The organism is Enterobacter oligotrophicus (genome assembly GCF_009176645.1).
Lineage (GTDB): Bacteria > Pseudomonadota > Gammaproteobacteria > Enterobacterales > Enterobacteriaceae > Enterobacter > Enterobacter oligotrophicus.
Map to the genome: position 1 here is coordinate 1,884,341 of NZ_AP019007.1, position 115,343 is coordinate 1,999,683.

Genomic DNA, 115,343 nt, shown 5'->3' on the forward strand with positions numbered 1-115,343 from the left:
TGAGCTGTTATCGCCGTTAGCCTTCGACCGGATATTCAACGACCAGACGGCGCGGAGCAACGCGCCCTTCGCCGTCCATTTCACCCATGCCGATAAACTTACCCTCATCACCTTCAGTCACGCGAACCAGGCCGTCAAGCGGCGCTCCCGTCGTGCGAACCGGATTTCCGTTCTTAAAGTAAACGGACGATGTTAAAGGAAGATTAACAACCGGGAAGTCCGCCGCCGGGCTGTCCATCGGCATCAGCAATGGATCAAGCAAATCTGCCGGCGCAATCCCCTGCTCTTCTGCCTGTTCAACCAGCGCGCGAAGATGCTCAAGGGTCACCATCCGCTCGACCGGATATTTGCTGACCGCCAGACGACGCAGGTAAATCACATGCGCGCCGCAGCCCAGCTTTTCACCCAGATCGTCAATGATGGTCCGGATATAGGTCCCTTTCGAACAGTGCACTTCCAGCTCCAGCTCATCACCTTCGTGGCGAATAAAGAGCAGTTCATACACGGTAATTGGACGGGCTTCACGCGGGACATCAATGCCCTGACGCGCATATTCGTAGAGTTTTTTACCCTGATATTTCAGTGCCGAATACATCGACGGCACCTGCAGCGTGTCACCACGGAAGCTCTCCAGCGCAGCATCAAGTTGCTCTGCACTGAAGGTGACCGGACGCTCTTCCACCACCTGTCCATCAGCATCCGAAGTATCCGTACGCTGACCTAACCTGGCGATAACGCGATAACGCTTATCGGAATCCAGCAGGTACTGGGAGAACTTTGTCGCCTCTCCCAGACAGATCGGCAGCATACCGGTCGCCAGCGGGTCCAGCGCGCCCGTGTGACCTGCGCGGTTGGCATTAAAAATACGCTTCACTTTTTGCAGCACGTCGTTGCTGGATGCGCCCTGCGGTTTATCCAGCAGCAGCACGCCATGCACGTCACGACCGCGACGACGAGGACGACTCATCAGTCCTCCTTGCTGTCGTCCGCCGGGTTAACACGACGCTCATCGTCATGTTTCACCACGCTGGTTACCAGGTTGGACATGCGCATACCTTCGACCAGCGAGTTGTCGTAGAAGAAGGTCAGCTCAGGCACGATACGCAGGCGCATCGCTTTACCGAGCAGAGAGCGGATGAAGCCAGAGGCTTCCTGCAGCGCTTTAATGCCATTTTTCACTGCCGCTTCGTCCTGATCGTTCAGGAAGGTCACGAATACTTTGGCATATGCCAGGTCACGGGACATTTCTACGCCAGACACGGTGGTCATCATGCCGAGACGTGGGTCTTTAATTTCGCGTTGCAGGATAAGAGCGATCTCTTTTTGCATTTCCTGCGCTACGCGCTGCGGGCGACCAAATTCTTTCGCCATAATAAATTCTCCAGACAAAAAAGGGGCTAAAGCCCCTTTTTGAAATTATTGCCGGGTGGCGCTTCGCTTACCCGGCCTACGCTAGTTCATCTTCTGTGGACGAAGATTACGCGATGGTACGCTGGATTTCGATGATCTCGAACACTTCGATCATATCGCCAACGCGAACGTCGTTGTAGTTCTTCACACCGATACCACATTCCATGCCGTTACGGACTTCGTTAACGTCATCTTTGAAGCGGCGCAGGGATTCCAGCTCACCTTCGTAGATAACCACGTTGTCACGCAGTACGCGGATTGGGTTGTGGCGCTTAATCGTACCTTCGGTAACCATACAGCCCGCGATCGCACCGAATTTCGGTGATTTAAACACGTCACGTACTTCAGCCAGGCCGATGATCTGCTGTTTCAGCTCAGGCGACAGCATGCCGCTCATCGCTGCTTTCACTTCGTCGATCAGGTTATAGATGACGGAGTAGTAACGCAGATCCAGACTTTCAGCGTCGATAACTTTACGCGCAGAGGCGTCAGCACGAACGTTGAAGCCAACCAGGATGGCGTTGGACGCTGCAGCCAGGGTCGCGTCGGTTTCGGTGATACCACCTACGCCGGAGCCGATAATCTTCACTTTCACTTCGTCCGTAGACAGTTTCAGCAAGGAGTCGGAGATCGCTTCCACAGAACCCTGAACGTCAGCTTTCAGAACGATATTCACTTCGTGAACTTCGCCCTCGGTCATGTTCGCAAACATGTTTTCGAGTTTAGATTTCTGCTGACGAGCCAGTTTAACTTCACGGAATTTGCCCTGACGATACAGTGCAACTTCGCGCGCTTTCTTCTCGTCACGCACAACGGTCACTTCGTCACCGGCAGCCGGAACACCGGACAGACCCAGGATTTCCACTGGAATGGACGGACCCGCTTCCAGCACTTCCTGACCCAGTTCGTTACGCATCGCACGAACACGACCGTATTCAAAACCACACAGAACGATGTCGCCTTTGTTCAGCGTACCTTCGCGAACCAGAACGGTTGCAACCGGACCACGACCTTTATCCAGGAAGGATTCGATAACCGCGCCGCTCGCCATACCTTTACGAACCGCTTTCAGCTCCAGGACTTCAGCCTGCAGCAGAATAGCGTTCAGCAGGTCGTCGATACCGGTACCCGCTTTTGCTGATACAGGAATGAACTGCGCTTCGCCGCCCCACTCTTCCGGCATAACACCGTACTGAGACAGTTCGTTCTTCACGCGATCCAGATCGGCTTCTGGCTTATCGATTTTGTTGACTGCAACAACCAGAGGCACCTGCGCCGCTTTCGCGTGCTGGATAGCTTCGATGGTCTGCGGCATCACGCCGTCGTCTGCTGCAACAACCAGTACAACGATATCCGTTGCCTGAGCACCACGAGCACGCATTGAGGTGAACGCGGCGTGGCCTGGGGTATCCAGGAAGGTGATCATGCCGTTTTCAGTTTCTACGTGGTAAGCACCGATATGCTGGGTAATACCACCCGCTTCGCCGGATGCCACTTTAGTAGAACGAATGTAGTCAAGCAGAGAGGTTTTACCGTGGTCAACGTGGCCCATGATGGTCACCACTGGCGCACGCGGTTCAGCCGCAGCACCGGTATCACGGTCGCTCATGACTGCTTCTTCCAGCTCGTTTTCACGACGCAGGATAACTTTGTGGCCCATCTCTTCGGCAACCAGCTGTGCGGTTTCCTGGTCGATGACCTGGTTGATGGTCGCCATTGCGCCCAGCTTCATCATCGCTTTGATGACCTGAGAGCCTTTAACCGCCATCTTGTTCGCCAGATCGCCAACGGTGATGGTTTCGCCAATCACAACGTCACGGTTAACAGCCTGAGCTGGCTTCTGGAAGCCCTGCTGCAGTGCGGAACCTTTACGCTTACCGCCTTTACCACCGCGAACGGCAGCACGTGCTTCTTCACGGTCAGCTTTAGATTCAGCGTGCTTGTTGCCTTTTTTCGCCGGGCGTGCCGCTTTCGCGTTGCGACCACGGCCACGGCCGCCTTCTACTTCACGGTCGTTGTCGTCTTCAGCCTGACGCGCATGCTGAGAAGTGGTCACGTGATAGTCGCTGTTGTCTTCAGACGGTTCAGCGGTATTCACACCGTTCTTCTCGTTTTCTTCAGCCATACGGCGCGCTTCTTCAGCGACACGGCGAGCTTCTTCTTCGAGTTTGCGGCGTGCCTCTTCTTCCGCTTTACGCTTCAGCTCGGCAGCTTCATTTTCACGGCGGGCTTTTTCAGCCTGGGCGGTTTTGGTCATTTCGTCGGTCTGTTGATTGCTCACTTTGTCTTTTTCCGCAGCTTCACGCTTCACTTTATCACTTGCGTCGCGTTTCGCTTTTTCTGCGGCCTCACGTTCAGCTTTTAATTCTGCTTCACGTTTGGCAGTTGCTTCTGCCTCACGCTGAGCTTGTTCTTCCGCTTCACGCTGTGCCTGCTCTTCCGCAGCAAGGCGTTCTGCCTCTTGCGGATCACGTTTTACAAAGGTGCGTGTCTTGCGGACTTCAATTTGTACCGATTTGCTTTTGCCACCAGTACCAGGGATGTTCAACGTGCTGCGCGTTTTGCGCTGCAGCGTCAGCTTGTCAGGCGTAGAACCGTGTTCACGGTTCAGATGCGCTAACAAGGTTTGTTTTTCTTGCGCGGTTACCGAGTCATCAGCAGCCTTCGGGATCCCTGCATCAGCAAATTGCTGTACCAGGCGGTCCACGGAGGTCTGAATCTCAGCAGCCAGCGATTTTACAGTTACATCAGTCATGCTGTTCCTTCCTGCTACAGTTTATTACGCTTCGTCGCCGAACCAGCAAATATTACGTGCGGCCATGATGAGTTCGCCGGCTTTCTCGTCGGTTAAACCTTCGATATCAGCCAGGTCATCAACGCCTTGCTCAGCGAGATCTTCCAGCGTACAAACACCACGGGCAGCCAGCTTGAACGCAATCGCACGATCAAGACCTTCCAGATTCAGCAGGTCATCAGCCGGCTTCTTATCGCCAAGGCTTTCTTCCTGAGCCAGTGCCAGGGTGGTCAGTGCGTTTTTAGCGCGTTCACGCAGGGCTTCAACGGTTGGCTCATCCAGACCGTCAATTTCCAGCAGCTCTTTCATTGGCACGTAGGCCAGTTCTTCCAGCGTAGAGAAACCTTCTTCAACCAGAACAGTGGCGAAGTCTTCGTCAATGTCGAGGTACTTAGTGAAGGTATCGATCGCCGCGTGGGCTTCAGCCTGGTGCTTGGCCTGCAGGTCATCAACGGTCATCACGTTGAGTTCCCAGCCGCTCAGCTGTGACGCCAGACGAACGTTCTGACCGTTACGGCCAATCGCCTGCGCCAGGTTGCCCGCTTCAACAGCGATATCCATGGTGTGTTTGTCTTCGTCGACAACGATAGACGCCACATCCGCCGGAGCCATTGCGTTGATCACGAACTGCGCCGGGTTGTCGTCCCACAGAACGATATCGATACGCTCGCCGCCCAGCTCGGTAGAAACCGCCTGAACGCGCGCGCCACGCATACCGACGCAAGCACCAACCGGATCGATACGCTTGTCGTTGGTTTTCACCGCGATTTTCGCACGGGAACCCGGATCGCGAGCCGCAGCTTTGATCTCGATAACTTCTTCGCCGATTTCCGGTACTTCGATACGGAACAGTTCAACCAGCATTTCTGGTTTAGAACGGGTCACGAACAGCTGTGCGCCACGCGCTTCAGGGCGCACGGCATACAGCACACCGCGGATACGGTCGCCTGGGCGGAAGTTTTCACGCGGCAGCATGTCTTCACGCAGGATCACGGCTTCAGCGTTACCCGGCATCCCTTCGGATTTGATCTCCAGAGAGATGTTGTCGCGGTTCACTTTCTTCACCACACCGGTGATGATTTCGCCTTCCTGATCGCGGAACTGATCGACAACCAGCGCGCGCTCGGCTTCGCGCACTTTCTGCACGATAACCTGTTTAGCGGTCTGCGTGGTGATACGGTCGAAGGTCACAGATTCAATCTGATCTTCAACGTACTCGCCCACGTTCAGGCTTTCGTCTTCGAAACGTGCGGCTTCCAGCGTGATCTCTTTGGTCGGCTGGGTCACTTCTTCAACGATTACCCAACGACGGAATGTATCGAAGTCACCGCTTTTGCGATCGATTTCTACGCGAACATCGATCTCTTGTTCGTATTTTTTCTTGGTTGCCGTAGCCAGGGCACTTTCCAGCGCTTCGAAAATCTTCTCACGCGGCAGTGATTTCTCGTTGGAGACGGCTTCAACAACAGCCAAAATTTCTTTGTTCATCGCGGGCTTTTCACCTCAATCCAGACTGTTAAAAGTGGGGAACCAGGTTCGCCTTCTGGATATTACTCAGCGCGAACACTTCATCTTTGCCTTCGACTGCCACTGTGATCATTTCACCATCAACGGCTTTGATAATTCCCTGCCATTTACGGCGGTTCTGTACGGCCATACGCAGAACGAGAGCCACTTCTTCACCGGTAAAGCGCACATAGTGCTCGGCCGTGAACATCGGGCGATCGAGGCCAGGTGAGGAAACTTCCAGGTTGTACGCAACGGTAATCGGGTCTTCAACATCAAGAACCGCACTCACCTGGTGGCTAACATCAGCACAATCATCAACATTGATGCCATCTTCACTATCAATATAGATGCGCAGCGTCGATGTGCGGCCGCGAACGAATTCGATGCCGACCAGTTCGTAGCCCAGTGCTTCGACCGGTGCAGTAATCATCTCTGTTAATTTTTGCTCTAATGTGGACAAGCCCACCCCCAAGACATAAAAAAAGGGCGTAAAGCCCAGTTATTCTGTAGTCAGATAACAAAAAACCCCGATAAATCGGGGCTTTAGATAACTGAACCCTATAGCCACAACTGTGGCCTGGAGCACTCTCCGAAAGCATTTTTTCAAATCCAGCTACGAAGGCTCTACGTCTTCACAGTATATTTGAAAAAGAACTTTATGGGAAAGTGGTTGCGGGGGCCGGATTTGAACCGACGACCTTCGGGTTATGAGCCCGACGAGCTACCAGGCTGCTCCACCCCGCGCCTGAAACGTGGCAAATTCTACGCGTTTTAGGTAGAAAATGCAAATAATGCTGGGATTTGGTACCGAAGACGGGACGTAAAATCGGCGTTCAGTATATTGATAGTTGACCCCACCTGTCAACCCGGCTTCCAGCAGGCTAAACCGAGGGAAATTTTTACAAAAATCGCACGAGTCTCTTTCGGTCATCGATAAAAGATGATTAAATGAATACTCACTTATTTTGCATAAACATGCATCAAGAGCGAAAGCGGTCTCTTATCAGTCAATCAAGCAGGGTTTTATTTTATGACGACGATTCTCAAGCATCTCCCGGTAGGACAAAGTATTGGCATCGCTTTTTCGGGCGGCCTGGATACCAGCGCTGCACTGCTGTGGATGCGCCAGAAGGGAGCGGTTCCTTATGCATATACTGCGAACCTGGGTCAGCCGGATGAGGACGATTATGACGCAATCCCTCGCCGTGCCATGGAGTATGGCGCTGAGAACGCACGTCTGATTGACTGCCGTAAACAGCTGGTTGCTGAAGGTATTGCTGCGATTCAGTGTGGTGCTTTCCATAACACCACCGGTGGCCTGACCTATTTCAACACCACCCCGCTGGGCCGTGCCGTCACCGGCACCATGCTGGTTGCCGCCATGAAAGAAGATGGCGTGAACATCTGGGGCGACGGCAGTACCTATAAAGGCAACGACATTGAACGTTTCTATCGCTACGGTCTGCTGACCAACGCTGAGCTGCAGATTTATAAACCGTGGCTGGATACCGACTTCATCGACGAACTGGGTGGCCGTCATGAAATGTCCGAGTTTATGATTGCCTGCGGCTTTGACTACAAAATGTCTGTCGAGAAAGCCTACTCCACCGACTCCAACATGCTCGGTGCGACGCACGAAGCGAAAGATCTGGAGTTCCTGAACTCCAGCGTGAAGATTGTTAATCCGATCATGGGCGTGAAGTTCTGGGACGAGAACGTCAAGATCCCGGCGGAAGAAGTGACCGTGCGTTTCGAACGTGGTCATCCGGTTGCCCTGAACGGCAAAACGTTCTCTGACGACGTAGAGCTGATGCTGGAAGCAAACCGCATCGGTGGCCGTCACGGTCTGGGCATGAGCGATCAGATTGAAAACCGTATCATTGAAGCGAAAAGCCGCGGCATCTATGAAGCGCCGGGGATGGCCTTGCTGCATATCGCTTACGAGCGTCTGCTGACCGGTATTCATAACGAAGACACCATTGAGCAGTATCACTCTCATGGTCGTCAGCTGGGCAAACTGCTGTATCAGGGTCGCTGGTTCGATCCGCAGGCACTGATGCTGCGTGATGCGCTGCAGCGCTGGGTGGCAAGCGCGATCACCGGTGAAGTGACGCTGGAACTGCGTCGCGGTAACGACTACTCCATCCTGAATACCGTGTCTGACAACCTGACCTATAAAGCAGAGCGTCTGACGATGGAAAAAGGCGAGTCCGTGTTCTCTCCGGACGACCGTATTGGTCAGTTGACCATGCGTAACCTGGACATCACCGACACCCGTGAGAAGCTGTTCAACTATATTGAGAACGGTCTGCTCTCCGCGAATTCCGGTAACGGCCTGCCGCAGGTTGAGAACCTGGAACACAGCGATAAGAAGTAATCGCCGAGATGAAATGCAAAAGGCGTCCGATGGACGCCTTTTTTGTGGTCTTCGTAGGCCCGGTAAGCGCAGCGCCACCGGGCAAAACGGCGGGTGGCGCTGCGCTTACCCGCCCTACAAAAGATCGGAAACACAGAATGTACAGACGAAAAAAAAGACGTCTTTCGACGTCTTTTTTCTGGAATATTGGTACCGAGGATGGGACTCGAACCCACAAGCCCGTTAGGGCACTACCACCTCAAGGTAGCGTGTCTACCAATTCCACCACCTCGGTACAGAATACTTACTGCGGGATATCGCTGGTTGGCTTAGCCGGTGCAGCTGGCTGAGTCTGCTCAGTTTTTGCTGGCGCGCTCAGATTTTCCCACTCGCTTCCTTTACTGGTCTTGTTGCTGTTGATATTGCCCAGCACCAGACTGATGATGAAGAACAGCGTAGCCAGAATCGCGGTTGTACGGGTCATGAAGTTCGCAGAACCACTTGAACCAAACAGCGTACCGGAAGCGCCTGCTCCGAAGGAGGCTCCCATATCAGCGCCTTTACCTTGCTGCAGCATGATCAGCGCTACAAGAGCGATGGCTACAATAAGGAAAATAACTAAAAGAGCTTCGTACATAATCAACCTGTTCCTTGCGGATTTGCCGCATACCAATGCTTCGACCAATTAGCAGGATTTCGTGTTTCCCACTGAAGCGGGTGTGAATACTAACCAAAGCGAATCACCTTCGCAAGGGCAATTTTGAGGCATTGTATCAACTGCAGAAAAAAACAGCAAAAAGCCATTAATTGCTTAAAACAAAGGCGGCAAACGCCGCCTTTTTAAACACTTAACGTGAAAAATTATGCAGCTTTTACGGCATCCGCAATGCGGTGCGCAAATTCTGTGACCTGCGCTTCGTCTTCACCTTCCACCATCACGCGAATCAGCGGTTCAGTACCGGACTTACGCAGTAATACACGGCCACGGTTGCCCAGGGCCGCTTCAACGTCAGCCATCACCGCTTTCACGTTGTCATTTTCCAGCGGATCGCCTTTACCGGCAGTGAAACGCACGTTTACCAGGATCTGCGGGAACATTTTCATGCCGCTGCAGAGATCGTGCAGGCTCATATGGTTGCGCGCCATGGCTGCAACCACCTGCAGCCCGGCAACAATGCCGTCACCGGTGGTGGTTTTATCAAGCAGGATCACGTGACCGGAGTTTTCCGCACCGATACGCCAGCCCTTCTCCTGCAATTTTTCCAGCACGTAGCGGTCGCCCACTTTCGCGCGGACAAACGGAATACCAAGCTGTTTCAGCGCCAGTTCCAGCCCCATGTTGCTCATCAGCGTACCGACAGCACCACCGCGCAGCTGCCCCTGACGCAGACCTTCACGTGCAATAATGTAGAGGATCTGATCGCCGTCGACCTTGTTACCTTCATGGTCGACCATGATCACACGGTCGCCATCGCCGTCCAGGGCAATACCCAGATCGGCTTTTTCTGCCAGTACGCGCGCCTGCAGGGCACGCACGTCCGTCGCCCCCACTTCTTCGTTGATGTTCAGACCATCCGGTTCGCAACCAATGGTAATCACTTTCGCGCCCAGCTCACGGAAAACGTTCGGGGCGATGTGATACGTCGCACCGTTTGCACAGTCCACCACAATCTTAAGATGGGCCAGGCTCAGTTCGTTCGGGAAGGTGCCTTTGCAGAATTCAATATAGCGGCCAGCGGCATCGACAATTCGGTTCGCTTTGCCCAGCTCAGCAGAGTCGACGCAGGTGATCTCTTTTTCCATTTCGGCTTCGATTGCCTCTTCCACTTCATCCGGCAGCTTGGTACCGTCGATGGAGAAGAACTTGATGCCGTTGTCATAAAACGGGTTATGGGAAGCAGAGATAACAATGCCCGCCTCTGCACGGAAAGTGCGCGTCAGATACGCCACCGCAGGCGTTGGCATAGGGCCAGTAAAGGACGCAGAAAGTCCTGCCGCCGCCAGCCCGGCTTCCAGCGCAGACTCCAGCATATAGCCTGAGATACGCGTATCTTTGCCAATGATGATCTTACGGGAACCATGACGTGCCAGAACCTTTCCGGCAGCCCAGCCCAGCTTCAGTACGAAATCAGGAGTAATTGGCGCATCGCCTACGCGTCCACGGATACCATCAGTACCAAAATATTTACGATTACTCATAGCGTTTGTTTTCCTTCGCTGCCAGTGTGGCTTCCACCACACGCATGGCTTCTACTGTTTCTTTGACGTCATGGACGCGAATAATGTGTGCGCCTTGCATCGCCGCAATCACCGCACAGGCCAGGCTGCCGCTCAGACGCTCACCCGGCCCCACGTTCAGTAACTGCCCAATCATCGACTTTCTTGACATCCCCACCAGCAGCGGCAGGCCGAAATGATGAAATTCTGATAAGCGCGCAAGTAGCTCATAGTTGTGGGAGAGATTTTTACCGAAACCGAACCCTGGGTCGAGCAGCAATTTCTCTTTTGCGATACCCGCACGTTCGCAACGTTCAATATGCTCAATAAAGAAGCGATTCACATCAGCAAACACGTCGGCATACTTTGGCGCATCCTGCATCGTTTTCGGTTGCCCTTGCATGTGCATCAGGCATACCGGCAGCCCGGTTTCTGCTGCCGCCTCAAGCGCGCCCGGCTCCGTTAACGAGCGAATATCATTAATAATGTGAGCGCCCACTCTCGCCACTTCGCGGATCACTTCAGGCTTGGATGTGTCGACGGAGATCCACACTTCAAACCGCTGCGCGATGGCCTCAACCACGGGCACTACGCGAGCCAGTTCTTCTTCTACAGAAACATCCGCTGCACCAGGACGCGTCGATTCGCCGCCGACATCAATGATGGTGGCACCCGCGTTAATCATCAAATTCGCATGTTTAACCGCGTCGATAAGCGTGTTATGCGTGCCGCCGTCTGAGAAGGAGTCAGGGGTAACATTCAGGATACCCATCACATGTGGGTGTGAGAGATCGAGATGCGAGTCCTGGGCGAATAATTTCATGGCGAAATCCCTGGTATTAATATGGTTTAACAGAAAAGAAAAACCCCGGAGCAAGCTCCAGGGTTTGTGGTACAGACACACGCTTCAACAGCAATGACTTACTTGTCGCCCAACTGTTCTGACATGGTGTTGCCCGGATTCGGCGTGCGTGGTTCATCAACCGGACGCGGCGCACGCGGGGTGCCATTGTTGTCAGAATTGTTGGAAGCACCTGGGTCTTCCCAGCCTGCTGGCGGACGCACTTCGCGGCGAGCCATCAGGTCGTCAATCTGTGGAGCATCGATGGTCTCATATTTCATGAGCGCATCTTTCATTGAATGCAGAATGTCCATATTGTCGTTCAGGATCTGACGTGCGCGACCGTAGTTACGTTCAATCAGCGCTTTCACTTCCTGATCGATGATACGAGCCGTCTCATCGGACATATGTTTCGCTTTCGCCACAGAACGGCCCAGGAATACTTCGCCTTCTTCCTCTGCATACAGCAGTGGACCGAGTTTGTCGGAGAAGCCCCACTGAGTCACCATGTTACGTGCCAGGTTTGTCGCGACTTTAATGTCGTTCGACGCACCGGTAGAAACATGTTCCGCACCGTAGATGATCTCTTCTGCCAGACGGCCACCGTACAGGGTCGAAATCTGGCTTTCCAGTTTCTGACGGCTGGCGCTAATCGCGTCGCCCTCAGGCAGGAAGAAGGTCACACCCAGCGCACGACCACGTGGAATAATCGTCACTTTGTGTACCGGATCGTGTTCCGGAACCAGGCGACCGATAATTGCGTGACCCGCTTCGTGGTAGGCCGTGGACTCTTTCTGCGCTTCCGTCATCACCATGGAGCGACGTTCCGCACCCATCATGATTTTGTCTTTCGCTTTTTCGAATTCCACCATGGACACCACGCGCTTGTTGCCGCGAGCAGCAAACAGTGCCGCTTCGTTGACCAGGTTCGCCAGATCCGCACCGGAGAAGCCCGGAGTACCACGCGCGATGATTGCCGCGTCGATATCAGGTGCCAGCGGTACGCGGCGCATGTGGACTTTCAGAATCTGTTCACGACCACGAACATCCGGCAGACCAACCACAACCTGGCGGTCGAAACGGCCTGGACGCAGCAACGCGGGGTCAAGGACATCCGGACGGTTAGTCGCCGCGATAACGATAATACCTTCGTTACCTTCGAAGCCGTCCATCTCAACCAGCATCTGGTTCAGAGTCTGTTCACGTTCATCGTGACCACCGCCCAGGCCCGCACCACGCTGGCGGCCTACGGCGTCGATTTCATCGATGAAGATAATGCACGGTGCTGCCTTCTTGGCCTGCTCGAACATGTCACGCACACGAGATGCACCGACACCCACGAACATTTCAACGAAGTCAGAACCTGAAATAGTAAAGAACGGCACCTTCGCTTCACCCGCGATGGCTTTCGCCAGCAGGGTTTTACCGGTCCCTGGAGGACCTACCATCAGAACGCCTTTCGGGATCTTACCGCCCAGTTTCTGGAAACGGCTCGGCTCACGCAGGTATTCGACCAGTTCGCCCACCTCTTCTTTTGCTTCGTCACAGCCTGCGACGTCGGCAAATGTGGTCTTGATCTGGTCTTCCGTCAGCATGCGCGCCTTGCTCTTACCGAACGACATGGCACCTTTGCCACCACCGCCCTGCATCTGGCGCATGAAGAAGATCCAGACGCCAATAAGAAGCAGCATCGGGAACCAGGAGATGAAGATAGAAGCCAGCAGGCTTGGTTCTTCAGGCGGCTCACCAACCACTTTGACGTTTTTGGTCAGAAGGTTATCAAGCAGCTTAGGATCGTTCACCGGGATGTAGGTCGTGTAACGGTTACTATCTTTCTTGGTAACGTTGATCTCACGTCCGTTGATACGCGCTTCGCGAACCTGGTCCTGATTGACCTCCTGCAGGAAGGTAGAATAATCCACCTTGCGGCCGTTCGACTCGCTGGGCCCAAAGCTCTGGAATACTGACATCAGCACAACGGCAATGACCAGCCAGAGTATTAGGTTTTTCGCCATGTCACTCAAGGGATTAACCTCATATTACAACTGTGTTAAAAACAGCGTCAGGATACTCTATATCCAGTTTCATTCAAACTTTCGTCTGAAATCTACCGGTTATCATTTTCGCCCGGTCGCTACAATATACACTTCACGGGAACGGGCCCGCGAAGAGTCCGGCTTACGAACTTTGACCTTCGCAAACAGGGAGCGAATTTCCTTAAGGTACTCCTCGAAACCTTCGCCCTGAAACACCTTCACAACAAAACTACCACCAGGCGCTAGTACATCTCGACACATTTCTAACGCTAGCTCCACCAGATACATGGCGCGGGGGATATCCACCGCCGGTGTTCCACACATATTTGGTGCCATATCTGACATGACAACCTGGACCTTACTGTCACCCACACGTTCAAGTAACGCTTTCAGCACTAATTCATCACGAAAATCGCCCTGAAGGAAGTCGACTCCGACGATGGGATCCATTGGTAGAAGATCGCATGCGATGATTCGCCCCGTTCCGCCGATCTGCGTGACCGCATACTGAGACCATCCGCCAGGTGCTGCACCGAGGTCGACAACCGTCATGCCCGGTTTAAAAAGTTTGTCACTTTGCTGTATTTCATCAAGTTTAAACCAGGCGCGGGAACGCAACCCTTTTTTCTGCGCCTGTTGAACATATTTATCGCTAAAGTGTTCCTGAAGCCAGCGGCTGGAGCTGGCAGAACGCTTTTTACCTGTCATTTAACATTTCCGTCCTGGTTCATCGTTACTTGCCTGTGACGTAAATTTCTACGCAGCTATTTGGCGATATAAGGGAGATGGCGGTAGAATGAACCGTTTTCAATCCCAACGTAAGCAAAAATATACGATGAATCTGAGTACTAAACAAAAACAGCACCTTAAAGGTCTGGCACATCCGCTCAAGCCTGTAGTCATGCTTGGCAACAATGGTTTGACCGAAGGGGTGCTTGCCGAGATTGAACAAGCGCTGGAACACCACGAGCTGATCAAGGTGAAAATCGCCTCTGAAGACAGAGACACTAAAAACCTGATCGTGGAAGCCATCGTGCGTGAAACCGGTGCCTGTAATGTACAGGTCATCGGTAAAACGCTGGTGCTCTACCGCCCATCTAAAGAACGTAAAATCTCGCTGCCACGCTAAGGATATCCTGAATTGCACATATTTTCTGTGTAAAACGAGGGATTTCTGTCAGCAGGTGAGCAAAATGCCACGCTCCTTGAGTTGATAAAAGGCCGCTATGCGGCCTTTTTCTTTTCTTTACAATGTATCAACATCTTAGCGGAGATGCGAATTACAGGTACTCAACCTTAATAATTTCGTATTCCACTTCACCACCAGGGGTGCGGATGGTAACCACATCGTCCTGTTCTTTGCCAATCAGGCCACGCGCGATCGGTGAATTCACAGAGATCAGGTTCTGTTTGAAGTCGGCTTCATCATCGCCCACGATGCGATACGTCTGCTCTTCGTCGTTATCCAGGTTCAGAACCGTCACGGTTGAACCAAAGATCACACGGCCATTGTTTGGCATTTTGGTGATATCGATCACCTGCGCATTGGACAGCTTCGCTTCGATATCTTTGATACGGCCTTCACAGAAGCCCTGCTGCTCACGCGCGGCGTGGTATTCAGCATTCTCTTTCAGGTCGCCATGCTCACGCGCATCCGCGATTGCGGCGATGATTTCAGGGCGACGTACGGATTTCAGGAAATCCAGCTCTTCGCGCAGTTTTTCGGCACCACGTAAGGTCATCGGAATAGCTTGCATTTGTTATACCTCTTAAACATTCCTGTAGGGAGCAGCGTCACCTGCTCCGGCCCCTGTCCCCACGTACATCAAACCATGAGCGGGCCAGAAGCAAAAAGAAAACCGACCCGGAAGCAGCGCCCCAGGTCAGCAGCAATTTTTCAATTTGATACGCATTTTACCGCGAAGTTCACTATGGGTCATCGTTTACTTTGCAGTGCTATGCACCGTAGTATGACGGTTTGTTTTCGGGTTGTTAGCGCGAGATTATGCGATTTTCCAGTTTTATCATCGGATTGACTACCAGTATAACGTTCACCGTTCAGGCCGCGAATGTTGATGAATACATTAATCAGCTGCCTGCAGGCGCTAACCTTGCACTGATGGTGCAGAAGGTTGGTGCACAGGCACCCAATATTGACTATCACAGTCAACAAATGGCGCTGCCTGCCAGTACCCAGAAGGTGATCACTGCACTCGCCGCCCTGCTCCAGCTCGGGCCTGACTTCCGTTTTACCACGACCCTTGAAACCAAAGGTAACGTTGAAGACGGTGAACTGAAAGGCGATCTTATTGCCCGCTTCGGAGGGGACCCAACCTTTAAGCGCCAGGATATCCGTAACATGGTGGCGGTGCTTAAAAAATCCGGCGTGCAGAAGATCGATGGCAACGTGCTGATCGACACCTCCATTTTCGCCAGCCACGATAAAGCGCCAGGCTGGCCGTGGAACGACATGACGCAGTGCTTTAGCGCACCGCCAGCCGCCGCTATTGTTGACCGTAACTGCTTCTCCGTGTCGCTTTACAGCGCACCAAAACCTAATGATTTAGCGTTTATCCGCGTGGCCTCGTACTACCCGGTCACCATGTTTAGCCAGGTACGTACTCTGGCTAAAGGCTCCCCGGATGCGCAGTATTGCGAGCTGGATGTGGTTCCGGGCGATCTGAACCGCTATACGCTGACTGGCTGCCTGACGCAGCGTGCCGATCCGCTGCCGCTGGCTTTCGCCATTCAGGACGGTGCGGGCTATGCGGGTGCTATTCTTAAAGACGAACTCAAGCAGGCAGGAATTACTTATACCGGTTCGCTGCTGCGCCAGACGCAGGTTAATCAGCCTGGTACGGTGATCGCCAGCAAACAATCTGCGCCACTGCACGATTTGCTTAAGATAATGCTGAAAAAGTCTGACAACATGATTGCTGACACGGTGTTCCGCATGATTGGTCACGCGCGTTTCGGCGTTCCGGGAACCTGGCGTGCCGGCTCCGATGCTGTACGTCAGATCCTGCGTCAGCAGGCGGGGATCGATCTTGGCAATACCATCGCTGTCGATGGCTCCGGGTTATCGCGCCATAACCTGATTTCCCCGGCCACCATGATGCAGGTGCTGCAGTACATTGCCCAGCATGACACTGAGCTAAACTTTATTACCATGTTGCCGCTTGCCGGACACGATGGTTCGCTGCAGTACCGCGCGGGGCTTCACGCTGCAGGCGTTGATGGCAAAGTCTCAGCCAAAACAGGTTCACTGCAGGGTGTTTACAACCTTGCAGGCTTTATCACTACCGCCAGCGGGCAACGCATGGCGTTCGTGCAGTATCTTTCCGGCTATGCCGTCGAACCCGCTGACCAGCGTAATCGTCGAATTCCTCTGGTACGCTTCGAAAGCAGGCTATACAAGGACATCTACCAGAATAACTAGCGATGAAACTACTCATAGTTGAAGACGATCTGTTATTGCAGGAAGGGCTGGCGCTCGCGCTGGCGAATGAAGGATACGCCCTTGATTGCGCCGCCGCGGCGGCCGAGGCCGATGCGTTGATCCAGAGTGGCGAGTACAGTCTGGTGATCCTCGACTTAGGTTTACCCGATAAAGATGGTGCCACGCTGCTGAGCCAGTGGCGGCGTCGCGGCGTCGACAATCCGGTGCTGATCCTCACAGCGCGTGATGCCATTGAAGATCGCATTAACGGGCTGGATTCCGGTGCGGATGACTACCTGGTGAAACCCTTTGCCCTCGCAGAGCTGCAGGCACGCGTGCGGGCGCTGATCCGCCGCTATCAGGGGCACAGCGATAATTTGCTGACCGACGGCGATATCACGCTGAACCTGCAAACGCAGCAGGTGCTGCGTAAATCTCTGCCTGTTGAAGTCACGCCAAAGGAGTTTGCCCTGCTGACGCGGCTGATCATGCGTAGCGGGCAGACGGTGCACCGTGAAACGCTGCAACAGGATATCTACTCCTGGCAGGACGATCCGGGATCAAATACCCTGGAGGTTCACATTCATAATCTGCGCCGTAAGCTCGGCAAGGACAGAATTAAAACCGTACGCGGCGTGGGATATCGTCTGGAGAGCCAAAAATGAACAGCATGCGTCGGCGATTGATGGTTCTGCTGGCGGTGATTCTGTTATTTTTTCAACTGATAAGCGTGGTCTGGCTGTGGCATGAGAGCCGCGAGCAAATTGGCTTTCTGGTAAATGAAACCCTGTCGGCCAAAGCACGTAACAACCATGTCGAGAAAGAGATCCGCGAGGCAATCGCCTCTCTGCTGGTTCCTTCTCTGGTGATGGTCGGTTTTACCCTGTTCTTCTCATTCTGGGCCGTCACGTGGATAACCCGGCCGCTCAACAAACTGCGAGCCAGTCTCGCTAACCGCTCAGCCGACAATCTCACGCCCCTGCCTATGTATTCTGACATGGAAGAGATTGGCGCGGTCACCACCTCGTTGAATCAACTGCTGGCTCGTCTGGATCATACCATCCAGCAGGAGCGCCTCTTCACCGCCGACGCCGCCCACGAGTTACGAACACCTCTCGCCGGGATCAGGCTGCACCTGGAATTAATGGCTCAGTCTGGCTCACCACAGGCTACGGCATTAATTAGCCGTATCGATCAACTGATGCATACCGTTGAGCAACTGCTGATGCTGGCGCGTGCCGGGCAAGCGATGGCAAGCGGACATTACGATACCGTCACCTGGACAGAGAACATCATTGCACCGCTGGGCCTTGAGCATGAAGCCAAAGAACACACGGTAATTTGGCCCGAAAAAAGCCCGCTAACGGTTCAGGGAGACGCGGTTCTGCTGCGCCTGATGCTGAGGAATCTGCTGGAGAACGCCGCACGCTACAGCCCGACAGGGACGACGATTACGGTGAAGCTGACGGAAAAGGACGGTGGCACTCAGGTCAGCGTGATTGATCAAGGGCCGGGTATCGATGAAGCCCATCGCCAGTCCATCACCGAACCGTTCCGTCGGCTTGACCAGCGCTACGGAGGGAGCGGCCTGGGGCTGAGTATTGTGCAGCGCATCGTTCAGCTCCATCATGGCAACTTAACGCTGGAGAATGGCGCTGAGGGCGGCTTAATCGCCAGTTGCTGGTTGCCGTCAACGTTAGGCTAAAAAAAAGCCCCTTAACAGGGGCTTCTTGCAGGAATTAATGCTTGTAGATGAATTCGACGCCTTCTTCGTCGTCTTCATCCCAGTCATCGTCCCAGTCTTCATCATCTTCTTCCGCTTCCAGCTCTTCGAGCTGTTGACGGTGGTAGTCATCCCACATGAATTCGACTTTTTCAGGCTGTTTCGCCTCTTCCGCCTGAACAACGGGGTTCTCGATGATAAAGGTCATCACATCCCAACAGAGGTCTTTCACGCCAACCTGGCTTGCAGCAGAGATCAGGTAATATTTATCTTCCCAACCCATCGCTTCGGCAATCGCTTTGGCTTTTGCTTCGGCTTCTGCTTTATCCATCAGGTCGATCTTGTTAAAGACCAGCCAGCGCGGTTTATCCGCCAGTTTTTCGCTGTATTTTTCCAGCTCGCCGATGATGATACGGGCGTTTTCAACCGGATCGGAACCGTCGATAGGATCGATATCGATGAGGTGCAGCAAGACGCGGCAACGCTCAAGGTGTTTCAGGAAGCGAATCCCCAGACCGGCACCTTCCGCTGCGCCTTCAATCAGCCCTGGGATATCAGCAACCACGAAGCTCTTTTCATTATCCATACGGACAACGCCCAGGCTCGGCACCAGCGTGGTAAACGGATAATCCGCTACTTTTGGCTTGGCTGCGGATACAGCACGAATAAACGTTGATTTACCGGCATTTGGCATGCCCAGCATACCGACGTCGGCCAGCAGCATCAGCTCCAGTTGCAGGTCGCGTTTATCGCCTGGCGTCCCCATGGTTTTCTGACGCGGAGTACGGTTAACGGAAGATTTGAAACGGCTGTTGCCCAGACCGTGCCAGCCGCCTTTTGCCACCATCAGGCGTTGACCGTGTTTGGTCATGTCACCCATGGTTTCGCCAGTGCCCTGATCGATGACACGCGTACCCACTGGCACCTTGATGGTCACATCTTTACCGCGTTTACCGGTACAGTCGCGGCTCTGGCCGTTTTGCCCACGCTCAGCGCGGAACGATTTTTCGAAACGGTAGTCGATCAGCGTGTTGAGGTTTTCATCCGCCTCCAGCCACACATCGCCGCCATCTCCACCGTCACCGCCGTCAGGACCGCCACGAGGAATATATTTTTCACGGCGGAAGCTCACGCAACCATTGCCGCCATCACCTGCCACGACCAGGATCGTCGCTTCATCAACAAACTTCATTTTACTCTCCGTAACTCATTCGCCTGAGCGGGGGACTACTACAACCGCTTCATTTTTGCGCCAACGCCCCCAGAGACGATGACCAATGGCGGAATACATCGCGCCCGCAACCACGACAAACGCACCGAGATAGCCCAACAGGTTGAGCATCGGTCTGACGAAGACATCGGGCCAGGCCATTGATAACAAATCTGAAAATAACAGCGTAAACAGCGGAGTCAGCGTAATTAATGCACTGACCTGTGCTGCCTGCCAGCGCGCCATTGCTTCGGCCAGCGCGCCATAACCGACCAGCGTATTAAGCCCACAAAAAATGAGGCACGCCAGTTGCCAGTCGCTGAGCTGGGTAATCACACCCGGCTTTGCTAACGGCAATAATGCTATTGTACACAAAGTGTACAGCAAAAAGAGGATCTGCTGTGAAGCCAGGCGACGCAATAACACCTTTTGTGCGACGCCATAACTCACCCAGACCGTTGCTGCCCCCACACCGAAGATCACACCCCAGGTGTAATCCGTCAGCCGGGTAAAAATCTCAATCAGGCTGGTGTTGAAGAACATCACCAGACCACAGAGCAGCATGCTCGCCCCGATAATCTGCGTCCCGCGCATCTTCTCCTTGAGAATAAAGACGCTGGCGACCATCATGCCGACCGGTGAAAGCTGACCAATCACCTGCGACGCGGTGGGGCTAAGATATTGCAGGGAAGAGCTGAACAGGATGAAATTACCGAACAGACCGCCCGTCGCGATAGCCAGTAACACCAGCCAGCGCGGCTTACGGAATATACGCAGCGGTGGCAGCTTACCTTTAATTGCGAGGATAGCGCCCAGGCCAATGCTTGCCATCAGAAAGCGATAAAACACCACCGTAGGCGGCTCCATCACTTCCAGTACCTGCTTCATTGCAATTGGCAGCGCACCCCAGCACATTGCGGTGGTGAGCGCCAAAAGAATACCAATGCCGGCCTGCTGCTTCATGCCCGTTTTCCCTACAGAAAATTTTCCGGGTTTCCAATGTAAAAAGCCCCGCAACACGTTGCGGGGCTTTAATCCGTTACCGGACCGAGAAAACCTTACTCAGCAACGATGCTGATGTATTTACGGTTGTTCGGGCCTTTAACTTCAAATTTCACTTTACCGTCTGCTTTAGCAAACAGAGTGTGGTCACGACCGCAACCTACGTTAGTGCCAGCGTGGAACTTAGTACCACGTTGACGAACGATGATGCTACCCGCCAGAACGGATTCGCCACCGAAACGCTTAACGCCCAGGCGTTTAGCTTCTGAATCGCGACCGTTACGTGTGGAGCCGCCAGCCTTTTTATGTGCCATTTAAATCTCTCCTCAGGTCTTAGGCGCTGATGCCAGTAATTTTCACATCAGTGAACCACTGACGGTGGCCCTGCTGCTTACGGTAGTGTTTACGACGACGAAACTTAACGATTTTAACTTTCTCGCCACGACCATGAGCAACAACTTCAGCTTTGATAACGCCGCCATCAACGAAAGGAACGCCGATTTTGACTTCTTCACCGTTTGCGATCATCAGAACTTCTGCGAACTCAACAGATTCGCCAGTTGCGATGTCCAGCTTTTCCAGGCGAACGGTCTGACCTTCGCTTACTCGGTGTTGTTTACCACCACTTTGGAAAACCGCGTACATATAAACTCCGCTTCCGCGCACATCCTCGTATGAATCAGAGTGCGCTATAAATATTCACAATAGGGCGCGAATATTACGCAAAACGCGAGCCTTTGACAAGTGCTACCGTCAATACATGAAGAAAAAAAACACAACACGTACGGTAACGTTTATCTGAGCCGTTTTTTCAGTACAATCAGCACTACTATTGATAAACCGAAACCCTTTGTGTACCCACCTTCTGTGGGATAAACAGGATGAAAAGCCCGGCTTTTGCGATGAATTTAGAAAAAATCAACGAGTTAACCGCGCAAGATATGGCGGGTGTGAATGCAGCAATCCTGGAGCAACTCAACTCTGACGTTCAGCTGATCAATCAGTTGGGCTATTACATCGTCAGTGGCGGCGGTAAACGCATTCGCCCGATGATCGCCATACTGGCCGCAAGAGCCGTTGGCTATCAGGGAAATGCCCACGTCACCATTGCGGCACTGATCGAATTTATCCACACCGCCACGCTTCTTCATGATGACGTGGTGGATGAATCGGATATGCGTCGTGGTAAAGCCACCGCAAACGCTGCATTTGGCAATGCGGCCAGCGTTCTGGTGGGTGATTTTATCTATACCCGAGCCTTCCAGATGATGACCAGCCTCGGTTCACTCAAGGTGCTGGAAGTGATGTCGGAGGCGGTAAACGTTATTGCTGAAGGCGAAGTGCTGCAGTTGATGAACGTTAACGACCCGGACATCACCGAAGAAAACTACATGCGTGTGATCTACAGCAAGACCGCGCGCCTGTTTGAAGCAGCAGCCCAGTGCTCGGGCCTTCTGGCCGGATGTACAGAAGAACAAGAGCGTGGCCTACAGGACTACGGGCGCTATCTCGGTACGGCATTCCAGTTGATTGATGATTTACTGGACTACAGCGCCGATGGCGAAACCCTGGGTAAGAACGTGGGTGATGACCTGAACGAAGGTAAACCGACTCTGCCGCTGCTTCATGCGATGCGTAACGGAACGCCCGAACAGGCAAAAATGATCCGCGAAGCGATAGAACAGGGAAATGGTCGCCATCTTCTGGAACCTGTACTGGAAACAATGGCTATCTGTGGTTCACTTGAATGGACGCGCCAGCGTGCTGAAGAAGAGGCCGACAAAGCCATCGAAGCACTTCAGGTTATTCCTGACAGCCCATGGCGTGACGCACTGATTGGTCTTGCCCACATCGCCGTTCAGCGCGATCGTTAATTCTTTCCCCCTCTCCCCGCGGCTCTCGCGGGGAGATTCCAATAAGCTCCCATAAACTCCATATTCACGTTAAATCATCAGCTTAAAGGCCGCATGAATAAAGCCATGTCATATTCTGAATATTGCTTCCAGTAACGCGAACTTTTTAGAACCCGTGTTCGAACAAGATATAGTAATGCTGTCATTTCACGAGAAATGACGTGGACGAATACGAACACAAGGACAGCATTATGGATACAAAATTCATCGACTGGCATTCAGCTGATATTATTGCTGCGCTCCGCAAAAAAGGGACATCACTGGCGGCGGAGTCACGACGTAATGGGTTAAGCTCTTCCACGCTGGCGAATGCACTGACACGCCCGTGGCCAAAGGGGGAATTAATTATTGCGACGGCGCTGGACACACACCCGTGGATAATCTGGCCATCGCGCTACCACGATCCCATCACCCATGAATTTATCGACAGAACACGCATGATGCGTCAGAAAAAAACGAAGAAAGACCCGCAGGAATAACGCGGCCGATATGACAGGAACAGCAATCCCCCGGCCATGTCAGGCAGGGGGGTGCCGGAAAACTTACTCGCCCTTCACTCGCTCGATATTCGCACCCAGCGCACGCAGTTTATCTTCAATACGCTCATAACCACGATCGATGTGGTAGATACGATCAACGACCGTCGTCCCTTCCGCGATACAACCCGCCAGCACCAGGCTTGCAGACGCACGCAGATCGGTTGCCATGACCTGCGCACCAGACAGTTTTTCCACGCCGTGGCAGATAACCGTATTGCTTTCGATCTCGGCATGCGCCCCCATACGAATCAGTTCCGGTACGTGCATGAAGCGGTTTTCGAAAATGGTTTCGGTGATGAAGCCAGTACCTTCGGCGACCAGGTTTAACAACGTAAACTGGGCCTGCATGTCCGTCGGGAAGGCCGGATGCGGTGCAGTGCGCACATTGACCGCTTTCGGACGCTGTCCGTGCATGTCCAGACTGATCCAGTCTTCACCTGTCTCAATATCAGCACCTGCATCGCGCAGCTTCGCCAGAACGGCATCCAGCGTATCAGGCTGTGCATTACGGCAGACAATTTTGCCGCCGGAGATCGCCGCTGCGACCAGGAAAGTACCGGTTTCGATACGATCCGGCAGAACGCGATACACACCGCCGCCCAGACGCTCAACGCCTTCGATGGTGATACGGTCAGTACCCTGACCGGAAATCTTCGCACCCAGCGCCACGAGGAAGTTCGCCGTGTCCACGATTTCCGGTTCACGTGCGGCGTTTTCAATGATGGTGGTGCCTTCTGCCAGCGTCGCCGCTGACATAATGGTGACGGTTGCGCCAACGCTCACTTTGTCCATGACGATATGCGCGCCTTTCAGACGGCCATTCACGGACGCTTTAACGTAACCTTCTTCCAGTTTGATCTCCGCGCCCAGCTTTTCCAGACCAAAGATATGCAGGTCAACCGGACGCGCGCCGATGGCACAGCCGCCCGGCAGAGAGACCTGACCCTGACCAAAACGCGCCACCAGCGGGCCCAGCGCCCAGATGGAAGCACGCATGGTTTTCACCAGGTCGTATGGGGCAGAGAAATTGTTAACGTTGCTGGCATCGATCCAGACGGAACCGTTACGCTCCACTTTAGTGCCCAACTGGGTGAGCAACTTCATGGTCGTGTCGATATCTTTCAGCTTCGGTACGTTCTGGATCTCTACCGGCTCTTCCGCGAGCAGCGCAGCGAAAAGAATTGGCAGCGCGGCGTTTTTCGCGCCAGAAATTGTGACTTCGCCCTGGAGACGCGTTGGCCCCTGTACACGAAATTTATCCATGTGTTTGCTCTCTTATAAATTCAACCGTGCTGCTGGCTCTGGCCCTCAGCTCAAAAACCGTTTAGTTTGCGATCGCGTGCCCACTCTTGCGGGGTGAACGCTTTAATCGACAGGGCGTGGATGCGGTTATCCGCAATATATTCCATCAGCGGCGCGTACACAGCCTGCTGCTTCTTCACGCGACTCATACCGTCGAACATGTCACCCACAGCAATAACCTGGAAGTGACTGCCATCGCCAGTGACGTGGGCTTCCTGAAGGGAGAGTGCATTCATCAGCACTGCCTGGATTTCATTATTTTCCATGGGGTCTATATCATCTGATAGTGAAAACAAGCCCAACATCTTAGAGCAAAGTGGCGTCGTCTTAAACAAGCAAAAAGCCCCGACGTGGAAACTGTCGGGGCTTTCAGAAGTAACGTACTGAAAAAATTAGCGAGGTAATACGTCTTCGGGCAAATTATAAAGCTGTGCAAGAGTGACAACGTTATCGCTTACGCCCGTCAGTGCAACGCTCATCCCCTGCTTTTTGCCTGTGGCGACCAGATGCGCCAGAAGAGCAATACCTGCGGTGTCCACTCGCGTGACGCCGTTTAAATCAATCAGCGTCACGCCCTGCATTGCGTCATGGCGAGCGTCCCACAAGGGATTCAGCAGATCCTGGTCAAGTTCCCCCGCCAGCTTTAACGTCTCACCTTCACGCGACCAGCTCAGTTGCTGCGACATTACTTCTTCTCGTCCAGGGAAATTTTCTGACGAGAGATAGACTGCAATTGTGCGGTCAGGCCATCAATGCCTTTGGTGCGCAGCAGGTCGCTCCACTCGTTTTGCTTAGTGGTGATCATGCTTACACCTTCTGCAATCATGTCATACGCCTGCCAGTTTCCGGTCTGGCTGTTTTTACGCCACTGGAAATCCAGGCGAACCGGCGGACGACCGTTAGGATCGATAATGGTGACACGGATAGGGATGATAGTCGCATCGCCCAATGGCTGCTCAGGGGCAATCTGATAGGTCTGACCGTGGTACATCGCCAGCGCCTGGCCGTAAGCCTGTTTCAGGTATTCACGGAACGCAGCAAAGTACGCCTCACGCTGTGCTGGCGTGGCATCTTTATAGTAACGGCCCAGCACCAGTGCGCCCGCGTATTTAATCTGCACATACGGCAGCAGTTCCTGATCGACCACATCGCGCAGATAATCAGGATTAGCGCGAATTTTAGGCTGTTCGTTTTTAAGACGGTCGAAGGTTTTCTTCGCAGCCTCATCCATCAGTTTGTACGGGTTGCTCTGATCCGCAGCGTGGGCTGCAGTGAGAGGGGCAATGACCAGCATGGCAACCATTAACAGACGTTTAAACATGAATGACTTCTCCTGAAATTAATTCGCCGCACCAGGCGTCGGCTCGACGTTGGTATGGTCTTCACCCTGCGCAGGGGCAGCTTCAGACTTATTATCATCCCCTTTACTGTTGTAAAGGAACTGACCAATCATATCTTCCAGCACCATCGCGGACTTCGTATCCTGGATAACGCTACCGTCTTTAAGGATAGTCGTTCCCAGCTCAGGATCTTCAAAGCCGACGTTCAGCGCCAGATATTGCTCCCCCAGCAGGCCAGAGGTGCGGATAGAAAGCGAGCTGGTGTCCGGGATATGGTTGTAGCGCTCTTCAATATCCATCGCGACACGCGGCAGATAGGTTTTCTCATCAAGGGTGATTTCTGACACACGGCCAATCACCACGCCGCCAATGCGTACCGGCGAGCGCACCTTCAGGCCACCGATATTATCGAAGGTGGCATAGATGCGATACGTCGGCTCGGTGCGAACAGAGGTGATATCCGCCGCTCTCAGGCAGATAAACAGGGCTGCCAGCAGTGCCAGCAGCAGGAATACGCCGACCCAAATTTCATTTTTTCTCGTTTGCATGAACTCAATTCCCAAACATCAGTGCGGTGAGCACAAAATCCAGACCCAGTACGGCCAGCGACGAATGAACAACAGTACGTGTCGTTGCACGGCTAATGCCCGCCGATGTCGGGATGGCATCGTAACCGTTAAACAACGCAATCCAGGTCACCGTAATGGCAAAGACCGCGCTCTTAATTAAACAGTTAACCAGATCCATCCGCAGATCGATGGCATCCTGCATCGCAGACCAGAAGAAACCGGCATCAATGCCTTTCCAGTGCACGCCAACCAGCGACCCGCCCCAGATACCGACGGCCACAAACAGAATGGTCAGCAGCGGTAACGAAATCACACCCGCCCAGAAACGCGGGGAGATCACCCGGCGCAGCGGGTCGACCGCCATCATCTCCATGCTGGAGAGCTGCTCGGTTGCGCGCATCAGGCCAATTTCCGCCGTTAATGCAGACCCGGCGCGCCCGGCAAACAAGAGCGCGGCGACAACCGGCCCAAGCTCACGCAGCAGAGAGAGCGCAACCAGCATTCCAAGGCTGGTTTCCGCACTGTAGGTTGTCAGTACCAGATAGCCCTGCAGCCCCAGCACCATGCCGATAAACAGACCGGAAACGATGATGATCAGCATCGACAGTACGCCGACGTTATAAAGCTGCCGCACCAGCAGAGGCGCGTGCTTGCGGAATTCCGGTTTGCCGACCAGCGCGTTGAACAACATCAATCCGGCACGCCCGAACGTCCTGATGGTTTTTATGCCACGGTGTCCGAGCGCGGCCAACGCATTTAACAGCATGAGTGGCTTAACTCCCTATTCCCAATAAATCGTCACGATAGTCACCGGACGGATAGCGGAACGGCACCGGGCCATCCGCAATACCATCCAGGAACTGCCGCACTCGCGGATCGCAATTTTCCTGCAACGCCTGAGCGCTGCCATGTGCGACGATCTTTTTGTCTGCCACTATATACGCGTAATCAGCAATACTCAGCACTTCCGGCACATCGTGCGACACCACGATGCAGGTTACGCCGAGCGCGCTGTTCAGTTCAGAAATCAACTTCACCAGCACACCCATAGTGATCGGGTCCTGCCCAACGAACGGTTCGTCGAACATGATTAAATCAGGCTCTAACGCAATGGCTCGTGCCAGCGCGGCGCGGCGCGCCATACCGCCGGAAAGCTCTGACGGCATAAGTTTGGCCGCCCCCCGCAGTCCCACGGCCTCAAGTTTCATCATGACCGTGCTTTTCAGCAGCGCCGGCGGCAGATGCGTATGCTCACGCAGCGGGTAGGCGACGTTATCGAAAACATTCATATCGGTGAACAGCGCTCCCGACTGAAAGAGCATGCTCATGCGTTTGCGGACAGTATACAGACGTGAGCGAGACATCTCAGGGACGTTTTCACCGTCAAAGAGAATTTCGCCACTGTCAGGTGGAATTTGCCCACCAATGAGACGCAGCAATGTCGTTTTACCGATCCCTGACGGCCCCATAATAGCGGTAATCTTGCCATGCGGCACGGTCAGCGAAATATCATCAAATATCAATCGGTTGCCGCGAGAAAAACTGACGCCACGGACATCGACTAAATTCGCCATCGTTTGGCTCATTTACGGTTCCTTTCTTACCCTGCTTCACGCTGAGCATGAAGCCTAAATCAGCCCTAAACCCCACATTTTTACAGAATATTAGCCATTGAGGTTAGCGAAAGCTGGCATTTGTTTTACTTTTCCGGCGCATAAAGTCAAAATTAGGAATTCGTTACGTCTCAGACTGTATGCAGCGCCACTAATTCACGCGCGGTGGACCGGCGAGTATACCTGAAGAAAGGACTTTTGATGCTTTTAGCAACAGCACTGTTAATAATTGGTTTACTTTTGGTGGTCTACAGTGCTGACCGTTTGGTATTTGCAGCATCAATCCTGTGCCGACTTATCGGTATGCCGCCCGTCATTATTGGCATGACGGTGGTCAGTGCAGGCACCTCGCTTCCTGAAATCATCGTTTCTGTCTCTGCATCGCTGCATGGCCAGGTCGACCTCGCTATCGGCACCGCGATTGGCTCTAACATCGTCAATATTTTATTGATCTTAGGATTAGCCGCGCTGCTGCATCCATTTCGCGTGCATTCCGATGTTCTGCGCCGTGAATTGCCGCTAATGTTAATCGTAAGCCTGCTGGCAGGCTACGTGCTTTATGACGGCGTGCTGAGCGTCGATGACGGCATTTTCCTGCTCGCACTGGCCGGAATTTGGCTGCTGTATAGTGTAAAAATCGCTCGTCAGGCGGAAAAAGCAGGGAGCGATAGCCTGACGCGAGAGCACGTTGCCGAACTGCCTCGGGGAGGATCGTTACCCGTCGCCCTGCTTTGGCTTGGCGTCGCGTTGATCATTATGCCGATGGCAACACGCATGGTGGTAGATAACGCAACCGTGCTGGCGAACTATTTCGCCATGAGCGAACTGACAATCGGCCTGACGGTCATTGCTATTGGCACCAGCCTGCCAGAGCTGGCAACCGCCATCGCGGGCGCACGTAAAGGTGAAGATGATATCGCCATTGGCAATATCATCGGCTCCAACATTTTCAATATCGCCATCGTGACGGGACTGCCCGCCCTGATAGCGCCAGGGCCATTTAACCCGCTGGCGTTCTCGCGCGATTACGGAGTAATGCTGCTGGTGAGCGTGATTTTTGCTCTGCTCTGCTGGCGACGGAAACGTCAGATAGGTAAAGGCGCGGGCGCGCTACTGACGGGTGGATTTATCGTATGGATGGCGATGCTGTACTGGCTCTCGCCTCTTCTCTCTGGGTAAACGGAAACGCATTATGTCGCAAATAGAATTGCAACCGGGTTTTGACTTTCAGAAAGCAGGCAAAAAAGTTCTGGAGATTGAACGTGAAGGTCTGGCGCAGTTAGATCAGTACATTAATCAGGATTTTAGTCTGGCCTGTGAGAAGATGTTCACCTGTGCCGGTAAAGTCGTGGTCATGGGGATGGGTAAATCCGGCCATATCGGACGCAAAATGGCGGCGACCTTTGCCAGCACCGGTACGTCGTCGTTCTTCGTCCATCCTGGTGAAGCCGCACATGGCGATCTCGGCATGGTGACCCCGCAGGATGTGGTCATTGCGCTGTCGAACTCCGGTGAATCCAATGAGATCCTGGCGCTGATTCCGGTCCTGAAACGACTGCAGGTTCCGCTGATTTGCATGACCAGCCGTCCCGAAAGCAGCATGGCGCGTGCCGCTGACATCCACCTGTGCGTCAAAGTGCCGAAAGAAGCCTGTCCGCTTGGCCTGGCACCAACCTCCAGCACAACCGCTGCACTGGTCATGGGCGATGCCCTCGCCGTTGCGCTGCTTGAAGCGCGTGGTTTCACGCCTGAAGATTTCGCCCTGTCACACCCAGGCGGTGCGCTGGGACGTAAGCTGCTGCTTCGGGTTAACGATATTATGCACACCGGTGATGAGATCCCTCACGTGAGCAAAGCGGCCTCGCTGCGCGATGCGTTACTGGAAATCACCCGCAAAAATCTGGGTATGACGGTCATTTGCGATGAGCAGATGATAATTCAGGGGATCTTTACTGACGGCGACTTGCGCCGTGTATTGGATATGGGTGTGGATGTCCGCACGCTGGGCATCGCCGATGTCATGACACCGGGGGGAATTCGCGTGCGTCCAGGCATCCTGGCCGTCGATGTACTGAACCTGATGCAGACCCGACATATCACCTCTGTTATGGTTGCCGATGGCGACCAACTGCTGGGTGTGGTACATATGCATGATCTTCTGCGCGCAGGCGTAGTGTAATGAAGGATAAGACAATGAGTAATGCGGGTGCATCCCTTGCAACCTGTTATGGCCCGGTAAGCGCCCACATGATGGCGAAGGCAGAAAATATCCGTCTGCTGATCCTGGATGTGGATGGAGTGCTCTCCGATGGTCTGATTTATATGGGTAATAATGGCGAAGAGCTGAAGGCATTTAACGTTCGCGATGGCTACGGTATTCGCTGCGCGCTCACGTCCGGCATTGAAGTTGCCATCATCACCGGACGAAAAGCTAAACTGGTAGAAGATCGCTGCGAAACGCTGGGCATTACCCATCTGTATCAGGGGCAATCTGACAAAATGGTCGCATTCAACGATTTGCTGGGGAAACTGGCCATCGCACCTGAAAACGTTGCCTATGTCGGAGACGATCTGATCGACTGGCCGGTCATGGCTGAAGTGGGTCTCAGCGTCGCCGTTGCTGATGCGCATCCGCTGCTGATCCCACGCGCTGATTATGTCACCCATATCAACGGTGGCCGTGGGGCTGTACGTGAAGTCTGCGATCTGCTTCTGCTGGCGCAGGGCCGGCTTGATGAGGCCAAAGGGCAATCGATATGAGTAAAACCAGACGTTGGGTTATCATTCTGCTTTCGCTTGTCGCCCTGGTATTGATTGGCGTAAATCTTGCTGACCGTGACGATACGCAAACAGAAGTGGTCAACACGAGCGATCCAACATACAAAAGCGATCACAGCGACACCGTGGTGTATAGCCCGGAAGGTGCACTGAACTATCGCCTGATTGCCCAACACGTGGAATATTTTTCAGAAGATGGCGTCTCCTGGTTTACCCAACCCGTTATGACCACTTTTGATACCGATAAAGTACCGACGTGGTCGATCAAATCTGACCGGGCAAAACTGACGAATGACCGTATGCTTTATCTGTATGGCCATGTTGAAGTCAACGCCCTGACCGCTGACTCGCAACTGCGCAAAATCACAACGGATAATGCCCAGATCAACCTGGTTACCCAGGACGTTACGTCGCAGGATCTGGTCACCCTTTATGGCACAACATTTAATTCCAGCGGTCTGAGAATGCGCGGTAACTTACGCAGCAAAAACGCCGAGCTGATTGAAAAGGTTAGAACCTCCTATGAAATTCAAAACAAACAAACTCAGCCTTAAAGTTATTATCGCCAGCGCACTGCTGGCGACCACTCTTCCCGCGCTTGCTGTGACGGGTGATACCGAACAACCGATTCATATTGAATCGGATACGCAGTCTCTGGATATGCAGGGTAACGTCGTGACCTTTACGGGCAACGTCGTGATGACCCAAGGCACCATCAAAATTAACGCCGATAAAGTGGTCGTAACCCGTCCGGGCGGCGAGCAGGGCAAAGAGATCATTGATGGCTATGGCAATCCTGCCACGTTCTACCAGATGCAGGACAACGGCAAGCCGGTCAAAGGCCACGCCACGCATATGCATTATGAACTGGCGAAGGATCTTGTCATTCTGACCGGCAACGCCTACCTGGAGCAGCTGGACAGCAACATCACCGGCGACAAGATCACCTACCTGGTGAAAGAGCAGAAAATGCAGGCCTCCAGCGAGAAAGGCAAACGCGTTACCACCGTGCTTGTTCCGTCACAGCTGCAGGACAAAGGCAAAGACCAGGCCCCGGCACAGAAAAAGAGTAACTAATTCGATATGGCAACATTAACTGCAAAAAATCTTGCGAAAGCCTATAAGGGTCGCCGCGTCGTCGAAGATGTCAGCCTGACCGTCAACTCCGGCGAAATTGTGGGTTTACTTGGCCCTAACGGCGCGGGTAAAACCACCACCTTCTACATGGTGGTCGGTATTGTGTCGCGTGATGCAGGCAACATTATCATCGACGACGAAGACATTAGCCTGCTGCCGCTGCATGCACGCGCGCGTCGTGGAATCGGCTATCTGCCACAGGAAGCGTCCATTTTCCGTCGGTTAAGCGTTTTCGATAACCTGATGGCCGTGCTGCAAATCCGGGACGATCTGACCAGCGAACAGCGCACTGACCGCGCTAACGAGCTGATGGAAGAGTTTCATATTGAACACCTGCGCGACAGCCTCGGCCAGGCGCTTTCCGGTGGTGAACGTCGTCGCGTTGAGATTGCGCGTGCGCTGGCCGCAAACCCAAAATTCATCCTGCTGGATGAACCGTTTGCAGGCGTTGACCCGATCTCCGTTATCGATATCAAACGTATTATTGAGCACCTGCGCGACAGCGGGCTGGGCGTACTGATCACTGACCACAACGTTCGTGAAACGCTGGCCGTGTGTGAACGCGCCTATATTGTCAGCCAGGGCCATCTGATTGCCCACGGTACGCCGCAGCAAATCCTCGAAGATGAGCATGTTAAGCGCGTGTACCTTGGGGAAGACTTCAGACTCTGATAGGGTAGAGGTAACTTAACGCCGGACCGGAGAAAAACGCTCTGAACATGAAGCAAGGTTTGCAATTACGGCTCAGCCAACAACTGGCGATGACGCCGCAGTTACAACAGGCGATCCGTCTGTTGCAGCTGTCCACGTTAGAACTCCAGCAGGAGCTCCAGCAAGCGCTGGACAGCAATCCGTTGCTGGAGCAAACCGATCTTCATGACGAGGTAGACACGCAGCAAACGCAGGACACTGAAACGCTCGACACCGTTGACGCGCTCGAACAAAAAGAGATGCCGGACGAGCTACCGCTGGATGCCAGTTGGGATGAAATCTACACCGCCGGAACCCCTTCCGGAACGCGTGCAGACTACCAGGACGATGAGTTACCGGTCTATCAGGGCGAAACCACGCAGTCACTGCAGGATTACCTGATGTGGCAGGTAGAATTAACGCCCTTCTCCGATACCGACCGCGCCATTGCCACCTCCATTGTGGATGCCGTTGATGACACCGGCTACTTGACGGTCACGCTGGACGATATCCTGGAAAGCATCGGTGATGACGAGATCGAACTCGAAGAGATCGAGGCCGTATTGAAGCGTATTCAGCGTTTCGACCCGGTAGGTGTTGCCGCGAAAGATCTCCGCGATTGCCTGCTGATCCAGCTATCGCAGTTCGCCAAAGAGACACCGTGGATTGAAGAAGCGCGCTTAATTATCAGCGATCATCTGGATCTGCTGGCTAACCATGATTTCCGCACCCTGATGCGCGTCACGCGCCTGAAAGAAGAGGTGCTGAAAGAGGCGGTTAATCTGATCCAGTCTCTCGATCCACGCCCCGGCCAATCGATCCAGACCAGCGAACCGGAATATGTCATTCCCGACGTGCTGGTGAGAAAACACAATGGCCGCTGGGTCGTTGAACTGAACTCAGACAGCATTCCTCGCCTGCAAATCAATCAGCAGTACGCCTCCATGTGCACCAGCGCACGTAACGATGCCGACAACCAATATATTCGTAGCAATTTGCAGGAAGCACGATGGTTGATCAAAAGTCTGGAGAGCCGAAATGATACGCTGCTGCGCGTAAGCCGTTGTATTGTCGAACAGCAGCAGGCGTTCTTTGAGCAGGGCGAAGAGTATATGAAACCGATGGTGCTGGCAGATATCGCCCAGGCCGTCGAGATGCACGAATCAACCATTTCCCGCGTGACCACACAGAAGTATCTGCACAGTCCACGCGGTATTTTTGAGCTTAAGTATTTCTTCTCCAGCCACGTGAATACCGAAGGCGGCGGCGAAGCCTCGTCAACGGCGATTCGCGCACTGGTGAAGAAGTTAATCGCCGCGGAGAATCCCGCGAAGCCACTGAGTGACAGTAAGTTAACCACCATGCTGTCCGATCAGGGTATTATGGTGGCACGTCGTACTGTTGCGAAGTATCGAGAGTCTTTATCCATTCCGCCGTCTAACCAGCGTAAACAACTGGTCTGACACAACCGATAAGGAAGACACTATGCAGCTCAATATCACAGGACACAACGTCGAGATTACTGAGGCTTTACGCGAATTTTTGAACACAAAGTTCGCAAAACTCGAACAGTATTTCGAAAGGATCAACCAGGTCTATATTGTGTTGAAAGTGGAGAAAGTGACTCATATCTCGGATGCGACCCTACACGTGAACGGGGGCGAACTCCATGCCAGTGCGGAAGGGCAAGACATGTACGCGGCTATCGACGGCTTGATTGATAAACTTGCGCGACAGCTCAATAAACATAAAGATAAACTGAAACAACACTAATTGTCCGGGCAGTTAACGGGTGCAGTAAGGCCTGTTGTGAAACACAACAGGCCGTTTGTACAGTTAGCGCTTAGGTGAAATTATGATGAACAACGATTCCGCTCTTCAACTGAGCAATGTCCTTAACCAGGAATGTACCCGCAGTGGTGTTCACTGCCAGAGCAAAAAACGTGCGCTGGAGATCATCAGTGAACTGGCCGCAAAACAGCTGGGCCTGCCGCCGCAGGTGGTGTTTGAAGCGATCCTGACCCGAGAAAAAATGGGCAGTACCGGCATCGGCAACGGCATTGCGATCCCGCATGGCAAACTGGAAGAGGACACCTTGCGTGCCGTCGGTGTGTTTGTCCAGCTGGAAACGCCTATTGCCTTCGACGCCATTGACAACCAGCCTGTCGATCTCCTCTTCGCGCTGCTGGTGCCAGCAGATCAGACTAAGACCCATCTGCATACGCTGTCGCTGGTTGCCAAACGTCTGGCTGATAAAACGATCTGCCGTCGCCTGCGCTCAGCCCAAAGTGATGAAGAGCTCTATCAAATTATCACCGAAGCAGAAGGCAGTCAGGATGATGCATAATCGGGAGATGGCCTTCACATCTGTTGTCCTGAGGAGAAATGGAACATGGTGTTGATGATCGTCAGCGGCCGCTCGGGATCGGGAAAGTCCGTTGCCCTGCGTGCGCTGGAAGATATGGGCTTTTACTGCGTAGATAACCTGCCGGTGGTGTTGTTGCCTGAGCTGGCGAGGACACTTGCAGACAGGCAAATCTCTGCTGCCGTCAGTATTGACGTCCGTAACATGCCTGAATCCCCGGAAGTTTTTGAGCAGGCGATGAGTAATCTGCCGGAGGCTTTCTCTCCGCAGTTGCTGTTCCTTGATGCCGATCGTAATACGCTGATCCGTCGCTACAGCGACACCCGTCGTTTGCATCCTCTTTCCAGTAAAAACCTCTCTCTGGAAAGTGCCATCGACGAAGAGAGCGATTTGCTGGAACCACTGCGCTCCCGTGCCGATCTGATTGTCGACACCTCTGAGATGTCGGTACATGAACTGGCGGAAATGCTGCGTACCCGCTTGTTGGGTAAACGCGAGCGCGAGCTGACGATGGTGTTCGAATCCTTCGGCTTTAAGCATGGTATTCCTATCGATGCGGATTATGTTTTCGACGTGCGCTTCCTGCCAAACCCGCACTGGGACCCTAAACTGCGTCCGATGACCGGTCTGGATAAACCCGTGGCGGCGTTCCTCGACAGACACACAGAAGTTCACAATTTTATCTACCAGACGCGAAGCTACCTTGAGCTATGGTTACCTATGCTGGAGACAAACAATCGTAGCTACCTGACGGTGGCGATTGGCTGTACCGGTGGTAAACATCGTTCGGTCTACATTGCCGAACAGCTGGCCGATTACTTCCGCTCACGCGGGAAGAACGTTCAGTCCCGTCATCGCACGCTGGAAAAACGCAAAACATGACCGTAAAACAGACCGTTGAGATCACCAATAAGCTGGGCATGCACGCGCGCCCGGCAATGAAGCTGTTTGAGTTAATGCAGGGTTTCGATGCCGAAGTTCTGCTGCGTAATGATGAAGGCACAGAAGCGGAAGCAAACAGCGTGATTGCGCTGCTGATGCTGGACTCCGCTAAAGGCCGTCAGATTGAAGTTGAAGCCACCGGCCCGCAGGAAGAGGAAGCGCTGGCGGCGGTGATTGCGCTGTTTAACGCCGGGTTTGACGAAGACTAACAACTGCTTTTCTGGCGGGTGGCGCTACGCTTACCCGCCCTACATCAGCTTATTTCTCTCCATAAACCCTTCCCCACCTAACTGGCGCATCTGCCGCATGATCCACGCCTGACGGCTACGCACGTAACCTGACGGGGCATTGGCCTTAAAGCGAATTGGATTGGGTAAAACGGCAGCTAATAGCGCAGCTTCGGACATACTCAGGCGGCTGGCAGGCTTATTGAAATATCGCTGTGCAGCAGCTTCAACGCCAAACACACCGTCGCCAAACTCCGCGATATTCAGGTAGACGGTCAAAATCCGTTTTTTGCTCCAGACTGTTTCTATCCCCAGGGTCAGACCCGCTTCCAGCCCTTTTCGCACCCAGCTTCGACCGTCCCATAAAAACATATTTTTCGCCGTCTGCTGCGACAAGGTCGACGCACCTCGCACGCGGTTTTCATGACGTTCGTTATGGTCAAGCGCCTTCTCGATTGCCGCCACGTCGAATCCCCAGTGTTCCGCGAACTTCTGATCTTCTGCCGCAATGACCGCCAGGCCCATCCAGGGTGAGATTTCATCCATCCCCACCCAGTCAGAATGGGCAACATAGCTGAAATCACCGGTAAACCAGGCGCTAAGCTGACGCTCGACCATGACGGCAGAAAACGGCACGGGCAGGATACTGAACAGGGCGATACCGCCCCCCCAGAACACTGCCAGCACGATAACGATGCGTAACAGGATGCGTTTCACCCATGCGCCTGCAGTAAATTTACGGCTCATTCAGCAAGAACCAAAACTCGCTCCACCAGCTTTTCAATGCCCGTGGCGGCTTCAGAGAGCGTTTGTGCCAGCATATACGCTGGCGTAGTGACGATTTTATTCTCTTCATCCACAACAATATCATCCACCGGACAAGGGACATGTTCGCCCCCCATATCCTCGATAATTTCGGCAGTATCAATGTCCGTTCCGATGGTCAGGCGCAGAGGAAAATCAAAAATTTTTGGCAGCATGGCCGGAGCAATACAGATAAAGCCCTGAGGCTTGCCCGCTGCGTGCATCGCCTGAGACAGTGCCTTTAAATCCGGATCGACCACACACTCCGCCCCCTGAGTCGCAAAGGTGCTGAGATTTTTCGCCGCACCAAAGCCCCCCGGCACAATTAACGCATCAAGCTCCGCGGCATCGGCCTGCGCCAGTGGATGAATATCTCCCCGCGCAATGCGTGCGGCCTCAATCAGGACTTTTCGCGTTTCCGCCATCGGCTCACCGGTGAGATGGTTAACCACATCGGCCTGGCTTTTATCCGGTGCAAAGCAGACAACCTCTGCGCCCTGTCGGGACAATGCCAGCAGCGTGATGACGGCTTCATGTATCTCTGAACCATCGTAAACACCGCAACCACTCAGCACGACACCAATCTTTTTCATCATGACGATCCTTCTTTGCAACCTACTGAAGCACATTAAAAATTCTGATTAAAACGCTATGCTTCACACATTTCACTGATTCATGTAACAAACTATTTAAGATTTGCTATCTTATCTGCGTGCGGCCTAAATATTCAGGCGGCGTCCAAGCGAAAACAACACGAAAAATCAGGCGCAGCCACGATTTCCCTGGTGTTGGCGCAGTATTCGCGCACCCCGGTTAAGCCGGGGTCATTTTTTTCTGGCGTCCACCCAGGCTTTCAGCACCGCCACATCGTTTTGCCATTCCTGTTTCATCTCTTCAACCCATTCACCTACGTTATCTTCCCATGCAGGTAAATCCGGTGACTGGATCTGTTGGCCCAACTGCTGCAGATGACGCAACCCCACTGAGCCAGCCGCGCCTTTAATTTTATGGCCTTCTTCAACAATGCCTTTCTGGTCACGCGCCGTCAGATTGGACTCCAGCACGCTCAAATATCCCGGCATCATTTTCTCAAACACGGCGAGGCCATCGGTGATCAGTTTTGGCCCCACCAGATCGATGTACTGCTCCAGCATGGCGGTATCGAGTATCGTTTGGGCTTTTGCGCTATCAACAGACGTCATGGTGCTCTCCTCTTCATCACGGGTATCCCAGAACTTCTTGATCATGGCAGTCAGGGCTGGCACCGCCAGCGGCTTGCTGAGTACATCATCCATACCGGCATCAAGGTACTCTTTTTTATCCTTCAGCACATTCGCCGTCAGCGCCACCAGCGGCGGCAGATCGTCAGCGGCATACTTGCTCGTCAGTTCGCGGGAGATATCCAGCCCGGTCATGTCCGGTAGCTGAATATCCAACAGAACGAGGTCGTATTCGCCAGGGGTAAACATCTCCAGCGCGGCTTTTCCGGTCATTGCCACGTCCACACTGTTGCCGAGTTTTTCCAGCACCGAGCGCGCCACAATCACGTTCAGTTCAATGTCTTCCACCAGCAGAACGTGCAGCGCCGGAAGCGGCATATCGTCGTTTTCAAAGGTATCTTCGACCTCTTCCGCCACCGCAGGCGCATGTACCGTCAGCGTAAAGGTGGAACCTTTGCCCGGCTGGCTGGCAACGGTAATATCCCCGCCCATACTCTTCGCCAAACGTTTCGATACCGCCAGACCAATGCCGGTGCCGGTCGCAGGCTTCCCGCCGTGGCTGTCCTTGACCTGGTAATACATGGCGAAGATCTTATCCTGCTCCTCCTGCGGAATACCAATCCCTGAGTCCTCAACCTCAAAGTGCAGCATATCCCCTTCGTCATAGCGGATACGTACCGCCACCTGCCCCTTCTGGGTAAATTTCACGGCGTTGCTGATGAGATTCCACAGGATCTGGCGCAGGCGCGTGCCGTCCGTCACCACTTTATGCGGCAGCGGCAGGGTCGGCTCCATAACAAAGCTCAACCCCTTTTGCTGCGCCTGCAGCCCGGAAAGATTCTCAAGATCGGCCAGGAAACCGGTAAAATCGACCGGCTGGTTATCAAGCTGCACCTTCCGGCGCTCCATCTTGTCCATGTCGATAATATCGTTGAAGATATTGCCCAGCGTAACCGCCGAAACATGGATCGTTTTAAGGTACTTTTCCTGCTCGCTGGTCAGGTCGGTGTCCAGCAGAATACGGCTTAACCCCACAATGCCGTTGAGCGGCGTCCGCAGTTCATGGCTGATAGTGGAAATAAACGTGGTCTTGTCGCGGCTGGCGCGCTCAAGCGCATCCTGATAGCGCTTACGCTCGGTGATATCGCGGCCAAAGCCCATCAGACCATGGCGCTTCCCGACACGGTCGTAGTACGGCACCTTACGGATCTCAAAGCAGGCTTTACGCCCGTCCGGGTAATCGAGCCACTGCTCGTAGGTGAGCGAGACGTTATGGCGGAACACTTTTTCATCCGTCTCCATCACTTTAGCCGCCGCCTCTTCGGAGTAAACGTCCTGCGGTTTCAGGTGAATAAGCTGCTTTTCGCTTTTCCCGGTCAGCAGTTCCATCGCCCGGTTACATCCGGAGAACTCTTTATCTTCATTGCGGTAGAACACCAGATCCGGCGAAGCATCCAGAAAAGAGCGCAGGAAAGAAGATTGCTGTTCGAGCTGGATCTGCGTCACTTCGCGCTCTTTCATTTCGATTTTCAGTTGCTCCAGCGTGGCCTGACGTTCAGCCTCTGCTTTCTCACGATCTGAAATCTCCTGATTCAACTGCGCAATATTATCCTTCAACTGGACGTTGAGCTTCAGATCGCGCTCGCGCATCTCTTCCAGCTTATCCACCAGTTTTGATAAGCGCTGACGGGACTCCTCAAGCTGCTCCACCACCACGGAGAGGAAGTAGACCGCCCACGGCGTGATTAACAGACCGAAGAAGATCGAGCGGATGACATCAATGCTCTCCACCTGCCCATGCAGAACCATGGTCACAGCCATTTGCACAACAATGGCAAGCACGACCAGCGCCAGCGCCAGCAGCATGGAGAAACGCACCAGGCCGAGCTTCATCATCAGGTCGACGTAATACTGGGCAAGCATTCGAATTTGCTTCATAGAGGTTCCCTTCAGACTTTATCGCTCAATAATACTCAAATTCGCGGCGAGGCGTTGAAGGTTGTGAGAAAAAGTGCGGGGTGAAACAGGAGATTAGCCTCGCCCCCGAAAAAACGGGAGCGAGGAGAGGTCTGTCAGGAGCGTCTCAGCAACAGCCAGAGGCTGATCAGGAAGAAACTGGCGCTCGGCAGCAACGCACCGATAATCGGCGGGATACCGTAAACCAGCGTTAACGGGCCAAAGATCTGATCGAGAACGTAGAACACAAAACCGAAGCTGATACCGGTCACCACGCGCACACCCATCGGCACGCTACGCAGCGGGCCAAAGATAAACGACAGCGCCATCAGCATCATCACCGCCACGGACATCGGCTGGAAGATTTTGCTCCACATATTGAGCTGGTAACGTCCGGCGTCCTGCCCGCTCGACTTCAGATACTTCACGTAGTTATGCAGTCCGCTAATAGAGAGCGCATCGGGATCGAGTGCGACCACCCCCAGCTTGTCCGGCGTCAGGTTCGTCTTCCACGTACCGGAAACCGTCTGCGAACCGGTAATCTGTTTCGGGTCTTTCAGGTCAGATTCATCAACCTGCGACAGACGCCACAGCTTGTTGTTCGCATCAAATTTGGCCGACGCGGCATAACGCACCGACTGCAGACGACGTTCATTATTGAAGGCGTAAATACTCACACCGCCCAGTTCGTCATCACCTTTAACACGTTCGATGTAGACAAAGTTATTGCCGTCTTTCGCCCACAGCCCCTGCTGTGTGGAGAGCAGTGAACCGCCGTACATGGCCTGAGCGCGGTAGTTACGCGCCATCTGCTCGCCCTGCGGCGCAACCCATTCGCCAATCGCCATAGTCAGCAGCACCAGCGGGATCGCGGTTTTCATGACCGACAGCGCAACCTGCATACGGGTAAAGCCCGATGCCTGCATCACCACCAGCTCGCTGCGCTGCGCCAGCATCCCCAGCCCCAGCAGCGCACCCAGCAGGGCGGCCATCGGGAAGAAGATTTGCACATCTTTTGGCACGCTGAGCAGGGTGTACATCCCCGCGCCCACCGCGTCGTAACTCCCCTGCCCGGCTTTTTTCAGCTGATCGACAAATTTGATAATGCCGGAGAGCGACACCAGCATGAACAGCGTCATCATGATGGTGGTAAAAATCGTTTTACCGATATAGCGATCAAGAACGCCAAATGCCTGCATTAGATGGCTCCTTTACGCGTAAACCGGGCACGAATTCGACGCATTGGCACCGTATCCCACAAGTTAAGGCCTACCGCCAGCAGCAAATACAGGCCATTGACTACCCAGGTCCAGATGACCGGGTCAATTTTCCCTTTCCCACCGTTGGATTTAATCGAGGTTTGTAACAGGAAAAACACCAGATATAACAGCATCGCTGGCAGCATGGACAACACACGCCCCTGACGTGGGTTCACCACGCTCAGCGGAACTACCATCAGTGCCATCATAAATACAGTGAATACCAGAGTGATACGCCAGTGAAGCTCAGCGCGCGCGCGGTTAGAATCCGTCTTGATTAGCGTACGCATATCCATCTGCTCGGTGTCAGTCGGGTCAAGCGCGACGGTCTGGTGGCCAATAATCGCCTGATAGTTCTGGAAATCGGTGATACGGAAATCGCGCAGCATCGCCGTCCCTTCGAAGCGCGTACCTTTGTTCAGCGTCACAACCTGAGAGCCATCTTTACGCTGTGCCAGTTGACCTGAATCGGCCACCACCACAGAGGGACGCGCATTGCCTTTGGTGCGGATCTGGGCAAGAAATACATCGTTAAAGCGGCTGCCATCAACGCTTTCGATAAAGAGCACCGAATTACCGTCAGTGGCCTGCTGGAACTGCCCCTGCGCTAGCGCTGCCATACCGGGGTTCGCTTTGGCTTCCGCCAGCACTTCGTCCTGGTGGCGTGAGGAGGTAGGGCCTGCCCACATCACATTCACCGCCGCAACGAGCCCCGTGAACAGCGCCAGGACCATAGCCGCTTTTACCAGCACGGCTTTGCTTAAGCCACAGGCATGCATTACCGTGATTTCACTTTCGGTATAGAGCTTACCGAGCGTCATCAGCAAACCGAGGAAAAGGCTTAACGGCAGAATAAGCTGCGCCATTTCCGGCACGCCTAACCCGAGCAGGGAAAGCACCAGATTTGTTGGAATTTCGCCGTCAACCGCCGCGCCGAGGACCCTGACCAGCTTCTGACAGAAAAAGATCAGAAGCAGGATAAAGAGGATCGCCAGTTGGCTCTTCAGCGTCTCCCGCACCAGATATCTTATGATTATCACTTTAAATACGCCCGTTAAAACTCGTCTTTTGCAGGAATTTAGCTTGTTTCATGGCTTAAACGTCATTTATTCTCTTGAGTCGTCGAAATCATCGCTAAGATTATAAAACCCGGCGGATTCGCGCTTCAGAACATTTATTGACGTGCCGAAACCGTAGTAACGTAAGATTAACACGAAGTCACCACAACCGCGGACATGAGTTACGAAAGGTTTCAATTCTATCCGTAGCAGCCGTCGTTGTCTTTAAGATTCAGGAGCGTAGTGCATGGAGTTCAGTGTAAAAAGCGGTAGCCCGGAGAAACAGCGGAGTGCCTGCATCGTTGTGGGCGTCTTTGAACCGCGCCGACTCTCTCCGATCGCCGAACAACTCGATAAAATCAGTGACGGCTATATCAGCGCTCTGTTGCGCCGTGGCGAACTCGAAGGCAAACCTGGGCAGACGCTGTTGCTGCACCATGTTCCAAACGTCTTGTCCGAGCGCATTCTGCTGATTGGCTGTGGTAAAGAGCGCGAGCTGGACGAGCGTCAGTATAAGCAGGTGATTCAGAAAACCATCAATACGCTGAATGACACTGGCTCAATGGAAGCCGTCTGCTTCCTGACTGAACTGCACGTCAAAGGCCGCAACACCTACTGGAAAGTGCGCCAGGCCGTCGAAACCGCAAAAGAGAGCCTGTACAGCTTTGACCAGCTCAAGACCAACAAAAGCGAGCCGCGTCGCCCACTGCGTAAAATGGTCTTTAACGTGCCAACCCGTCGCGAGCTGACCAGCGGCGAGCGCGCTATTCAGCACGGTCTGGCGATTGCAGCAGGCATCAAAGCGGCCAAAGATCTCGGTAATATGCCGCCAAACATCTGTAACGCCGCGTACCTGGCGTCTCAGGCACGTCAGTTGGCCGACTCCTACAGCAAGAACGTTATCACCCGCGTCATCGGTGAACAGCAGATGAAAGAGCTGGGGATGCACTCTTATCTGGCGGTCGGTAATGGGTCCCAGAACGAATCCCTGATGTCGGTGATCGAATACAAAGGTAATCCGTCCGAAGACGCGCGTCCTGTCGTGCTGGTCGGTAAAGGCCTGACCTTCGACTCCGGCGGTATCTCCATCAAGCCTGCCGAAGGCATGGACGAGATGAAGTACGACATGTGTGGCGCGGCGGCGGTTTACGGCGTGATGCGCATGGTCGCTGAACTTCAATTGCCGATTAACGTTATCGGCGTACTGGCGGGCTGCGAAAACATGCCTGGCGGCCGCGCTTACCGTCCGGGAGACATCCTGACCACCATGTCCGGCCAGACCGTCGAAGTGCTGAACACCGATGCGGAAGGCCGTCTGGTACTGTGCGACGTGCTGACCTACGTTGAGCGCTTCGAGCCTGAAGCGGTGATCGACGTGGCCACGCTGACCGGAGCCTGCGTCATTGCGCTGGGTCACCACATCACCGGCCTGATGTCGAACCACAACCCGCTGGCGCATGAGCTTATCGGCGCATCCGAGCAGGCTGGCGACCGTGCATGGCGTCTACCGCTGGGTGACGAGTTCCAGGAACAGCTGGAGTCTAACTTCGCGGATATGGCGAACATCGGCGGCCGTCCTGGTGGTGCTATCACTGCAGGCTGCTTCCTGTCGCGCTTTACTCGCAAGTACAACTGGGCACACCTGGACATCGCGGGTACCGCATGGCGCTCCGGAAAAGCCAAAGGCGCAACCGGCCGTCCTGTCGCGTTGCTGTCGCAGTTCCTGCTCAATCGTGCGGGTTTTAACGGCGACGAGTGATGTAAAACGCCGGGTGGCGGCTTCGCCTTACCCGGCCTACAGCATCACTCAACCGTAGGCCGGGTAAGCGTAGCGCCACCCGGCTTTGCATTTAAATCCACGACAAGAAACCCCATATATGAAGAATGCAACGTTCTACCTTCTGGACAACGACACCCATCAGGATGGCCTCAGCGCCGTTGAACAACTGGTGTGTGAAATTGCCGCAGAACGTTGGCGCGCAGGTAAACGCGTTCTGATTGCCTGTGAAGATGAGCAGCAGGCGATTCGCCTCGATGAAGCGCTATGGGCGCGCCCACCGGAGAGTTTTGTGCCACATAACCTGTCGGGCGAAGGTCCGCGCGGTGGCGCACCGGTCGAAATTGCCTGGCCGCAAAAGCGCAACAGCAGCGCGCGCGATATTCTCATTAGCCTGCGGACAGACTTTGCAGATTTTGCCACCGCTTTCACAGAAGTGGTAGACTTTGTCCCTTACGAAGAATCCTTGAAACAACTGGCGCGCGAACGCTATAAAGCGTACCGCCTAGCTGGTTTTAACCTGAATACGGCAACCTGGAAATAATGGAAAAGACATATAACCCACGCGATATCGAACAGCCGCTTTACGAGCACTGGGAACAGCAGGGCTATTTCAAGCCTAACGGCGATGAAAGCAAAGAGTCCTTCTGCATCATGATCCCGCCGCCGAACGTCACCGGCAGTTTGCATATGGGTCATGCTTTCCAGCAAACCATCATGGACACCATGATCCGCTACCAGCGCATGCAGGGCAAAAACACCCTGTGGCAGGCGGGGACTGACCACGCGGGTATCGCGACCCAGATGGTGGTTGAGCGTAAAATTGCCGCTGAAGAGGGTAAAACCCGCCACGACTACGGTCGCGACGCGTTCATTGATAAAATCTGGCAGTGGAAAGCAGAATCTGGCGGCACCATCACCCGTCAGATGCGCCGTCTCGGCAACTCCGTGGACTGGGAGCGCGAGCGCTTCACCATGGACGAAGGCCTGTCCAACGCCGTGAAAGAAGTGTTCGTCCGTTTGTACAAAGAAGACCTGATTTACCGTGGCAAACGCCTGGTCAACTGGGACCCGAAACTGCGCACCGCCATCTCTGACCTGGAAGTGGAAAACCGCGAGTCTAAAGGCTCAATGTGGCACATCCGCTATCCGCTGGCCGACGGCGCAAAAACCGCCGACGGTAAAGATTACCTGGTGGTGGCGACCACGCGTCCGGAAACCCTGCTGGGCGATACTGGCGTGGCCGTTAACCCTGAAGATCCGCGTTATAAAGATCTGATAGGCAAATTCGTGGTGCTGCCGCTGGTTAACCGCCGTATTCCGATTGTGGGCGACGAACACGCCGACATGGAAAAAGGCACCGGTTGCGTGAAAATCACCCCTGCGCACGACTTCAACGACTATGAAGTCGGTCGTCGTCATCAACTTCCGATGATCAACATTCTGACCTTCGACGGTGATATCCGCGAAAGCGCAGAAGTGTACGACACCAAAGGCGAAGAGTCTGACGTTTACTCCAGCGAAATCCCGGCAGAATTCCAGAAGATGGAACGCTTTGCCGCGCGTAAAGCGATTGTTGCTGCAGTCGACGCACTCGGCCTGCTCGAAGAGATCAAACCTCACGATCTGACCGTGCCATACGGCGACCGTGGCGGCGTGGTGATCGAGCCAATGCTGACCGACCAGTGGTACGTGCGTGCCGACGTGCTGGCAAAACCGGCTGTGGAAGCGGTTGAAAACGGTAGCATTCAGTTCGTACCGAAGCAGTACGAAAACATGTATTTCTCCTGGATGCGCGACATTCAGGACTGGTGTATCTCCCGTCAACTGTGGTGGGGTCACCGTATCCCGGCATGGTATGACAACGAAGGCAACGTCTATGTTGGCCGTACTGAAGACGAAGTGCGTCAGGAAAACAACCTGAGCGCAGACGTTGCGCTGCGTCAGGACGAAGACGTGCTGGACACCTGGTTCTCCTCCGCGCTGTGGACCTTCTCCACCCTCGGCTGGCCTGAGAACACCGACGCGCTGCGTCAGTTCCACCCAACCAGCGTGATGGTGTCCGGCTTCGACATCATCTTCTTCTGGATCGCCCGCATGATCATGATGACCATGCACTTCATCAAAGACGAAGACGGCAAGCCGCAGGTTCCGTTCCATACCGTCTACATGACCGGTTTGATCCGTGACGACGAAGGCCAGAAGATGTCCAAGTCCAAGGGTAACGTTATCGACCCGCTGGATATGGTCGACGGTATCTCCCTGGAAGAGCTGCTGGAAAAACGTACCGGCAACATGATGCAGCCGCAGCTGGCAGAGAAAATCCGCAAGCGTACCGAGAAGCAGTTCCCGAACGGGATTGAAGCGCACGGTACAGACGCCCTGCGTTTCACCCTGGCGGCGCTGGCCTCGACCGGCCGCGACATTAACTGGGACATGAAGCGTCTGGAAGGTTACCGTAACTTCTGTAACAAACTGTGGAACGCCAGCCGCTTCGTGCTGATGAACACCGAAGATCAGGATTGCGGCTTCAACGGCGGTGAGATGACTCTGTCTCTGGCGGATCGCTGGATTCTGGCGGAATTCAACCAGACGGTGAAATCCTTCCGTGACGCGCTGGACAGCTACCGCTTCGATATCGCGGCGGGCATCCTGTACGAATTCACCTGGAACCAGTTCTGTGACTGGTATCTGGAGCTGGCGAAACCGGTGATGAACGGCGGAACTGAGGCGGAACTGCGCGGCACGCGCAATACGCTGATTACCGTTCTGGAAGGTCTGCTGCGCCTGGCGCATCCGGTCATTCCATTCATCACCGAAACCATCTGGCAGCGTGTGAAGGTGATTGCGGGCATTAACGCCGACACCATCATGCTGCAGCCGTTCCCGGAATTCGATGCGGCTAAGGTTGATGAAGCGGCGTCAGCGGATACCGAATGGCTGAAACAGGCGATCGTTGCGGTACGTAACATCCGTGCTGAAATGAACATCGCCCCTGGCAAACCACTGGAGCTGCTGCTGCGCGGTTGCAGCGAGGCTGCTGTTCGTCGTGTCACCGAGAACAACACCTTCCTGAAAACCATGGCGCGTCTGGAAAGCATCACCGTGCTGCCTGCTGATGACAAAGGTCCGGTTTCCGTGACCAAAATCATCGACGGTGCCGAGCTGCTGATCCCGATGGCGGGTCTTATCGACAAAGACGCTGAGCTGGCTCGTCTGGCGAAAGAAGTGGCGAAAGTCGACGTGGAAATTGGCAAAATCGAAGGCAAGCTGGCGAACGAAGGCTTTGTCGCCCGCGCGCCGGAAGCGGTCATTGCGAAAGAGCGTGAACGTCTGGTTGCCTTTGCGGATGCTAAAACCAAGCTGATCGAGCAGCAGGCAGTTATCGCGGCCCTGTAATGCTTTTACCCCTTACGCTTCAGGGCGTAAGGGGTAACCTTCCTGAAAACTCCTCGCTTGCACTCCCCTTTCTGCGGTGCTATTAACAGCAGTTGTGTGTCAATTTTTGTAATGAGTAATGCTATGAGCGTGATTACCCCCGTCGCGACGACGATGCGTCGGATCACTGAGCAAGACAACCCGGCTATTGCCGCCGTTATCCGCACCGTTTCCGCCGAGTATGGCCTGACTGCTGATAAAGGCTATACGGTTGCCGACCCGAACCTGGACGAACTGTTCCAGCTTTATAGCCAGCCAGGCCATGCCTACTGGGTTATCGAGCAGAACGGAAAGGTCGTGGGCGGCGGTGGCGTTGCGCCACTGAGCTGCAGCGAGCCGGATATCTGCGAACTGCAGAAAATGTATTTCCTGCCCGCCGTGCGTGGACAAGGGCTGGCGAAGAAACTGGCGCTGGTCGCCCTTGAACATGCCCACGCTCAGGGTTTTAAACGTTGTTACCTCGAAACAACCGCCTTCCTCAAAGAGGCCATTGGCCTGTATGAACATCTCGGCTTTGAGCATATTGATGCGCCGCTGGGCTGTACCGGCCATGTCGATTGCGAAGTCAGGATGCTGAAAACGCTGTAAATTTCGCTCCTGCCGTCTTCTGTTAAGCGACTGTAAACTGAATGCTCTACACTCACAGTTCACACCATAACGGGGGAAATACGATGTCGAAGATAAAAAGCTACGCCGCACCGCAGGCGGGTGCAGAACTTGAGCTGTACGAGTACGATGCGGGCGACCTAAAAGCAGAAGACGTCGAAGTGCAGGTTGATTACTGTGGGATCTGCCACTCGGATCTCTCGATGATCGACAACGAATGGGGCTTTTCACAGTATCCGTTGGTTGCCGGGCACGAAGTGATCGGCCGCGTCGTGGCGCTCGGTAGCGCCGCGCAGGATAAAGGGCTGAAAGTGGGCCAGCGCGTGGGCATTGGCTGGACGGCACGCAGTTGCGGTCACTGCGACGCCTGTATCAGCGGCAACCAGATCAACTGCCTCGAAGGTGCTACGCCAACCATCCTGAACAAAGGCGGTTTCGCCGACAAACTGCGCGCCGACTGGCAATGGGTCATTCCGCTGCCGGAGAGCATTGATATCGAATCCGCAGGCCCGCTGCTGTGCGGCGGCATTACCGTATTCAAACCGTTGCTGATGCACCATATCACCGCCACCAGCCGCGTGGGGGTAATCGGTATTGGCGGTCTGGGGCATATCGCCATCAAACTGTTGCACGCAATGGGCTGCGAAGTGACAGCGTTCAGCTCTAACCCATCCAAAGAAAAAGAAGTGCTGGCAATGGGTGCTGACAAAGTGGTGAACAGCCGCGATCCAGAAGCACTGAACGCGCTGGCGGGCCAGTTTGACCTGATCATCAACACCGTCAACGTCGATCTCGACTGGCAGCCGTACTTTGAAGCGCTGGCCTACGGCGGTAACTTCCACACCGTGGGTGCCGTACTGAAGCCGCTGCCGGTTCCGGCGTTTACCCTGATCGGCGGCGATCGCAGCGTGTCCGGCTCCGCGACCGGTACGCCGTTTGAGTTGCGCAAGCTAATGAAGTTTGCCGGACGTACCAAAGTGGCACCGACCACCGAGCTGTACCCGATGTCGAAAATCAACGAAGCCATCCAGCATGTGCGCGACGGTAAAGCCCGCTACCGCGTGGTGTTGAAAGCGGATTTCTGATGTGAATTTGCCGGGTAACGGCTTCGCCTTACCCGGCCTGCATTAGATTTTTGCAGGCCCGGTAAGCGCAGCGCCACCGGGCGATTCCCACCTACCGCACCAGTGCAGAAAATACTTCCGCCACTGCAACCGCCCCCGGATCGGTCACCCCGTCCAGATTCTCTTTGTTCACATACGACGAGCGCCCCGCCCCGGCTTTCGCCATTTTTGCCGTGGCCTCAGCACCCTGCTGCGCAGCCTGCGCCGCGGCCTGAAGATCGCCTTTCTGCAGCGCCTCCAGCGCCGGTTGTAGCGCATCGATCAGGGTACGATCGCCCAGATCCGCACCACCATACTGCTTCATTTGCGCAAGTCCACTCAGAAAAGCGTCTGCCAGCGGTTTTCCATCATGCAGCTTCTGACCCGCCGCGGTAAAGAAGATCGACATCAGTACGCCGCTTGAGCCCCCCATCACCGTCGCCAGTCGCTCACCCACCAGCGACAGCAGCACAGACACATCGTTGAGCGGGAGCTTACCGGCTTCCAGAAGCTGCGCAATATCCCGCGCACCTTGCGCAAAGGTGGAGCCTGTATCACCATCCCCCACTTTGGCATCCAGCGCATTCAGGCGATTTTCAAGCTGAATCAGCGTATTGGTTACTGCCGAGACATACTCGCCCACCTGCTGATTTGCAGAGGCGGTATATTCCACGCGATCGTGAATGGCGCTATGTGGGATCGTGCGCAATGGCGCAAACGCTACGGGTTTCTGCCAGCCCAGCGTCTCCACCTCTTCATGGATAGCCTTTTCAAAAAGATCGTTGAGCTTCAGCAACGTCAGCGAAAAGCCCTTCATATCCAGCGCACTGACCAGCGGCGCGGGGCCAATCAGATACGCGATATTCTCTTTCAGTGCCGAATGCGCCAGCTCTTTGGTCAGCAGCGCCATCTCAAGCGCCGAGACACCACCGAGGTTGTTGATCAGCACCGCAAAGCGTCCTTCGCCGGCCTGCGCTTTTAGCGGCGTCACCAGCGTGTCGATAATCGCTTTGCTGTTTTGCGTATCGACCACGGAAGCCCCCGGCTCGCCGTGAATGCCCAGTCCCAGCTCGACATGGCCTTGCTTAATGCGCCCCTCTTCATCGTCACTGCCCGGCAGGTTGCAGGTCTGCATGGCAACCCCCAGGCTCCAGAGGTTATCGCAAGCCTGTTGCGCAATATCCCGCACTTCACTGAGCGATTTCCCATGCTCCGCCGCAAAGCCCGCAATCTTATGCACCAGTGCCGTTCCCGCTATGCCGCGCGGCTGCTTGTTATCTGGCAGAGCGACGTCGTCCGCCACGATCACCATCTCCACCTTCAGACCGTAGCGTTTGGCCTTCTCTGCCGCCAGACCAAAGTTCAGCCTGTCGCCAGTGTAGTTTTTGACAATCAGCAGACAGCCACGATCGCCCGTCACCGCCACAATGGCATTCAGCACCGCATCTACGCTCGGCGAGGCAAACAGGTCCCCACACACCGCCGCCGTCAGCATTCCTTTACCGACAAACCCGGCATGGGCTGGCTCATGACCTGAACCGCCACCGGAGATCACCGCCACGCGGCTTTTATCCCAGTCGCCACGGGCGACCACGCGAATGGCCGGATCAATATCAAGTTTGACGAGATTACCGTGCGGCGCGGAGATCAGTATGCCTTCAATGGCATCGTTGACCAGCTGTTTGCGATCGTTAAAGAAGAATCTGGACATAGTTTTCCAAAATTTTGTGAACCGTATGCAAAAGCATAGCCCGCACTGGATAATGCGCCGCAAAGTCAGGAATTTACTCAGCCATTTTGCCGTCAGGTTGCCTATACTGCACCCAGGATTATGAGAGGAAGCGCATCATGAGTACACCATTGTTAATTGCCCGGACGCTGGAAAAAGAGCTGTTTTTACTGCCTGCGATGGTAAATCGCCACGGCCTGATCACCGGCGCGACAGGGACAGGGAAAACCGTCACCCTGCAAAAGCTGGCTGAGTCGCTTTCTGAGATCGGCGTACCGGTCTTTATGGCCGATGTGAAAGGCGATTTAACCGGAATCGCACAGGAAGGTACTCCCTCTGAAAAATTGCTTGAGCGTCTGAAAAACATTGGCGTGAATGACTGGACGCCGCACAACAACCCGGTGGTGGTGTGGGATATCTTTGGTGAGAAAGGCCACCCGGTGCGCGCGACCGTGTCCGATCTGGGTCCTCTGCTCCTCGCCCGTCTGCTCAATCTCAACGACGTACAGTCTGGCGTACTGAATATTATCTTCCGCATTGCGGACGACCAGGGGCTACTGCTGCTTGATTTCAAAGATCTGCGCGCCATTACGCAGTACATTGGCGACAACGCGAAATCCTTCCAGAACCAGTATGGCAACATCAGCAGCGCCTCGATAGGGGCTATTCAGCGTGGGCTACTCACCCTGGAGCAGCAGGGTGCCGAGCACTTCTTCGGTGAGCCGATGCTGGATATCAAAGACTGGATGCGTACCGACAGCAACGGTAAAGGCATCATCAATATTCTGAGTTCAGAGAAGCTCTACCAGATGCCAAAGCTGTACGCCGCCAGCCTGCTGTGGATGCTCTCCGAACTGTACGAGCAGTTGCCGGAAGCGGGCGACCTGGAAAAACCCAAACTGGTGTTTTTCTTTGACGAAGCGCACCTGCTGTTTAACGATGCGCCGCAGGTTTTGCTGGATAAGATTGAGCAGGTCATCCGCCTGATCCGTTCCAAAGGCGTCGGCGTCTGGTTTGTGTCGCAAAACCCTTCGGACATCCCTGATAACGTGCTGGGCCAGCTCGGTAACCGCGTGCAGCACGCCCTGCGCGCCTTTACGCCGAAAGATCAGAAAGCGGTGAAAGCCGCCGCGCAAACCATGCGTGCCAATCCGGCCTTTGATACCGAAACCGCCATTCAGGCGCTGGGCACCGGTGAAGCGCTGATTTCGTTCCTGGATGCGAAGGGCAGCCCATCCATTGTTGAGCGCGCAATGGTGATCGCCCCCTGCTCGCGGATGGGACCCGTCACCGACGATGAGCGCAATAGCCTGATTAACCACTCCCCGGTATATGGCAAGTACGAGGACGAGGTGGATCGGGAATCCGCGTTCGAGATGCTGCAGAAAGGCGTACAGGCAGCCACCGAGTCGCAGGATGCGCCTGCCGCCAAAGGCCAGTCTGTCGCGGTGGATGATGGCATTCTGGGCGGGTTAAAGGACATTCTCTTCGGCAGTACCGGGCCACGCGGCGGCAAGCGCGATGGCGTGGTGCAGACCATGGCGAAAAGCGCGGCGCGGCAGGTCACGAATCAGATTGTGCGCGGTATGCTGGGGAGCTTGTTAGGCGGCCGCCGTCGGTAGACGGGGAACCCACGGACGGCCAAGCGCCGATCCCTGTACACCGTGTTCATGCAGATAACGGTCGATTTCCAGCATACCTGTCCAGCGGTTCTCGCACCAGAGCGGTGCCAGAAGCGTTGGGCGGCGGGCACTTGCCGAGATACGGTGGTAGACAATCTCCGGCGGTGTGTGGCGAATCATCTCCCCTGCCGTCACCGTATACGCGTCGAGTTCAATCCCGTTTAACCGCCCTGCCTCCCAGGCTTTCGCCATTATGCTGCCCTTCACAATGTGCAACGGATGCAGCTTGATACCGTCCACGCCGGTTTCAACAACCCTTTCCAGCGTCTCCAGCCCGTGTTGCTGCCCTTCACCAGGCAAGCCGACAATCAGATGCGAACACACTTTAAGCCCGCGCTCACGGGCGAGACGCGTGGTGCGCTGGTAGCAGGCAAAATCATGTCCACGGTTGATACGGTGCAGGGTTTTGTCATGGGCGGTCTGTAAACCCAGCTCCAGCCAGATCTCGTAGCCTTGTTCTTTGTACTCGCTGAGCAAATCCAGCACCGCATCCGGTACGCAGTCCGGGCGCGTTCCTACGCACAGCCCGACAATATTGGCCTGAGTGACGGCTTGCTGATACATGGAACGCAGCACCTGCACCTCTGCCCAGGTGCTGGTGTAGGCCTGGAAATAGGCCAGATACTGCTTTGCGCGGTTCACCAGGCTTGCCTGATGCGCAAGTTGCTCAGCGATAGAGCGATGCTGCTGTTCTTCATCGGCAAATGACGCGACGTTACAGAAAGTACAGCCGCCACGCCCGATGGTGCCATCGCGATTCGGGCAGCTAAAACCGCCGTGCAGCGTCAGCTTATGCACCTTTTGCCCGTAACGCTGCAAAAGATCCCCACCAAACATATTGACTAATTTCTGTAACTGCATAATCTGATAGACCGTCCCGAAGAAAGGGGACAAGCCTGCCATTTTTAGCCTCTGTCGGCGATGACCTGGATCAATCGCCCTGGATGGCTTTTATCTGTTTGAATAAATAATCAAGATTACTGCAATTTCATTCACGCCACGCGTAATTATTTTTCCTTATGTTTTGATGGTTTTTTTCATTTATAGCGCCATCACAGAAAAACAGTGACATTATGTGGGTTTGAAACCCATTCCAGATTATTATTCTGCTATAAAACCACTATTCAGCATGCTGCATTGATAATACCGCTTTCAGATAGTGAGTCAGATCACACTCCTCCATGCCTCTCCAGGGCTTTTTGCGATAGCAAATAGCGTAAAATATCTTTTATATACAAAGAGATAATATCTCTTTAGCACATTTTTGTATAAATAAGATTGCCATTTGACCTGTGTACCAATTCCCGATAAGTTGGAAATCCGCTGGAAGCTTTCTGGATGAGCGGCCTGCTCATCATATTTATGCAGTAATTGAGATTCCCTCTGAAGCAAGTCCTCAAACTTGTTTACCTGCGCGAAAGGATGAAAAAGAGGGCGAATGCGAGGTCCGCGTATGAAACGCAAACCCCGTCGCCATGCTCTTTCTGTGCCTGTGCGCCACGGTAAAGTTCAGTGGGAAGCCCGACGAGCCTGGGGAGGTTCACTGATATGTTGTACGATAAATCCCTTGAGAAGGATAACTGTGGTTTCGGCCTGATCGCCCACATAGAAGGCGAACCTAGCCACAAGGTAGTGCGTACTGCTATTCACGCACTGGCCCGTATGCAGCACCGTGGTGCTATCCTTGCCGATGGTAAAACCGGCGACGGTTGTGGTCTGCTGCTGCAAAAACCGGATCGTTTCTTCCGTATCGTGGCGGAAGAGCGCGGCTGGCGTTTAGCCAAAAACTACGCTGTTGGTATGCTGTTCCTGAATCAGGACGCTGAAAAAGCTGCCGCCTCACGCCGCATCGTCGAAGAAGAACTTCAACGTGAAACCCTGTCGATTGTCGGCTGGCGCGATGTGCCAACCAACGAAGGGGTGCTCGGTGAAATCGCCCTCTCCTCGCTGCCTCGTATTGAACAGATTTTTGTTAACGCGCCTGCGGGCTGGCGTCCACGTGATATGGAACGTCGCCTGTTTATCGCCCGTCGCCGCATTGAAAAACGTCTCCAGGACGATAAAGAGTTCTACGTCTGTAGCCTCTCGAACCTGGTGAACATCTATAAAGGTCTGTGTATGCCGGCTGACCTGCCGCGCTTTTACCTGGACCTGGCGGACCTGCGTCTGGAATCGGCCATTTGCCTGTTCCACCAGCGCTTCTCCACCAACACCGTTCCACGCTGGCCGCTGGCGCAGCCGTTCCGCTATCTGGCGCACAACGGCGAGATCAACACCATCACCGGTAACCGCCAGTGGGCACGCGCCCGTACCTATAAGTTCCAGACGCCACTGATCCCTGACCTGCACGATGCCGCGCCGTTCGTGAACGAAACCGGTTCGGACTCCAGCTCTATGGATAACATGCTGGAACTGCTGCTGGCAGGCGGGATGGACATCGTTCGCGCCATGCGTCTGCTTGTTCCGCCGGCATGGCAGAACAACCCGGATATGGACCCCGAGCTGCGCGCGTTCTTTGATTTTAACTCCATGCACATGGAGCCGTGGGACGGTCCGGCAGGCATCGTCATGTCCGACGGGCGTTTTGCGGCCTGTAACCTGGACCGTAACGGCCTGCGTCCGGCGCGCTACGTCATCACCAAAGATAAGCTCATCACCTGCGCCTCTGAAGTCGGTATCTGGGATTACCAGCCTGACGAAGTGGTTGAGAAAGGTCGCGTCGGTCCGGGCGAACTGATGGTTATCGATACCCGCGGCGGGCGCATTCTGCACTCTGCCGAAACCGATAACGATCTGAAAAGCCGCCATCCGTACAAAGAATGGATGGAGAAAAACGTGCGCCGTCTGGTGCCGTTCGAAGATCTGCCGGACGAAGAAGTGGGCAGCCGCGAGCTGGACGATGATGCTCTTGCGAGCTTCCAGAAACAGTTTAATTACAGCGCGGAAGAGCTGGACTCAGTTATCCGCGTACTGGGCGAAAACGGCCAGGAAGCGGTCGGCTCCATGGGTGACGATACCCCGTTTGCCGTGCTCTCCAGCCAGCCGCGCATTATTTACGACTACTTCCGTCAGCAGTTCGCGCAGGTGACCAACCCGCCAATCGATCCGCTGCGTGAGGCACACGTGATGTCACTGGCGACCAGCATTGGCCGCGAGATGAACGTCTTCTGCGAAGCCGAAGGCCAGGCACACCGTCTGACTTTTAAATCGCCGATTCTGCTGTACTCCGATTTCAAACAGCTCACTACCCTGAAAGAGGATCACTATCGCGCCGACACGCTCGATATTACGTTCGACGTGACCGAAGCGAGCCTCGAAGAGACGGTAAACGCGCTGTGTGACAAAGCCGAACAGATGGTGCGTAACGGTACGGTTCTGCTGGTGCTGTCTGACCGCAACATCGCGAAAAACCGCCTGCCGGTGCCTGCGCCAATGGCAGTGGGTGCTATCCAGACGCGTCTGGTGGACAAGAGCCTGCGCTGCGACGCCAACATCATTGTTGAAACCGCAAGCGCGCGCGACCCGCACCACTTTGCTGTGCTGCTAGGCTTTGGTGCGACGGCAATCTACCCGTACCTTGCCTACGAAACGCTGGCCCGTCTGGTCGACACCCGCGCGATCGACAAGGATTACCGTGCGGTGATGCTGAACTACCGTAACGGCATCAACAAAGGTCTGTACAAGATCATGTCCAAAATGGGCATCTCAACCATCGCCTCTTACCGCTGCTCGAAGCTGTTTGAAGCGGTCGGGTTGCATGACGACGTGGCAAATCTTTGCTTCCAGGGCGTGATCAGCCGTATCGGCGGGGCCGGTTTTGCTGACTTCCAGCAGGATCTGGTCAATCTGTCAAAACGCGCATGGCTGGCGCGTAAGCCGCTGGATCAGGGCGGCCTGCTGAAATACGTTCACGGTGGCGAATACCACGCCTACAACCCGGACGTGGTGCGCACGCTGCAGCAGGCGGTTCAGAGTGGTGAATACAGTGATTATCAGCAGTACGCCGCGCTGGTGAACAACCGTCCGGCGGCGACGCTGCGCGACCTCATTGCCCTGAATCCGGGTGATGACGCGGTCAGTATTGACGATGTTGAGCCAGCGTCTGAGCTGTTCAAACGCTTCGATACCGCTGCGATGTCCATCGGCGCGCTGAGCCCGGAAGCCCACGAAGCGCTGGCGGAAGCCATGAACAGCATCGGCGGCAACTCCAACTCCGGCGAAGGTGGTGAAGATCCTGCTCGCTACGGCACCAACAAAGTGTCCCGCATCAAGCAGGTGGCATCCGGTCGCTTTGGCGTGACGCCAGCGTACCTGGTTAACGCCGATGTCATTCAGATTAAAGTCGCTCAGGGTGCTAAACCGGGCGAAGGCGGTCAGTTACCGGGTGATAAAGTCACGCCGTACATCGCCAAACTGCGCTATTCCGTGCCGGGCGTGACGCTGATCTCCCCGCCGCCGCACCACGATATTTACTCTATCGAGGACCTGGCGCAGCTGATTTTCGACCTGAAACAGGTCAACCCGAAAGCGATGATCTCCGTGAAGCTGGTATCTGAACCGGGCGTTGGCACCATCGCGACCGGCGTGGCGAAAGCCTATGCCGACCTGATCACCATCGCCGGTTATGACGGTGGTACCGGTGCAAGCCCGCTCTCCTCCGTGAAATATGCGGGTTGTCCGTGGGAGCTTGGCCTGGTGGAAACCCAGCAGGCGCTGGTGGCTAACGGCCTGCGTCACAAGATCCGCCTGCAGGTGGACGGTGGCCTGAAAACCGGCCTCGACATCATCAAAGCCGCGATTCTGGGTGCGGAGAGCTTTGGCTTCGGCACGGGCCCGATGGTGGCACTCGGCTGTAAATACCTGCGTATTTGCCACCTGAACAACTGCGCAACCGGTGTTGCGACCCAGGACGAGAAGCTGCGTAAGAACCATTATCACGGCCTGCCGTTCAAAGTGACCAACTACTTTGACTTCATCGCCCGCGAAACCCGCGAGCTGATGGCGCAGCTGGGCGTGAAACGTCTGGTAGATCTGATTGGCAGAACTGACCTGCTGAAAGAGCTGGAAGGCTTCACGGCTAAACAGCAGAAGCTGGAGCTGAGCAAATTGCTGGAAACCGCGCAGCCACACCCAGGCAAAGCGGTCTACTGCACCGAGAACAACCCGCCGTTCGACAACGGCGTGCTGAACGCGCAATTACTGCAGCAGGCGAAGCCGTACGTGGACGAGAAGCAGAGCAAAACGTTCTGGTTTGATATCCGCAACACTGACCGCTCTGTCGGTGCGTCACTCTCTGGCTACATCGCGCAGACGCACGGTGACCAGGGGCTGGCAGCCGATCCGATTACCGCGCACTTCAGTGGTACAGCAGGCCAGAGCTTCGGCGTATGGAACGCGGGCGGCGTTGAGTTGTACCTGACCGGTGATGCCAACGACTACGTCGGTAAAGGCATGGCGGGCGGTCTGCTGGCAGTGCGTCCTCCGGTCGGCTCGGCCTTCCGTAGCCACGAAGCCAGCATCATTGGCAACACCTGTCTGTACGGCGCAACCGGCGGACGTCTGTTTGCTGCGGGCCGTGCGGGTGAGCGTTTTGCGGTGCGTAACTCCGGTGCCATCACCGTGGTCGAAGGCATTGGCGATAACGGCTGTGAATACATGACGGGCGGGATTGTTTGCGTCCTGGGTAAAACCGGCGTGAACTTTGGCGCAGGCATGACGGGCGGTTTTGCGTACGTCCTGGATGAAGACGGTGAGTTCCGCAAACGCGTGAACCCGGAACTGGTGGAAGTGCTGGACGTTGATACGCTGGCTATCCACGAAGAACACCTGCGCGGTTTGATTACCGAACACGTGCAGCATACCGGTTCTTCGCGCGGCGAAGAGATCCTGGCGAACTGGCCAGCATTCTCTGCGAAATTCGCGCTGGTTAAACCGAAGTCCAGCGATGTTAAAGCCCTGTTGGGTCACCGTAGTCGTAGCGCAGCAGAGCTGCGTGTGCAGGCGCAGTAAGGAATTCAGATGAGCCAGAACGTATACCAGTTTATCGACCTGCAGCGTGTTGATCCGCCAAAGAAACCGCTGAAGATCCGTAAAATTGAATTTGTTGAAATCTATGAGCCGTTTTCAGAAGGCCAGGCCAAAGCACAGGCAGACCGCTGCCTGTCCTGCGGTAACCCTTACTGCGAATGGAAATGTCCGGTACACAACTACATCCCGAACTGGCTGAAGCTCGCCAACGAAGGGCGTATTTTTGAAGCCGCCGAGCTGTCTCACCAGACCAACACCCTGCCGGAAGTATGCGGCCGCGTGTGTCCTCAGGACCGTCTTTGTGAAGGCTCCTGTACGCTGAACGACGAGTTTGGCGCGGTGACCATCGGCAACATCGAGCGCTATATCAACGATAAAGCGTTCGAGATGGGCTGGCGTCCGGATATGACCGGCGTGCGTCAAACCGACAAGCGCGTGGCAATCATCGGTGCGGGTCCTGCTGGCCTGGCCTGTGCGGACGTGCTGACCCGTAACGGCGTGAAGGCGGTGGTCTTTGACCGCCATCCGGAAATCGGCGGTCTGCTGACCTTCGGTATCCCGGCCTTCAAGCTGGAAAAAGAGGTCATGACCCGCCGCCGTGAAATCTTCACCGGTATGGGCATTGAGTTCAAACTGAACGTAGAAGTGGGCCGCGACGTGCAGCTCGACGATCTGCTGAAGGATTACGACGCCGTATTCCTCGGCGTGGGCACCTATCAGTCCATGCGCGGCGGTCTGGAGAACGAAGATGCACCGGGCGTGTACGACGCGCTGCCGTTCCTCATTGCCAACACCAAACAGATTATGGGTTACGGCGAAACGGTCGATGAACCTTTCGTCAGCATGGAAGGCAAACGCGTGGTGGTACTGGGCGGGGGTGATACCGCGATGGACTGCGTGCGCACCTCCATTCGTCAGAATGCGGCACATGTTATCTGTGCTTACCGCCGTGACGAAGAGAACATGCCGGGCTCGAAACGCGAAGTGAAAAACGCGCGTGAAGAGGGCGTGGAGTTCCAGTTCAACATCCAGCCTCTGGGCATTGAAGTGAATGCCAATGGCAAAGTGAGCGGCGTGAAAATGGCGCGCACGGAGATGGGTGCACCGGATGCAAAAGGCCGCCGTCGTGCAGAAATCGTAGCCGGCTCTGAGCACGTGATCCCGGCAGATGCGGTCGTAATGGCGTTCGGTTTCCGTCCTCACAGCATGGAATGGCTGGCGAAGCATAGCGTTGAGCTGGATTCTCAGGGCCGTATTATCGCGCCAGAAGGCAGCGACAACGCGTTCCAGACCAGCAATCCGAAAATCTTCGCGGGTGGCGATATCGTTCGCGGCTCTGACCTGGTGGTAACAGCGATTGCCGAAGGGCGTAAAGCGGCAGACGGTATTTTGAACTACCTGGAAGTGTAAAAGACAAGCCGGATGGATCTCCATCCGGCTTTTTTTATGCAGTCAACAGGCTGGCACGAACCTTCACAACGACTTTTTTAATCTCTCCCGCTGTTCCCACAATACACCCTGGCTTATGCGGCTCTCCGGGCATAAAGACCACGAACATCCCCGGTTTCAACACCATCGATTGCTCACCATCAATGCGGCTGCAAAGCTGATAATCTTCATCGTGATGCATCTCCTCGCACTCACGCGCAGAACCCGCAACGCCAAACAGAATGCGTTCTTCTCCGGTTAACAGCAGCTGGATATCAATATACTGCTCGTGCAACTCGGCTTTTTTCTGCTCCGGCGGTTGCGTGGCAAACTGCATGACGTTCATAAAAACCTCTTCACCCTGCAGTTCGTAATGCCCTGGGGCTTTCTCCTGAGGCCGCGCGGCGACGGCCAGCGTTAGCGCATTCACCAGTGCTTCAGGTAAGCCAGATGATGCCAGCGACTGCAGCTCTCCCATTATCATCATGCGTCTCCTTGTGCTAACAGTGCCGCACCCAACAGCCCGGCGTCGTGTCGATAGTGGGCCGACCGAAGTGCGACCTGATAAACAGCGGGCTCCTGCGCGAGATACTCAGCCACCAACGGCAAATACCCTTCTGCCAGTCCCACGCTGCCGCCGACCACAACTATCTGACAGTCGGTGACGGCTTTAACGTCGGCGATAAGGCGCGCCAGCGTTTGTGCAGAATACGCCACCAGCTTGCGTGCCTGCGGAACGCCTTCTGTCGCCAGGTTGAAAATTGCTTTCGCATCCAGACCGGCCAGTTCGCCCTGCGCCTGGGCGGCAATGCCGCGCCCGGACGCAATGGCCTCTACGCAACCTCTTCGCCCGCAACCGCACAGCGGCCCGGCAGGATCGGCCAGCGTATGCCCCAGATGCCCGGCCAGACCGCCGCTGCCCGTCTGCAGCTTTCCATTGAGGACAATGCCACCGCCCACGCCGGTTGAAACCGTTAGAAAGACCATGTCGTCATCATTGGGCAACGCGCAGAACTCAGCCCAGGCAGCAGCCTGCGCGTCGTTTATCGCCATCACCGGTAATTGCGTGGTCTCCTCCAGAAATGCGACCAGCGGAAAGTGCGCCAGCCCGCCCAGATTGGCCGGATTAATGGCGGTCAGTATTCCGTTGTGAATAATCCCGGTTGATGCCACCGCCACGCGTCGGGCGTGGGTAACCAACGGTAAAATCAGGGTGCGTAGCGCCTCCTCCAGCGCCCCCGGCGTATAGCTGGCGGGGGTTGGGCACTCCCTGCGCATCAACAGACTGTTCCCCTCCAGCAAGGCAGCGGCGAGCTTTGTTCCGCCAATATCAATCGCCAGCGTCGTCATTTCACCACCTGCTCGCTTTTGACACTGCCCGCTGAGAAAGCGCCACTCAGCGGTTTGCCGTCGATAGCATCGTGCGTTCGCAGCGCTTCCGGCCTGATCCAGCGCTGAACGCGTGAAGGCATATCCAGACCGATAAGCAGGATCACCACAAACGTCAGGCCAAAGGAGAGTGAGCCAAGCGCCGTGCCCAGCTCCATATTCTGAGCCAGCAAAGCCCCGATTACCGGTGCAATCGCCCCACCCAGCGCGCCCACGTTGTACGTAAAGCCCAGCCCGGCGGCACGCTGGTCGGTATCGAAATAGCCGCCGATAAGTTTAGGTAATATTCCGGAGATCCCCTGCCCCAGCATCTGCTGGAAAAAGAGGAGCAGGCCCAGAACCCAGACATTTGCACCGCCGATCGCAAATACGGGAACGATCAGCAATTGCGAAGCCAGCAGGCTGCAGACGTAAGCCTTGCGCGTGCCCAGCCAGTCGCCGAGGAAGCCGCCCACGCAGCACCCCACCGCCGCGCCGAACCCGCTAAAGAACAGGACTTTCGCCACCGTTGACGGGTCGTATGCCAGTTCGGTTTTGAGATAAGTCGGGAGCAGCGCCTGAATCGGCCATGAGTAGAGGAAGGCAAACAGGACAACAACCATCAGCGTAACGCCCGTCGGCCAGCGCTTGCCGCTGCTTTGCACCATAAAACTGATAAAGACGATGGCGCACAGCAGGCCGAGAATGACCACCAGCCCTGCGTTGTTAAGCTCACCGGCAAAACAGAACCACAGCGCAGTACCGGCAAACAGCGTCATCACAATATTGATTACGCGGTATTTGCCACGGTAAAGGATATCAACCATCGTGCGCACCGGCGCTTTGCCTTCGTGCTTCGTTTTCCAGTCTTCCGCTTCAGGAATGTTTTTACGCAGCCACAGCGCAAACACGATGGGCAGGATGCCGATAAAGAACAACGCACGCCAACCCCACACGGGCACAACAAGACTGTAGACCTGAGCGGCCACCACGGCACCGACGGAGAAACCGGAGATCAAAAAGCCGCTCGCCTTATTACGCAGGTGCTTCGGCCAGCTTTCAATAACATAGGTTGCACTGGAGCCGTACTCGCCTGCCATCCCCATACCAATGACCATACGGGCGATAAACATGGTGACGTAGCCCGGCGCAAAGCCACAGGCCAGCGTACCGCAGGAGAAGAGGACAATACTGGTGATCATCGCCAGCTTACGGCCATAGCGATCGCCCATCGCCCCCAGCAACAGCCCACCGAACCAGCGTGAAATAAAGGCTGCCGAAATCAGGCTCGCGGCTTCCACCGTTGTGAGGCCAAATTCACTTTTTACTTCTGTCAGCACTAAAGCAATCAATACAAAATCGAAGCCATCAAGCAGGTATCCCAGCCAGGCGGCGGAGAACGCACGCCACTGCGGACGGGTAAGATGGCGGTACCACGGGATGCTTTGGGTAGACTTACTCATTTCACTCTCCCGACGATTTTTTGTCGTTTTGCCGGATGGCGGCTGCGCCTTACCCGGCCTACGTATCGCGTTTTTGTAGGCCGGATCGGCGAAGCGCCCTCCGGCAATGCGTTAGCGTTTTTCCGCCATTAATTGCTCTGCCAGGGCTTTCAGCTCCGGCACGAATTTTTCGTCCACAGGGGCAAATGGCTTACGGCACAGCGGCACGGAGATCACGTCCATGTAGTGCAGTACCGTTTTTAGCCCACGGAAGACACCAGCTTTGATCAGCAGATCGATGACCTTATTGCACTCGCTTTGCAAGCGTTGTGCGGTGACGTTATCTCCCTCTCGGACCGCTTTGGCGATCGCCTGATAGCGCCAGCCCATAATGTTGTAGGTGCTGCCGATCCCACCGTCTGCCCCCGCCAGCAGGCCGGAGGCGAAGATCTCGTCGTAGCCGTTGTAAAGCACCAGATCCGGATGCGCGCGGCGGATCTGCTCCATCTGGAACAGATCGCCAGAGGTTTGCTTCAGCGCGCCCACACCCGGCAGCGTCACCAGCGTGTTGATCTGATCCAGAGTTAACTTCACGCCGCTTAACGCCGGAATGTTATAAACCACCATCGGCAAACCATCCGCCGAATCAATAATTGCACGGTAGTGGTCGCAATGTTCTTCAAAGCTGAAGGGATAGTAAAACGGTGTGACGGCGGACACAGCGTCAAAGCCAAAACGCGCGGCAGCCGTTGCCAGCTGCTGGCTTTCCGCCGTGCTGACGCAGCCGACATGGGCGATTAAGGTAATTTTCCCTTTCGCCTCCTCCGCGACGATCTCCATGACCTCCTCGCGTTCGGAAAGGCTTTGTACAAAGGCTTCCCCCGTCGAGCCGCCGACATACAGACCGTCGATGCCCTGCGCAATATTGAACTGCACAAGGCGGCGCAGGCTCTCTTTATCCAGCGTTTGCTGATGGTTAAACGGGGTCAGAAGTGCGGCCATTACGCCGCGTAATTGCGTTGCCATAAATACCTCAGATGATAACGGGTGTGTTTTAACGATATACCTTTATACCTGTTATACCAGATCATTTTAGCAGCAGTGGAATACAGAACGCTTATATTGCGATCTGCTTCACTAAAGGATCGTTATTTTTTGGCTTTGGAACTCTGACCGAAGGCGTGCCAGGTAGCAGAAACGCTATTGAGATGGGTTTGTAAAGCGCGATCGGCTTCATCGGGATCGCGGCGGCGGATCGCATCAACGATCGCAATGTGCTGGCGATAACTGACTTCGTTGTGCTGGTACAGCTCGGCATCCGGCACTTTAGGACGCGCGGCAATCAGCCAGTCCAGCAACGCAACGTGGATCGCGTTGAAGATCGGATTGCCGGGGATCTCTGCCAGCACGCGGTGAAAATCAACATCGGAGCGAATAAACAGCGTGTTGTCGTCCAGCGACTGGCTGTTGATCTCCAGCGCTTTTGTCAGGCGATCGATTTGCTCGTCAGTGGCAAATTCAGCGGCAAAGCGCACAAGACTGGACTCAAAGAACAGGCGCAACTGCTCAAAATGGGCAATGCCGCCGGGCTGAGTCAGGAAATCTTTCGCCATGCCGGAAAGTTCACTGATAATGGTATCGGCAGAGGGCATCGTGACACGTGCGCGTTCGCCGTTATTGATCTGCACCAGGCCTTTACGCTTGAGTGCCGCCAGCGCTTCACGCACGGACGGGCGACCCACGTTGAAGAACTCCATCAGTTCACGCTCGGAGGGCAATTGTTCTCCCTGCGCAAATTCCTTCCGGCGGATCATCTGCTCCAGCTCTTCTTCCACCATGTCAGACAGCTTTTTACGCGCAAGCGGACGACGCCGCAGGCTGCGGCCAATGGTTTCATCAGAGTTTTCAGCTTTAAGATCAGTCGGTTTCATTGCAGTCCGGTGCCGGAAAGGAAGAAAAATTCATCATAACACAGGAAATAACAGGTGGCGAAAAGGGGCAGAAAGCAAAACAGGCCCAACGGGCCTGTTTGATTATTTCACAACGCGCAATGCCGGTCGGCCACCGCGTGGCGGCGGATCGTCATCAGGGTCGTTGTCGTCGTGATGATCGGGTTTGTCGCCATCGATCAGAGACATCACCGTGTCGCTTTCGCGTTCACCGGAGGCGTCATCGTCATTCAGGCTGGCACCTTCTTCATCATAAGCCGCTTCCGGCTCAAACATAGTACCCGCACCGTTTTCACGCGCGTAGATAGCCAGCACCGCAGCCAGCGGCACGGAAACCTGACGCGGCACACCGCCGAAACGCGCGTTAAAGCGCACTTCGTCGTTCGCCAGCTCAAGGTTACCCACCGCGCGTGGCGCGATATTCAGCACAATCTGTCCGTCGCGTGCGTATTCCATCGGAACCAGCACGCCCGGCAACGTCACATCCACAACCAGGTGCGGCGTGAGCTGGTTATCCAGCAGCCATTCATAGAAGGCGCGCAGCAGATACGGACGGCGTGGTGAAAGTTGTGACATTTCCACAGTCATTAGCCTCGGCCGAGACGCATTTCACGTTCCGGTTCAGTTAAAGATGCCAGGAAGGAATCGCGTTCAAATACGCGAGTCATGTAGCCTTTCAGCTCTTTCGCGCCAGGGCCACTGAACTCTACGCCCAGAACAGGCAGACGCCACAGCAGCGGAGCCAGGTAGCAATCCACCAGGCTGAACTCGTCGCTCAGGAAGAAAGGCTTCTGTCCAAACACTGGCGCAATGGCCAGCAGCTCTTCACGCAGTTGTTTACGTGCAGCATCCGCTTCAGAAGAGGAACCGTTAACGATCACGTTCATCAGCGTATACCAGTCTTTCTCGATACGCTGCATGTACAGGCGGCTTTCACCACGTGCAACCGGGTAAACAGGCATCAGTGGCGGATGCGGGAAACGCTCATCCAGATATTCCATAATGATACGGGATTCCCACAGGGTCAGCTCGCGATCCACCAGCGTCGGTACACTTTGGCTCGGATTGAGATCGATCAGATCCTGAGGCGGGTTATCCTTTTCCACATGCTCGATCTCAAAACTGACACCCTTCTCGGCCAGCACGATACGAACCTGATGGCTATAAATGTCAGTAGGACCAGAAAACAGCGTCATTACCGAACGTTTGTTGGCAGCGACAGCCATGAAAACCTCCAGGTATATTCAGAATTTTTACTGCTACTGGCCCAACGAGGCCAGCCAGATGATGTATCGCCCATCCCAGAGAAGACACATTGTTCAAGAATCGAACAAAAACCGAGTATTCACCGATATTTGGGCAGAAAATTGGATGATAGTTTACCAGATTTTGATGGCTTTGTGGTGAGGGGATTCTGGAAATGTGGAAAAAGAGGAGATATATGCATTGATATTGTGGATAACCTACGCATTATCCATAAAAAAACCCGCCGAAGCGGGTTTTTCGCCAATCGTTCTGCGTGAGCAGAAAATGATTAACGTTTGGAGAACTGTGGACGACGACGTGCTTTACGCAGACCCACTTTCTTACGTTCAACCTGACGCGCGTCACGAGTAACGAAGCCAGCTTTACGCAGTTCAGAACGCAGGGATTCGTCGTACTCCATCAGAGCGCGGGTGATACCGTGACGGATCGCACCTGCCTGACCGGAGATACCACCACCTTTAACGGTGATGTACAGATCCAGTTTTTCTACCATATCAACCAGTTCCAGCGGCTGGCGAACTACCATGCGGGCAGTTTCACGACCGAAGTACTGTTCCAGAGAACGTTGGTTGATAACGATTTTACCACTGCCCGGTTTGATGAACACGCGAGCTGCGGAACTTTTGCGGCGACCAGTGCCGTAGTATTGATTTTCAGCCATTGCCTATAATCCCGATTAGATGTCAAGAACTTGCGGTTGCTGTGCCGCGTGGTTGTGCTCGTTGCCAGCGTAAACTTTCAGTTTACGGAACATAGCACGACCCAGCGGGCCTTTTGGCAGCATGCCTTTAACCGCGATTTCAATCACACGCTCAGGACGGCGGGCAATCATCTCTTCAAAGGTCGCTTGTTTGATACCACCGATGTGGCCAGTGTGGTGATAGTACACTTTGTCAGTACGCTTGTTGCCGGTAACAGCAACTTTGTCAGCGTTCAGAACGATGATGTAATCACCGGTATCAACGTGCGGAGTGTATTCCGCTTTATGCTTACCGCGCAGGCGACGAGCCAGTTCAGTAGCCAGACGGCCCAGAGTTTTACCGGTCGCGTCAACAACATACCAGTCGCGCTGTACGGTTTCTGGTTTAGCTGTAAAAGTTTTCATTAAAAGCTTACCCAAATAATAAGTTACACGTTGGTGAACACCCAAACGTTTAGTCAGTTGAGGTTCACACGACAAAGTCCGGCAAACCTACCCCTTCGAATAGCTCATGCCGACACATAGAAAGTTTCGGGAAAAAAACCTTCTCGTAACGTGGGGTCGCAAGATTATAGAGAAGTTGAGGTCAAAGATCGACCCTTAAATGTGATTTGGAATGGGTTTTTCGGAGGGCAAGTTTGTGCGGTCTGGTGCCCTCACCCCCAACCCCTCTCCCACAGGGAGAGGGTGGCATTTATTAAGGTCTGGTGCCCTCACCCCCAGCCCCTCTCCCCGTGGGAGAGGGTAGCCTTTATTATGGCATATGCTCACGCTTCAGGTACTCCTCGCTTTGCATCTCCTGCAGGCGTGAGAGGCAGCGCTGGAACTCAAACTTCAGCCGCTCGCCCTGGTAGATCTCATATAAAGGCACCTCGGCGCTGACCACCAGCTTAACGTGGCGCTCATAAAACTCATCCACCAGCGCAATGAAACGGCGCGCCTCACTTTCCATAAGCGGCGTCATCACCGGAACCTCCAGCAGCATCACGGTGTGGAAGAGTCGCGAAAGCGCAATGTAATCATGCTGGCTGCGCGCATCCACACAGAGCGTAGCGAAGGAGACGGCGAGCGTTTGATTCTCCACACCCAACGTTTGTAACGGACGATGGTTAATCTCCAGCACCGGCGCGTTATCGCGTTTCGCCCCGGCCAGCGCCAGCCACAGTTTATCCATCTGGTTTGTGGTTTCGGCATTCAACGGCGAGAGCCACAGATGGGCCTGCGTTAACGTGCGCAGGCGGTAGTCCACGCCCGCATCCACGTTCATAATGTCGCAGTGCTGCTTAATGGCATCAATCGCAGGCAGGAAGCGTGCCCGCTGCAGGCCGTTGCGGTAAAGCTCATCCGGCGGAATGTTTGACGTCGCCACCAGGGTAATGCCGCGCGCAAACAGCGCTTTCATCAGGCCGCCCAGCAGCATGGCATCCGTGATATCGGAGACAAAAAATTCATCAAAACAGAGCACGTCGGTTTCGGCCTTGAAGCGGTCGGCCACGATCTCCAGCGGATCGCTTTTGCCCTGCAGCGCCGTCAGCTCTTCATGAACCCGCAGCATAAAACGGTGGAAGTGCAGACGCTGTTTTCGCGTTCCCGGCAGGCTCTGGTAGAACATGTCCATCAGCCAGGTTTTGCCTCGACCAACGCCGCCCCACATATATAAGCCACGCACCGGAGCGTTAGCCAGTGGCTCTTTTTTTCCGAGCAATCGACCGAAAACCGCCTTCAGGCCGCTGCTTTGCGCTTCTTCCGCAGGTTTTGCCGTGAGCGCCTGATAAATCGTATCCAGGCGGTTAACCGCGTCACGTTGAACGTTATCTGGCTGGTATGAACCCTCATTCAGGGCATGTTGATATCGCGATGCGGGGGACAGGCTTTGCATAATAGTGTTGTTATTCCTTCAATCAAACCTCACCAGCGAGCACGACTGATGAAAAAAAGGCCGTTCTACACTACGCGATGATACGTCAGGATTCCACTTCTGCGGAAATAGCGGTTATAGTGGCATTATCAGGCACAGGCAGGAGCCGAGCCAACACCCTACGGAACAACAAGACAACGGGAGAAGTTCATGACCTGGGAATATGCGCTAATCGGTTTAGTCGTCGGCATCATCATCGGTGCTGTGGCCATGCGTTTCGGTAATCGCAAATTGCGTCAGCAGCAGTCACTGCAGTACGAACTGGAAAAGAACAAAGCCGAGCTGGAAGAGTACCGCGAAGAGCTGGTCAGCCACTTTGCCCGTAGCGCCGAGCTGCTGGACAACATGGCAACAGATTATCGCCAGTTGTATCAACACATGGCGAAAAGCTCCAGCAGCCTGCTGCCGGAAATGACGGCGGAAACCAACCCGTTCCGCAACCGTCTGGCAGACTCCGAAGCGGGTAACGATCAGGCTCCGGTTCAGATGCCACGCGACTATTCTGACGGTGCATCCGGCCTGCTGCGCGGTGGCGCAAAACGCGATTAATCGCACAACCTGAATATATTTTACGGGCGCATCTGTTGCGCCCGTCTTTTCTTTCCGTCCCCAGCTATTATTTAGTCAAATACCTCATTGTTCAGCGGTTTAAAATTCAATAACATCAAGATGTTTTTGGGCCGTTCTTCTTTCATTCCAGGATACGAGAGTCAGCATCGATGAAGAAAAAAAACCAGCTGTTGAGCGCCTTAGCGTTAAGTGTCGGGTTATCTCTCTCGGCCTCTTTCCCTGCCGCCGCGTCATTGCCTTCACAGGTTCCGGGGCAAGCGGCTATTCCTAGCCTTGCGCCGATGCTGGAGAAAGTGTTGCCCGCCGTGGTCAGCGTGAAGGTCGAAGGGACGGCACGGCAAAGCCAGCGCGTACCGGAAGAGTTGAAGAAATATTTTGGCGATGAAACACCTGACCAGCAGGCTCAGCCTTTTGAAGGGCTGGGCTCAGGCGTGATCATTGATGCGGCTAAAGGCTATATCCTGACCAATAACCACGTGATCAGCCAGGCGGATAAGATCAGCGTCCAGTTGAACGATGGTCGCGAATTTGACGCCAAACTGATCGGCGGCGATGACCAGAGCGACATCGCGCTGCTGCAGGTGCAGAACCCGAGTAACCTGACGCAGATTACAATCGCGGACTCGGACAAACTGCGCGTCGGTGATTTTGCCGTTGCCGTCGGTAACCCGTTCGGTTTAGGCCAGACCGCCACTTCCGGGATTGTCTCCGCGCTGGGGCGCAGTGGTCTGAATCTGGAAGGGCTGGAAAACTTTATCCAGACCGATGCCTCTATCAACCGCGGCAACTCAGGCGGTGCGCTGCTTAACCTTAACGGGGAGCTGATCGGTATCAACACCGCCATTCTGGCACCGGGCGGCGGCAGTATTGGGATTGGATTTGCCATCCCGAGCAATATGGCCAGAACCCTGTCTCAGCAGTTAATTCAGTTTGGCGAAGTCAAACGCGGGCTGCTGGGCATCAAAGGGATGGAGATGAGCGCGGATATCGCCAAAGCCTTTAACGTCAACGTCCAGCGTGGGGCATTTGTCAGCGAAGTGCTGCCGAACTCCGGCTCTGCCAAAGCGGGCGTGAAATCCGGTGATGTGATTGTCAGCCTGAACGATAAGCCGCTCAGCAGCTTCGCGGAGCTGCGCTCGCGTATCGCTACCACAGAACCTGGCGCGAAAGTGAAGCTGGGTCTGATTCGCGACGGTAAGCCGCTGGACGTGGAAGTGACGCTGGATAAGAGCACCTCCTCTTCTGCCAGCGCAGAGCTTATCGCCCCGGCGCTGCAGGGGGCGACGCTGAGCGACGGGCAACTGAAAGACGGCACGAAAGGCATTACCGTCGATACCGTCGAGAAGAGTAGCCCTGCCGCACAGGCTGGCTTGCATCAGGACGACGTCATTATTGGCGTAAACCGCACTCGCGTGCAGTCTATCGCGGAGATGCGCAAGGTGCTGGAAAGTAAACCGACGGTCATTGCCCTGCAGATTATTCGTGGCAACGACACAATCTACATTTTACTGCGTTAAGCATTTGCGACTCCGGACATCGCCGCTACGTGTGATGTCCGGATAACTCATGTTATGCTGCAAACCGTTCCTTTTTTAACGATACGCGCATCATGCTTGTAAAGCTCTTTCGTTCAATTGTCATTGGTTTGATCGTTGCCGGCCTGCTGTTAGTGGCTATGCCGTCTTTGCGTCAGTTTAGCAAGCTGACGGCCCCCCAGTTCGACAGCGCGGATGAAACGCCTGCCACCTATAATCAGGCCGTTCGCCGTGCTGCGCCTGCCGTGGTAAACGTCTATAACCGTGGTCTCAACAGCTCGGCTCATAACCAGCTGGAGATCCGCACACTCGGCTCCGGCGTGATTATGGACGATCGCGGCTACATTATTACCAACAAACACGTGATCAACGATGCTGACCAGATTATCGTCGCATTGCAGGATGGCCGCGTGTTTGAGGCCCTACTGGTTGGCTCCGACAGCCTGACGGACCTCGCGGTACTGAAGATCAACGCCACGGGCGGGCTGCCGACCATCCCAATTAACCGTAAACGGACACCGCACATCGGCGACGTGGTGCTGGCTATCGGTAACCCATACAACCTGGGGCAAACCATCACCCAGGGGATTATCAGCGCCACCGGTCGAATCGGCCTGAACCCGTCAGGGCGGCAAAACTTCCTGCAGACCGATGCGTCGATTAACCACGGTAACTCCGGCGGTGCGCTGGTCAATTCGCTCGGCGAACTGATGGGCATCAACACGCTCTCATTTGATAAGAGCAACGACGGCGAGACACCGGAAGGGATCGGCTTTGCCATTCCGTTCCAGCTCGCCACCAAGATTATGGATAAGCTGATCCGCGATGGTCGCGTGATCCGCGGTTATATTGGTATTGGCGGCCGTGAGATTGCGCCAATGCATACGCAGGGCGGCGGTATCGACCAGATCCAGGGGATTGTGGTCAACGAAGTGGCACCTGGTGGCCCGGCAGCAGCAGCGGGTATTCAGGTTAACGACGTCATCGTGTCGGTGAATGGCGTTCCGGCGGTTTCGGCGCTGGAGACCATGGACCAGGTGGCAGAAATTCGTCCTGGCTCAATCATCCCTGTCGAAGTCATGCGTAATGATAAGAAGCTGACGATTCAGGTGACGATTCAGGAATACCCGGCAACGAACTGACAGCCATAAAAAAACCGAAGCCAGTAAGTGCTTCGGTTTTTTTGCCGGGTGGCGCGAACGCTTACCCGGCCTATAAGAGACAGTTCGTGTTACTTGTTAACGAACTCTTCGCCCAGGGTGATATCTTTCTTCAGCGTATCCAGCATGCCTTCCATCGCATTTTGTTCAAACGCGCTCAGCTTACCAATAGGCTGACGTTCTTCGATACCGTTTTTGCCCAGCAGCAGCGGCTGAGAGAAGAAGCGGGCGTGTTCGCCGTCGCCTTCAACGTAAGCGCATTCCACCACGCCTTTCTCGCCCTGCAGTGCGCGAACCAGAGACAGACCGAAACGTGCCGCCGCCTGGCCCATAGACAGCGTTGCAGAACCGCCACCCGCCTTCGCTTCCACCACTTCGGTGCCCGCGTTCTGGATGCGTTTGGTCAGGTCAGCCACTTCCTGATCGGTGAAGCTCACACCTGGGATCTGTGACAGCAGAGGCAGAATTGTCACACCAGAGTGACCACCGATAACCGGCACTTCCACTTCTCCAGGCTGTTTGCCTTTCAGCTCAGCCACGAAGGTATTGGAGCGAATAATATCCAGCGTGGTCACGCCAAACAGTTTGTTCTTGTCGTAAACACCCGCGTTCTTCAGCACTTCTGCCGCGATAGCAACCGTGGTATTCACCGGGTTGGTGATGATACCGATACAGGCTTTCGGGCAAATTTCAGCGATCTGCTGCACCAGGTTTTTCACGATGCCTGCGTTGACGTTGAACAGATCAGAACGATCCATGCCAGGCTTACGCGCCACGCCTGCAGAGATCAGCACAACGTCGGCACCCTGCAGCGCAGGACGTGCATCTTCACCGGAGAAGCCTTTGATTTTCACAGCTGTCGGGATGTGGCTCAGGTCAACCGCCACACCTGGGGTCACCGGAGCAATATCGTACAGGGAGAGTTCTGAGCCTGAAGGCAGTTGGGTTTTCAGTAGTAGGGCAAGCGCCTGGCCGATACCACCAGCAGCGCCGAGGACTGCGACTTTCATCCTAAACTCCTTATTATGGTTAACTTAAGTATCTGTAACTCCGTTGCGGCGACCATAATTCAGCAGGTAAATAATTACAATTTTCGAAGCTAAAGAATTTGAGGTCACGCGCTTTTCACCCTCGTAAGCATACCCTCGGGGGCGACGAATCAAGAGGGGGTTACAATACACCCTGCCACGCCACCAAAACAACATCATTTTGATAACATTTAATTTACTTTTAGGCTTATTTGCGCGGCGTGACCCAGGCATGTTTTCCGATAACGAAATCTGATAAAATCATTCCCTTTCATAACATTATTTCAGCCTGGGTCCTGGCAGATTGTTTGCATAAAAATTCATCCACATGCATAATAATGTTGTTTCTATCGTCATATTCCGGGTGACTTATGCGAAGCTCGTCTAAGCAAGAAGAATTAGTAAAGGCGTTTAAAGCGCTACTCAAAGAAGAGAAATTCAGTTCTCAGGGAGAAATTGTTCAGGCGTTGCAGGAACAAGGCTTCGAAAACATCAATCAGTCGAAAGTCTCCCGCATGTTAACCAAGTTTGGCGCGGTACGTACCCGTAACGCCAAAATGGAAATGGTCTATTGCCTGCCTGCTGAACTTGGCGTGCCGACCACCTCCAGTCCGCTGAAGAATCTGGTTCTGGACATCGACTACAACGACGCTGTTGTGGTAATCCACACCAGCCCCGGTGCCGCGCAGCTGATTGCCCGCCTGCTGGACTCGTTAGGGAAAGCGGAAGGTATTCTGGGCACCATTGCCGGTGACGATACGATCTTCACCACCCCGGCAAATGGTTTCTCCGTTAAAGATCTCTACGAAGCAATTCTGGTTCTGTTCGAACAGGAACTGTAATTTCGCCGCCCCGTGGCGTCTGGCTGCGGGGATCATTCTGCTCCCGTCTCGTTTTCCCCTTTTTTATGCCGCCCTTTCCTTTGACAAATAGTGCTTTTTACCAGCCATTAACATTCCTCCAGTGAATACCACATCAATAAATCGCACAAAAAATCAAAGCCTCATATCCATATGATTTTTTTAGACATAACCTAACATTGTGTCGATAAAATGACCATTTTTATGCAATTTGGTTATAAAAATTATATCTGTTAACACGTAATTACCACTGAAACAATTAGTCTGGTATTAATTTTTTGCGTTATTAGTGTATACTTAATTTTGTGATGAGGGTCACGAAACGAAGACCCCAGTAAAAAATTCGACGAGGTAAAAATCATGAAAATCAAAACCACTGTAGCAACGCTGAGCGTCCTGTCTGTTCTGTCATTCGGTGCTTTCGCTGCCGATACCATCAATGCCGATCAGGCGCAGTCCCGTCAGGCAATCGGTACGGTTTCTGTTGGTGCTGTCGGGACATCTCCGATGGACATGCATGAGATGCTGAACAAAAAAGCGGAAGAACAGGGTGCGTCATCTTATCGCATCATTGAAGCGCGTACCGGCGACCACTGGCACGCAACCGCTGAGCTGTATAAATAAGTTTTAGTAATACCGAAGACATTCTTCTCCACTCAACGGCACCAGGCATAAAAATAGCAGTTCAACCCTTCTCGCCGTTGAGCAAAACCTTTTCAGGAGTAAAGACTATGAAAACCAAATTAATCATCGCTACCCTCGGCCTGGCCTCTGTTCTCTCTTTCGGCGCAAGCGCAGCCGTGCAACAGGTTAACGCTCAGCAGGCAGAAAACCTGCAGCCAATGGGGAGCATCGCCGTCACTTCCGTTGCAAGTTCACCAATGGATATCCGCCAGGCACTGGCCGCTAAAGCTGAAAAAGCAGGAGCCAGTAGCTATCGCGTCACCGAACTGAATCAGGGTGACCACTGGCATGCGACGGCAGAACTGTATAAATAAACCCTCGTCGTATCTCATCATACGACTTGCCCCTGGCCTCCCGGTCAGGGGCTTTTTTGTTAATGGCGCGCGTTAAAACGTAGCTGCCCTTCCAGCTCTTCTTCTGCTTCATCAAACAGCAAAATCAGCGCGCCAAAGCGTCTGCGCAGCTTATCAGGCAGATGAATAAACTCTATCTCCAGCGGTAACGGCAACTGACTACCGGTGACCACATCCCACAGCGTATCAAGATTGGTGACGCTTTCCCGCTCCAGGTCAAACGCCCGGATAAATTCGCGATAGAAGTCATCCTGACTGTCGATCTCGTCAAAATCAAAGGTATAGATTTTCATTGCCAGCCACCCAATCCCCGCGGGCGGCAGATGCCGCCCTGACTATTATAATCCCCCGATATGCAGGGTTTTGACTTCCAGAAACTCTTCCAGCCCCAGCACCGACCCTTCCCGGCCCAGCCCGGACTCTTTTACGCCGCCAAAAGGCCCCAGCTCTGTAGATACCGCACATTCGTTGATGCCAATCATACCGCTCTCAATGGCCTGCGAGACGCGGAACACGCGCGACAAATTCTGGGTATAGAAGTAGGCCGCCAGCCCGTAAGGCGTATTGTTGGCACGCATAATCACTTCATCTTCCGACGTAAACCGGAAGCAGGCCGCCACCGGGCCGAACGTCTCCTCTTCTGCCAGCTTCATCCCTTCGTGGCAGTCACCAAGCACCGTCGGCGTCCAGAAGTTGCCGCCCAACGCATGTGGTTTCCCACCCGCCAGCACGGTAGCGCCTTTCGCAACCGCATCTTCAACGTGCTCTTTCACTTTGTTAACCGCAGAAGGCTCAATCAATGGGCCAACGACAACGCCCTCCTCCAGACCGTTCCCGACCTTCAGCGCATTCACCGCGTCGGCAAGCTGGTTCACAAACTTGTCGTAAACCGTTTCCTGAATATAAAAGCGGTTTACGCTGACGCAGACCTGCCCGGCATTGCGGAACTTATTCGCGATCGCCCCTTTAACGGCGGCATCAATATCTGCGTCTTCAAAGACGATATACGGCGCGTTCCCGCCAAGCTCCATAGAGACTTTTTTCATCGTCTCTGCGGCGTTGCGTACCAGCGTTTTGCCGACGGAAGTCGAGCCGGTGAACGAAATTTTGCGCACGTCGTGGCTGGCCATAATGGCATCGCTGATTTCAGAGGTGTTTCCCGCGACCGCGTTAAGGACGCCGTCCGGCACACCCGCCTGCTTTGCCAGCGTCAGTAGCGCGAAGGCGCTGAGCGGCGTGTTATTGGCGGGTTTGATGACGCCGGTACACCCTGCCGCCAGCGCCGGGCCGAGCTTGCGGGTGAGCATTGCCATCGGGAAATTCCACGGCGTAATAGCGGCAACCACGCCAACAGGCTCGCGAGTTGCCAGAATGCGGGAGCCGGGTTTGATCGGCGGGATGATTTCACCGTTGGCGCGTTTAGCCTGCTCGGCAAACCACTGAATAAAGCTGGCGGCATACTCCACTTCACCCTCGGCCTCTTTCAGGGGCTTACCCTGTTCGGTGGTCATTAACCGCCCGAGCCAGCGCTTATTCTCAATAATCAGTTCATACCAGCGGTAGAGGATCGTTGAACGCTCTTTCGCGGTTTTGGCGCGCCATGCGGGGAAGGCTTTCGTCGCCGCGGCAATTGCCTCTTCGGTTTCTGCTTTACCCGCTTTTGCCACTTTGGCGATCACCTCGCCCGTCGCCGGGTTCAGCACATCAAAGGTGGTGTCGAGTGTTTTCCAGATGCCGTTAACCAAATATCCGTTCTGAAAAAGGATGTTGTCCTGGAGAGCCTGGGTAGTCATGTGTCCTCCCTTTCTGAATGTAAGAGCCTGCAGAAATAAGTATAGCCACAAAAAAACCGACGCTTCTGGCGTCGGTTTTTTACATTCATCAGTTATCCGTAAGGGCACTCTGATAGCGATGCAGCATCCCCACCAGCCGACCTACCGGCTCGGTCACCTGAGGCGGGGCTTCCCAGACGCGCAGCTTCTCCTGGTATATCTCCAGCTCTTCCAGCAGTTGCTGGAAGTAACGGCGTCTTTTGTCGTCACTGGACGCAGACAGCACATGGTCGGCAGTACGGCGCAACTGGCGGTGAAACGCGGACAGATCGTCGTTTATCGGCACTGGCGCATTACGCAGACGCTGATGCGCAATGATCATGGTTAACGCCAGGCGGAACTTCGCAATGTCACCAGGGAATTTATTGAGCAGTAAAAACAGCTGCTGATAGAGCGCAGGCAGATGGTTCTCTCTGCGACGCGCAGTGTTGGTGGTCATGGACGACACGGCTGCGGAGACAAACTGGTTCAGCAGCACGCGACCTGTCCGCGCCTGCGAGTTATCCCGTACCAGCAGGATCACCATCATCGCCAGGAAGCAGCCCACCAGTTGCCCTAACGCACTGTCGAGGAACTGGCTGAAGTGGAACGTCATCGGGTTATCCAGCACGATAATGTTAATGGTACTCGCCAGCGCCCCCAGCGATCCCAGACGGCGTTTTTGAACTTCGATACCAATAAAGAACGCCATGACCGCAAGGCTAATGCAGAGCAGCAACATGCTTTGCTGGGTCGACGGGATGATCACCAGGAAATAGAGCGCCCCGATGGGCAGTGCAGCAATCGTCCCGTACAGGAAGTCGATGGCGACCATGCGCGGGTTCGGCAGGCGCATCGCCAGCGAAGTGACAACGGCAATCATCACCATCGCACCACTACCGGACGTCCAGCCGGTCCACAGCCAGAACAACGTCCCAAGCATACAGGCAAGCGTGGTACGCCAGAAGTTCACCATCGCGTGGTGGCGCTCTGCCGACTCCGCTTTGATCACCACTTCCCCCTGTAGCACCTCTTCTTCTGCGGCACTGATTTTTGCATTGCCGATCACGCCGCGTTTCAGCAGCAGGTAACGTGTCGCCGCCCCAACCCAGGTGTAAATCGTTACCGGCGTGTCACGCTCCCCGGTCCACGCTATCACCCTGCGCATACGCTTAAGCTGTTTATGCACATCCTGCACCGTTTCGACGGGCTCGGCGAACAGCTCGCGGAAAGTGTCAGTGATCACTTCAGGACGGGTATTTTGAATCAGGTAGGTTTCACACGCCTGAGTAATCAGCGTTAATGCAACGGTGTTAATCGCTTTCAGTCGGCGGTTAGCACGGGACCAGCGTGAGGACTCCATATTCAGGTTGCTGCGCATCCCCTCCAGCGCCTGCGCGCGACGTACCAGCCCGCTCCAGGCTTTGTCGACCTCTTCACTGTCGCCATGCTTAATACACAGCTGCATCAGTTGATACTGCGCCACAATCAACGCGTCCAGCTCGCGATCCACTTCCTGCTTGATGGAGCGCGGAGAGAAAAGCAGGTCAGCGACGATGGCGCAGACGATACCAATCACAATCTCGCTACAGCGCTCCAGAGCAAACTGTGGAGCAAGTAGCGGATTGGTCTGGATAGTGATGACGATAATCAGCGCGGTGTAACCAGAAAGCCCCCATGCGTAGGAGTTTTCCACCTTTACCAGCGAGGAGACCCAGGTACAAAACCCTGCCCAGATACAGCACACCATAATCATCAGCAGCGGCGTGCGGATCATCAGAATGATAATGGTGAGCGCGGCGATACAGCCGATAAACGTCCCGACGATGCGCAGCATCCCGCGGTAACGAATTGCGCCGGAGTAAGGCTCACCGCCCGCCGCAAAGGCAGGGCCTGCCGCGACAATCGCCGCCGTCAGCACCGCCCAGCGGGGCGTTTCCAGCTGGAAGTGGAAACCGACAAACAGCGCCAGCACGATGGCGCACGCCAGCTTCACGGCGAAGCGGATGTGCTGGCTGGCGATGGAAAAGATACCCATAACGATTAACCAAACTCGCGCAGGCGATGGGCGATTTTACGGAAGATGGAATCCTGGCTGGCATCACGGTCTTTTTCACCGGTGATCACAACCGTCGCCGTGGTGCCCGCAGGCCACAGATTGCCCTGCTGTTCATCGAGATGGATACGCACCGGCACACGCTGCGCCAGACGGACCCACTCAAGATTGGAATCCACCGTGGCCATACCTTTGGTATCGTTGGTGCTGCTGGCGTTGGTCACGCCTGCGGCAACGCTGTCAACGGTGCCTTTAAAGACGCGATTGCTGCCAAGCGGCGTGATCTCTGCGCGGTAGCCCGGACGGACGCCTTCCAGTTTGGTCTCTTCCATATAAGCCAGGACATAGAAAGAGTTCTGCTTCACCAGCGCCACAGCGGTAGATCCACGCGTGATAAATTCTCCGGCATAAACGTTCAGGTTGGTGATCCAGCCGTCTGAAGGCGCACGAATGACGGTACGCTCCAGATCGAGCTTCGCCAGATCGCGCGTCGCTTCCGCTTTCGCCAACTGGTGCAGCACGGTTTGCAGCACGTTATTGGACTGATCAATCTCTTCACGGGACATCGCCTGGATGCCCAGTTGATTACGACGCCCTGCTTCGCGACGTTTTTCCGCGGCCAGCGCCTGGTAATAGGCTACGTCTGCGTTCGCTTCTTCTAACGCTTTCTGATAGCGGGGCTGGTCGATGGTGAACAGCACCTGATCTTTTTTCACCAGCTGGTTATCGTGAACGTTAACGGCGGTGATAAGACCAGCAACATCAGGCGCTATCGCCACCACGTCTGCGCTGAAACGCGCATCGCGGGTCCACGGTGATTCAGTGTAATAAACCCAGGCGCGGAAAATGGCAATGAACGCCAGGATAACCAGCGCCATGGTGATGGCAGTGCGGGAGATTTTTCTTGTTAGCGTTTTCACATCAACCTCAGACAAACATGCGCGATATTAAATAAAAAAGGCAGCAATACAGCGCGGTGTTAAACAATGCAGGATGCCAGACGAAATCGTAGATCCCGGTAGGGACCAGCACCTTGCGCACCAGCCAGAAGATCGCCAGTGATAAAAGAAGCTCGAAAAAGATCGGGGGGAACGACAGACCGAACACCACGATAACGGGAAACAGACTCATGTTGACCTTGATTAGAGAGAGTGCAGGCTACAGTATTTTTAAGCACGCGCCGCCGCAGGAGAGCAGGAAAAGCCGGGCGAGAGTGGCGCAGCCGTTGTGTAATTAATAATATATTAACGTAACTGTTATGCTGTTATCTATAATATGTGATCTAAATCACTTTTAAGCCAGAGTGAACAATGGAACGTTTAAAACGCATGTCGGTGTTTGCCAAAGTGGTTGAACTTGGCTCGTTTACCGCCGCCGCCAGGCAGCTGCAAATGAGCGTCTCTTCCATCAGCCAGACCGTCTCTAAACTGGAAGATGAGTTGCAGGTGAAGCTGCTGAACCGCAGCACCCGCAGCATCGGACTGACGGAAGCCGGTAAAATTTATTATCAGGGCTGTCGTCGCATGCTGCATGAAGTGCAGGATGTTCACGAGCAGCTCTACGCCTTTAATAACACGCCTATCGGCACGCTGCGCATTGGGTGTTCTTCAACTATGGCACAAAATGTTCTCGCTGCCATGACGGCGGAAATGCTGAAAGAGTATCCCGGATTAACCGTGAATCTGGTGACGGGCATTCCAGCCCCGGACCTGATTGCCGACGGTCTGGACGTGGTGATCCGCGTTGGTGCGCTGCAGGACTCCAGCCTCTTCTCCCGTCGGCTGGGCAGCATGCCGATGGTGGTTTGCGCCTCGAAAAACTATCTGGCTCAGTACGGGGTCCCGGAGAAGCCCGCCGATTTAAGTAATCATTCATGGCTGGAATACAGCGTTCGCCCGGATAATGAATTTGAGCTGATTGCCCCGGAAGGGCTTTCCACCAAACTGCTGCCGGAGGGCCGGTTTGTCACCAATGACCCGATGACTATCTCCCGCTGGCTGGTTGCCGGGGCGGGAATTGCCTACGTACCGTTGATGTGGGTAATCAAAGAGATCAACAGCGGCGAGCTGGAGATCCTGTTCCCGCGCTACCAGTCCGACCCACGCCCGGTCTACGCGTTATATACCGAGAAAGATAAGTTGCCGCTTAAAGTGCAAGTCTGCATTAACTACCTCACCGAGTATTTTGTGGAAGTCGCAGAGCTGTTTCAGGGTATGCGGGGAAGAAGGAAGGAGTAATTAATTAAAGACTGAAATTATATTTGGCATGAATATTTCCTGAGTTTCATAAGCAGGAATTCAGGAATATCCCCTCCCTGCTATCAAGAATAGTTAATTGACACTCTTGCCACTCGCCATTTATCTTGTAAGTCGTCTGAAACTCAGGCTGTTATTTTATTGTTACACACAAGAATAATAACAAATATTTATCAGGAACATTTTAAACAAGGACCAGAAAATGAATTTCTTTGAACAAACACCGCCTTCACGCAGGCGCTACGGACTCGCGGTATTCATTGGTTTGATTGCAGGGATTGTCTCTGCGTTTGTAAAATGGGGCGCAGAGGTTCCACTTCCTCCACGCAGCCCGACCGATTTATTCAACGGGGCGTGCGGGCCAGAACAATTAATTAGAGCGGCAACTCAAATCGATTGCTCACGCAACTTTTTAAATCCGCCGTATGTATTTCTGCGCGACTGGTTAGGTGTGGTCGATCCTAACGCCGCAGTTTATACATTTGCCGGGCATATATTTAACTGGGTAGGCGTCACGCATATCATCTTCTCCATTGTATTTGCCGTAGGATATTGCATCGTCGCTGAAGTTTTCCCGAAAATTAAACTCTGGCAAGGTTTGCTCGCCGGTGCTTTAGCCCAGCTTTTTGTCCATATGATTTCATTCCCCCTGATGGGCCTTACACCACCCCTTTTTGAACTGCCGTGGTACGAACACGTCTCTGAGATCGTGGGCCATCTGGTCTGGTTCTGGTCGATCGAAATTATTCGTCGTGATTTGCGTAATCGCATAACTCACGAACCCGATCCGGAAATCCCGCTGGGTAACTTACGTTAAAAAAAATGGCGCTACTCGAGAGTAGCGCCATTTTTTCATGACTGTTCAGGTCAGGCCGTTCCGCCCACCGTTAAACTGTCCACTTTCAGCGTTGGCTGGCCGACGCCAACCGGCAGGCTCTGGCCCTCTTTGCCGCAGACACCCACGCCGTTATCCAGCTTGAGATCGTTACCGACCATGGAGATCTGCTGCATGGCTTCAATACCGGAGCCAATCAGCGTCGCGCCTTTCACCGCTTTGGTCACTTTGCCCTTCTCAATCAGGTAGGCTTCTGAAGTCGAGAAGACAAACTTACCGGAGGTGATGTCCACCTGGCCGCCGCCAAAGTTTGGCGCGAAGATCCCGTAATCAACGGATTCGATGATCTCCTGTGGTGTGGATTGACCCGGCAGCATGTAGGTGTTGGTCATGCGCGGCATCGGCAGGTGCGCGTAGGATTCACGACGACCGTTACCCGTTGGCGCAACGCCCATCAGACGCGCGTTGAGCTTGTCCTGCATGTAGCCTTTCAGCACGCCGTTTTCGATCAATACGTTGTACTGGCCTGGCGTACCTTCATCATCGATAGAAATTGAGCCACGACGATCTTGCATCGTGCCGTCGTCCACCACGGTACACAGTTCAGAGGAGACAAGTTGTCCCATCTGGCCGCTAAATACAGACGTACCGCGACGATTAAAGTCCCCTTCCAGACCATGTCCCACCGCTTCGTGCAGCAGCACACCCGGCCAGCCTGCGCCGAGTACCACCGGTAACGTCCCCGCCGGAGCCGCAACCGCAGAGAGATTCACCAGTGCCATACGCACCGCTTCTTTCGCCCATGCGTCAGCACGTGCTTCACCGTCAACATCACCGAGGAACCAGTCATAACCAAAACGACCACCGCCGCCGCTGGAGCCGCGCTCGCGCTTGCCGTCATCTTCTACCTGCACGCTGACAGAAAGACGCACCAGCGGACGCACATCAGCGGCCAGCGTCCCGTCAGTCGCCGCCACCAGAATCAGTTCATAGACACCGCTCAGGCTGGCAGAGACTTCCTGCACGCGTTTGTCTGCGGCGCGCGCCACGTTGTCCACGCGACGCAGGATATCCAGCTTCTCTTCACGGCTCATGCTCTGCAGCGGATCGATGCTGGTATAAAGCGCAGAATGCTGAACTTCACCGAGCGTTTTCACGCGACCATCACCGGTTTCACGCACGATGGTGCGCGCAGCCTGCGCACTCTGCTCCAGCGCGGCCAGGCTTATCTGGTCTGCATAGGCAAAACCGGTTTTCTCACCGCTGACGGCACGCACACCGACGCCCTGGTCGATGTTGTAAGAGCCATCTTTGATGATGCTGTCTTCCAGAACCCAGGATTCGTGATAGCTCGACTGGAAATAGAGATCGCCGTAGTCGAGACGGCGTTCGGTCAGTTGACCAAGAATGGAGAACAGGTCCTGATGGCTCAGGCCGTTCGCTGCGAGCAAATGTTCACTTACCAGGTTCAGACTCATCGTATTGCTACTCGTTCGTTGCCGCTTGTGGCGGTAAAAAGATCATATTTATTGAGAGTGAGGCAATTACCTGCCTACGTCAAATCATTGCTGTGCATCTTTGCGCGGCTGGCGCAGCACTTCATTAATCTGCGGCTTATCAACCGGACCCGTGATCCGGTAACGCAAAATAGAAACCTTGCTCCACAGTGGTCCCAGTACCTTACTGGCGGCAAATACCGCGGCTCCGACAATCGGGTTCACCACAAAGGCCGCGGCGACACCGACAGTCGCGGAGATTTCAGGTGCCACGACGGCTTCCATATCCAGCTCCCGACGCACAAGGTTCACCGACCCTTTCATCGCGATATCCGCTTCGAGGCCGTCCACCAGCGTATCGTCAGTATGCAGCACGCCGTCTTTGATCCACGCCGTACTGCGGATGGAATCGTAATAGAAACCTTCGCTAAAGGTATCACTGAAGTCAAAACGCAGCTTGCGCAGCAGCGCATCGAAGCTCAGCAGACGCAATATCTGACCAGCATGGCCGGTACTGACATCTGCAATTTCACCCTTGCCGAAGTGGGTTTTCAGGATGCCGTTCAGCGAGGCTTCGTCTGGCTTCCATGGCGCTGCGCGCCAGTGCAGATCGTAGTTCACATTGAACGACGATCCACGTAACGGCGTGCTGATGCCAAAGAAGTTCGCCGCCGCATCCAGCTTGTTACCCTTAATGTCGCCTTTCAGTGACGTTCGCTCTTCGCCGGGGTTATTCACCCACTCGCCATTGGCCGTCAGGCGACCAAAACCGGTATCAACCAGACCACCAGCGAGACTCAGGGTATTACCCTTAATAGTGAAATCGCCATCGATACGGCCATATTTTTGCCCCCACAACCAGCATTCAGCACAGCGCAACTGGAGATCGGGCCAGCCGCTGAAATCCACGCGAGAGACATTGCTGAACGGCGACGCGCTTGTCGGCCGATCGTTGGCCGCCGCAGTTGCAGGGTTGTAGTAGAGATAACGGATCGCCGCCAGCCACGGCGCGTTGTCGCGCAGAGTCAGCGTACCGTTAATTTCTCTGCCCCGAGCCTCCACTTTCGAACCGTTGATTGTTGGCTGCGAAACGATGCTCAGGTTATTCCATTGTTGTCCACCCAGCGTCAGCGAAGGCGTACGCACCGTGATGGTTTGCGGGAACTGGGCAGCGTCATCGACGTTTTGTCCCACGCCTTTCTGGAACAGCGCCAACCATTCTGCACCATCCATCGGCGGCAGATTCAGCTCAATGCCTGCCTGCTCAGGTAGCGGCGGTGTCGTGCGGCTGTCCGTGGTCCAGATAGCTCTGTCGAGCGTCAGCTTCCGGTTCAATAGCCAGCGGCTGTTAAAATGGTTTGTCCCGCCTGCGCTACCGGTTAACTCAAAGCTGTTCATGCCGCCATCGACGTTAATTTTCATCGGTAACGGCTGCCCGGCTTTCTTATCCAGCGGCGCAGGCAACCGGCTGCTGATATTTTTCAGATCGCCACTGATATCAACGGCATAACGCGCACTGGCATGATAAGGCAGCTCGATTGCCACTTTGCCATTCCAGGCAACCGCACCGTCGATGGACTCCTCAATTGGCTTCGGCAATACATTCATCTTCGCTGGCTGCCAGCTGGCATCCATATTGACCGCCACCTGATAGGCTTTGTCACCCTCTGTCGTCGAGAAGTCGATATTGATCGGCTGGTTAAACCAGGTGGCCTTGAGCGGCTCACTTTTCAGATTACCGTTCACAAAGCTGAACTGCCCACTCAGGTTTTTCAGCGTGCTCTCCAGCGGCTTAATGTAGAGACTGTTATTACTGAGGTGAACATCGCCTTTGGCGGTAGTCATCTCCCCGTCCAGCGGGATATCAAGATGTAAGCGAGCATTCACATCGCCATCAAGCTGGAGCTGCTCAAGCGTTGCCGCCAGGGAGTCTTTCAGCGGCGTCTCTTCAAAGTACGGACCGACCGCTTTACCAGGGCCGTGAATATCCGCATCAATGAGCAACTTCTCTTTGGAATAATCAGGGATGTTTGCCGTCAGGTTACTTGCCGTTACGCCACCCAGCGCAACGCTGTCTGACTTCATCCATAATCCGTCATTGAGAAAGTTGAGTTCGATATCCAGGTTCTTCAGCGCAGGCCAGCCGGGCTGGAAGGCATAAGTCGCGTTGTGCAAAGGCACCAGCACCTGGAACTGGCCTTCATTATGCTTGTAAGGGAACAGGTGCGGGTTACCACCGTAGACCAGCGTGGCGTTATCCGCCTGGCCGCCCTGAATCGCGCCGCTCAGATAGTCCACCAGCGCTTTGCCCATCAGATTTTCCGGGAAGTAGCGCCAGGCCTGCGAGCCGTCATCGGTACTGATCCCCGCGAGAATACCCAGCCACGGATCGTCTCCCACAGGCTGTAAATAACGGAAATCCCCGCGCGCATGTACTGCTTTGGCTTTTACATCAATATGGCGGCCATCAAGCTGAAAACCTTTATCGTTTCTCAGCCAGTTAAGCGTGGCGTTACCTTTTTCAATTTCCAGCGGCGCGCGAAAGACCGTTTCGTAGGGCATTTTGGCGTCATGCATTTCTGCCGTCAGCCTGCCGTTTTCAACGCTTCCTTCCAGCTTGCCGCTAAAGTGCTCGGCCCCCGGCAGCAGCTTCCACTGTTTCCAGGCGAGATTGTTCCAGGAAGCCAGAAAGCGCGTTTTTTCTGTCGCCTGTAGCGGGATGTCCAGCGCAAGCCGGTCTATCTGCCCACTCGGTTGGGTCGCCAGCCAGATTTCGCCCAGCTCCGGCGAGAGTTTTGCGGCCATTGAGCGCAGCCCTTCAACTGCCGCCAGATCCAGATTGCTGGCGCGGATGCGCAGTTCATCGCTACGTTTATTGCTTACGCCGCCGACGTCCTGCTCTGGTATCCAGGCCAGCGTCAGCGCACCACGTGGCCAGGGTTTACTGTCCATGGTGATACGCGTATCCGGGATAGCAAACTGCCAACCCTTTTGCTCTTTTGTGACGTGCGCAGTGAGGTTATCAACGGAAAGCTGGTGCTGGTTATTTTCCCCTTTCCAGCTCGCGCCGCCCTGTTTGAGCCAGATATCACCGCTGGCAAATTCCCCGTTTGTCAGGGTCATCCAGCCTTCCAGGCTGAAACGGGCAGTTTCCAGCTGCATATTTTGCTGCAACCAGTCTCCCAGCCACGGCTTCACATCCACATCATCGGCCTGCAGCCATACTTTACCGTTATTCAGCAGGCCATTGTCGTCGCGCAGATCCATACGCACCTGCATTACGCCATGCTGCCCGTTCAGGCTGGAGAGATTGACCTGTCCTTCAGCGCGATGGCGCTCTTTACCGTTCAGCCAGGTCAGCTGTGGGATCGCCAGTTCGGCGCGCTGGCCGGAGAGCGTAATAAAGCTCACTTCGCTGTCGCGCAGATCGAAATGATCGAACTGACGCAGGAAGAGATCGCTGATGCGGTTGGTTTCAAGCCCCCGACCGCTGTCACCGCTGCGCAGCGGGGTATTAGTCAAAAACTTGAGTTGATAAAAGGTGAGGTCGCGAAATTGCCAGCGCAGATGCAGCAGGCTTTGCCAGACATCCAGCGCCAGGGTGACGCGTTTGATTTTAAGATAGCCGCCATCTTTCAGGCTGGCATTGATATCGCGTGCATCAAGCGTCGGGCCAAAATTCTGCCAGCTCGCGCTGATCTGGCTCACGTCCACCGGTACACCGGTGGCGGATTCGATTTTTGCCAGTACCTGCGGACGCCAGCTGTCCAGGTGAGGTAATACGAGACGCAACCCGCTCACGAGCAACGCGACAATCACGACCAGCGTTGCCCCTGTAAGCAGTAAAATCCCCGGCAATCGCCTCACGCGTCTCTCCTTGTCAGCCTTTATTCTTGCAGCGCACCGCGCCTTACATCATGACGACGTCAAATTGCTCCTGGTTGTAGAGCGGCTCAATTTGTACTTTTACCTGTTTGCCGACAAAGATTTCCACCTCCGCCAGCGCATGCGACTCTTCACCTTTCAGCGCCTCTGCCACCGCAGGGGAAGCATAGACCAGAAAACGGTCTGAGTCGTAGGCATGGTGGACACGGACGATTTCACGCATGATTTCGTAGCAGACTGTCTCTACCGTCTTTACCGTACCGCGTCCATGGCAAGTAGGACACTCGTTACACAGAACATGTTCCACGCTTTCGCGGGTCCGTTTCCGGGTCATTTCCACCAGACCCAGCTGTGAGAAGCCGTTGATACTGGTTTTCACACGATCTTTACTCAGCGCCTGCTCCAGCGAGTGCAGCACGCGGCGGCGGTGATCTTCATTATTCATATCGATAAAGTCGATGATGATAATGCCGCCCAGATTGCGCAGACGAAGCTGACGCGCAATCGCCTGCGTCGCTTCGATGTTGGTGTTAAAGATGGTGTCATCCAGGTTGCGATGGCCGACAAACGCCCCTGTGTTGATGTCCACGGTGGTCATCGCTTCGGTCTGATCGATGATCAGATAGCCACCAGACTTCAGCTCAACCTTGCGCTCCAGCGCGCGCTGGATCTCGTTTTCGACATCATAGAGATCGAAAATCGGCTGACGGCCAGAGTAGTGCTCAAGCAAACCGGGCATTTCAGGAATGTACTCGGCGGTAAATTCCAGCAGCGCTTCATACGTCAGGCGGGAGTCAACGCGAATGCGGTCAAGCTGCGCATCGGCAAAATCACGCAGTACGCGCTGAGCCAGTGCCAGCTCACCGTACAGCTGATAGCGGGTCTGGTTGCGTTTTTTACGCTCCATCACTTTGGTCCAGACGCGCTTCAGGTAGGCGGCATCGGACGCAAGATCCTCTTCGCTGATCCCTTCTGCGGCGGTACGAATGATAAATCCGCCCTGTTCATCGCAGTAGGCACTCACCACCTTTTTCAGGCGCTCGCGCTCGCTTTCGCTCTCAATGCGCTGCGAGACGCCCACGTGTGACGCCCCCGGCATAAAGACCAGATAACGGGAAGGTAGCGTAATGTCGGTCGTCAGACGAGCCCCTTTGGTGCCCAGCGGGTCTTTGACCACCTGCACCATCAGATCCTGGCCCTGACGCACCAGCTCAGAGATATCGCGAACGGCGAACTGCTTTTGCTCCTCACCTGCCACGCACTCGGTGTGCGGCATGATGTCAGAGGCATGCAAAAATGCCGCCTTATCGAGCCCAATATCTACAAAAGCCGCCTGCATACCCGGTAGTACACGACTGACACGACCTTTGTAGATATTGCCTACGATTCCGCGCCGCGCTTCACGCTCAATATGAATTTCCTGAAGAATGCCACCATCAATGTAGGCCACACGGGTTTCCGAGGGCGTTACGTTTACCAACAATTCAGCCGTCATAATTATCCCTTCCCTCACGCAGTGAGTTAAAATTACTCAGCAACTCATACGTTTCCACCAGCGGTAAGCCGACCACGGCGTGATAGCTGCCATTAATCTTCCTGACAAAACAGCCACCCAACCCTTGAATACCGTATGCACCTGCTTTATCCATCGGTTCACCGCTGGCAATATACGCGGCGATCTCGTCGTTAGTCAGCACTCTGAACGTGACGTCCGTAACGACCAGGCAATCCAGCACGTTCTGGCTATCCGCCAGCGCCACCGCCGTCATTACCTGATGCGTTTGGCCGGACATTTTACGCAGCATGTTCGCCGCATGTTCCGCGTCACGCGGTTTCTCAAGCACTTCACCGTTGAGAATTACGATGGTATCAGCCCCCAGTACCGGTAAGTCGCGCGGCACCTGTGCCACACCGGCCTGCGCTTTCTCACGCGCCAGACGGGAAACGTACTGCCGGGCACTTTCACCCTCAGCGCGTTTTTCTTCGATACCCGTAACGATGCGTTCGAAGGAGACACCCAACTGCGTGAGCAACTCCTGACGACGCGGTGAACCGGAGGCAAGATATACAGACGTCATAGAAACCTTTTATTGCACAGCAAACTGCTGGCGAATTTTACGCATCAGCAGGAACAGCCATGGCCAGAGCACACCGTTTACTACACTACTCCAGAACACTTCCGGTCGGAAAGAGACGTTGATCACTAAAAACTCTGCCCAGAAAACAACGATATCCGCAGCAAGCGACAACAACATCACCACCAGCGCCTGTTGCCAGAGCGCGAGGTTACGAAAGAGCTGGAATTTAAGTGCGACGAGATACGCAATAATGCTCATGGATAACGCGCGTACGCCAAGCGTAGAGCCACTAATGAGATCCAGTATGGCACCCATCACAAAACCTGTGCCGACATTTACCCGGTGCGGCAGGGCAAGTATCCAGTAAAGCAAAATGAGTAATACCCAGTTTGGCCGGAAAACGAGGATGTCGTCCGGCCAGGGCATGATTTGCAGCAACAGTGCAATGAGAAACGAGAGCCAGATAACCCAGCGTCCCTGGCTGCGATAACTTGCCACTACTGCCCTCCCGAAGAGAGTTGCGGCGGTGGCGGTGCATCCGTTATGCCCGTAGCAGGGGCCGGTACGGGCGCAGGTGGCCCCATCGCATCCGGCGGCGGGAGAACCTGCGGCATCATCTGCATCAGACGTTCATTCGCCACGCGATGCACCTCTTCCGGCGTCATCGGGTTTGAACCGTTACGATCGGCACCCCACAGCAGCAGCAGGTAGCGCAGACGCTGTAAACCCGCCGTTGGACGCGCCTGAATGACAGTATAAGCACGCTGAGTATCAAGTTTCACAGAAGAGACGACCGCAACCGGATAGCCTTCAGGGAAGCGTCCACCCAGACCAGAGGTTACCAATACATCACCCACACGGATGTCCGTGTTGGCGGGCAGGTGTTCGAGCTGGAGATCGTCCGTACAGCCGTTACCGGCCGCAATGACGCGAATATCGTTACGAAGGACCTGAATCGGCAGCGCATGGGTAGCATCACAAATCAGCAGTACGCGGCTGGTCAGCTTAGCAACCGCCACCACCTGGCCCACAACGCCTTTATCACTGATAACAGGCTGACCTTCATACACGCCGTTGACGCTGCCTTTGTCGATCACCACCTGATCGCTGTACGGATCGTTCACGGTGGAGATCACCTGGGTGACCATTTTCTGTTCATCCTGGCGCAGCGGCGAGCCAAGCAGTTCACGCAGACGCGCGTTTTCCTGCTTGTATTGTCCCAGCATCAGCAGTTCGCTGTTTTTCAGCAGCAGTTCCTGACGTAACGCGCGGTTTTCGAGTTCGAGCTGGTCGCGTGAGGACAAAGTTTGTGAAACGGAGTCGAGCAGTTCACGGGGACCATTTGATATAAAGTAGAAAGGACTGACGGCGGTATCCATGTACGTTCTGATCTGGCTGAACGTACCGAGGCGGCTATCGGCAATAATGACCCCAAGCGCAACCAGCACCGCCAGGATAAGGCGAAACTGTAGCGACGGGCCACGGCTAAAAATTGGCTTCATAGGCTATGCGTATTCTCGCGTCAGAGAGAAAGGGTAGCAAATTGCTACCCTTTCACACCCGACTACTCTTCGCTAAACAAGTCGCCGCCGTGCATGTCGATCATTTCCAGCGCCTTGCCACCACCACGGGCGACGCAAGTCAGTGGATCTTCTGCAACTACGACAGGAATACCTGTCTCTTCCATTAACAGGCGGTCGAGGTTACGCAGCAGCGCACCACCACCGGTCAGAACCATACCGCGCTCGGAGATATCGGATGCCAGTTCTGGTGGGCACTGCTCCAGCGCTACCATTACCGCGCTCACGATACCGGTCAGCGGCTCTTGCAGCGCTTCCAGAATTTCGTTGGAGTTCAGGGTAAAGCCGCGTGGAACACCTTCAGCCAGGTTACGGCCACGCACTTCGATTTCACGTACTTCGTCGCCTGGGTAAGCAGAACCGATTTCGTGCTTGATACGCTCTGCTGTCGCTTCACCGATCAGAGAACCGTAGTTACGACGAACGTAGTTAATGATGGCTTCGTCGAAACGGTCACCACCAATACGCACGGACGAGGAGTACACCACGCCGTTCAGGGAGATAACGGCCACTTCAGTAGTACCGCCACCGATATCCACCACCATCGAACCGGTCGCTTCAGACACAGGCAGACCCGCACCGATTGCCGCCGCCATTGGCTCTTCAATCAGGAACACTTCACGAGCACCTGCACCCTGCGCGGATTCACGGATCGCGCGACGTTCAACCTGGGTTGCGCCAACCGGCACACACACCAGAACGCGCGGGCTTGGACGCATGAAGCTGTTGCTGTGAACCTGCTTGATGAAGTGCTGAAGCATTTTTTCAGTCACGAAGAAGTCAGCAATAACGCCGTCTTTCATTGGGCGGATCGCGGCGATGTTGCCTGGGGTACGGCCCAGCATCTGCTTCGCGTCATGACCTACTGCGGCCACGCTTTTCGGCGAGCCAGCACGATCCTGACGAATGGCCACAACGGAAGGCTCATTCAATACGATGCCTTGTCCTTTTACATAGATAAGGGTATTCGCGGTACCCAGGTCAATGGACAGGTCATTGGAAAACATGCCACGAAATTTTTTCAACATACTAAGGGATAATCCTGAAAGCTGGGGCGGAAAACAAAATCCGCTTACTTTACCAACCACACGCAGCAGCGACAAGGCGCAAAAATCGTCTGCGACGGTGAAAATTAGTGCAGTACGTTTCCTTTGTTACAAATTCATCCCCTGAATCCCTCAGGGCTGAGTAAACAGTAGCGTCCTCACTTTCATTTGTAACCCGTTAAAGGTCGTTCACTGGCTTTTTGCTCGTCATACTCAAAGCTACAGGCGCGATATTCTACGTGAAAACAAATTAAACGGCAGGTCAAACAGAGTATCTTTGCAAATATTTTTTCACATTGGTGTCAAGCGGCTGAGAGGCAGCAAAAAAATCCCCCTGACCACCCGTCACACCACGCTCTGTCAACATCTGCCATTCGCCTCTGGCGCGCACGCCTGTGGCAAATACTTGCGTTTGCGTTCCCATACACGCTTCAACCAGGCTCTGGACCAGCAGCTGGTTTTCCGTGCGTTTTTCAATATTCCTTACCAGCCCTGGATGCAACTTCAGTAATTCCACATCCAGCTCCTTGATCCAACTGGTGCTCACCAGCGTCAGCCCCGCCTGCGTTACCGCCACACGAGCCCCGAGCGCATTGATTAAACGCACCACCGGACGTAACCGGCTGATGTGTTGACCAACATCTGCCTCTGCAAGTTCAAAAATAATGCGTTTGCGTTGCGATTTTTCGCATTGCATTAAAATATCACGTAACCAGCGCTGAAAACGCGGGCGAATCAATGACTCAACGGTCACCTGTAACGCCAGTTTTTCTTCCGGCCAGAACGATAAGAATGGGATCAGCCGGGTAATTTGCTGGCGGTCATACTCTTCTGAAAGCCCAAATTGCAGCACCATCGGCAGATATTCTGCAGAAATAACCTCTTCCGTACCGTCAAAAATACGACACAGCAGTTCCCGATGATGGACATGTCCATTTTTCATGACCGCGGGTTTTTGGTAAATACGCGGCCCGCCGCGACTCAGCATTTGCTCAATCAACGTTCGCCAGCGCACGTTACCGCGCCCTTTTTCCGGCAGCGAATCATCGTAAACCGCCCAGCCATTTGCTCCCTGCAGCACGGCATTTCGGGTCGCGGCTTCGGCATGCTCCATCACCTGCTCTGTCGACTGCCCGCCGCGCCAGGCACAGATCCCCATATGCACCATGTCGTCCCTGTCGAGCATTTTGCTTTGTGGCAATGCATCGACGGCTTTCAGCAACTGGCTGGCAATACTTTCGGACTCTTTCAGAGTGCGATGGGGAAGCAACACGGCGTAGTCGCTGCGGTGATAACGCGCCAGCAGTGAGCCGGGATAGCGCATAATAAAGGTCGACAGCAGGTTGATTAGCGTAAAGAGATTCTCTTCCGCAACGCGTCGCCCCCAGGTGTCGCGCAGAAGGTCAAAATCAGGCAGGCGAATCATCATCACCACACCATGGGTGCCGACCTTCTCAGAGTCATCCAGCAATGTCGCCAGTTGATTATCAAAGAAGAGACGGTTGTTCAGCCCCGTTTTGTTATCCTGCGCGGCGTAGGAACGGATCAGCGTGTCCATACGGCTACGCTGATCGCTGGCAAACTGAATTTCCGAGAGCAACACATCCAGCGCGCTGCTGGTGCGTGATGGCCATTCATATACCGAACCGCGCACCTGCGGGCCACGTTCACCGTTCAGTATCCGCACTGAACGGGTTTCCAGAAGTTCCTGGCCGGAGAGCTGGCGACGCAGCCAACGTACCGCGAGGAAAATCAGCAGCACAATAAAGGCGACGGAGAGGGTCAGCGGTGCGGTGGTCAACAACGAGTGGAAGTAATTGGCCATCGGGTCCAGGTAGACGATGCGAACAGCCATGCCTGGATGTTTAAGCGAATGGATCGTCACTTCCTTGTACTGATTGACCGTCCCGGCCGGGCGATAGCTCCCCTGACGGGTATGGCTAAAAACGGTGCTTTTTCCCTGATGAATGTCGATGCGGACAATATCCACTGGCACCATCAGCTCATCAAGCTCACGTGACAGCACCGGGAATGAGGTAGTAATCAGGCGAGTATCGATGACCGATGCAACAGACTCTACCCGATTGACCAGCTTATCCTGAATGGCGTTATAGAAGCTCAGGGAGCAGCCCACCAGGGTCACAAAGATAGTCAGCCCCGTCAGCAAGGTGATGAAAGCTGAGAATTTCGTCGTTAATCGCATCCTTGAGATTACTCCGTGGGTTGATGGGGTAGCAAGTAAGCGCTAACTTGCATTTCAGATGCGGCATACTACCAAACCTGGTGTATCTGGCAATTTATTGCGTTAAATCGGCATCGCGTTTCATTGAGCGAGTATAGTCTTCAGAAATTATTTTCCAATCATCTGAGCAGTGAGGACCCGATATGCAGGCTTTGATCTTAGAACAGCAGGACGGCAAAACGCTTGCCTCGGTGCAAGCCATTGAGGAGAGCCGACTGCCTGAAGGCGACGTTACGGTCGACATTGACTGGTCCAGCCTTAACTATAAGGATGCACTGGCCATTACGGGCAAAGGTAAAATCATCCGAAATTTCCCCATGGTGCCGGGAATCGACTTCGCGGGTCGCGTACATACGAGCGAAGATCCCCGTTTCCACGCGGGGCAACAGGTGCTGCTTACGGGCTGGGGCGTGGGTGAGAATCACTGGGGCGGTCTGGCCTCTCAGGCGCGCGTGAAAGGCGACTGGCTGGTGCCGATGCCGAAGGGTCTGGATGGCCGTAAAGCAATGATCATCGGTACTGCAGGCTTTACCGCCATGCTGTGCGTGATGGCACTGGAAGATGCCGGTATTCGTCCTGAGTCAGGTGAGATTGTCGTGACCGGTGCCAGCGGTGGCGTCGGCAGCACGGCAGTGACGCTGCTGCATAAGCTGGGTTATCAGGTTGCTGCCGTTTCTGGCCGCGAAAGTACACATGACTATCTGCGCCAACTCGGTGCAAGCCGAATTCTGAGCCGTGACGAGTTTGCCGAAACCCGTCCACTGGAGAAACAGGTCTGGGCTGGCGCGGTAGATACCGTGGGTGACAAAGTGCTGGCGAAGGTGCTGGCGCAGATGAATTACGGCGGCTGTGTGGCAGCCTGCGGTCTGGCGGGAGGATTCGCCCTGCCAACCACGGTGATGCCATTTATTCTGCGTAACGTGCGCCTGCAAGGGGTGGATTCTGTTATGACGCCAGCAGCCCGTCGTGCAGAGGCCTGGGAGCGCCTGGTACGCGATCTTCCAGCGTCGTTCTATGACCAGAGCGCAACCGAGATTACCCTGAGCCAGGCACCGGAATATGCCAGCAAGATCATGGACAATCAGTTCCAGGGCCGCGCGCTGGTGAAAATCGCCTAAACTTCAAATTTTCGTGACATATTCGCGCTAACCCTTCTCCTCCGTCATGCTTAGAAAAACGCATGACGGAGGAAGCCATGAAAACCCGAAAACTGACGGAAGCCGACGTTACGTCCGAATCTGTCTTTATGTTACAGCGCCGCCAGATCCTGAAAATGCTGGGTATCAGCGCGACCGCGCTAACGCTTTCCCCGGCAGCGCATGCTGATTTGCTTGACTGGTTTAAAGGCAACGATCGCCCGAAAGCGCCCTCCGGTGCCCCGCTCACCTTTACGAAGCCTGCTGAGTGGCAAAATAAACTGACGCTGACGCCGGAAGATAAAGTTACCGGCTATAACAATTTCTACGAATTTGGTCTGGATAAGGCCGATCCTGCTGCCAACGCGGGCAGCATGAAAACCGACCCGTGGACGTTAAAAATCGATGGCGAAGTGGCAAAGCCGCTGACGCTGGACCACCACGATCTCACCACCCGTTTCCCGCTCGAAGAGCGTATTTATCGCATGCGCTGTGTGGAAGCCTGGTCGATGGTGGTGCCCTGGGTCGGGTTCCCGCTGCATAAACTGCTGGCGATGGTTGAGCCCACCAGCAATGCGAAATATGTCGCCTTCCAGACGCGCTATGCCCCGGACGAGATGCCTGGCCAGAAAGACCGGTTCATCGGCGGCGGGCTTGAGTATCCTTATGTCGAGGGATTACGGCTCGATGAGGCGATGCATCCGCTTACGCTGCTGACCGTGGGTGTTTACGGTAAAGCACTGCCGCCGCAGAACGGTGCACCTGTCCGTTTAACCGTGCCGTGGAAATATGGTTTCAAAGGGATCAAATCTATCGTCAGTATTAAGCTCACCCGCGAACGCCCGCCAACCACCTGGAATCTGGCCGCGCCAGACGAATACGGCTTTTTTGCCAATGTGAATCCGCATGTGGATCATCCCCGCTGGTCACAGGCCACTGAACGGTTTATCGGTTCTGGCGGCGCGCTGGATGTTAAGCGTCAGCCAACGCTGCTGTTTAATGGCTATGCGGATGAAGTGGCGTCGCTGTATCGCGGGCTTAATTTACGGGAGAACTTCTGAGTGCGTTTAACGGCAAAGCAGATAACCTGGCTGAAAGTGCTGCTTCACTTAGCCGGTTTGCTTCCTTTTATCTGGCTGTTTTGGGCAGCCAGTCACGGTGCGTTTAGCGCCGACCCGGCAAAAGATATTCAACACTTTACGGGTAGGATGGCTCTGAAATTTTTACTGGCGACCTTGTTGGTTTCCCCGCTCGCGCGCTACGCTAAACAGCCATTATTGATACGCACCCGTCGGCTGTTGGGGCTATGGTGTTTTGCCTGGGCGACGCTTCACCTCACCAGCTATGCGTTGCTTGAGCTTGGGATTAACAACCTGACACTGCTGGGTAGTGAGCTGGTGACGCGCCCGTATCTGACGCTGGGTATTGTGAGCTGGATGATTTTACTGGCGCTGGCGCTAACGTCTACCCAATATGCGCAGCGAAAACTGGGCAGGCGCTGGCAATTGCTGCACAATTTCGTCTATCTTGTCGCGATCCTCGCCCCCATTCATTACCTGTGGTCGGTGAAGATTTTATCCCCTCAGCCCATCCTCTATGCGCTGCTGGCATTGGCGCTTTTAGCATGGCGTTACAAGAAGTTCCGCCAGTGGTTGCGATAGTTCGCGAAACTGTGCGTTTTCCCGCAGAAAACTTATCAACCGTGAATCTTTTTCTGATAGCGGTTGATAATCTTCCCTGATAAGACCAGTATTTAGCTGCCAAATGCTACGAAATCGTTATAATGTGCGACTTTGGTTTTCCTGACAGGGGTTTCAGGCCTCTGAAAAGGTGACAATCGCGCATCGAAGGTATATTTTGTTTTTTACCGGAGAATCGCAGGAGATAGCGGCACAATGGCTGATAAATTCCAGATCTTAGTTTTGAACGGACCGAACCTGAACATGCTCGGCACCCGTGAGCCAGAGAAGTATGGCACGCTGACATTGAGTGAAATTGTTAACCGTCTGGGTACGGAAGCCGCTTCGCTCAATGTGGATTTGGACCATTTTCAGTCTAACGCGGAGTACGCACTCATCGACCGTATTCATCAGGCTAAAGACAATGTGGACTATATCCTGATCAATCCGGCCGCGTTTACGCACACCAGTGTTGCTATCCGCGACGCACTGCTTGCGGTGAGTATCCCGTTTATCGAGATCCACCTGAGTAACGTGCACGCCCGAGAGCCGTTCCGCCACCATTCCTATTTGTCGGATATCGCCGCTGGCGTGATCTGTGGTCTGGGTGCAGACGGTTATTCATACGCTTTACAGACAGCGGTCAAACGCTTGTCACAATCACACTAAACAAGAGTACGGAACCCACTCATGGATATTCGTAAGATTAAAAAACTGATCGAGCTGGTTGAAGAATCAGGCATCTCCGAACTGGAAATTTCTGAAGGCGAAGAGTCTGTACGCATCAGCCGTGCAGCCCCAGCCGCTAGCTTCCCGGTAATGCAGCAAGCCTATGCTGCGCCAGTGCAGCAGCCTGCGCTTTCCGCAGCCGTTGCGCCAGCAGCAGAAGCCGCACCTGCAGCAGCTGCAGAAATCAGTGGTCACATCGTACGTTCCCCAATGGTTGGTACTTTCTACCGCACCCCGAGCCCGGACGCGAAAGCGTTCATCGAAGTGGGTCAGAAAGTCAACGTAGGCGATACCCTGTGCATCGTTGAAGCCATGAAAATGATGAACCAAATCGAAGCAGACAAATCAGGTACTGTGAAAGCGATTCTGGTCGAAAGTGGTCAGCCGGTAGAATTTGACGAGCCGCTGGTCGTCATCGAGTAACGAGGCGAACATGCTGGATAAAATTGTCATCGCCAACCGCGGCGAGATTGCACTGCGTATTCTTCGTGCCTGTAAAGAACTGGGCATCAAGACCGTCGCTGTGCACTCAAGCGCGGATCGCGATTTAAAACACGTATTGCTGGCGGATGAGACGGTCTGTATTGGCCCGGCTCCGTCCGTAAAAAGCTATCTGAACATCCCGGCTATCATCAGCGCCGCTGAAATCACCGGCGCGGTGGCTATTCATCCGGGTTATGGTTTCCTCTCTGAGAACGCCAACTTTGCCGAGCAGGTTGAACGCTCTGGCTTTATCTTCATCGGCCCGAAAGCTGACACCATCCGCCTGATGGGCGACAAAGTGTCTGCTATCACCGCGATGAAGAAAGCCGGTGTGCCAACCGTTCCCGGCTCCGACGGCCCTCTGACCGACGACATGGATGCTAACCGTGCTCATGCGAAACGCATTGGCTACCCGGTGATCATCAAGGCGTCTGGCGGCGGCGGCGGTCGCGGTATGCGCGTTGTGCGCAGCGATGCTGAACTGGCGCAGTCCATCTCCATGACCAAAGCGGAAGCGAAAGCGGCTTTCAGCAATGACATGGTGTACATGGAAAAATACCTGGAAAACCCACGCCACATCGAAATTCAGGTGTTGGCTGACGGTCAGGGTAACGCGATTTATCTGGCTGAACGTGACTGCTCCATGCAGCGTCGTCACCAGAAAGTGGTCGAAGAAGCGCCAGCACCGGGCATTACGCCTGAACTGCGTCGCTACATCGGCGAGCGTTGCGCCAAAGCGTGTGTCGATATCGGCTATCGCGGGGCGGGTACTTTCGAGTTCCTGTTCGAAAACGGCGAGTTCTACTTCATTGAGATGAACACCCGTATTCAGGTTGAACATCCGGTTACCGAAATGATCACCGGCGTTGACCTGATCAAAGAACAGCTGCGTATCGCTGCCGGTCAGCCACTGTCCATCAAACAGGAAGAAGTTGTGGTGAAAGGCCATGCGGTAGAGTGCCGTATTAACGCCGAAGACCCGAATACCTTCCTGCCAAGTCCGGGTAAAATCACGCGTTTCCACGCGCCGGGCGGCTTTGGTGTGCGCTGGGAGTCTCATATTTACGCCGGTTACACCGTACCGCCGTACTATGATTCAATGATCGGTAAACTTATCTGCTACGGCGAAAACCGTGACGTGGCGATTGCCCGCATGAAAAATGCCCTGCAGGAGCTGATCATCGACGGTATCAAAACCAACGTTGATCTGCAGATGCGTATCATGAGCGACGAGCACTTCCAGAATGGTGGAACCAACATCCACTATCTGGAGAAAAAACTCGGTCTGAACGAGAAGTAAGAAAGCATTAATGCGAAAAGGCCGGATTATCCGGCCTTTTTTATTTCTGGGGATCGTAAAGCCCCATCATGTACAATCCCCGCTTTCTTCATCCACAAGGGACAACAAATGGACAAGCGTTTTGTTCAGGCCCATAAAGAAGCGCGCTGGGCGCTGTGGCTGACCCTTTTCTATCTTGCCGCATGGTTAGTAACTGCTTACTTACCTGATTCAACCATCGGGATTACCGGCCTGCCACACTGGTTTGAAATGGCCTGCCTGCTGGTGCCGCTGGTATTTATCCTGCTGTGCTGGGCGATGGTGAAATTCATCTACCGCGATATTCCACTGGAGGACGATGATGCAGCCTGAAGTTATTCTGCCGCTTATCGCTTACCTGCTGGTCGTGTTTGGTTTGTCTGTTTATGCCATGCGTAAAAGGACGACCGGCACCTTCCTGAATGAGTATTTCCTCGGTAGCCGTTCGATGGGCGGCGTCGTGCTGGCCATGACGCTCACTGCCACTTATATCAGCGCCAGCTCATTTATAGGCGGTCCCGGCGCAGCCTATAAATACGGGCTAGGCTGGGTACTGCTGGCCATGATCCAGCTTCCTGCCGTCTGGCTCTCTCTGGGCGTTCTGGGCAAAAAGTTTGCCATCCTGGCTCGCCGTTATAATGCCGTGACGCTGAACGATATGCTGTTTGCACGCTACCAGAGCCGCTTACTGGTGTGGCTGGCGAGCCTGAGTCTGCTGGTGGCCTTTGTGGGTGCGATGACGGTGCAGTTTATCGGCGGGGCACGCCTGCTGGAAACGGCGGCGGGTATTCCTTACGAAACGGGGCTGCTCATCTTCGGCGTGAGTATCGCGCTCTATACCGCGTTTGGCGGCTTCCGGGCCAGCGTGCTGAACGATACGATGCAGGGAATGGTCATGCTCATCGGCACGATTGTTCTGCTGGTGGGCATTGTTCACGCTGCGGGTGGCCTGAGTCATGCCGTTGAAACCCTCGAAGCCATCGACCCGAAACTGGTCTCTCCGCAGGGTGCGGATGACATCCTTTCCCCGACATTTATGACCTCGTTCTGGGTACTGGTGTGCTTTGGCGTGATTGGCCTGCCGCATACCGCCGTGCGGTGTATCTCGTATAAAGACAGCAAAGCCGTACACAGAGGTATCATTATCGGCACGATTGTTGTCGCGATCCTGATGTTTGGCATGCACCTTGCCGGCGCATTAGGGCGCGCGGTGATCCCCGATCTCACCGTGCCGGATCTGGTCATACCTACCCTTATGGTAAAAGTATTGCCGCCATTCGCCGCGGGGATTTTCCTCGCCGCGCCAATGGCCGCCATTATGTCGACAATCAACGCTCAGCTACTGCAAAGTTCCGCTACGATCATTAAAGATCTCTATCTGAACCTGCGTCCTGAGCAGGTGGAGAATGAACGACGCCTGAAGCGTATGTCGGCCGTCATTACTCTGGTGTTAGGAGCATTGCTGCTGTTAGCCGCCTGGCGTCCACCGGAGATGATCATCTGGCTGAACCTGCTCGCCTTCGGCGGCCTGGAAGCCGTCTTCCTGTGGCCGCTGGTATTGGGTCTTTACTGGGAGCGGGCTAATGCAGCAGGCGCGTTAAGCGGCATGATTGTTGGCGGTGTGCTGTATGCCGTTCTCGCAACATTTAATATTCAGTATCTGGGCTTCCATCCGATTGTGCCTTCATTACTGATTAGCTTACTGGCGTTTGTGGTGGGAAACCGTTTCGGTCAGCCCGTTCCGCAGCCCGCCGTGATTTCTACTGATAAATAAAGAGTTTTGCCATGCCGTGGATCCAACTAAAACTGAACACAACCGGCGCTAACGCCGAAGAGCTGAGTGATGCGTTGATGGAGGCCGGTGCGGTCTCGATCACCTTCCAGGACACGCATGACACGCCGGTCTTTGAGCCGCTGCCGGGCGAAACGCGCCTGTGGGGTGATACCGACGTTATCGGCCTGTTCGATGCCGAAACCGACATGAAAGACGTTGTCGCGATCCTTGAGAACCATCCCCTGCTTGGCGTGGGTTTTGTTCATAAAATCGAACAGCTGGAAGACAAAGACTGGGAACGCGAGTGGATGGATAACTTCCACCCGATGCAGTTCGGCAAACGTCTGTGGATCTGCCCGAGCTGGCGCGACGTTCCCGATGAAAGCGCAGTGAACGTGATGCTCGATCCGGGTCTGGCGTTTGGTACAGGTACACATCCAACCACCTCACTGTGCCTGCAGTGGCTGGATAGTCTGGATCTGCAAGGTAAGACGGTGATCGACTTTGGTTGCGGCTCCGGTATTCTCGCCATCGCGGCACTGAAACTGGGTGCAGCAAAAGCTATCGGGATCGACATTGATCCGCAGGCGATTCAGGCCAGCCGCGATAACGCCGAGCGTAATGGCGTATCCGACCGTCTGGAACTGTATCTGCCCGATGCACAGCCAGAGGCGATGAAAGCCGATGTGGTGGTCGCAAACATTCTGGCAGGCCCATTACGCGAGCTGGCACCGTTAATCAGCGTGCTGCCCGTTGAGGGCGGTCTGCTCGGTCTTTCTGGCATCCTGGCAAGCCAGGCTGACAGCGTTTGTGAAGCCTACGCCGATCTCTTTACGCTCGACCCCGTGGTTGAGAAAGAAGAGTGGTGCCGCATTACCGGCCGTAAAAAATAAGCATTTGGCGTGGTCATCTGACCACGCCTTTCCCTTTCTGATATTCCTCCCGCCCTCTGACGTTCTTCGCTAAAATACCCCCTCAAATCATAATGATAATCATTGATTTGGATAATAAAATTCACAGGAAGAATGTTATGAATCACTATATTGGCAAGGCAGCACTGCTGGCACTGAGCATGATTTCAGCTTCAGCTTACGCATCACACTGGAGCTACGAAGGCGAAGGCGCGCCTGAACACTGGAGCGAACTGGACGATGCATACAAGACCTGTCTCAGTGGAATGAATCAATCACCGATTAACATCGATTCGACCGCTAAAGCCCATTTAACGCCACTGCAAACACACTATAGCGATGGCCCGATTACCCTGACAAATAACGGCCATACCATCCAGGCAGGCGAAAAAGCGGATACGCGCGACAGTATCACCCTCGATAACCAGACCTGGACCTTACAGCAGTTCCATTTCCATGCCCCGAGCGAAAATACGGTACATGGTAAAAAGTTCGCGATGGAGATGCACCTGGTGCATAAAAATGCCAGTGGGGAACTGGTGGTTGTCGCCGTGATGTTCGATAAAGGAGCGGCAAATTCTGAGCTGGAAAAGCTGTGGGGTGTCATGCCTGGAAAGGTTGATCAGAATGTCACTATCACGCCAAATCTGGATCTGAATAAACTACTGCCGGAGACAAAAACCTTCTGGCGCTTTAGCGGTTCCCTGACCACGCCACCGTGTTCTGAAGGCGTGACCTGGATTGTCCTTAAGGAGCCGATGAGCGTCTCTGCAGAACAACTCGAAAAATTCACCCATACGATGCACCACGATAATAACCGTCCGGTACAGTCGCTGCACGGTCGTCTGGTCGTTGAATAAAGCGCATTTTTGCGCTGAGATCATGTTCTGAAATGCGAGCCAGATTTCAAAGATGGGGGCTAATCTGCTGCTTAAAGCAGCAGATTATGCCGATCAAGTGATTCATTTTTTCAGAAATGATGAGAAGTTACGGGAAATTGTAAGCGCCCATAAAATAATCGCAAAAGCATAACTTAATGATTTAACTAATGAATAATTTTCACTGAAAAGGCAGAGCGGCGATTCCTTGATCTACAACAGAGGATTGTTCAAAGTTTGGCCTTTCATCTCATGCAAAAAATGCGTAATATACGCCGCCTTGCAGTCACAGTATGGTCATTTCTTAACTCATGCGCATCGGACACCACCAGCTCAGAAATCGCCTGATCGCAGCCCCAATGGCAGGTATTACCGACCGGCCGTTCAGGACGCTGTGCTACGAGATGGGAGCAGGGTTAACCGTTTCCGAGATGATGTCGTCTAACCCGCAGGTATGGGAAAGCGACAAGTCCCGCCTTCGGATGGTGCACATTGATGAGCCAGGTATTCGCACCGTGCAAATTGCCGGAAGCGTGCCTGAAGAGATGGCAGACGCCGCGCGTATTAACGTGGAAAGTGGTGCCCAGATTATTGATATTAATATGGGTTGCCCGGCCAAAAAGGTGAATCGCAAACTTGCAGGTTCAGCCCTTCTGCAATACCCCGACCAGGTGCAATCTATCCTGACGGCGGTTGTCAGCGCAGTGGACGTTCCTGTTACGTTGAAGATTCGCACGGGTTGGTCGCCGGAACACCGTAACTGTGTAGAGATTGCCCAACTGGCTGAAGACTGTGGCATTCAGGCCCTGACCATACACGGACGCACTCGCGCCTGTTTGTTTAATGGTGAAGCTGAATACGACAGCATTCGGGCAGTTAAGCAGAAAGTTTCCATTCCGGTTATCGCGAATGGCGACATTACTGACCCGCTTAAAGCCAGAGCTGTGCTCGACTATACGGGAGCTGATGCTCTGATGATAGGACGTGCAGCTCAGGGAAGACCCTGGATCTTTCGGGAAATCCAGCATTATCTGGACACTGGGGAGCTGCTTGCTCCACTGCCTCTGGCAGAGGTCAAGCGCTTGCTTTGTTCGCATGTTCGGGAATTGCATGACTTTTATGGTCAGGCAAAAGGGTACCGAATTGCGCGTAAACACGTCTCCTGGTATCTCCAGGAGCACGCTCCAAATGACCAGTTTCGGCGCACATTCAACGCCATAGAGGATGCCAGCGAACAGCTGGAGGCGTTGGAGGCATACTTCGAAAATTTTGCGTAATGAAATAAAGAGCTGACAGAACTATGTTCGAACAACGCGTAAATTCTGACGTACTGACCGTTTCTACCGTTAACTCTCAGGATCAGGTAACTCAAAAACCCCTGCGTGACTCGGTTAAACAGGCACTGAAGAACTATTTTGCTCAACTGAATGGTCAGGATGTTAATGACCTGTATGAGTTGGTACTGGCTGAAGTTGAACAGCCACTGTTGGACATGGTGATGCAATACACCCGCGGTAACCAAACCCGCGCTGCCCTGATGATGGGTATCAACCGTGGTACTCTGCGTAAGAAACTGAAAAAATACGGCATGAACTGATACTCATCAGCAAATTGCTTGTTTAAAAAGGCGCTACTCGGCATGGGGAAGCGCCTTTTTTATCGCCCTCATTATCCACCGTCAACGCTTTGTAAACCTTCTCTTTCCCCACTTTTAAACCGCTGCATTTCGTGTATATTTCCACCACCTGAAGGTTCTCTTCTCCCGGAATGACACATGATTCGTAAATACTGGTGGCTGGTTGTCTTTGCTGTCTCTGTTTTCCTGTTCGATGCGCTGCTAATGCAGTGGATTGAACTCATGAGCACCGAAACCGATAAGTGTCGCAATATGAATTCCGTGAACCCGCTGAAATTAGTGAATTGCTCAGAGCTTGATTAACCGCCCAACGTCGCATCAACCGTGTTTGCTTAACTGAATGCGGCTGTACGCGTCGCCGGGAGCCAGGGTGTCTCTGCCCGCATCTGGCTGGCGGCGGACGTGGGGGCAATTTCGGTGGCGATTAATACACTGCAGGGTTATTTGCTGGGTAATTACGTGACGGTACAAGCCGTCGAGGAACGTTGTCTGCATGGAAAGTTGTTACTGCCCCGGATGCCTTCATGAAGCGGCGTCGTACACTACCGGCGGTATACGCGTAATATGCAGTGTCGCCAGTATATTGTCGACCAGTGCCGGAGCCTGCTGGTAAAGATTGAAACTGTCGCTATTCATTAACCAGTTTTTAATTATTCCGCTAAAGAAACCATGAAAGACAATCAGTGCCAGATCAATATTAACCTGTGGCGAGATGATGTTTCTCGCAATACAGAGCTCCAGCGTTGTTCGAAGGTGTTCATAGTTAAATCCGATGCGCTTGCGAATTTCACATTCTGAAATCATATCGTCATTAAATTCACACTTATGATACAGAATTTGCAAAAGCGCACATTGACGTGGTTCATGCGCAATATATTGCAACGCAGTGATAAACTGCTCACGAAGGAATAATAAAGGATCATCGTTTTGTGACTGTAACAGCCGGTCGTGAATAATTTCACGCAACGGTAACTGCTGTTCCCAGATGGCATTAAATATTTCTGATTTACTGGAAAAGTGCCAGTAGACCGCCCCGCGAGTCACATGCGCAGCATCGGCGATATCTGTTAGCGTCGTGTTAGTCACACCGCGCGTAGCAAACTGCCCGATGGCTGCTTCGATCAGCTGCTGTCGGGTCTTTTGGGCCTCTTCTTTCTTCTTACGCGCCATAGGTTGCGACTCGTTGCTCACAAGGTTATTGCATTATAAGAAAACACAAAACGGATGGTTTCAATGAAAGTATTCATTAAAATCACTTTTAATTTTGCACAAAAAAAGTCAATCTTCTTAATTTATAATTACAACAAATATATCAATGCAATTAAATTCACAGAACATATGAATGGCGCTAATAAAATTGCTTTTACCTGATTATCTTGTCAGAAGTTTATCCTTTAATGCACTGGGTCAGATTCTGATTTTTGTGTCAGCAGGCTTATCTCCGCACTTATAAATTAAAAAACATTAAATACTCTCATTACTATACGCAGCTACATTTTTACTTTTTGCCCCTAACCCTCTCACCGATTCACGGTAAATATCGGTTAATGGATAGTTAAAGGAATAGTAATGACGAATCATTTCAGACTCTTACCCTTATCCGGTTTTATTGTCTGCGCTGCGCTACTCGCCGGGTGCGATGGGCAGGAAAACACGCAACAGCATGCACAAGCCCCTCAGGTCAGCGTTTACCTTGTTAAAAGCGCACCATTGGCTGTGACGACTGAGTTGCCGGGCAGAACAGACGCTTTTCGCGTCGCGGAGGTTCGTCCTCAGGTGAGCGGTATTATTCTGCGTCGCAATTTCGCGGAAGGTAGCGATGTGAAAGCGGGTGACTCTCTCTACCAAATTGATCCTGCAACCTATCAGGCCGCCTATGACAGCGCGAAAGGCGAGCTGGCAAAAGCGCAAGCCGCGGCAAATATCGCCCATTTGACGGTGAAACGTTATGTCCCGCTGGTTGGCACACAATATGTCAGCAAGCAGGAGTACGATCAGGCGGTCGCAACTGCGCAGCAGGCTGATGCCAGCGTCGTTGCCGCACAGGCTGGCGTTGAAAGCGCGCGTATTAATCTTGCTTACACCAAAGTCACTTCGCCAATTGACGGGCGCATCGGCAAGTCCAGCGTCACAGAGGGGGCACTGGTCACGAACGGGCAATCTACCGCGCTGGCGACCGTACAGCAGCTCGATCCAATCTATGTTGATGTCACACAATCCAGCAGCGACTTTATGCGTCTGAAACAGACGAGTCTGCAAAAAGGTGACAGCACCAGCACCGTCGAGTTGGTCATGGAAAATGGCCAGCCCTACCCGCTGAAAGGCACGCTGCAGTTCTCCGATGTAACGGTCGACGAAAGCACCGGCTCAATCACGCTGCGCGCCATCTTCCCTAACCCTCAACATATGCTTCTGCCGGGCATGTTTGTGCGTGCCCGCATAGATGAAGGTACGCAGCCGGACGCCATTCTGGTCCCTCAACAGGGCGTAACCCGTACACCGCGTGGAGAAGCAACCGTACTGGTTGTGAACGATAAAAACCAGGTTGAATCACGCACAATTGTTGCGCCACAGGCTATTGGCGATCGCTGGCTGGTCACGGAAGGGCTGAAAAATGGCGATCGTGTCATTGTCAGCGGCTTACAAAAAGTCCGCCCAGGTGTCACCGTCGTGGCAACGCCTGAAACCGCCGCCAAACCAGCCAGTTAAGGGACGACAGCATGGCTAACTTCTTTATTCAACGGCCTGTTTTCGCCTGGGTTCTCGCCATCATTCTGATGATTGCGGGCGGGCTGGCTATTTTAAAACTGCCTGTTGCACAATATCCGACTATTGCACCGCCTGCGGTTGCCGTAACGGCGACCTACCCTGGCGCAGATGCGCAGACGGTTCAGGATACTGTCACGCAGGTTATCGAGCAGAACATGAACGGCATCGATAACCTGATGTACATGTCGTCCACCAGCGATTCTGCCGGGAACGTGACTATCACCCTGACCTTCGAGTCGGGTACTGACCCTGATATCGCTCAGGTTCAGGTCCAGAACAAACTTCAGCTGGCAATGCCGCTACTGCCGCAGGAAGTACAGCAGCAGGGTATCGGCGTTGAGAAATCCAGCAGCAGCTTCCTGCTGGTTGCAGGTTTTGTCTCAGATAACAAAAACCTCACCCAGGATGATATCTCTGACTATGTTGCCTCGAACGTTAAAGATGCGATTAGCCGTACTTCTGGAGTAGGTGATGTGCAGCTGTTTGGTGCTCAGTACGCAATGCGTATCTGGCTGGACAGCAACGCAATGAATAAATACCAGCTTACACCGCTGGATGTGATCAACCAGTTGAAAACGCAGAACGACCAGATTGCGGCAGGCCAGTTGGGTGGGACACCTTCCATACCTGGGCAGCAGCTTAACGCGTCCATCATTGCGCAAACTCGCCTGAAATCACCAGAAGAGTTCGGTCGCGTCACACTGAAGGTCAACCAGGACGGCTCTATGGTTCATCTTAAAGATGTGGCCCGTATTGAGCTGGGTGGCGAAAACTACAACATGGTCACCAAAATCAACGGCCAGGCAGCGACCGGTCTTGGGATCAAGCTGGCAACCGGTGCTAACGCACTGGACACCGCTGCGGCCATCAAGAGCAAGCTGGCGCAACTGCAGCCATTCTTCCCTCAGGGGCTGAAAGTTGTTTACCCGTACGACACCACGCCATTCGTTAAGATCTCGATTCACGAAGTGGTGAAAACACTGTTTGAAGCGATCATCCTCGTATTCCTGGTGATGTACCTGTTCCTGCAAAACCTGCGGGCAACACTCATCCCCACAATCGCTGTTCCCGTCGTCCTGCTGGGGACTTTCGCCGTACTGGCGGCGTTTGGTTTCTCCATCAATACTCTGACGATGTTTGGGATGGTGCTGGCGATAGGTCTACTGGTAGATGATGCCATCGTGGTCGTCGAGAACGTCGAACGCGTCATGGTAGAGGACAAATTGCCGCCAAAAGAGGCGACACAGAAGTCGATGGAACAGATCCAGGGCGCACTGGTAGGCATTGCTATGGTGCTGTCGGCGGTCTTTGTTCCGATGGCCTTTTTTGGTGGTTCGACGGGGGCGATCTATCGTCAGTTCTCGCTGACCATCGTCTCTGCAATGGCGCTATCCGTGCTGGTCGCACTGATTTTAACCCCCGCGCTGTGCGCAACATTGCTCAAACCTGTTTCCGATGAACATCACGAAAAAAAAGGTGGGTTCTTTGGCTGGTTTAACGCGCTTTTTGACAAGAGCGTGGAGCATTACAGCAATAGTGTAAGCGGCATTTTACGCAAGACCGGACGTTATCTGCTGGTTTATGTGATCATCGTTGGCGGCATGGCAGTGTTGTTCCTGCGCTTGCCGACATCCTTCCTGCCGGAAGAGGATCAGGGCGTGTTTATGACCATGGTCCAGCTACCCGCCGGTGCAACTCAGATGCGTACCCAGCAGGTGCTAGACCAGGTTCAGGATTACTACCTGACAAAAGAGAAGGCGAACGTTGAATCAGTCTTTACCGTTAACGGGTTTAGCTTTAGCGGGCAGGGTCAAAACTCCGGCATCGCATTCGTGAGCCTGAAGCCCTGGGAAGAACGTCCGGGTGAGGAAAATGGCGTTGGGGCGATTGTTAGCCGCGCGACAAAAGCCTTCAGCCAGATCAAAGATGGCCTTGTCTTCCCGTTCAACCTGCCTGCTATCATTGAACTGGGCACCGCAACAGGTTTCGACTTTGAATTGATTGATCAGGCAAACCTCGGACATGCACAGCTGACGCAAGCGCGTAATCAACTCCTCGGCATGGTAAAAGAGCATCCTGACCTGCTGGTACGTGTGCGTCCTAACGGACTGGAAGATACCCCGCAGTTCAAGCTGGATGTCGACCAGGAGAAAGCGCAAGCCCTGGGCATTAGCCTCTCTGATGTAAACCAGACGATTTCAACGGCCTTAGGTGGCACCTACGTAAACGATTTTATCGACCATGGCCGGGTGAAAAAAGTTTACGTACAGGCCGACGCTCGCTTCCGCATGCTGCCAACGGATATTAATAGCCTTTATGTACGCAGCGCTAACGGTGAAATGGTGCCCTTCTCAGCCTTTAGCAACTCTCATTGGGTATATGGTTCACCGCGTCTGGAGCGCTACAACGGGATGCCTTCCATGGAAATCCTCGGTGAGTCCGCACCCGGTAAAAGTACCGGTGAGGCCATGGTCATGATGGAAAGCCTCGCAGCAAAACTGCCTTCTGGCATCGGTTATGACTGGACGGGGATGTCTTACCAGGAGCGACTTTCCGGTAACCAGGCACCTGCGCTATACGCCATTTCGCTGATTGTCGTGTTCTTATGTCTGGCGGCCCTGTATGAAAGCTGGTCTATCCCGTTCTCCGTAATGCTGGTTGTGCCGCTGGGGGTGATTGGTGCGCTGCTCGCAGCATCAATGCGCGGACTGAACAATGATGTCTATTTCCAGGTAGGTCTGCTCACGACGATTGGTTTGTCTGCTAAAAACGCCATTCTGATTGTTGAATTTGCAAAGGATCTGATGGATAAAGAGGGCAAAGGAATTATTGAAGCCACGCTGGAGGCTTCGCGGATGCGTCTTCGCCCTATCCTGATGACCTCACTGGCCTTTATTCTTGGCGTTATGCCACTGGTGATTAGCAGCGGTGCCGGTAGTGGCGCACAAAACGCCGTCGGGACGGGTGTAATGGGGGGAATGCTGTCCGCAACTCTGCTGGCCATCTTCTTTGTACCTGTTTTCTTTGTGGTTGTCCGTCGACGATTTACGCGTCATAAAGATTAACTCATACCTGAAAGGCACCGCTGGTGCCTTTTTTGTTTAAAAGAAACAGTGGAAATAAAATGTCCCTTAGCTTCATATTTTCTCCATTAATTCATTCGCGAAGCGGCTTTTCTCCATGATTTTTACAATTCACATAATTTGAGATTATTCCCCGTGATAGGGAGGCGTACCACGGTGGTAAAATAATCATCAATTCGTTAATGGTCCTCCTGACTGTATAGCGAATGTGAGAAAACACTGAGGTAACATCATGAAAAGATTCATTTCCGTTGCACTTCTCGCTGCGCTACTCGCTGGCTGCGCGCACGACTCCCCCTGTGTACCGGTATACGACGATCAAGGCCGACTGGTTCATACCAATACCTGTATGAAAGGCACAACTCAGGATAACTGGGAAACTGCAGGCGCGATTGCCGGTGGTGCTGCGGCAGTGGCCGGTTTGACGCTAGGTATCGTCGCCTTGACCAAATAAACTCACTCATTTGAAAGCGCGGCATTGTCCGCGCTTTTGCTTTTAATTAGTGCAGTATTTCCTGGTAAGTAAAAAAATCGCCCTTCTGTCTTCACCAGTTTTAATTTAAAGCAAATTACAATCACATTCTTTTTGTTTCTCTATTCAATTTTCATATTTTATCGTGATGATTTTCACATATTAATCACATTAAAGATCCTGCCAATATTCACGCCAGAAACTATCCATTGTTTAAACCCACCGTTAATCAAACTTTTGCTCTGATTTGTGGCGCAGGTTGGAAATTTGCACCATTTCGGGGCGCTCGATTTATATAACCCTGTCTACACTCAGCATGATGCGCTCATTGATGCCTTATTTCACTGAGCACAAAACCTGGCATTACGTTTGCTTTATAAACGTTGGCCAATGCCACAGACAGGTCAAAGCGTTTTAAAACGCCTTTATAACGATAAATTTCGCCACACAGGATGCATTATGAAAAAGATGATGATAGCCAGCCTGGCCGCCGCGGGCGTGCTGTTTGCTGTAGCCAGCCAGGCCCATGCGGGTACGACACTGGATGCTGTTAAAAAGAAAGGTTTCGTACAATGCGGTATCAGTGACGGATTACCTGGCTTCTCTTATGCCGACGCTAACGGCAAATTTACCGGTATTGATGTTGATGTCTGTCGCGGCGTCGCGGCTGCAGTTTTCGGCGATGACAGCAAAGTGAAATACACGCCGCTGACGGCAAAAGAACGCTTCACTGCGCTGCAGTCCGGCGAAGTGGATATGCTCTCCCGTAATACGACCTGGACCTCCTCTCGTGATGCAGGCATGGGGATGTCCTTTACTGGCGTCACCTATTACGACGGTATCGGTTTCCTGACCCACAACAAAGCGGGCCTGAAAAGCGCCAAAGAACTGGATGGGGCGACCGTTTGTATTCAGGCCGGTACGGATACTGAACTCAACGTCGCAGATTACTTCAAAGCGAATAACATGAAGTACACCCCCGTCACGTTCGATCGTTCAGATGAATCTGCCAAAGCGCTGGAGTCCGGCCGCTGCGATACGCTGGCCTCGGACCAGTCACAGCTGTACGCGCTGCGTATTAAGCTGAGCAACCCGGCGGAGTGGATCGTCCTGCCTGAAGTGATCTCAAAAGAACCTCTCGGACCAGTCGTCCGCCGTGGCGATGAAGACTGGTTCTCCATTGTGCGCTGGACCCTGTTTGCCATGCTGAATGCTGAAGAAATGGGGATTAACTCGAAAAACGTTGATGAGAAAGCCGCGAACCCGTCCACCCCGGATATGGCACATTTGCTGGGCAAAGAGGGTGATTTCGGTAAAGATCTTAAACTTGACAACAAATGGGCCTACAACATCGTTAAACAGGTCGGTAACTACGCAGAGATCTTCGAGCGCAACGTCGGCTCGGAAAGTCCGTTGAAGATCAAACGTGGCCAGAACAATCTCTGGAATAACGGCGGTATTCAGTACGCGCCGCCTGTACGTTAAGTATCTGCTGTAACGGGCACTGCGCTTGCAGTGCCCAATTCAGAGTCACGGTTACCGAGGTTTCTTTATGTCCCATCGCCGCTCAGCCGTAAAAGGATCGCTATCCTTTTCTCATCCCGCGGTCCGCGCGTGGCTATTCCAGGCTATTGCTATCATCGCGGTTGTGGTTGTCGCCGTTTATTTAATCCATAACACCGTTACCAACCTGAACAATCGAGGCATCACCTCCGGTTTTGCTTTCCTCGATCGCAGCGCAGGTTTTGGTATTGTTCAGCATCTTATTGATTATCAGGAAGGCGATACGTACGGACGCGTCTTCATCGTGGGTCTGCTGAATACGTTGCTGGTCTCAGCGCTCTGTATTGTGTTCGCCTCCGTACTGGGATTCTTTATTGGTTTAGCCCGCCTTTCCGAAAACTGGCTACTGCGGAAACTGTCGACCATATACATCGAGACGTTTCGTAATATCCCACCGCTGCTGCAGATCTTTTTCTGGTATTTCGCCGTCCTGCGCAACCTTCCTGGCCCACGCCAGGCTGTGGATGCTTTCGATCTTTTTTTCCTGAGCAACCGCGGGTTATACATCCCTTCTCCACAGGTAGCCGAGGGTCTGTACGGCTTTGTTGTCGCCATTATCATCGCACTTGCGGTTTCAGTGGGGTTGTTCCGTTATAACCGCAAACACCAGATTAAAACCGGCCAGCTTCGTAAGACATGGCCACTCGCGGCAGTGCTTATTATCGGTCTGCCGTTAATCGCTCACGGGTTATCTGGTGCCGCGTTGCACTGGGATATTCCGCATCTGCGTGGTTTTAATTTCCAGGGGGGAATGGTGTTAATCCCTGAGCTGGCGGCCCTGACGCTGGCGCTGTCTATTTATACCTCTGCCTTTATTGCTGAGATTATCCGTGCGGGTATTCAGGCAGTGCCTTACGGGCAGCACGAGGCAGCACGCTCACTGGGGTTGCCGAATACGGTAACGCTTCGTCAGGTCATTATTCCCCAGGCGCTACGGGTCATCATTCCACCGCTGACCAGCCAGTACCTTAACATTGTAAAAAACTCATCGCTGGCCGCCGCGATTGGCTATCCCGATATGGTGTCCCTGTTTGCCGGAACTGTGCTTAACCAGACAGGGCAAGCCATTGAAACTATTGCTATCACAATGTCTGTCTATCTGATTATCAGTCTGGCGATCTCGCTGTTGATGAACCTTTATAACCGCCGCATCGCACTGGTTGAGCGTTAAGGAGCCATGATGACAAAAGCGATATTGTCTCACTCTGCGCGTCCCGCCCGTTCGCCAGGCGGGCGTTACATATCATGGGCACGCAAGAACCTGTTCTCCAGCTGGAGTAATAGCCTGCTGACGATTGTCTGTCTGTGGCTCATGTGGGAACTGATCCCACCGCTACTGAACTGGGCTTTCTTGCAGGCGAACTGGGTGGGTTCCACGCGTGCCGACTGCACGAAAGCGGGCGCATGCTGGGTGTTTATTCACGAGCGTTTTGGTCAGTTCATGTATGGCCTGTATCCGCACGAACAGCGCTGGCGGATTAATCTGGCACTGATTATTGGCCTGATCTCTATCGCCGTGATGTTCTGGAAAAAGCTGCCTCATCGGGGACGTTACATTGCCTGCTGGGCGATTGCTTATCCCATTACTGTATGGGTGCTGTTGTATGGCGGTTTTCTGGGGCTGGAGCGTGTCGAAACCCGTCAATGGGGCGGTCTGACGCTGACGTTAATTATTGCTTCAGTCGGGATAGCAGGTGCATTGCCATGGGGAATTTTACTCGCACTTGGGCGACGTTCAAAAATGCCCATCGTCCGTGTGCTTTCCGTTATTTTCATTGAGTTCTGGCGCGGTGTGCCGCTTATTACCGTTCTGTTTATGTCTTCGGTCATGCTGCCGCTGTTTATGGCAGAAGGCACAACGATAGACAAACTGATCCGCGCCCTGGTCGGCGTGATTTTGTTCCAGTCAGCCTATGTTGCTGAGGTGGTGCGCGGTGGCCTGCAGGCATTACCCAAAGGTCAGTACGAAGCTGCGGAATCACTGGCGCTCGGTTACTGGAAAACACAGGGGCTGGTAATACTTCCGCAGGCACTTAAGCTGGTTATCCCTGGGCTGGTCAACACGATCATCGCACTCTTCAAAGATACCAGTCTGGTGATCATCATCGGATTATTCGATCTCTTCAGCAGCGTGCAGCAGGCTACCGTTGACCCTGTCTGGCTGGGCATGTCCACCGAGGGATATGTCTTCGCTGCTCTGATCTACTGGATCTTCTGTTTTAGTATGTCGCGCTATAGCCAGCACCTGGAGAAGCGCTTTAACACCGGGCGTACACCGCACTGAGGAAATTATGAGCCAGATTAGTATGACACCTGCCGACGCGATGATTACGCTGGAAAACGTTAATAAATGGTATGGACAGTTTCACGTTCTGAAGGACATCAACCTCAAGGTTAAGCAGGGCGAACGAATCGTGCTTTGTGGCCCTTCAGGTTCAGGAAAATCAACGACCATTCGCTGTATTAACCACCTTGAGGAGCATCAACAGGGAAGGATTGTCGTTGATGGTATTGAACTGAATGAAGATGTCCGCAATATCGAGCGCGTACGTCAGGAAGTGGGAATGGTGTTTCAACACTTTAATCTTTTCCCACATCTGACCGTTTTGCAGAACTGCACGCTGGCCCCCATTTGGGTACAAAAGATGCCGAAAAAAGAGGCCGAGGCGCTGGCTATGCACTACCTGGAACGTGTGCGCATCGCTGAACATGCGAACAAATTCCCTGGCCAGATCTCTGGCGGGCAACAGCAACGT

Annotated in this window: 108 protein-coding genes and 2 tRNA genes (1 of these 110 cut by a window edge); 54 read left to right on the top strand and 56 right to left on the bottom strand. The window is 54.0% G+C overall.

From position 1 onward, the window contains the following. Positions 1 to 16 precede the first annotated feature (16 nt). The 6 genes from truB to EoCCA6_RS09065 all read right to left on the bottom strand — a co-directional run bounded on the left by truB (position 17) and on the right by EoCCA6_RS09065 (position 6,457). Positions 17 to 967 carry a tRNA pseudouridine(55) synthase TruB gene (truB, locus tag EoCCA6_RS09040; protein WP_152082402.1) on the bottom strand — a complete coding sequence of 317 codons (951 nt, stop codon included), beginning with the start codon at positions 965 to 967 and terminating at the stop codon, positions 17 to 19. Beyond that, positions 967 to 1,371, bottom strand: coding sequence for a 30S ribosome-binding factor RbfA (rbfA, locus tag EoCCA6_RS09045; RefSeq protein WP_152082403.1), 405 nt, complete (start codon positions 1,369 to 1,371; stop codon positions 967 to 969). Before rbfA ends, truB begins: the two co-directional genes overlap by 1 nt. 106 nt (positions 1,372 to 1,477) lie before the next feature. Next, positions 1,478 to 4,165, bottom strand: a complete 2,688-nt coding sequence (gene infB, locus EoCCA6_RS09050; RefSeq protein WP_152082404.1) for a translation initiation factor IF-2 — start codon at positions 4,163 to 4,165, stop codon at positions 1,478 to 1,480. A 24-nt stretch (positions 4,166 to 4,189) separates the two neighbouring features. Continuing rightward, a complete protein-coding gene (gene nusA / locus EoCCA6_RS09055; protein ID WP_028017046.1) occupies positions 4,190 to 5,692 on the bottom strand; it encodes a transcription termination factor NusA in 1,503 nt (500 codons plus the stop codon). A 28-nt stretch (positions 5,693 to 5,720) separates the two neighbouring features. Further along, complete coding sequence (gene rimP / locus EoCCA6_RS09060) at positions 5,721 to 6,173, bottom strand: ribosome maturation factor RimP (protein ID WP_152082405.1); 453 nt, start codon at positions 6,171 to 6,173, stop codon at positions 5,721 to 5,723. A 207-nt stretch (positions 6,174 to 6,380) separates the two neighbouring features. Beyond that, a tRNA-Met gene (locus tag EoCCA6_RS09065) sits at positions 6,381 to 6,457 on the bottom strand. Positions 6,458 to 6,743: 286 nt separating this feature from the next. Between EoCCA6_RS09065 and argG the strand changes: the two genes are divergently transcribed. After that, entirely contained in the window at positions 6,744 to 8,090 is a 1,347-nt protein-coding gene (argG, locus tag EoCCA6_RS09070) for an argininosuccinate synthase (protein ID WP_152082406.1), read from the top strand. A 187-nt stretch (positions 8,091 to 8,277) separates the two neighbouring features. Here argG and EoCCA6_RS09075 read toward each other — a convergent pair. The 6 genes from EoCCA6_RS09075 to rlmE all read right to left on the bottom strand — a co-directional run bounded on the left by EoCCA6_RS09075 (position 8,278) and on the right by rlmE (position 13,871). Beyond that, a tRNA-Leu gene (locus EoCCA6_RS09075) sits at positions 8,278 to 8,364 on the bottom strand. Positions 8,365 to 8,373: 9 nt separating this feature from the next. Then, complete coding sequence (gene secG / locus EoCCA6_RS09080) at positions 8,374 to 8,706, bottom strand: preprotein translocase subunit SecG (protein WP_003861803.1); 333 nt, start codon at positions 8,704 to 8,706, stop codon at positions 8,374 to 8,376. A gap of 224 nt (positions 8,707 to 8,930) precedes the next feature. Next, complete coding sequence (glmM, locus tag EoCCA6_RS09085) at positions 8,931 to 10,268, bottom strand: phosphoglucosamine mutase (RefSeq protein ID WP_152082407.1); 1,338 nt, start codon at positions 10,266 to 10,268, stop codon at positions 8,931 to 8,933. Beyond that, positions 10,261 to 11,109, bottom strand: a complete 849-nt coding sequence (folP, locus tag EoCCA6_RS09090; RefSeq protein ID WP_152082408.1) for a dihydropteroate synthase — start codon at positions 11,107 to 11,109, stop codon at positions 10,261 to 10,263. The genes glmM and folP overlap by 8 nt, the downstream gene beginning before the upstream one ends. Before the next feature lie 98 nt (positions 11,110 to 11,207). Beyond that, positions 11,208 to 13,142 (bottom strand): ATP-dependent zinc metalloprotease FtsH, encoded by a 1,935-nt coding sequence (ftsH, locus tag EoCCA6_RS09095; RefSeq protein WP_014833437.1) that lies wholly within the window; start codon positions 13,140 to 13,142, stop codon positions 11,208 to 11,210. Between the two features lie 102 nt (positions 13,143 to 13,244). Further along, positions 13,245 to 13,871, bottom strand: coding sequence for a 23S rRNA (uridine(2552)-2'-O)-methyltransferase RlmE (rlmE, locus tag EoCCA6_RS09100; protein WP_014171792.1), 627 nt, complete (start codon positions 13,869 to 13,871; stop codon positions 13,245 to 13,247). A gap of 127 nt (positions 13,872 to 13,998) precedes the next feature. Here rlmE and yhbY point away from each other — a divergent pair, with 127 nt between their 5' ends. Then, the gene (gene yhbY / locus EoCCA6_RS09105; RefSeq protein WP_003861814.1) at positions 13,999 to 14,292 is read left to right on the top strand and encodes a ribosome assembly RNA-binding protein YhbY; all 294 of its coding nucleotides are present in this window, start codon (positions 13,999 to 14,001) and stop codon (positions 14,290 to 14,292) included. Positions 14,293 to 14,443: 151 nt separating this feature from the next. On the opposite strand, the gene greA is transcribed toward yhbY, so the two are convergent. Further along, the gene (gene greA / locus EoCCA6_RS09110) at positions 14,444 to 14,920 is read right to left on the bottom strand and encodes a transcription elongation factor GreA (RefSeq protein ID WP_014171793.1); all 477 of its coding nucleotides are present in this window, start codon (positions 14,918 to 14,920) and stop codon (positions 14,444 to 14,446) included. A gap of 248 nt (positions 14,921 to 15,168) precedes the next feature. Between greA and dacB the strand changes: the two genes are divergently transcribed. From dacB to pmrB, 3 genes are read left to right on the top strand one after another with little or no spacing between them, the layout of a single operon-like run. Next, positions 15,169 to 16,602: a serine-type D-Ala-D-Ala carboxypeptidase gene (gene dacB, locus EoCCA6_RS09115; protein WP_152082409.1), complete on the top strand. Its 1,434-nt coding sequence runs from the start codon at positions 15,169 to 15,171 to the stop codon at positions 16,600 to 16,602. Positions 16,603 to 16,604: 2 nt separating this feature from the next. Further along, complete coding sequence (gene pmrA, locus EoCCA6_RS09120) at positions 16,605 to 17,267, top strand: two-component system response regulator PmrA (protein ID WP_152082410.1); 663 nt, start codon at positions 16,605 to 16,607, stop codon at positions 17,265 to 17,267. Continuing rightward, entirely contained in the window at positions 17,264 to 18,307 is a 1,044-nt protein-coding gene (gene pmrB / locus EoCCA6_RS09125; protein ID WP_152082411.1) for a two-component system sensor histidine kinase PmrB, read from the top strand. Before pmrA ends, pmrB begins: the two co-directional genes overlap by 4 nt. A gap of 34 nt (positions 18,308 to 18,341) precedes the next feature. Here pmrB and cgtA read toward each other — a convergent pair whose 3' ends face one another. From cgtA to rplU, 4 genes are all read right to left on the bottom strand, one after another. Continuing rightward, positions 18,342 to 19,517, bottom strand: coding sequence for an Obg family GTPase CgtA (gene cgtA, locus EoCCA6_RS09130; RefSeq protein WP_148418322.1), 1,176 nt, complete (start codon positions 19,515 to 19,517; stop codon positions 18,342 to 18,344). A 15-nt stretch (positions 19,518 to 19,532) separates the two neighbouring features. Next, positions 19,533 to 20,498, bottom strand: coding sequence for a DMT family transporter (locus EoCCA6_RS09135; RefSeq protein ID WP_152082412.1), 966 nt, complete (start codon positions 20,496 to 20,498; stop codon positions 19,533 to 19,535). A 95-nt stretch (positions 20,499 to 20,593) separates the two neighbouring features. Further along, a complete protein-coding gene (rpmA, locus tag EoCCA6_RS09140; protein ID WP_003861831.1) occupies positions 20,594 to 20,851 on the bottom strand; it encodes a 50S ribosomal protein L27 in 258 nt (85 codons plus the stop codon). A 19-nt stretch (positions 20,852 to 20,870) separates the two neighbouring features. Then, on the bottom strand, positions 20,871 to 21,182 hold the full coding sequence (rplU, locus tag EoCCA6_RS09145; RefSeq protein WP_003025032.1) for a 50S ribosomal protein L21: 312 nt from the start codon (positions 21,180 to 21,182) through the stop codon (positions 20,871 to 20,873). A gap of 257 nt (positions 21,183 to 21,439) precedes the next feature. Here rplU and ispB point away from each other — a divergent pair, with 257 nt between their 5' ends. Next, positions 21,440 to 22,411: an octaprenyl diphosphate synthase gene (ispB, locus tag EoCCA6_RS09150; protein ID WP_152082413.1), complete on the top strand. Its 972-nt coding sequence runs from the start codon at positions 21,440 to 21,442 to the stop codon at positions 22,409 to 22,411. A gap of 230 nt (positions 22,412 to 22,641) precedes the next feature. Next, positions 22,642 to 22,929, top strand: coding sequence for a DNA-binding transcriptional regulator SfsB (sfsB, locus tag EoCCA6_RS09155; protein WP_152082414.1), 288 nt, complete (start codon positions 22,642 to 22,644; stop codon positions 22,927 to 22,929). 63 nt (positions 22,930 to 22,992) lie between these two features. Here the strand turns inward: sfsB and murA are convergent, their stop codons facing one another. The 7 genes from murA to mlaF all read right to left on the bottom strand — a co-directional run bounded on the left by murA (position 22,993) and on the right by mlaF (position 27,786). Further along, complete coding sequence (murA, locus tag EoCCA6_RS09160) at positions 22,993 to 24,252, bottom strand: UDP-N-acetylglucosamine 1-carboxyvinyltransferase (protein ID WP_100166523.1); 1,260 nt, start codon at positions 24,250 to 24,252, stop codon at positions 22,993 to 22,995. 50 nt (positions 24,253 to 24,302) lie between these two features. Continuing rightward, positions 24,303 to 24,557: a BolA family iron metabolism protein IbaG gene (gene ibaG, locus EoCCA6_RS09165; RefSeq protein ID WP_152082415.1), complete on the bottom strand. Its 255-nt coding sequence runs from the start codon at positions 24,555 to 24,557 to the stop codon at positions 24,303 to 24,305. 126 nt (positions 24,558 to 24,683) lie between these two features. After that, on the bottom strand, positions 24,684 to 24,977 hold the full coding sequence (mlaB, locus tag EoCCA6_RS09170; RefSeq protein ID WP_152082416.1) for a lipid asymmetry maintenance protein MlaB: 294 nt from the start codon (positions 24,975 to 24,977) through the stop codon (positions 24,684 to 24,686). Beyond that, complete coding sequence (mlaC, locus tag EoCCA6_RS09175; RefSeq protein ID WP_152082417.1) at positions 24,977 to 25,612, bottom strand: phospholipid-binding protein MlaC; 636 nt, start codon at positions 25,610 to 25,612, stop codon at positions 24,977 to 24,979. Before mlaC ends, mlaB begins: the two co-directional genes overlap by 1 nt. Before the next feature lie 18 nt (positions 25,613 to 25,630). After that, positions 25,631 to 26,179, bottom strand: coding sequence for an outer membrane lipid asymmetry maintenance protein MlaD (gene mlaD, locus EoCCA6_RS09180; protein ID WP_152082418.1), 549 nt, complete (start codon positions 26,177 to 26,179; stop codon positions 25,631 to 25,633). Between the two features lie 4 nt (positions 26,180 to 26,183). Then, a complete protein-coding gene (mlaE, locus tag EoCCA6_RS09185; protein WP_152082419.1) occupies positions 26,184 to 26,966 on the bottom strand; it encodes a lipid asymmetry maintenance ABC transporter permease subunit MlaE in 783 nt (260 codons plus the stop codon). Between the two features lie 7 nt (positions 26,967 to 26,973). Beyond that, complete coding sequence (gene mlaF, locus EoCCA6_RS09190; protein WP_152082420.1) at positions 26,974 to 27,786, bottom strand: phospholipid ABC transporter ATP-binding protein MlaF; 813 nt, start codon at positions 27,784 to 27,786, stop codon at positions 26,974 to 26,976. A 228-nt stretch (positions 27,787 to 28,014) separates the two neighbouring features. On the opposite strand from mlaF, the gene EoCCA6_RS09195 reads away from it, so the two are divergent. The 11 genes from EoCCA6_RS09195 to npr all read left to right on the top strand — a co-directional run bounded on the left by EoCCA6_RS09195 (position 28,015) and on the right by npr (position 35,934). Continuing rightward, positions 28,015 to 28,992 (top strand): calcium/sodium antiporter, encoded by a 978-nt coding sequence (locus EoCCA6_RS09195; protein ID WP_152082421.1) that lies wholly within the window; start codon positions 28,015 to 28,017, stop codon positions 28,990 to 28,992. Between the two features lie 13 nt (positions 28,993 to 29,005). Continuing rightward, complete coding sequence (kdsD, locus tag EoCCA6_RS09200) at positions 29,006 to 29,992, top strand: arabinose-5-phosphate isomerase KdsD (protein ID WP_152082422.1); 987 nt, start codon at positions 29,006 to 29,008, stop codon at positions 29,990 to 29,992. Between the two features lie 14 nt (positions 29,993 to 30,006). Then, the gene (kdsC, locus tag EoCCA6_RS09205; RefSeq protein WP_152084426.1) at positions 30,007 to 30,573 is read left to right on the top strand and encodes a 3-deoxy-manno-octulosonate-8-phosphatase KdsC; all 567 of its coding nucleotides are present in this window, start codon (positions 30,007 to 30,009) and stop codon (positions 30,571 to 30,573) included. Further along, positions 30,570 to 31,145 (top strand): LPS export ABC transporter periplasmic protein LptC, encoded by a 576-nt coding sequence (lptC, locus tag EoCCA6_RS09210; protein WP_152082423.1) that lies wholly within the window; start codon positions 30,570 to 30,572, stop codon positions 31,143 to 31,145. Before kdsC ends, lptC begins: the two co-directional genes overlap by 4 nt. Next, a complete protein-coding gene (lptA, locus tag EoCCA6_RS09215) occupies positions 31,114 to 31,668 on the top strand; it encodes a lipopolysaccharide ABC transporter substrate-binding protein LptA (RefSeq protein WP_152082424.1) in 555 nt (184 codons plus the stop codon). Before lptC ends, lptA begins: the two co-directional genes overlap by 32 nt. A gap of 6 nt (positions 31,669 to 31,674) precedes the next feature. Beyond that, positions 31,675 to 32,400 carry an LPS export ABC transporter ATP-binding protein gene (lptB, locus tag EoCCA6_RS09220; protein WP_152082425.1) on the top strand — a complete coding sequence of 242 codons (726 nt, stop codon included), beginning with the start codon at positions 31,675 to 31,677 and terminating at the stop codon, positions 32,398 to 32,400. A 47-nt stretch (positions 32,401 to 32,447) separates the two neighbouring features. Next, positions 32,448 to 33,881 (top strand): RNA polymerase factor sigma-54, encoded by a 1,434-nt coding sequence (gene rpoN / locus EoCCA6_RS09225; RefSeq protein WP_152082426.1) that lies wholly within the window; start codon positions 32,448 to 32,450, stop codon positions 33,879 to 33,881. A gap of 22 nt (positions 33,882 to 33,903) precedes the next feature. After that, positions 33,904 to 34,191 carry a ribosome hibernation promoting factor gene (gene hpf / locus EoCCA6_RS09230; RefSeq protein WP_010436063.1) on the top strand — a complete coding sequence of 96 codons (288 nt, stop codon included), beginning with the start codon at positions 33,904 to 33,906 and terminating at the stop codon, positions 34,189 to 34,191. Positions 34,192 to 34,273: 82 nt separating this feature from the next. Continuing rightward, on the top strand, positions 34,274 to 34,765 hold the full coding sequence (gene ptsN, locus EoCCA6_RS09235) for a PTS IIA-like nitrogen regulatory protein PtsN (protein WP_014833457.1): 492 nt from the start codon (positions 34,274 to 34,276) through the stop codon (positions 34,763 to 34,765). A 45-nt stretch (positions 34,766 to 34,810) separates the two neighbouring features. Beyond that, on the top strand, positions 34,811 to 35,665 hold the full coding sequence (gene rapZ / locus EoCCA6_RS09240; protein ID WP_152082427.1) for an RNase adapter RapZ: 855 nt from the start codon (positions 34,811 to 34,813) through the stop codon (positions 35,663 to 35,665). Next, positions 35,662 to 35,934: a PTS phosphocarrier protein NPr gene (gene npr, locus EoCCA6_RS09245; protein ID WP_003861872.1), complete on the top strand. Its 273-nt coding sequence runs from the start codon at positions 35,662 to 35,664 to the stop codon at positions 35,932 to 35,934. The genes rapZ and npr overlap by 4 nt, the downstream gene beginning before the upstream one ends. 39 nt (positions 35,935 to 35,973) lie before the next feature. Here npr and mtgA read toward each other — a convergent pair whose 3' ends face one another. The 5 genes from mtgA to lptF all read right to left on the bottom strand — a co-directional run bounded on the left by mtgA (position 35,974) and on the right by lptF (position 42,231). Next, positions 35,974 to 36,699, bottom strand: coding sequence for a monofunctional biosynthetic peptidoglycan transglycosylase (gene mtgA / locus EoCCA6_RS09250; protein WP_152082428.1), 726 nt, complete (start codon positions 36,697 to 36,699; stop codon positions 35,974 to 35,976). Then, positions 36,696 to 37,349 (bottom strand): isoprenoid biosynthesis glyoxalase ElbB, encoded by a 654-nt coding sequence (elbB, locus tag EoCCA6_RS09255; protein WP_152084427.1) that lies wholly within the window; start codon positions 37,347 to 37,349, stop codon positions 36,696 to 36,698. The genes mtgA and elbB overlap by 4 nt, the downstream gene beginning before the upstream one ends. Positions 37,350 to 37,580: 231 nt before the next feature. Continuing rightward, positions 37,581 to 39,914, bottom strand: coding sequence for an aerobic respiration two-component sensor histidine kinase ArcB (arcB, locus tag EoCCA6_RS09260; protein ID WP_152082429.1), 2,334 nt, complete (start codon positions 39,912 to 39,914; stop codon positions 37,581 to 37,583). 134 nt (positions 39,915 to 40,048) lie between these two features. Continuing rightward, positions 40,049 to 41,131: an LPS export ABC transporter permease LptG gene (gene lptG / locus EoCCA6_RS09265; RefSeq protein WP_152082430.1), complete on the bottom strand. Its 1,083-nt coding sequence runs from the start codon at positions 41,129 to 41,131 to the stop codon at positions 40,049 to 40,051. Beyond that, on the bottom strand, positions 41,131 to 42,231 hold the full coding sequence (lptF, locus tag EoCCA6_RS09270) for an LPS export ABC transporter permease LptF (RefSeq protein WP_152082431.1): 1,101 nt from the start codon (positions 42,229 to 42,231) through the stop codon (positions 41,131 to 41,133). The genes lptG and lptF overlap by 1 nt, the downstream gene beginning before the upstream one ends. Positions 42,232 to 42,496: 265 nt before the next feature. On the opposite strand from lptF, the gene pepA reads away from it, so the two are divergent. From pepA to ahr, 5 genes are all read left to right on the top strand, one after another. Continuing rightward, positions 42,497 to 44,008: a leucyl aminopeptidase gene (gene pepA, locus EoCCA6_RS09275; RefSeq protein ID WP_152082432.1), complete on the top strand. Its 1,512-nt coding sequence runs from the start codon at positions 42,497 to 42,499 to the stop codon at positions 44,006 to 44,008. 118 nt (positions 44,009 to 44,126) lie between these two features. After that, a complete protein-coding gene (gene holC, locus EoCCA6_RS09280) occupies positions 44,127 to 44,570 on the top strand; it encodes a DNA polymerase III subunit chi (RefSeq protein WP_003861884.1) in 444 nt (147 codons plus the stop codon). Continuing rightward, complete coding sequence (locus EoCCA6_RS09285; RefSeq protein ID WP_152082433.1) at positions 44,570 to 47,425, top strand: valine--tRNA ligase; 2,856 nt, start codon at positions 44,570 to 44,572, stop codon at positions 47,423 to 47,425. Before holC ends, EoCCA6_RS09285 begins: the two co-directional genes overlap by 1 nt. A 123-nt stretch (positions 47,426 to 47,548) precedes the next feature. Beyond that, complete coding sequence (locus EoCCA6_RS09290; RefSeq protein WP_152082434.1) at positions 47,549 to 48,052, top strand: GNAT family N-acetyltransferase; 504 nt, start codon at positions 47,549 to 47,551, stop codon at positions 48,050 to 48,052. An 83-nt stretch (positions 48,053 to 48,135) separates the two neighbouring features. Next, entirely contained in the window at positions 48,136 to 49,155 is a 1,020-nt protein-coding gene (gene ahr / locus EoCCA6_RS09295) for an NADPH-dependent aldehyde reductase Ahr (protein ID WP_152082435.1), read from the top strand. A 91-nt stretch (positions 49,156 to 49,246) separates the two neighbouring features. Here the strand turns inward: ahr and EoCCA6_RS09300 are convergent, their stop codons facing one another. Then, positions 49,247 to 50,884 carry a dihydroxyacetone kinase subunit DhaK gene (locus EoCCA6_RS09300; protein ID WP_152082436.1) on the bottom strand — a complete coding sequence of 546 codons (1,638 nt, stop codon included), beginning with the start codon at positions 50,882 to 50,884 and terminating at the stop codon, positions 49,247 to 49,249. A 137-nt stretch (positions 50,885 to 51,021) separates the two neighbouring features. Between EoCCA6_RS09300 and EoCCA6_RS09305 the strand changes: the two genes are divergently transcribed. Continuing rightward, a complete protein-coding gene (locus EoCCA6_RS09305; protein WP_152082437.1) occupies positions 51,022 to 52,524 on the top strand; it encodes a helicase HerA-like C-terminal domain-containing protein in 1,503 nt (500 codons plus the stop codon). On the opposite strand, the gene mnmL is transcribed toward EoCCA6_RS09305, so the two are convergent. Further along, complete coding sequence (gene mnmL / locus EoCCA6_RS09310; RefSeq protein WP_152084428.1) at positions 52,504 to 53,445, bottom strand: tRNA modification radical SAM protein MnmL/YtqA; 942 nt, start codon at positions 53,443 to 53,445, stop codon at positions 52,504 to 52,506. The genes EoCCA6_RS09305 and mnmL overlap by 21 nt on opposite strands. A 687-nt stretch (positions 53,446 to 54,132) precedes the next feature. Between mnmL and gltB the strand changes: the two genes are divergently transcribed. Next, complete coding sequence (gene gltB / locus EoCCA6_RS09315) at positions 54,133 to 58,593, top strand: glutamate synthase large subunit (protein ID WP_152082438.1); 4,461 nt, start codon at positions 54,133 to 54,135, stop codon at positions 58,591 to 58,593. Between the two features lie 9 nt (positions 58,594 to 58,602). Continuing rightward, on the top strand, positions 58,603 to 60,021 hold the full coding sequence (gene gltD, locus EoCCA6_RS09320; RefSeq protein WP_152082439.1) for a glutamate synthase subunit GltD: 1,419 nt from the start codon (positions 58,603 to 58,605) through the stop codon (positions 60,019 to 60,021). Between the two features lie 34 nt (positions 60,022 to 60,055). Here the strand turns inward: gltD and nanQ are convergent, their stop codons facing one another. The 10 genes from nanQ to zapE all read right to left on the bottom strand — a co-directional run bounded on the left by nanQ (position 60,056) and on the right by zapE (position 68,643). Further along, entirely contained in the window at positions 60,056 to 60,523 is a 468-nt protein-coding gene (gene nanQ / locus EoCCA6_RS09325) for an N-acetylneuraminate anomerase (protein ID WP_152084429.1), read from the bottom strand. Next, positions 60,523 to 61,389, bottom strand: a complete 867-nt coding sequence (gene nanK / locus EoCCA6_RS09330; protein WP_152082440.1) for an N-acetylmannosamine kinase — start codon at positions 61,387 to 61,389, stop codon at positions 60,523 to 60,525. Before nanK ends, nanQ begins: the two co-directional genes overlap by 1 nt. Next, positions 61,386 to 62,870: an MFS transporter gene (locus EoCCA6_RS09335; RefSeq protein WP_152082441.1), complete on the bottom strand. Its 1,485-nt coding sequence runs from the start codon at positions 62,868 to 62,870 to the stop codon at positions 61,386 to 61,388. Before EoCCA6_RS09335 ends, nanK begins: the two co-directional genes overlap by 4 nt. Before the next feature lie 111 nt (positions 62,871 to 62,981). Continuing rightward, positions 62,982 to 63,875 carry an N-acetylneuraminate lyase gene (gene nanA / locus EoCCA6_RS09340; RefSeq protein ID WP_152082442.1) on the bottom strand — a complete coding sequence of 298 codons (894 nt, stop codon included), beginning with the start codon at positions 63,873 to 63,875 and terminating at the stop codon, positions 62,982 to 62,984. Between the two features lie 122 nt (positions 63,876 to 63,997). Continuing rightward, positions 63,998 to 64,780 (bottom strand): transcriptional regulator NanR, encoded by a 783-nt coding sequence (gene nanR / locus EoCCA6_RS09345; protein ID WP_152082443.1) that lies wholly within the window; start codon positions 64,778 to 64,780, stop codon positions 63,998 to 64,000. Between the two features lie 102 nt (positions 64,781 to 64,882). Next, complete coding sequence (gene sspB, locus EoCCA6_RS09350; protein WP_152082444.1) at positions 64,883 to 65,380, bottom strand: ClpXP protease specificity-enhancing factor; 498 nt, start codon at positions 65,378 to 65,380, stop codon at positions 64,883 to 64,885. A 5-nt stretch (positions 65,381 to 65,385) separates the two neighbouring features. Further along, the gene (gene sspA, locus EoCCA6_RS09355) at positions 65,386 to 66,024 is read right to left on the bottom strand and encodes a stringent starvation protein SspA (protein WP_152082445.1); all 639 of its coding nucleotides are present in this window, start codon (positions 66,022 to 66,024) and stop codon (positions 65,386 to 65,388) included. A 308-nt stretch (positions 66,025 to 66,332) separates the two neighbouring features. Beyond that, positions 66,333 to 66,725 (bottom strand): 30S ribosomal protein S9, encoded by a 393-nt coding sequence (gene rpsI / locus EoCCA6_RS09360; protein ID WP_003860436.1) that lies wholly within the window; start codon positions 66,723 to 66,725, stop codon positions 66,333 to 66,335. Between the two features lie 15 nt (positions 66,726 to 66,740). Then, on the bottom strand, positions 66,741 to 67,169 hold the full coding sequence (gene rplM, locus EoCCA6_RS09365) for a 50S ribosomal protein L13 (RefSeq protein ID WP_032642418.1): 429 nt from the start codon (positions 67,167 to 67,169) through the stop codon (positions 66,741 to 66,743). 349 nt (positions 67,170 to 67,518) lie between these two features. Further along, a complete protein-coding gene (zapE, locus tag EoCCA6_RS09370) occupies positions 67,519 to 68,643 on the bottom strand; it encodes a cell division protein ZapE (protein ID WP_152082446.1) in 1,125 nt (374 codons plus the stop codon). A gap of 189 nt (positions 68,644 to 68,832) precedes the next feature. Between zapE and zapG the strand changes: the two genes are divergently transcribed. The 3 genes from zapG (at position 68,833) to degS (ending at position 71,929) form a co-directional block, all read left to right on the top strand. Then, positions 68,833 to 69,231 (top strand): Z-ring associated protein ZapG, encoded by a 399-nt coding sequence (gene zapG / locus EoCCA6_RS09375; protein ID WP_006178827.1) that lies wholly within the window; start codon positions 68,833 to 68,835, stop codon positions 69,229 to 69,231. Positions 69,232 to 69,401: 170 nt separating this feature from the next. Next, the gene (gene degQ, locus EoCCA6_RS09380; RefSeq protein ID WP_152082447.1) at positions 69,402 to 70,769 is read left to right on the top strand and encodes a serine endoprotease DegQ; all 1,368 of its coding nucleotides are present in this window, start codon (positions 69,402 to 69,404) and stop codon (positions 70,767 to 70,769) included. A 92-nt stretch (positions 70,770 to 70,861) separates the two neighbouring features. Further along, on the top strand, positions 70,862 to 71,929 hold the full coding sequence (gene degS, locus EoCCA6_RS09385; protein ID WP_152082448.1) for an outer membrane-stress sensor serine endopeptidase DegS: 1,068 nt from the start codon (positions 70,862 to 70,864) through the stop codon (positions 71,927 to 71,929). Between the two features lie 89 nt (positions 71,930 to 72,018). On the opposite strand, the gene mdh is transcribed toward degS, so the two are convergent. Continuing rightward, complete coding sequence (gene mdh / locus EoCCA6_RS09390) at positions 72,019 to 72,957, bottom strand: malate dehydrogenase (RefSeq protein WP_152082449.1); 939 nt, start codon at positions 72,955 to 72,957, stop codon at positions 72,019 to 72,021. 389 nt (positions 72,958 to 73,346) lie between these two features. On the opposite strand from mdh, the gene argR reads away from it, so the two are divergent. The 3 genes from argR (at position 73,347) to yhcN (EoCCA6_RS09405) (ending at position 74,833) form a co-directional block, all read left to right on the top strand. Next, positions 73,347 to 73,817 (top strand): transcriptional regulator ArgR, encoded by a 471-nt coding sequence (gene argR / locus EoCCA6_RS09395; protein ID WP_010436133.1) that lies wholly within the window; start codon positions 73,347 to 73,349, stop codon positions 73,815 to 73,817. A 378-nt stretch (positions 73,818 to 74,195) separates the two neighbouring features. Then, positions 74,196 to 74,459, top strand: coding sequence for a peroxide/acid stress response protein YhcN (gene yhcN, locus EoCCA6_RS09400; protein WP_152082450.1), 264 nt, complete (start codon positions 74,196 to 74,198; stop codon positions 74,457 to 74,459). A 107-nt stretch (positions 74,460 to 74,566) separates the two neighbouring features. Then, positions 74,567 to 74,833, top strand: a complete 267-nt coding sequence (gene yhcN, locus EoCCA6_RS09405) for a peroxide/acid stress response protein YhcN (protein WP_152082451.1) — start codon at positions 74,567 to 74,569, stop codon at positions 74,831 to 74,833. A 59-nt stretch (positions 74,834 to 74,892) separates the two neighbouring features. On the opposite strand, the gene EoCCA6_RS09410 is transcribed toward yhcN (EoCCA6_RS09405), so the two are convergent. The 5 genes from EoCCA6_RS09410 to aaeX all read right to left on the bottom strand — a co-directional run bounded on the left by EoCCA6_RS09410 (position 74,893) and on the right by aaeX (position 79,870). After that, the gene (locus tag EoCCA6_RS09410) at positions 74,893 to 75,165 is read right to left on the bottom strand and encodes a barstar family protein (protein WP_152082452.1); all 273 of its coding nucleotides are present in this window, start codon (positions 75,163 to 75,165) and stop codon (positions 74,893 to 74,895) included. A gap of 45 nt (positions 75,166 to 75,210) precedes the next feature. After that, positions 75,211 to 76,665: an NAD-dependent succinate-semialdehyde dehydrogenase gene (locus tag EoCCA6_RS09415; RefSeq protein WP_152082453.1), complete on the bottom strand. Its 1,455-nt coding sequence runs from the start codon at positions 76,663 to 76,665 to the stop codon at positions 75,211 to 75,213. Positions 76,666 to 76,753: 88 nt separating this feature from the next. Then, entirely contained in the window at positions 76,754 to 78,721 is a 1,968-nt protein-coding gene (gene aaeB / locus EoCCA6_RS09420; protein ID WP_152082454.1) for a p-hydroxybenzoic acid efflux pump subunit AaeB, read from the bottom strand. Between the two features lie 5 nt (positions 78,722 to 78,726). Further along, positions 78,727 to 79,659 (bottom strand): p-hydroxybenzoic acid efflux pump subunit AaeA, encoded by a 933-nt coding sequence (aaeA, locus tag EoCCA6_RS09425; RefSeq protein ID WP_152082455.1) that lies wholly within the window; start codon positions 79,657 to 79,659, stop codon positions 78,727 to 78,729. A gap of 7 nt (positions 79,660 to 79,666) precedes the next feature. Then, positions 79,667 to 79,870, bottom strand: a complete 204-nt coding sequence (gene aaeX, locus EoCCA6_RS09430) for a p-hydroxybenzoic acid efflux pump operon protein AaeX (RefSeq protein ID WP_003860416.1) — start codon at positions 79,868 to 79,870, stop codon at positions 79,667 to 79,669. Between the two features lie 179 nt (positions 79,871 to 80,049). Here aaeX and aaeR point away from each other — a divergent pair, with 179 nt between their 5' ends. Together aaeR and EoCCA6_RS09440 are read left to right on the top strand one after the other, a co-directional pair. Beyond that, positions 80,050 to 80,976: an HTH-type transcriptional activator AaeR gene (gene aaeR, locus EoCCA6_RS09435; protein ID WP_152082456.1), complete on the top strand. Its 927-nt coding sequence runs from the start codon at positions 80,050 to 80,052 to the stop codon at positions 80,974 to 80,976. A gap of 220 nt (positions 80,977 to 81,196) precedes the next feature. Further along, entirely contained in the window at positions 81,197 to 81,811 is a 615-nt protein-coding gene (locus EoCCA6_RS09440) for a YagU family protein (protein ID WP_152082457.1), read from the top strand. A 50-nt stretch (positions 81,812 to 81,861) separates the two neighbouring features. On the opposite strand, the gene tldD is transcribed toward EoCCA6_RS09440, so the two are convergent. The 8 genes from tldD to csrD form a co-directional block, all read right to left on the bottom strand. After that, a complete protein-coding gene (tldD, locus tag EoCCA6_RS09445) occupies positions 81,862 to 83,307 on the bottom strand; it encodes a metalloprotease TldD (RefSeq protein ID WP_152082458.1) in 1,446 nt (481 codons plus the stop codon). Positions 83,308 to 83,391: 84 nt separating this feature from the next. After that, positions 83,392 to 87,192 carry an AsmA2 domain-containing protein YhdP gene (yhdP, locus tag EoCCA6_RS09450; RefSeq protein WP_152082459.1) on the bottom strand — a complete coding sequence of 1,267 codons (3,801 nt, stop codon included), beginning with the start codon at positions 87,190 to 87,192 and terminating at the stop codon, positions 83,392 to 83,394. A gap of 43 nt (positions 87,193 to 87,235) precedes the next feature. Continuing rightward, positions 87,236 to 88,705, bottom strand: a complete 1,470-nt coding sequence (gene rng / locus EoCCA6_RS09455) for a ribonuclease G (protein WP_112013115.1) — start codon at positions 88,703 to 88,705, stop codon at positions 87,236 to 87,238. After that, complete coding sequence (locus EoCCA6_RS09460) at positions 88,695 to 89,288, bottom strand: Maf family protein (RefSeq protein ID WP_152082460.1); 594 nt, start codon at positions 89,286 to 89,288, stop codon at positions 88,695 to 88,697. Before EoCCA6_RS09460 ends, rng begins: the two co-directional genes overlap by 11 nt. A gap of 9 nt (positions 89,289 to 89,297) precedes the next feature. Continuing rightward, positions 89,298 to 89,786: a rod shape-determining protein MreD gene (mreD, locus tag EoCCA6_RS09465; RefSeq protein WP_010436160.1), complete on the bottom strand. Its 489-nt coding sequence runs from the start codon at positions 89,784 to 89,786 to the stop codon at positions 89,298 to 89,300. Next, positions 89,786 to 90,790 (bottom strand): rod shape-determining protein MreC, encoded by a 1,005-nt coding sequence (mreC, locus tag EoCCA6_RS09470; protein WP_152082461.1) that lies wholly within the window; start codon positions 90,788 to 90,790, stop codon positions 89,786 to 89,788. The genes mreD and mreC overlap by 1 nt, the downstream gene beginning before the upstream one ends. Positions 90,791 to 90,852: 62 nt before the next feature. Beyond that, a complete protein-coding gene (mreB, locus tag EoCCA6_RS09475; protein ID WP_000913396.1) occupies positions 90,853 to 91,896 on the bottom strand; it encodes a rod shape-determining protein MreB in 1,044 nt (347 codons plus the stop codon). Positions 91,897 to 92,176: 280 nt separating this feature from the next. Continuing rightward, complete coding sequence (csrD, locus tag EoCCA6_RS09480; protein ID WP_152082462.1) at positions 92,177 to 94,117, bottom strand: RNase E specificity factor CsrD; 1,941 nt, start codon at positions 94,115 to 94,117, stop codon at positions 92,177 to 92,179. 182 nt (positions 94,118 to 94,299) lie between these two features. Between csrD and acuI the strand changes: the two genes are divergently transcribed. The 13 genes from acuI (at position 94,300) to EoCCA6_RS09550 (ending at position 105,003) form a co-directional block, all read left to right on the top strand. After that, entirely contained in the window at positions 94,300 to 95,274 is a 975-nt protein-coding gene (gene acuI / locus EoCCA6_RS09485; RefSeq protein WP_152082463.1) for an acrylyl-CoA reductase (NADPH), read from the top strand. Between the two features lie 77 nt (positions 95,275 to 95,351). Beyond that, positions 95,352 to 96,353 (top strand): protein-methionine-sulfoxide reductase catalytic subunit MsrP, encoded by a 1,002-nt coding sequence (msrP, locus tag EoCCA6_RS09490; protein WP_152082464.1) that lies wholly within the window; start codon positions 95,352 to 95,354, stop codon positions 96,351 to 96,353. Continuing rightward, positions 96,354 to 96,953 carry a protein-methionine-sulfoxide reductase heme-binding subunit MsrQ gene (gene msrQ, locus EoCCA6_RS09495; RefSeq protein ID WP_152082465.1) on the top strand — a complete coding sequence of 200 codons (600 nt, stop codon included), beginning with the start codon at positions 96,354 to 96,356 and terminating at the stop codon, positions 96,951 to 96,953. A 234-nt stretch (positions 96,954 to 97,187) separates the two neighbouring features. Then, a complete protein-coding gene (gene aroQ / locus EoCCA6_RS09505; RefSeq protein WP_025756653.1) occupies positions 97,188 to 97,640 on the top strand; it encodes a type II 3-dehydroquinate dehydratase in 453 nt (150 codons plus the stop codon). 21 nt (positions 97,641 to 97,661) lie between these two features. Beyond that, entirely contained in the window at positions 97,662 to 98,123 is a 462-nt protein-coding gene (accB, locus tag EoCCA6_RS09510) for an acetyl-CoA carboxylase biotin carboxyl carrier protein (RefSeq protein WP_010436174.1), read from the top strand. 10 nt (positions 98,124 to 98,133) lie between these two features. Next, positions 98,134 to 99,483 (top strand): acetyl-CoA carboxylase biotin carboxylase subunit, encoded by a 1,350-nt coding sequence (gene accC, locus EoCCA6_RS09515; RefSeq protein ID WP_003860388.1) that lies wholly within the window; start codon positions 98,134 to 98,136, stop codon positions 99,481 to 99,483. A 108-nt stretch (positions 99,484 to 99,591) separates the two neighbouring features. Further along, positions 99,592 to 99,834: a YhdT family protein gene (locus tag EoCCA6_RS09520; RefSeq protein ID WP_152082467.1), complete on the top strand. Its 243-nt coding sequence runs from the start codon at positions 99,592 to 99,594 to the stop codon at positions 99,832 to 99,834. After that, complete coding sequence (gene panF / locus EoCCA6_RS09525) at positions 99,824 to 101,275, top strand: sodium/pantothenate symporter (RefSeq protein ID WP_152084430.1); 1,452 nt, start codon at positions 99,824 to 99,826, stop codon at positions 101,273 to 101,275. Before EoCCA6_RS09520 ends, panF begins: the two co-directional genes overlap by 11 nt. Before the next feature lie 11 nt (positions 101,276 to 101,286). After that, entirely contained in the window at positions 101,287 to 102,168 is an 882-nt protein-coding gene (prmA, locus tag EoCCA6_RS09530; protein ID WP_152082468.1) for a 50S ribosomal protein L11 methyltransferase, read from the top strand. A gap of 137 nt (positions 102,169 to 102,305) precedes the next feature. Beyond that, positions 102,306 to 103,046, top strand: a complete 741-nt coding sequence (locus tag EoCCA6_RS09535; protein WP_152082469.1) for a carbonic anhydrase — start codon at positions 102,306 to 102,308, stop codon at positions 103,044 to 103,046. A 329-nt stretch (positions 103,047 to 103,375) separates the two neighbouring features. Continuing rightward, positions 103,376 to 104,341 (top strand): tRNA dihydrouridine synthase DusB, encoded by a 966-nt coding sequence (gene dusB / locus EoCCA6_RS09540; protein ID WP_152082470.1) that lies wholly within the window; start codon positions 103,376 to 103,378, stop codon positions 104,339 to 104,341. Positions 104,342 to 104,364: 23 nt separating this feature from the next. Further along, on the top strand, positions 104,365 to 104,661 hold the full coding sequence (gene fis, locus EoCCA6_RS09545) for a DNA-binding transcriptional regulator Fis (RefSeq protein ID WP_000462905.1): 297 nt from the start codon (positions 104,365 to 104,367) through the stop codon (positions 104,659 to 104,661). A 177-nt stretch (positions 104,662 to 104,838) separates the two neighbouring features. Next, the gene (locus EoCCA6_RS09550; protein WP_063450987.1) at positions 104,839 to 105,003 is read left to right on the top strand and encodes a DUF2556 family protein; all 165 of its coding nucleotides are present in this window, start codon (positions 104,839 to 104,841) and stop codon (positions 105,001 to 105,003) included. Positions 105,004 to 105,222: 219 nt separating this feature from the next. Here the strand turns inward: EoCCA6_RS09550 and envR are convergent, their stop codons facing one another. After that, positions 105,223 to 105,870 (bottom strand): acrEF/envCD operon transcriptional regulator, encoded by a 648-nt coding sequence (gene envR, locus EoCCA6_RS09555; RefSeq protein ID WP_152082471.1) that lies wholly within the window; start codon positions 105,868 to 105,870, stop codon positions 105,223 to 105,225. Between the two features lie 399 nt (positions 105,871 to 106,269). On the opposite strand from envR, the gene EoCCA6_RS09560 reads away from it, so the two are divergent. From EoCCA6_RS09560 to EoCCA6_RS09590, 7 genes are all read left to right on the top strand, one after another. Continuing rightward, on the top strand, positions 106,270 to 107,409 hold the full coding sequence (locus tag EoCCA6_RS09560) for an efflux RND transporter periplasmic adaptor subunit (RefSeq protein WP_152082472.1): 1,140 nt from the start codon (positions 106,270 to 106,272) through the stop codon (positions 107,407 to 107,409). 11 nt (positions 107,410 to 107,420) lie between these two features. Beyond that, complete coding sequence (locus tag EoCCA6_RS09565) at positions 107,421 to 110,534, top strand: efflux RND transporter permease subunit (RefSeq protein WP_152082473.1); 3,114 nt, start codon at positions 107,421 to 107,423, stop codon at positions 110,532 to 110,534. Between the two features lie 250 nt (positions 110,535 to 110,784). Beyond that, positions 110,785 to 111,006 carry a lipoprotein gene (locus EoCCA6_RS09570; protein WP_008502867.1) on the top strand — a complete coding sequence of 74 codons (222 nt, stop codon included), beginning with the start codon at positions 110,785 to 110,787 and terminating at the stop codon, positions 111,004 to 111,006. A 477-nt stretch (positions 111,007 to 111,483) separates the two neighbouring features. Beyond that, positions 111,484 to 112,509 (top strand): amino acid ABC transporter substrate-binding protein, encoded by a 1,026-nt coding sequence (locus tag EoCCA6_RS09575; protein ID WP_152082474.1) that lies wholly within the window; start codon positions 111,484 to 111,486, stop codon positions 112,507 to 112,509. 67 nt (positions 112,510 to 112,576) lie between these two features. Beyond that, positions 112,577 to 113,758, top strand: a complete 1,182-nt coding sequence (locus tag EoCCA6_RS09580; protein ID WP_152082475.1) for an amino acid ABC transporter permease — start codon at positions 112,577 to 112,579, stop codon at positions 113,756 to 113,758. 9 nt (positions 113,759 to 113,767) lie between these two features. Next, positions 113,768 to 114,871: an amino acid ABC transporter permease gene (locus tag EoCCA6_RS09585; RefSeq protein WP_152082476.1), complete on the top strand. Its 1,104-nt coding sequence runs from the start codon at positions 113,768 to 113,770 to the stop codon at positions 114,869 to 114,871. A 7-nt stretch (positions 114,872 to 114,878) separates the two neighbouring features. Beyond that, on the top strand, positions 114,879 to 115,343 hold the 5' portion of the coding sequence (locus EoCCA6_RS09590) for an amino acid ABC transporter ATP-binding protein (protein WP_152082477.1). The gene runs 294 nt beyond the window's last position; only the first 465 of its 759 coding nucleotides appear in the window; the start codon lies at positions 114,879 to 114,881; its stop codon lies off the right edge, out of view.

Excerpts from the sequence above, each read along its gene's own strand:
- truB (WP_152082402.1), bottom strand. The coding sequence starts at position 967 with ATGAGTCGTCCTCGTCGTCGCGGTCGTGACGTGCATGGCGTGCTGCTG.
- rbfA (WP_152082403.1), bottom strand. The coding sequence starts at position 1,371 with ATGGCGAAAGAATTTGGTCGCCCGCAGCGCGTAGCGCAGGAAATGCAA.
- infB (WP_152082404.1), bottom strand. The coding sequence starts at position 4,165 with ATGACTGATGTAACTGTAAAATCGCTGGCTGCTGAGATTCAGACCTCC.
- nusA (WP_028017046.1), bottom strand. The coding sequence starts at position 5,692 with ATGAACAAAGAAATTTTGGCTGTTGTTGAAGCCGTCTCCAACGAGAAA.
- argG (WP_152082406.1), top strand. The coding sequence starts at position 6,744 with ATGACGACGATTCTCAAGCATCTCCCGGTAGGACAAAGTATTGGCATC.
- secG (WP_003861803.1), bottom strand. The coding sequence starts at position 8,706 with ATGTACGAAGCTCTTTTAGTTATTTTCCTTATTGTAGCCATCGCTCTT.
- glmM (WP_152082407.1), bottom strand. The coding sequence starts at position 10,268 with ATGAGTAATCGTAAATATTTTGGTACTGATGGTATCCGTGGACGCGTA.
- folP (WP_152082408.1), bottom strand. The coding sequence starts at position 11,109 with ATGAAATTATTCGCCCAGGACTCGCATCTCGATCTCTCACACCCACAT.
- ftsH (WP_014833437.1), bottom strand. The coding sequence starts at position 13,142 with ATGGCGAAAAACCTAATACTCTGGCTGGTCATTGCCGTTGTGCTGATG.
- rlmE (WP_014171792.1), bottom strand. The coding sequence starts at position 13,871 with ATGACAGGTAAAAAGCGTTCTGCCAGCTCCAGCCGCTGGCTTCAGGAA.
- yhbY (WP_003861814.1), top strand. The coding sequence starts at position 13,999 with ATGAATCTGAGTACTAAACAAAAACAGCACCTTAAAGGTCTGGCACAT.
- greA (WP_014171793.1), bottom strand. The coding sequence starts at position 14,920 with ATGCAAGCTATTCCGATGACCTTACGTGGTGCCGAAAAACTGCGCGAA.
- dacB (WP_152082409.1), top strand. The coding sequence starts at position 15,169 with ATGCGATTTTCCAGTTTTATCATCGGATTGACTACCAGTATAACGTTC.
- pmrA (WP_152082410.1), top strand. The coding sequence starts at position 16,605 with ATGAAACTACTCATAGTTGAAGACGATCTGTTATTGCAGGAAGGGCTG.
- pmrB (WP_152082411.1), top strand. The coding sequence starts at position 17,264 with ATGAACAGCATGCGTCGGCGATTGATGGTTCTGCTGGCGGTGATTCTG.
- cgtA (WP_148418322.1), bottom strand. The coding sequence starts at position 19,517 with ATGAAGTTTGTTGATGAAGCGACGATCCTGGTCGTGGCAGGTGATGGC.
- EoCCA6_RS09135 (WP_152082412.1), bottom strand. The coding sequence starts at position 20,498 with ATGAAGCAGCAGGCCGGCATTGGTATTCTTTTGGCGCTCACCACCGCA.
- rpmA (WP_003861831.1), bottom strand. The coding sequence starts at position 20,851 with ATGGCACATAAAAAGGCTGGCGGCTCCACACGTAACGGTCGCGATTCA.
- rplU (WP_003025032.1), bottom strand. The coding sequence starts at position 21,182 with ATGTACGCGGTTTTCCAAAGTGGTGGTAAACAACACCGAGTAAGCGAA.
- ispB (WP_152082413.1), top strand. The coding sequence starts at position 21,440 with ATGAATTTAGAAAAAATCAACGAGTTAACCGCGCAAGATATGGCGGGT.
- sfsB (WP_152082414.1), top strand. The coding sequence starts at position 22,642 with ATGGATACAAAATTCATCGACTGGCATTCAGCTGATATTATTGCTGCG.
- murA (WP_100166523.1), bottom strand. The coding sequence starts at position 24,252 with ATGGATAAATTTCGTGTACAGGGGCCAACGCGTCTCCAGGGCGAAGTC.
- ibaG (WP_152082415.1), bottom strand. The coding sequence starts at position 24,557 with ATGGAAAATAATGAAATCCAGGCAGTGCTGATGAATGCACTCTCCCTT.
- mlaB (WP_152082416.1), bottom strand. The coding sequence starts at position 24,977 with ATGTCGCAGCAACTGAGCTGGTCGCGTGAAGGTGAGACGTTAAAGCTG.
- mlaC (WP_152082417.1), bottom strand. The coding sequence starts at position 25,612 with ATGTTTAAACGTCTGTTAATGGTTGCCATGCTGGTCATTGCCCCTCTC.
- mlaD (WP_152082418.1), bottom strand. The coding sequence starts at position 26,179 with ATGCAAACGAGAAAAAATGAAATTTGGGTCGGCGTATTCCTGCTGCTG.
- mlaE (WP_152082419.1), bottom strand. The coding sequence starts at position 26,966 with ATGCTGTTAAATGCGTTGGCCGCGCTCGGACACCGTGGCATAAAAACC.
- mlaF (WP_152082420.1), bottom strand. The coding sequence starts at position 27,786 with ATGAGCCAAACGATGGCGAATTTAGTCGATGTCCGTGGCGTCAGTTTT.
- EoCCA6_RS09195 (WP_152082421.1), top strand. The coding sequence starts at position 28,015 with ATGCTTTTAGCAACAGCACTGTTAATAATTGGTTTACTTTTGGTGGTC.
- kdsD (WP_152082422.1), top strand. The coding sequence starts at position 29,006 with ATGTCGCAAATAGAATTGCAACCGGGTTTTGACTTTCAGAAAGCAGGC.
- kdsC (WP_152084426.1), top strand. The coding sequence starts at position 30,007 with ATGAGTAATGCGGGTGCATCCCTTGCAACCTGTTATGGCCCGGTAAGC.
- lptC (WP_152082423.1), top strand. The coding sequence starts at position 30,570 with ATGAGTAAAACCAGACGTTGGGTTATCATTCTGCTTTCGCTTGTCGCC.
- lptA (WP_152082424.1), top strand. The coding sequence starts at position 31,114 with ATGAAATTCAAAACAAACAAACTCAGCCTTAAAGTTATTATCGCCAGC.
- lptB (WP_152082425.1), top strand. The coding sequence starts at position 31,675 with ATGGCAACATTAACTGCAAAAAATCTTGCGAAAGCCTATAAGGGTCGC.
- rpoN (WP_152082426.1), top strand. The coding sequence starts at position 32,448 with ATGAAGCAAGGTTTGCAATTACGGCTCAGCCAACAACTGGCGATGACG.
- hpf (WP_010436063.1), top strand. The coding sequence starts at position 33,904 with ATGCAGCTCAATATCACAGGACACAACGTCGAGATTACTGAGGCTTTA.
- ptsN (WP_014833457.1), top strand. The coding sequence starts at position 34,274 with ATGATGAACAACGATTCCGCTCTTCAACTGAGCAATGTCCTTAACCAG.
- rapZ (WP_152082427.1), top strand. The coding sequence starts at position 34,811 with ATGGTGTTGATGATCGTCAGCGGCCGCTCGGGATCGGGAAAGTCCGTT.
- npr (WP_003861872.1), top strand. The coding sequence starts at position 35,662 with ATGACCGTAAAACAGACCGTTGAGATCACCAATAAGCTGGGCATGCAC.
- mtgA (WP_152082428.1), bottom strand. The coding sequence starts at position 36,699 with ATGAGCCGTAAATTTACTGCAGGCGCATGGGTGAAACGCATCCTGTTA.
- elbB (WP_152084427.1), bottom strand. The coding sequence starts at position 37,349 with ATGAAAAAGATTGGTGTCGTGCTGAGTGGTTGCGGTGTTTACGATGGT.
- arcB (WP_152082429.1), bottom strand. The coding sequence starts at position 39,914 with ATGAAGCAAATTCGAATGCTTGCCCAGTATTACGTCGACCTGATGATG.
- lptG (WP_152082430.1), bottom strand. The coding sequence starts at position 41,131 with ATGCAGGCATTTGGCGTTCTTGATCGCTATATCGGTAAAACGATTTTT.
- pepA (WP_152082432.1), top strand. The coding sequence starts at position 42,497 with ATGGAGTTCAGTGTAAAAAGCGGTAGCCCGGAGAAACAGCGGAGTGCC.
- holC (WP_003861884.1), top strand. The coding sequence starts at position 44,127 with ATGAAGAATGCAACGTTCTACCTTCTGGACAACGACACCCATCAGGAT.
- EoCCA6_RS09285 (WP_152082433.1), top strand. The coding sequence starts at position 44,570 with ATGGAAAAGACATATAACCCACGCGATATCGAACAGCCGCTTTACGAG.
- EoCCA6_RS09290 (WP_152082434.1), top strand. The coding sequence starts at position 47,549 with ATGAGCGTGATTACCCCCGTCGCGACGACGATGCGTCGGATCACTGAG.
- ahr (WP_152082435.1), top strand. The coding sequence starts at position 48,136 with ATGTCGAAGATAAAAAGCTACGCCGCACCGCAGGCGGGTGCAGAACTT.
- EoCCA6_RS09300 (WP_152082436.1), bottom strand. The coding sequence starts at position 50,884 with ATGTCCAGATTCTTCTTTAACGATCGCAAACAGCTGGTCAACGATGCC.
- EoCCA6_RS09305 (WP_152082437.1), top strand. The coding sequence starts at position 51,022 with ATGAGTACACCATTGTTAATTGCCCGGACGCTGGAAAAAGAGCTGTTT.
- mnmL (WP_152084428.1), bottom strand. The coding sequence starts at position 53,445 with ATGCAGTTACAGAAATTAGTCAATATGTTTGGTGGGGATCTTTTGCAG.
- gltB (WP_152082438.1), top strand. The coding sequence starts at position 54,133 with ATGTTGTACGATAAATCCCTTGAGAAGGATAACTGTGGTTTCGGCCTG.
- gltD (WP_152082439.1), top strand. The coding sequence starts at position 58,603 with ATGAGCCAGAACGTATACCAGTTTATCGACCTGCAGCGTGTTGATCCG.
- nanQ (WP_152084429.1), bottom strand. The coding sequence starts at position 60,523 with ATGATAATGGGAGAGCTGCAGTCGCTGGCATCATCTGGCTTACCTGAA.
- nanK (WP_152082440.1), bottom strand. The coding sequence starts at position 61,389 with ATGACGACGCTGGCGATTGATATTGGCGGAACAAAGCTCGCCGCTGCC.
- EoCCA6_RS09335 (WP_152082441.1), bottom strand. The coding sequence starts at position 62,870 with ATGAGTAAGTCTACCCAAAGCATCCCGTGGTACCGCCATCTTACCCGT.
- nanA (WP_152082442.1), bottom strand. The coding sequence starts at position 63,875 with ATGGCAACGCAATTACGCGGCGTAATGGCCGCACTTCTGACCCCGTTT.
- nanR (WP_152082443.1), bottom strand. The coding sequence starts at position 64,780 with ATGAAACCGACTGATCTTAAAGCTGAAAACTCTGATGAAACCATTGGC.
- sspA (WP_152082445.1), bottom strand. The coding sequence starts at position 66,024 with ATGGCTGTCGCTGCCAACAAACGTTCGGTAATGACGCTGTTTTCTGGT.
- rpsI (WP_003860436.1), bottom strand. The coding sequence starts at position 66,725 with ATGGCTGAAAATCAATACTACGGCACTGGTCGCCGCAAAAGTTCCGCA.
- rplM (WP_032642418.1), bottom strand. The coding sequence starts at position 67,169 with ATGAAAACTTTTACAGCTAAACCAGAAACCGTACAGCGCGACTGGTAT.
- zapE (WP_152082446.1), bottom strand. The coding sequence starts at position 68,643 with ATGCAAAGCCTGTCCCCCGCATCGCGATATCAACATGCCCTGAATGAG.
- zapG (WP_006178827.1), top strand. The coding sequence starts at position 68,833 with ATGACCTGGGAATATGCGCTAATCGGTTTAGTCGTCGGCATCATCATC.
- degQ (WP_152082447.1), top strand. The coding sequence starts at position 69,402 with ATGAAGAAAAAAAACCAGCTGTTGAGCGCCTTAGCGTTAAGTGTCGGG.
- degS (WP_152082448.1), top strand. The coding sequence starts at position 70,862 with ATGCTTGTAAAGCTCTTTCGTTCAATTGTCATTGGTTTGATCGTTGCC.
- mdh (WP_152082449.1), bottom strand. The coding sequence starts at position 72,957 with ATGAAAGTCGCAGTCCTCGGCGCTGCTGGTGGTATCGGCCAGGCGCTT.
- argR (WP_010436133.1), top strand. The coding sequence starts at position 73,347 with ATGCGAAGCTCGTCTAAGCAAGAAGAATTAGTAAAGGCGTTTAAAGCG.
- yhcN (WP_152082450.1), top strand. The coding sequence starts at position 74,196 with ATGAAAATCAAAACCACTGTAGCAACGCTGAGCGTCCTGTCTGTTCTG.
- yhcN (WP_152082451.1), top strand. The coding sequence starts at position 74,567 with ATGAAAACCAAATTAATCATCGCTACCCTCGGCCTGGCCTCTGTTCTC.
- EoCCA6_RS09410 (WP_152082452.1), bottom strand. The coding sequence starts at position 75,165 with ATGAAAATCTATACCTTTGATTTTGACGAGATCGACAGTCAGGATGAC.
- EoCCA6_RS09415 (WP_152082453.1), bottom strand. The coding sequence starts at position 76,665 with ATGACTACCCAGGCTCTCCAGGACAACATCCTTTTTCAGAACGGATAT.
- aaeB (WP_152082454.1), bottom strand. The coding sequence starts at position 78,721 with ATGGGTATCTTTTCCATCGCCAGCCAGCACATCCGCTTCGCCGTGAAG.
- aaeX (WP_003860416.1), bottom strand. The coding sequence starts at position 79,870 with ATGAGTCTGTTTCCCGTTATCGTGGTGTTCGGTCTGTCGTTCCCCCCG.
- aaeR (WP_152082456.1), top strand. The coding sequence starts at position 80,050 with ATGGAACGTTTAAAACGCATGTCGGTGTTTGCCAAAGTGGTTGAACTT.
- EoCCA6_RS09440 (WP_152082457.1), top strand. The coding sequence starts at position 81,197 with ATGAATTTCTTTGAACAAACACCGCCTTCACGCAGGCGCTACGGACTC.
- tldD (WP_152082458.1), bottom strand. The coding sequence starts at position 83,307 with ATGAGTCTGAACCTGGTAAGTGAACATTTGCTCGCAGCGAACGGCCTG.
- rng (WP_112013115.1), bottom strand. The coding sequence starts at position 88,705 with ATGACGGCTGAATTGTTGGTAAACGTAACGCCCTCGGAAACCCGTGTG.
- EoCCA6_RS09460 (WP_152082460.1), bottom strand. The coding sequence starts at position 89,288 with ATGACGTCTGTATATCTTGCCTCCGGTTCACCGCGTCGTCAGGAGTTG.
- mreC (WP_152082461.1), bottom strand. The coding sequence starts at position 90,790 with ATGAAGCCAATTTTTAGCCGTGGCCCGTCGCTACAGTTTCGCCTTATC.
- mreB (WP_000913396.1), bottom strand. The coding sequence starts at position 91,896 with ATGTTGAAAAAATTTCGTGGCATGTTTTCCAATGACCTGTCCATTGAC.
- csrD (WP_152082462.1), bottom strand. The coding sequence starts at position 94,117 with ATGCGATTAACGACGAAATTCTCAGCTTTCATCACCTTGCTGACGGGG.
- acuI (WP_152082463.1), top strand. The coding sequence starts at position 94,300 with ATGCAGGCTTTGATCTTAGAACAGCAGGACGGCAAAACGCTTGCCTCG.
- msrP (WP_152082464.1), top strand. The coding sequence starts at position 95,352 with ATGAAAACCCGAAAACTGACGGAAGCCGACGTTACGTCCGAATCTGTC.
- aroQ (WP_025756653.1), top strand. The coding sequence starts at position 97,188 with ATGGCTGATAAATTCCAGATCTTAGTTTTGAACGGACCGAACCTGAAC.
- accB (WP_010436174.1), top strand. The coding sequence starts at position 97,662 with ATGGATATTCGTAAGATTAAAAAACTGATCGAGCTGGTTGAAGAATCA.
- accC (WP_003860388.1), top strand. The coding sequence starts at position 98,134 with ATGCTGGATAAAATTGTCATCGCCAACCGCGGCGAGATTGCACTGCGT.
- EoCCA6_RS09520 (WP_152082467.1), top strand. The coding sequence starts at position 99,592 with ATGGACAAGCGTTTTGTTCAGGCCCATAAAGAAGCGCGCTGGGCGCTG.
- panF (WP_152084430.1), top strand. The coding sequence starts at position 99,824 with ATGCAGCCTGAAGTTATTCTGCCGCTTATCGCTTACCTGCTGGTCGTG.
- prmA (WP_152082468.1), top strand. The coding sequence starts at position 101,287 with ATGCCGTGGATCCAACTAAAACTGAACACAACCGGCGCTAACGCCGAA.
- EoCCA6_RS09535 (WP_152082469.1), top strand. The coding sequence starts at position 102,306 with ATGAATCACTATATTGGCAAGGCAGCACTGCTGGCACTGAGCATGATT.
- dusB (WP_152082470.1), top strand. The coding sequence starts at position 103,376 with ATGCGCATCGGACACCACCAGCTCAGAAATCGCCTGATCGCAGCCCCA.
- fis (WP_000462905.1), top strand. The coding sequence starts at position 104,365 with ATGTTCGAACAACGCGTAAATTCTGACGTACTGACCGTTTCTACCGTT.
- EoCCA6_RS09550 (WP_063450987.1), top strand. The coding sequence starts at position 104,839 with ATGATTCGTAAATACTGGTGGCTGGTTGTCTTTGCTGTCTCTGTTTTC.
- envR (WP_152082471.1), bottom strand. The coding sequence starts at position 105,870 with ATGGCGCGTAAGAAGAAAGAAGAGGCCCAAAAGACCCGACAGCAGCTG.
- EoCCA6_RS09560 (WP_152082472.1), top strand. The coding sequence starts at position 106,270 with ATGACGAATCATTTCAGACTCTTACCCTTATCCGGTTTTATTGTCTGC.
- EoCCA6_RS09565 (WP_152082473.1), top strand. The coding sequence starts at position 107,421 with ATGGCTAACTTCTTTATTCAACGGCCTGTTTTCGCCTGGGTTCTCGCC.
- EoCCA6_RS09570 (WP_008502867.1), top strand. The coding sequence starts at position 110,785 with ATGAAAAGATTCATTTCCGTTGCACTTCTCGCTGCGCTACTCGCTGGC.
- EoCCA6_RS09575 (WP_152082474.1), top strand. The coding sequence starts at position 111,484 with ATGAAAAAGATGATGATAGCCAGCCTGGCCGCCGCGGGCGTGCTGTTT.
- EoCCA6_RS09580 (WP_152082475.1), top strand. The coding sequence starts at position 112,577 with ATGTCCCATCGCCGCTCAGCCGTAAAAGGATCGCTATCCTTTTCTCAT.
- EoCCA6_RS09585 (WP_152082476.1), top strand. The coding sequence starts at position 113,768 with ATGACAAAAGCGATATTGTCTCACTCTGCGCGTCCCGCCCGTTCGCCA.